General features: G+C 69.1%; 85 protein-coding genes. 53 read left to right on the top strand and 32 right to left on the bottom strand.

The features are described from left to right. Positions 1 to 134: 134 nt before the first annotated feature. The 8 genes from ABZY89_RS16855 to ABZY89_RS16890 all read right to left on the bottom strand — a co-directional run bounded on the left by ABZY89_RS16855 (position 135) and on the right by ABZY89_RS16890 (position 7,256). Positions 135 to 1,007 carry an AraC family transcriptional regulator gene (locus ABZY89_RS16855; RefSeq protein ID WP_355228989.1) on the bottom strand — a complete coding sequence of 291 codons (873 nt, stop codon included), beginning with the start codon at positions 1,005 to 1,007 and terminating at the stop codon, positions 135 to 137. A gap of 68 nt (positions 1,008 to 1,075) precedes the next feature. Next, the gene (locus tag ABZY89_RS16860; RefSeq protein WP_355228991.1) at positions 1,076 to 2,014 is read right to left on the bottom strand and encodes an adenylate/guanylate cyclase domain-containing protein; all 939 of its coding nucleotides are present in this window, start codon (positions 2,012 to 2,014) and stop codon (positions 1,076 to 1,078) included. Between the two features lie 80 nt (positions 2,015 to 2,094). After that, a complete protein-coding gene (locus ABZY89_RS16865) occupies positions 2,095 to 2,466 on the bottom strand; it encodes a cyclic nucleotide-binding domain-containing protein (RefSeq protein ID WP_355228993.1) in 372 nt (123 codons plus the stop codon). A 104-nt stretch (positions 2,467 to 2,570) separates the two neighbouring features. After that, complete coding sequence (locus ABZY89_RS16870) at positions 2,571 to 3,773, bottom strand: arginine deiminase (RefSeq protein ID WP_355228995.1); 1,203 nt, start codon at positions 3,771 to 3,773, stop codon at positions 2,571 to 2,573. A 25-nt stretch (positions 3,774 to 3,798) separates the two neighbouring features. Beyond that, positions 3,799 to 4,401: a TMEM165/GDT1 family protein gene (locus ABZY89_RS16875; protein ID WP_355018704.1), complete on the bottom strand. Its 603-nt coding sequence runs from the start codon at positions 4,399 to 4,401 to the stop codon at positions 3,799 to 3,801. 108 nt (positions 4,402 to 4,509) lie between these two features. Further along, positions 4,510 to 5,742 carry a nickel pincer cofactor biosynthesis protein LarC gene (gene larC / locus ABZY89_RS16880; RefSeq protein WP_355228997.1) on the bottom strand — a complete coding sequence of 411 codons (1,233 nt, stop codon included), beginning with the start codon at positions 5,740 to 5,742 and terminating at the stop codon, positions 4,510 to 4,512. Next, positions 5,739 to 6,413 (bottom strand): nickel pincer cofactor biosynthesis protein LarB, encoded by a 675-nt coding sequence (gene larB, locus ABZY89_RS16885; RefSeq protein ID WP_355228999.1) that lies wholly within the window; start codon positions 6,411 to 6,413, stop codon positions 5,739 to 5,741. Before larB ends, larC begins: the two co-directional genes overlap by 4 nt. A gap of 3 nt (positions 6,414 to 6,416) precedes the next feature. Then, a complete protein-coding gene (locus tag ABZY89_RS16890; RefSeq protein WP_160025936.1) occupies positions 6,417 to 7,256 on the bottom strand; it encodes a prephenate dehydratase in 840 nt (279 codons plus the stop codon). Positions 7,257 to 7,280: 24 nt separating this feature from the next. Here ABZY89_RS16890 and ABZY89_RS16895 point away from each other — a divergent pair, with 24 nt between their 5' ends. Then, the gene (locus ABZY89_RS16895) at positions 7,281 to 7,691 is read left to right on the top strand and encodes a DUF4446 family protein (RefSeq protein ID WP_355229001.1); all 411 of its coding nucleotides are present in this window, start codon (positions 7,281 to 7,283) and stop codon (positions 7,689 to 7,691) included. Between the two features lie 420 nt (positions 7,692 to 8,111). On the opposite strand, the gene ABZY89_RS16900 is transcribed toward ABZY89_RS16895, so the two are convergent. Further along, positions 8,112 to 9,683 (bottom strand): YegS/Rv2252/BmrU family lipid kinase, encoded by a 1,572-nt coding sequence (locus ABZY89_RS16900; protein WP_355229003.1) that lies wholly within the window; start codon positions 9,681 to 9,683, stop codon positions 8,112 to 8,114. Between the two features lies 1 nt (position 9,684). Here ABZY89_RS16900 and ABZY89_RS16905 point away from each other — a divergent pair, with 1 nt between their 5' ends. From ABZY89_RS16905 to ABZY89_RS16940, 8 genes are all read left to right on the top strand, one after another. Then, positions 9,685 to 12,189, top strand: a complete 2,505-nt coding sequence (locus tag ABZY89_RS16905) for a calcium-binding protein (RefSeq protein ID WP_355229004.1) — start codon at positions 9,685 to 9,687, stop codon at positions 12,187 to 12,189. Between the two features lie 162 nt (positions 12,190 to 12,351). After that, positions 12,352 to 14,937 (top strand): calcium-binding protein, encoded by a 2,586-nt coding sequence (locus ABZY89_RS16910; protein ID WP_355229006.1) that lies wholly within the window; start codon positions 12,352 to 12,354, stop codon positions 14,935 to 14,937. 100 nt (positions 14,938 to 15,037) lie between these two features. Further along, on the top strand, positions 15,038 to 15,724 hold the full coding sequence (locus tag ABZY89_RS16915) for a peptidoglycan-binding domain-containing protein (RefSeq protein ID WP_355229007.1): 687 nt from the start codon (positions 15,038 to 15,040) through the stop codon (positions 15,722 to 15,724). Between the two features lie 52 nt (positions 15,725 to 15,776). Beyond that, a complete protein-coding gene (gene serS, locus ABZY89_RS16920; protein WP_355229009.1) occupies positions 15,777 to 17,048 on the top strand; it encodes a serine--tRNA ligase in 1,272 nt (423 codons plus the stop codon). Then, complete coding sequence (locus ABZY89_RS16925) at positions 17,045 to 17,902, top strand: HAD family hydrolase (protein ID WP_355229011.1); 858 nt, start codon at positions 17,045 to 17,047, stop codon at positions 17,900 to 17,902. Before serS ends, ABZY89_RS16925 begins: the two co-directional genes overlap by 4 nt. Before the next feature lie 28 nt (positions 17,903 to 17,930). Beyond that, positions 17,931 to 18,443, top strand: a complete 513-nt coding sequence (locus ABZY89_RS16930; RefSeq protein WP_355229012.1) for a GNAT family N-acetyltransferase — start codon at positions 17,931 to 17,933, stop codon at positions 18,441 to 18,443. After that, on the top strand, positions 18,440 to 19,240 hold the full coding sequence (locus ABZY89_RS16935; RefSeq protein ID WP_355229014.1) for an HAD family hydrolase: 801 nt from the start codon (positions 18,440 to 18,442) through the stop codon (positions 19,238 to 19,240). The genes ABZY89_RS16930 and ABZY89_RS16935 overlap by 4 nt, the downstream gene beginning before the upstream one ends. Continuing rightward, positions 19,237 to 19,851, top strand: a complete 615-nt coding sequence (locus ABZY89_RS16940) for a hypothetical protein (RefSeq protein ID WP_355229016.1) — start codon at positions 19,237 to 19,239, stop codon at positions 19,849 to 19,851. The genes ABZY89_RS16935 and ABZY89_RS16940 overlap by 4 nt, the downstream gene beginning before the upstream one ends. On the opposite strand, the gene ABZY89_RS16945 is transcribed toward ABZY89_RS16940, so the two are convergent. After that, on the bottom strand, positions 19,814 to 20,701 hold the full coding sequence (locus tag ABZY89_RS16945) for a sterol desaturase family protein (RefSeq protein ID WP_355229018.1): 888 nt from the start codon (positions 20,699 to 20,701) through the stop codon (positions 19,814 to 19,816). The genes ABZY89_RS16940 and ABZY89_RS16945 overlap by 38 nt on opposite strands. Positions 20,702 to 20,773: 72 nt before the next feature. Here ABZY89_RS16945 and ABZY89_RS16950 point away from each other — a divergent pair, with 72 nt between their 5' ends. Together ABZY89_RS16950 and ABZY89_RS16955 are read left to right on the top strand one after the other, a co-directional pair. Continuing rightward, complete coding sequence (locus ABZY89_RS16950) at positions 20,774 to 21,448, top strand: TetR/AcrR family transcriptional regulator (protein WP_355229020.1); 675 nt, start codon at positions 20,774 to 20,776, stop codon at positions 21,446 to 21,448. Continuing rightward, positions 21,445 to 22,713, top strand: coding sequence for an alpha-hydroxy-acid oxidizing protein (locus ABZY89_RS16955; RefSeq protein WP_355229021.1), 1,269 nt, complete (start codon positions 21,445 to 21,447; stop codon positions 22,711 to 22,713). The genes ABZY89_RS16950 and ABZY89_RS16955 overlap by 4 nt, the downstream gene beginning before the upstream one ends. A gap of 51 nt (positions 22,714 to 22,764) precedes the next feature. On the opposite strand, the gene ABZY89_RS16960 is transcribed toward ABZY89_RS16955, so the two are convergent. Next, positions 22,765 to 24,963: a hypothetical protein gene (locus ABZY89_RS16960; protein WP_355229023.1), complete on the bottom strand. Its 2,199-nt coding sequence runs from the start codon at positions 24,961 to 24,963 to the stop codon at positions 22,765 to 22,767. A gap of 246 nt (positions 24,964 to 25,209) precedes the next feature. Between ABZY89_RS16960 and ABZY89_RS16965 the strand changes: the two genes are divergently transcribed. From ABZY89_RS16965 to ABZY89_RS16985, 5 genes are all read left to right on the top strand, one after another. Next, the gene (locus ABZY89_RS16965; protein ID WP_355229025.1) at positions 25,210 to 26,148 is read left to right on the top strand and encodes a carbohydrate kinase family protein; all 939 of its coding nucleotides are present in this window, start codon (positions 25,210 to 25,212) and stop codon (positions 26,146 to 26,148) included. Next, positions 26,145 to 27,050: a pseudouridine-5'-phosphate glycosidase gene (locus ABZY89_RS16970; protein ID WP_355229027.1), complete on the top strand. Its 906-nt coding sequence runs from the start codon at positions 26,145 to 26,147 to the stop codon at positions 27,048 to 27,050. Before ABZY89_RS16965 ends, ABZY89_RS16970 begins: the two co-directional genes overlap by 4 nt. Positions 27,051 to 27,157: 107 nt before the next feature. Beyond that, entirely contained in the window at positions 27,158 to 28,516 is a 1,359-nt protein-coding gene (locus tag ABZY89_RS16975) for a metallophosphoesterase family protein (protein WP_355229029.1), read from the top strand. 56 nt (positions 28,517 to 28,572) lie between these two features. Beyond that, positions 28,573 to 29,640, top strand: a complete 1,068-nt coding sequence (locus tag ABZY89_RS16980) for a glycosyltransferase family 2 protein (RefSeq protein ID WP_355229031.1) — start codon at positions 28,573 to 28,575, stop codon at positions 29,638 to 29,640. A 179-nt stretch (positions 29,641 to 29,819) separates the two neighbouring features. Continuing rightward, positions 29,820 to 30,701 (top strand): alpha/beta hydrolase, encoded by an 882-nt coding sequence (locus ABZY89_RS16985; protein WP_355229033.1) that lies wholly within the window; start codon positions 29,820 to 29,822, stop codon positions 30,699 to 30,701. Here the strand turns inward: ABZY89_RS16985 and ABZY89_RS16990 are convergent. After that, positions 30,630 to 31,937 carry an MFS transporter gene (locus ABZY89_RS16990; RefSeq protein WP_355229035.1) on the bottom strand — a complete coding sequence of 436 codons (1,308 nt, stop codon included), beginning with the start codon at positions 31,935 to 31,937 and terminating at the stop codon, positions 30,630 to 30,632. The genes ABZY89_RS16985 and ABZY89_RS16990 overlap by 72 nt on opposite strands. Before the next feature lie 150 nt (positions 31,938 to 32,087). On the opposite strand from ABZY89_RS16990, the gene ABZY89_RS16995 reads away from it, so the two are divergent. The 7 genes from ABZY89_RS16995 (at position 32,088) to ABZY89_RS17025 (ending at position 39,780) form a co-directional block, all read left to right on the top strand. Then, positions 32,088 to 32,462: a YciI family protein gene (locus ABZY89_RS16995; RefSeq protein WP_355229037.1), complete on the top strand. Its 375-nt coding sequence runs from the start codon at positions 32,088 to 32,090 to the stop codon at positions 32,460 to 32,462. Between the two features lie 7 nt (positions 32,463 to 32,469). Then, a complete protein-coding gene (locus tag ABZY89_RS17000) occupies positions 32,470 to 33,708 on the top strand; it encodes an RNA polymerase sigma factor (protein WP_355229039.1) in 1,239 nt (412 codons plus the stop codon). 99 nt (positions 33,709 to 33,807) lie between these two features. Then, positions 33,808 to 34,173 (top strand): YciI family protein, encoded by a 366-nt coding sequence (locus ABZY89_RS17005; RefSeq protein WP_355021804.1) that lies wholly within the window; start codon positions 33,808 to 33,810, stop codon positions 34,171 to 34,173. A 72-nt stretch (positions 34,174 to 34,245) separates the two neighbouring features. Beyond that, positions 34,246 to 36,177: a M3 family metallopeptidase gene (locus ABZY89_RS17010; protein ID WP_355229041.1), complete on the top strand. Its 1,932-nt coding sequence runs from the start codon at positions 34,246 to 34,248 to the stop codon at positions 36,175 to 36,177. 201 nt (positions 36,178 to 36,378) lie between these two features. Next, positions 36,379 to 37,644: a mechanosensitive ion channel gene (locus ABZY89_RS17015; RefSeq protein WP_355229042.1), complete on the top strand. Its 1,266-nt coding sequence runs from the start codon at positions 36,379 to 36,381 to the stop codon at positions 37,642 to 37,644. Between the two features lie 154 nt (positions 37,645 to 37,798). Next, positions 37,799 to 38,635 carry a PadR family transcriptional regulator gene (locus ABZY89_RS17020; RefSeq protein ID WP_355229044.1) on the top strand — a complete coding sequence of 279 codons (837 nt, stop codon included), beginning with the start codon at positions 37,799 to 37,801 and terminating at the stop codon, positions 38,633 to 38,635. A gap of 209 nt (positions 38,636 to 38,844) precedes the next feature. Then, positions 38,845 to 39,780: a type IV toxin-antitoxin system AbiEi family antitoxin domain-containing protein gene (locus ABZY89_RS17025; protein WP_355229046.1), complete on the top strand. Its 936-nt coding sequence runs from the start codon at positions 38,845 to 38,847 to the stop codon at positions 39,778 to 39,780. Positions 39,781 to 39,899: 119 nt separating this feature from the next. Here ABZY89_RS17025 and ABZY89_RS17030 read toward each other — a convergent pair whose 3' ends face one another. Beyond that, a complete protein-coding gene (locus ABZY89_RS17030) occupies positions 39,900 to 41,132 on the bottom strand; it encodes a low temperature requirement protein A (protein WP_355229048.1) in 1,233 nt (410 codons plus the stop codon). Between the two features lie 37 nt (positions 41,133 to 41,169). Here ABZY89_RS17030 and ABZY89_RS17035 point away from each other — a divergent pair, with 37 nt between their 5' ends. Then, positions 41,170 to 41,844 (top strand): SIMPL domain-containing protein, encoded by a 675-nt coding sequence (locus ABZY89_RS17035; RefSeq protein ID WP_355229050.1) that lies wholly within the window; start codon positions 41,170 to 41,172, stop codon positions 41,842 to 41,844. Between the two features lie 3 nt (positions 41,845 to 41,847). On the opposite strand, the gene ABZY89_RS17040 is transcribed toward ABZY89_RS17035, so the two are convergent. Further along, positions 41,848 to 43,011, bottom strand: a complete 1,164-nt coding sequence (locus tag ABZY89_RS17040; protein WP_355229052.1) for an ROK family protein — start codon at positions 43,009 to 43,011, stop codon at positions 41,848 to 41,850. A 107-nt stretch (positions 43,012 to 43,118) separates the two neighbouring features. Here ABZY89_RS17040 and edd point away from each other — a divergent pair, with 107 nt between their 5' ends. Together edd and eda are read left to right on the top strand one after the other, a co-directional pair. Then, complete coding sequence (edd, locus tag ABZY89_RS17045) at positions 43,119 to 44,981, top strand: phosphogluconate dehydratase (RefSeq protein WP_355229054.1); 1,863 nt, start codon at positions 43,119 to 43,121, stop codon at positions 44,979 to 44,981. Continuing rightward, positions 44,974 to 45,603 carry a bifunctional 4-hydroxy-2-oxoglutarate aldolase/2-dehydro-3-deoxy-phosphogluconate aldolase gene (gene eda, locus ABZY89_RS17050; protein ID WP_355229056.1) on the top strand — a complete coding sequence of 210 codons (630 nt, stop codon included), beginning with the start codon at positions 44,974 to 44,976 and terminating at the stop codon, positions 45,601 to 45,603. The genes edd and eda overlap by 8 nt, the downstream gene beginning before the upstream one ends. A 29-nt stretch (positions 45,604 to 45,632) precedes the next feature. Here the strand turns inward: eda and ABZY89_RS17055 are convergent, their stop codons facing one another. After that, positions 45,633 to 46,946, bottom strand: coding sequence for a DUF1343 domain-containing protein (locus tag ABZY89_RS17055; RefSeq protein ID WP_355229058.1), 1,314 nt, complete (start codon positions 46,944 to 46,946; stop codon positions 45,633 to 45,635). Positions 46,947 to 47,035: 89 nt separating this feature from the next. Continuing rightward, positions 47,036 to 48,760 carry an SMP-30/gluconolactonase/LRE family protein gene (locus tag ABZY89_RS17060; protein WP_355229060.1) on the bottom strand — a complete coding sequence of 575 codons (1,725 nt, stop codon included), beginning with the start codon at positions 48,758 to 48,760 and terminating at the stop codon, positions 47,036 to 47,038. A 209-nt stretch (positions 48,761 to 48,969) separates the two neighbouring features. Here ABZY89_RS17060 and ABZY89_RS17065 point away from each other — a divergent pair, with 209 nt between their 5' ends. From ABZY89_RS17065 to ABZY89_RS17075, 3 genes are all read left to right on the top strand, one after another. Beyond that, complete coding sequence (locus ABZY89_RS17065; RefSeq protein ID WP_355229061.1) at positions 48,970 to 49,224, top strand: DUF3311 domain-containing protein; 255 nt, start codon at positions 48,970 to 48,972, stop codon at positions 49,222 to 49,224. Continuing rightward, complete coding sequence (gene mctP, locus ABZY89_RS17070; RefSeq protein ID WP_355229063.1) at positions 49,221 to 50,861, top strand: monocarboxylate uptake permease MctP; 1,641 nt, start codon at positions 49,221 to 49,223, stop codon at positions 50,859 to 50,861. The genes ABZY89_RS17065 and mctP overlap by 4 nt, the downstream gene beginning before the upstream one ends. Positions 50,862 to 51,285: 424 nt before the next feature. Beyond that, positions 51,286 to 51,771 carry a hypothetical protein gene (locus tag ABZY89_RS17075; RefSeq protein WP_355229065.1) on the top strand — a complete coding sequence of 162 codons (486 nt, stop codon included), beginning with the start codon at positions 51,286 to 51,288 and terminating at the stop codon, positions 51,769 to 51,771. 84 nt (positions 51,772 to 51,855) lie between these two features. Here the strand turns inward: ABZY89_RS17075 and ABZY89_RS17080 are convergent, their stop codons facing one another. After that, positions 51,856 to 52,470, bottom strand: coding sequence for a YceI family protein (locus tag ABZY89_RS17080; protein WP_355229066.1), 615 nt, complete (start codon positions 52,468 to 52,470; stop codon positions 51,856 to 51,858). A 534-nt stretch (positions 52,471 to 53,004) separates the two neighbouring features. Here ABZY89_RS17080 and ABZY89_RS17085 point away from each other — a divergent pair. The 4 genes from ABZY89_RS17085 to ABZY89_RS17100 all read left to right on the top strand — a co-directional run bounded on the left by ABZY89_RS17085 (position 53,005) and on the right by ABZY89_RS17100 (position 57,890). Next, on the top strand, positions 53,005 to 53,268 hold the full coding sequence (locus ABZY89_RS17085) for a hypothetical protein (RefSeq protein WP_355229067.1): 264 nt from the start codon (positions 53,005 to 53,007) through the stop codon (positions 53,266 to 53,268). Positions 53,269 to 53,294: 26 nt separating this feature from the next. Then, positions 53,295 to 55,118: a glutamine--fructose-6-phosphate transaminase (isomerizing) gene (glmS, locus tag ABZY89_RS17090; RefSeq protein WP_355229069.1), complete on the top strand. Its 1,824-nt coding sequence runs from the start codon at positions 53,295 to 53,297 to the stop codon at positions 55,116 to 55,118. A gap of 23 nt (positions 55,119 to 55,141) precedes the next feature. After that, positions 55,142 to 55,954 carry an MOSC N-terminal beta barrel domain-containing protein gene (locus ABZY89_RS17095; RefSeq protein WP_355229070.1) on the top strand — a complete coding sequence of 271 codons (813 nt, stop codon included), beginning with the start codon at positions 55,142 to 55,144 and terminating at the stop codon, positions 55,952 to 55,954. 82 nt (positions 55,955 to 56,036) lie between these two features. Then, complete coding sequence (locus tag ABZY89_RS17100) at positions 56,037 to 57,890, top strand: DEAD/DEAH box helicase (protein WP_355229072.1); 1,854 nt, start codon at positions 56,037 to 56,039, stop codon at positions 57,888 to 57,890. A gap of 203 nt (positions 57,891 to 58,093) precedes the next feature. Here the strand turns inward: ABZY89_RS17100 and ABZY89_RS17105 are convergent, their stop codons facing one another. Beyond that, complete coding sequence (locus ABZY89_RS17105; protein WP_355229074.1) at positions 58,094 to 58,732, bottom strand: permease prefix domain 1-containing protein; 639 nt, start codon at positions 58,730 to 58,732, stop codon at positions 58,094 to 58,096. Positions 58,733 to 58,900: 168 nt separating this feature from the next. Beyond that, positions 58,901 to 59,221: a helix-turn-helix transcriptional regulator gene (locus tag ABZY89_RS17110; protein WP_008356007.1), complete on the bottom strand. Its 321-nt coding sequence runs from the start codon at positions 59,219 to 59,221 to the stop codon at positions 58,901 to 58,903. Between the two features lie 87 nt (positions 59,222 to 59,308). Here ABZY89_RS17110 and ABZY89_RS17115 point away from each other — a divergent pair, with 87 nt between their 5' ends. The 3 genes from ABZY89_RS17115 to ABZY89_RS17125 all read left to right on the top strand — a co-directional run bounded on the left by ABZY89_RS17115 (position 59,309) and on the right by ABZY89_RS17125 (position 64,574). Continuing rightward, entirely contained in the window at positions 59,309 to 61,399 is a 2,091-nt protein-coding gene (locus tag ABZY89_RS17115) for an MMPL family transporter (protein WP_355229077.1), read from the top strand. 126 nt (positions 61,400 to 61,525) lie between these two features. Beyond that, positions 61,526 to 62,578 (top strand): SGNH/GDSL hydrolase family protein, encoded by a 1,053-nt coding sequence (locus tag ABZY89_RS17120; protein WP_355229079.1) that lies wholly within the window; start codon positions 61,526 to 61,528, stop codon positions 62,576 to 62,578. A gap of 196 nt (positions 62,579 to 62,774) precedes the next feature. Next, positions 62,775 to 64,574 carry a penicillin-binding transpeptidase domain-containing protein gene (locus ABZY89_RS17125; protein WP_355229080.1) on the top strand — a complete coding sequence of 600 codons (1,800 nt, stop codon included), beginning with the start codon at positions 62,775 to 62,777 and terminating at the stop codon, positions 64,572 to 64,574. A 260-nt stretch (positions 64,575 to 64,834) separates the two neighbouring features. On the opposite strand, the gene ABZY89_RS17130 is transcribed toward ABZY89_RS17125, so the two are convergent. The 4 genes from ABZY89_RS17130 to ABZY89_RS17145 form a co-directional block, all read right to left on the bottom strand. Next, the gene (locus ABZY89_RS17130; RefSeq protein ID WP_355229081.1) at positions 64,835 to 66,337 is read right to left on the bottom strand and encodes an SPFH domain-containing protein; all 1,503 of its coding nucleotides are present in this window, start codon (positions 66,335 to 66,337) and stop codon (positions 64,835 to 64,837) included. A gap of 15 nt (positions 66,338 to 66,352) precedes the next feature. Continuing rightward, a complete protein-coding gene (locus ABZY89_RS17135) occupies positions 66,353 to 66,883 on the bottom strand; it encodes a hypothetical protein (RefSeq protein ID WP_355229082.1) in 531 nt (176 codons plus the stop codon). Positions 66,884 to 67,061: 178 nt separating this feature from the next. After that, the gene (locus ABZY89_RS17140; RefSeq protein WP_355229083.1) at positions 67,062 to 67,859 is read right to left on the bottom strand and encodes a hypothetical protein; all 798 of its coding nucleotides are present in this window, start codon (positions 67,857 to 67,859) and stop codon (positions 67,062 to 67,064) included. Positions 67,860 to 68,016: 157 nt separating this feature from the next. Continuing rightward, a complete protein-coding gene (locus ABZY89_RS17145; RefSeq protein WP_355229084.1) occupies positions 68,017 to 68,700 on the bottom strand; it encodes a pirin family protein in 684 nt (227 codons plus the stop codon). 15 nt (positions 68,701 to 68,715) lie between these two features. On the opposite strand from ABZY89_RS17145, the gene ABZY89_RS17150 reads away from it, so the two are divergent. Further along, a complete protein-coding gene (locus ABZY89_RS17150; RefSeq protein ID WP_355229086.1) occupies positions 68,716 to 69,966 on the top strand; it encodes a family 1 glycosylhydrolase in 1,251 nt (416 codons plus the stop codon). On the opposite strand, the gene ABZY89_RS17155 is transcribed toward ABZY89_RS17150, so the two are convergent. Together ABZY89_RS17155 and ABZY89_RS17160 are read right to left on the bottom strand one after the other, a co-directional pair. Continuing rightward, positions 69,967 to 70,386, bottom strand: coding sequence for an HIT family protein (locus ABZY89_RS17155; RefSeq protein ID WP_355229088.1), 420 nt, complete (start codon positions 70,384 to 70,386; stop codon positions 69,967 to 69,969). It abuts the gene before it with no gap. Between the two features lie 17 nt (positions 70,387 to 70,403). After that, the gene (locus ABZY89_RS17160; RefSeq protein WP_355229089.1) at positions 70,404 to 72,404 is read right to left on the bottom strand and encodes an NADPH-dependent 2,4-dienoyl-CoA reductase; all 2,001 of its coding nucleotides are present in this window, start codon (positions 72,402 to 72,404) and stop codon (positions 70,404 to 70,406) included. Between the two features lie 281 nt (positions 72,405 to 72,685). On the opposite strand from ABZY89_RS17160, the gene ABZY89_RS17165 reads away from it, so the two are divergent. Further along, on the top strand, positions 72,686 to 73,462 hold the full coding sequence (locus tag ABZY89_RS17165; protein ID WP_355229090.1) for a hypothetical protein: 777 nt from the start codon (positions 72,686 to 72,688) through the stop codon (positions 73,460 to 73,462). Positions 73,463 to 73,484: 22 nt separating this feature from the next. On the opposite strand, the gene ABZY89_RS17170 is transcribed toward ABZY89_RS17165, so the two are convergent. Together ABZY89_RS17170 and ABZY89_RS17175 are read right to left on the bottom strand one after the other, a co-directional pair. Continuing rightward, a complete protein-coding gene (locus tag ABZY89_RS17170) occupies positions 73,485 to 74,933 on the bottom strand; it encodes a glyceraldehyde-3-phosphate dehydrogenase (RefSeq protein WP_355229092.1) in 1,449 nt (482 codons plus the stop codon). A 167-nt stretch (positions 74,934 to 75,100) separates the two neighbouring features. After that, positions 75,101 to 76,507 (bottom strand): protein kinase, encoded by a 1,407-nt coding sequence (locus ABZY89_RS17175; RefSeq protein WP_355229094.1) that lies wholly within the window; start codon positions 76,505 to 76,507, stop codon positions 75,101 to 75,103. 186 nt (positions 76,508 to 76,693) lie between these two features. Here ABZY89_RS17175 and ABZY89_RS17180 point away from each other — a divergent pair, with 186 nt between their 5' ends. Next, positions 76,694 to 77,857, top strand: coding sequence for a CaiB/BaiF CoA-transferase family protein (locus tag ABZY89_RS17180; protein WP_355229096.1), 1,164 nt, complete (start codon positions 76,694 to 76,696; stop codon positions 77,855 to 77,857). 176 nt (positions 77,858 to 78,033) lie between these two features. Here the strand turns inward: ABZY89_RS17180 and ABZY89_RS17185 are convergent, their stop codons facing one another. Then, positions 78,034 to 78,858: a hypothetical protein gene (locus tag ABZY89_RS17185; RefSeq protein WP_355229097.1), complete on the bottom strand. Its 825-nt coding sequence runs from the start codon at positions 78,856 to 78,858 to the stop codon at positions 78,034 to 78,036. A gap of 273 nt (positions 78,859 to 79,131) precedes the next feature. Between ABZY89_RS17185 and ABZY89_RS17190 the strand changes: the two genes are divergently transcribed. Together ABZY89_RS17190 and ABZY89_RS17195 are read left to right on the top strand one after the other, a co-directional pair. Then, positions 79,132 to 80,646: an NAD(P)/FAD-dependent oxidoreductase gene (locus ABZY89_RS17190; RefSeq protein ID WP_355229099.1), complete on the top strand. Its 1,515-nt coding sequence runs from the start codon at positions 79,132 to 79,134 to the stop codon at positions 80,644 to 80,646. A gap of 84 nt (positions 80,647 to 80,730) precedes the next feature. Then, positions 80,731 to 81,399, top strand: coding sequence for a TetR/AcrR family transcriptional regulator (locus ABZY89_RS17195; RefSeq protein WP_160025880.1), 669 nt, complete (start codon positions 80,731 to 80,733; stop codon positions 81,397 to 81,399). Positions 81,400 to 81,405: 6 nt separating this feature from the next. Here the strand turns inward: ABZY89_RS17195 and ABZY89_RS17200 are convergent, their stop codons facing one another. Beyond that, complete coding sequence (locus ABZY89_RS17200; RefSeq protein WP_355229101.1) at positions 81,406 to 82,323, bottom strand: LysR family transcriptional regulator; 918 nt, start codon at positions 82,321 to 82,323, stop codon at positions 81,406 to 81,408. Between the two features lie 111 nt (positions 82,324 to 82,434). Here ABZY89_RS17200 and ABZY89_RS17205 point away from each other — a divergent pair, with 111 nt between their 5' ends. Continuing rightward, positions 82,435 to 85,848, top strand: a complete 3,414-nt coding sequence (locus ABZY89_RS17205; RefSeq protein WP_355229103.1) for a bifunctional proline dehydrogenase/L-glutamate gamma-semialdehyde dehydrogenase — start codon at positions 82,435 to 82,437, stop codon at positions 85,846 to 85,848. A 74-nt stretch (positions 85,849 to 85,922) separates the two neighbouring features. After that, the gene (locus ABZY89_RS17210; RefSeq protein ID WP_355229105.1) at positions 85,923 to 86,327 is read left to right on the top strand and encodes a hypothetical protein; all 405 of its coding nucleotides are present in this window, start codon (positions 85,923 to 85,925) and stop codon (positions 86,325 to 86,327) included. Between the two features lie 33 nt (positions 86,328 to 86,360). Here ABZY89_RS17210 and ABZY89_RS17215 read toward each other — a convergent pair whose 3' ends face one another. Beyond that, complete coding sequence (locus tag ABZY89_RS17215; protein ID WP_355229107.1) at positions 86,361 to 87,980, bottom strand: Coagulation factor 5/8 type domain-containing protein; 1,620 nt, start codon at positions 87,978 to 87,980, stop codon at positions 86,361 to 86,363. Positions 87,981 to 88,096: 116 nt separating this feature from the next. On the opposite strand from ABZY89_RS17215, the gene proC reads away from it, so the two are divergent. Continuing rightward, positions 88,097 to 88,885: a pyrroline-5-carboxylate reductase gene (proC, locus tag ABZY89_RS17220; RefSeq protein WP_355229109.1), complete on the top strand. Its 789-nt coding sequence runs from the start codon at positions 88,097 to 88,099 to the stop codon at positions 88,883 to 88,885. A 129-nt stretch (positions 88,886 to 89,014) separates the two neighbouring features. On the opposite strand, the gene ABZY89_RS17225 is transcribed toward proC, so the two are convergent. Further along, positions 89,015 to 90,163 (bottom strand): acyl-CoA dehydrogenase family protein, encoded by a 1,149-nt coding sequence (locus tag ABZY89_RS17225; RefSeq protein ID WP_355229111.1) that lies wholly within the window; start codon positions 90,161 to 90,163, stop codon positions 89,015 to 89,017. A 133-nt stretch (positions 90,164 to 90,296) separates the two neighbouring features. Here ABZY89_RS17225 and ABZY89_RS17230 point away from each other — a divergent pair, with 133 nt between their 5' ends. The 5 genes from ABZY89_RS17230 to ABZY89_RS17250 all read left to right on the top strand — a co-directional run bounded on the left by ABZY89_RS17230 (position 90,297) and on the right by ABZY89_RS17250 (position 96,517). Next, the gene (locus ABZY89_RS17230) at positions 90,297 to 90,890 is read left to right on the top strand and encodes a helix-turn-helix domain-containing protein (protein WP_355229113.1); all 594 of its coding nucleotides are present in this window, start codon (positions 90,297 to 90,299) and stop codon (positions 90,888 to 90,890) included. 53 nt (positions 90,891 to 90,943) lie between these two features. Continuing rightward, entirely contained in the window at positions 90,944 to 92,155 is a 1,212-nt protein-coding gene (locus tag ABZY89_RS17235) for an acetyl-CoA C-acetyltransferase (RefSeq protein WP_355229115.1), read from the top strand. Positions 92,156 to 92,172: 17 nt separating this feature from the next. Beyond that, positions 92,173 to 94,338 (top strand): 3-hydroxyacyl-CoA dehydrogenase NAD-binding domain-containing protein, encoded by a 2,166-nt coding sequence (locus ABZY89_RS17240; RefSeq protein ID WP_355229117.1) that lies wholly within the window; start codon positions 92,173 to 92,175, stop codon positions 94,336 to 94,338. 154 nt (positions 94,339 to 94,492) lie between these two features. After that, positions 94,493 to 95,923 (top strand): DUF4232 domain-containing protein, encoded by a 1,431-nt coding sequence (locus ABZY89_RS17245; RefSeq protein WP_355229125.1) that lies wholly within the window; start codon positions 94,493 to 94,495, stop codon positions 95,921 to 95,923. Positions 95,924 to 95,995: 72 nt separating this feature from the next. Then, positions 95,996 to 96,517 carry an SPFH domain-containing protein gene (locus tag ABZY89_RS17250; protein WP_355229119.1) on the top strand — a complete coding sequence of 174 codons (522 nt, stop codon included), beginning with the start codon at positions 95,996 to 95,998 and terminating at the stop codon, positions 96,515 to 96,517. 32 nt (positions 96,518 to 96,549) lie between these two features. On the opposite strand, the gene ABZY89_RS17255 is transcribed toward ABZY89_RS17250, so the two are convergent. Next, on the bottom strand, positions 96,550 to 99,300 hold the full coding sequence (locus ABZY89_RS17255) for a M4 family metallopeptidase (protein WP_355229121.1): 2,751 nt from the start codon (positions 99,298 to 99,300) through the stop codon (positions 96,550 to 96,552). A gap of 257 nt (positions 99,301 to 99,557) precedes the next feature. Between ABZY89_RS17255 and ABZY89_RS17260 the strand changes: the two genes are divergently transcribed. Genes ABZY89_RS17260 through ABZY89_RS17275 form a run of 4 tightly spaced genes read left to right on the top strand, consistent with a single transcriptional unit; the run spans position 99,558 to position 103,615 of the window. Beyond that, on the top strand, positions 99,558 to 100,094 hold the full coding sequence (locus ABZY89_RS17260) for a PadR family transcriptional regulator (RefSeq protein WP_141802250.1): 537 nt from the start codon (positions 99,558 to 99,560) through the stop codon (positions 100,092 to 100,094). Then, positions 100,091 to 100,231, top strand: a complete 141-nt coding sequence (locus ABZY89_RS17265; RefSeq protein ID WP_355229122.1) for a hypothetical protein — start codon at positions 100,091 to 100,093, stop codon at positions 100,229 to 100,231. Before ABZY89_RS17260 ends, ABZY89_RS17265 begins: the two co-directional genes overlap by 4 nt. Then, a complete protein-coding gene (locus ABZY89_RS17270; protein ID WP_355229123.1) occupies positions 100,224 to 100,946 on the top strand; it encodes an ABC transporter ATP-binding protein in 723 nt (240 codons plus the stop codon). Before ABZY89_RS17265 ends, ABZY89_RS17270 begins: the two co-directional genes overlap by 8 nt. Next, positions 100,943 to 103,615 (top strand): ABC transporter permease, encoded by a 2,673-nt coding sequence (locus ABZY89_RS17275; protein ID WP_355229124.1) that lies wholly within the window; start codon positions 100,943 to 100,945, stop codon positions 103,613 to 103,615. Before ABZY89_RS17270 ends, ABZY89_RS17275 begins: the two co-directional genes overlap by 4 nt. Positions 103,616 to 103,709 lie beyond the last annotated feature (94 nt).

Raw genomic sequence — 103,709 nt, forward strand, 5'->3', positions numbered from 1 at the left:
GTCGACGCGGACCACAATCCGGTGCACGGACGTGTCGATCCGGCGCCGGTCACCGGTAGAGCTCCTCGTCGATGCTCGCCAGCCGCGTTCGTAACTGACGAATCCGGCTCGACCAGCAGTGGTTCGACCAGCGGCTACTGCTCCACCGGCAACCAGAGCTCGCACGAGGCGTACGTCTCGGTGAGCTCGAGGTAGCGCAGGACGGACGGCCCGGGGCGGAGCCGCCACGGGTTCGACGGGAACCAGTCGGTGGCGGTCGAGGCCCAGAGCCGCTGCAGCGTATCCGGATGCGGGCCGCTGGAGGTGAAGACCGCCCAGGAGCCGGCCGGCACGGTGATGCTGTCGAGCCCGTCCGGCACGGCAGCTGACGGCGTGACCGCGACCCCGTGCAGGTAGGTGATCATCGTCCCCTCCTGCGCGTCGGGCGACGGGGAGTCGGTGACGGCGAGGATGCCGCGCGGGTCGGTGTCGTTGAGCTCCTTGAGCCGAACGTGCTCCTCGGGCGCGATCGAGGCGATGTGTGTCTGGATGTGGGGGTTCACGCCCTCGTAGATCAGCGAGACCTTGGTGGCGTGGCCGACCAGCCGGAGCTCGGGCATGTCGATGATGGTGACGTCCATCGGGGTGCTCCCTTCGACGCTCAGACGGAACCTGAGCGTGGGTTGTGTGCGTAGCGGACCACCGGATCGGCGTACGTCGGCGGGAGTCGAACCGTGCACAGCACGGAACGCGCGCCCGAACGCCTCGGTCGAGCCGTAGCCGTAGCGCACCGCGACCTCCAGGAGGTCAGGGGCGCCGGCCACCAGGTCGGCCGCTGCCAGGGTCATCCGGCGGCGGCGTACGTATTCCGACAGGGGCATCCCGGCCAGCGCCGAGAACATCCGGCGCAGGTGGTACTCGGTGGTGCCGTGGTCGCGGGCGACCCGGGCCACGTCCACCTCGCCGGTGAGCCCGTTGCCGAGCTCTGCCTCGACCAGGTCGACCAGGGTGTTGAGCGTGCCGATCATGTGGTCCTCCTTTCGCCATCAAGCCTCGCCCGGGAGTAACCCCTGGCGCCCGACTTTCCTGGCCCGGTTCAGTCGGACCGCGAACGCAGCCGGAACGCCTGGAGGCGGGAGTAGCCCTTCACGCTCGTACGCCGCATCTTCTCGACCTGGAAGCCGTCGACGTCCTCGAGCGCGGCGGCGGCGTTCTCGTCGATGACCACCGACGAGGGCCGGGCGACGGTCGTGAGGCGGGCGGCGATGTTGACCGTCGGACCGAAGACGTCGCCGAGCCGGAGCACCACGTCGCCGTAGGATATCCCGGCTCTGACGTGCGGAAACGCGCTGTCGCGATCTTCTCCGAGGGCGGCCAGGTCCAGGGCGGTCCGGGCCGCGGCGGCGACGTCCTCGAAGGTGAAGAACACCCCGTCGCCGAGATACTTGATCACCCGTCCGCCGTGCTCGACGACGATGTCGGAGCAGGTGTCCTCGAACTCCTCGACCCAGTCGACCAGCTCCTTGTCGCTGAGCCGTTTGGAGCGGGAGGTGTAGCCGACGATGTCGAGGAAGCCGACCGCCAGCGGCACCGCGGAGGCGTCCGCGACGGTGAGCATCCGCCGCGCCGCGCTGACCAGATGGCGGCGCCAGACGTAGTCCTGCAGCGACTCGACCAGCGGCAGCACCTGCCCCGTCAGGGCGACCAGGTCCTCGACCTCGTCGCCGCCCCGCTCCCGGGCGACCTCGGCCAGCAGCGACGTCTGCCACTCGGCCAGGCGCGCGTAGGACCGTCCCCAGGTCCGCACGAGCGCCGCCTGGCGGTCCTCGCTGAGCACCCCGAGGCGTACGAGCTCCTGCGTCATCCGCAACGCCTCGACATCTGCGTCGGTGAAGGCGATCTCGTCCTCGCCCGCATGCGGGAAGCCGAGGTGGTGCCAGAGGTCCTCGGTGACCTCCATGGGTACGCCGGCAGCGTCCGCCACCTCGGCGCGGGTCAGCGTGGGCGTCTGGCCGAGGACGAAGGACTCGACCACGGCGAGCGCCTCGGCCAGCTCGATGTCTGCCTCACGGCTACGGCCTTGGCCGAGGCCCTCGTCAGCCTGGTCCTCGAGCGTCAGGAGTCGAACCTCTCCTTGGCGACCTTCTCCAGCGCCCGTGCGAACGTCGGCATCTCGACGGACAGCTGCTGCAGCTTGTCGGCGCTGAGGTGGATCAGGTCGAGCGGGGTGAGGGCGACGATGGAGGCCGTACGCAGCGAGCCCCTCAAGATCGCCGCCTCGCCGATGATGTCACCGGGGCCGCACTGGGCGATCTCCTCCTTGTCCCGGCGGACCGAGACGGTGCCGTCGAGGATGATGTAGGCCTTGTCCGGCGGGGTGTCCTCCCAGATCGGCGACCAGCCCTCGGGCAGGTGCACGCGGGTGCCGGTGGCGCTGATGTGCGCGATCTCCTTGGGCGTGAACATGGAGAAGAACGACTCGGTCACGAGGGTTTCCTTCGGGGTCGGCTGTGGGGTGGCTGCCGCGATGTGACGGCAGTTACAGAGATCAACGATGTTCGTCTACAGGGGTTACCCGCGGGTGTAGTTGTCTATGCGGGCAGCGGGTCGCGGGTGATCGGGCAGCTCATGCATCGCGGGCCGCCGCGACCGGAGCCCAGCTCGGAGCCGGCGATCGCGATGACCTCGATACCGGCAGCCTCCAGGGCTCCGTTGGTCTGGGTGTTGCGCTCGTACGCCACGACCACGCCCGGCGCCAGTGCCAGGGTGTTGTTGCCGTCGTCCCACTGCTCGCGCTCGGCGGCGACCGGGTCGAGACCGGTGTCGATGTGGTGGAGCTTGTCGATCCCCATCGCCTCGGCCGCGACCTCGAGGAACGGGCGCGGGGCCGCGATGTTCAGCTGGCCGTCGTCGCCCGCGGGGGTCACGGCGTACGCCACCAGCGAGTCGACCGCGTTCGGGTAGATCACCATCTTGTCGGTGTTCACCAGCGTGGCGATGGTGTCCAGGTGCATCGTCGCGCGCTCCTGCGCGATCGGCACCGCGAGCACGGTGTGGGCGAGTTCCTCGGCGAAGACCTGGCGGGCGAGCCGCTCGGCCCCGGCGGGGGTGGTGCGCTCGCCGACCCCGACCGCGACGACACCGGGAGCGACGAGGAGTACGTCGCCACCCTCGACGTGCTCCAGGTGGGCGCCATGCAGCCGCGGGCTGGCCTGGAAGCGCGGGTGGAACTGGTAGATCAGCTCGGTGAGCGCGGTCTCGCGCTTGCGAGCCGGCATCGCCAACGAGGTGACCGTGGCCCGATCGCGGATCCACACCGACGAGTCGCGGGTGAAGAGCAGGTTGGGGAGCGGGTCGATCAGGAAGTCGTCGTGGGCGAGGAGGCTGGTGACCAGGCCGTGGCCGCCGCGTACCTCGTCGTTGCGGACGCCGGCGGTCAGGTGGTCGGTCAGCTCGGCCGGTCCGGCCTCGGCGAGGGCACCGCTCAGGTAGTCGCGCAGGGTGTCGCCGAGGGTGAGCGAGCCGAGCACGTTCTCGAGCGCCAGCTTCCGCGCCTCGGGCACCTCGAGGGTCTCGGTGAGGAGGTCGGTCAGGTAGAGCACCTCGACGTCGCGATCCCGCAGCGCGGCCGCGAAGGCGTCGTGCTCGTCCTGTGCCCGCTTGACCCACGGGATGCCGTCGAAGAGCAGCTTGTCGTTGTTGCGCGGCGTCAGCCGGGTGAGCTCCCGGCCGGGCCGGTGGAGCATTACCGTACGCAGTCGTCCGACCTCGCTGTCGGCGCCAAGTTCAACCATGCCGGGCAGCCTAGGCGAACGCCGCTCAGGCGAACACCTCGACCAACGTCAGGATGCCCAGGACGAGGCAGACGACGGCTCCGACGTAGTGCAGGACGTGCAGCTTGATGAACCGGAGCAACGTACGTCCCAGCAGCACCGCGAGCCCCGAAACCGCCAGCAACGCGGCCCAGGAGCCGATGAAGACCGAGACCGGGTCGTGGTAGCGCGCCACCAGCGAGACGCTCAGCAGCTGGGAGAGGTCTCCCCACTCGGCCGCGAAGAGGACCATGAAGCTGGCCAGGACCTGGCGGAAGCCGCGTACGTCCTTCGCCTTCTCGGCGAACTCGCTGCCGTCGTCCTCGGACGCGGTGCCGTGGTGACGGCGCCCCTCGATGAACAGGAACACCGCGCCGCCGAGGAAGAGCAGGGCGGCGACGATGTGGATCAGGTCGGTCGGGAGGAGCGTCGCCACACCGCCGATCGCCACCGCGATGAGCGTCTGGACCGCGAACGCCGCACCCACACCGAGCCACACGAAGATCGGCCGGTACTTCGTCGACAGCACCAGCGTCGCCAGGAACGTCTTGTCCGGGAGCTCGACGACGAAGATCGCGGCGAAGGCCAGCGCGACCACGGTGATGTCCATCAGGGTTTCCGTTCCAGTTTCTTTACGTCCGGCTCATATCGTCGCACCGACCACCCTGCCGAGACGTCACCGCCGCAGGCCGAGACGTCACTGGCGTCGGCCGAGGCGTCACGGCGGTGCCCAGTCGGCCGACGTGCGTGACGTCTCGGCCGACGGGGCTGACGTCTCGGCTGCTGCTGCTTTGGCCTCGGCGAGTACGTCGATCGCCGGGCGATCGAGCGCGGCGGCAGCGCGCGCGACGTCGTCCCACTCGGGCTGCAGGTTGACGACCTCGCCGGCGAGGCGGGCGGCCTTGACCGCGATCCGCTGTCCCTCGACGCTCACGGTCAGCATCTCGCGGGGCAGGGCGTGCTTGACGACCTCGTGCTCGCGTACGCCGATCGTCGAGGTCTCCCGGAAGAACACCCGCCGGACCGCGTCGGCGGCATCGGGATGCGTGAGAGCGTGGAGGGTGTAGGCCGGTCGGCCCTTCTTCATCAGGATCGGGGTGACCCAAGCGTCGTTTGCGCCGGCGGCCAGAAGCGCGTCGAGGGCGCCCGGGATCAGTCGGGGCTCGAGATCGTCGATGTTCGCCTCGATGACGAGCTCGGTCGACGCACTTGCACCCGGCCGCACCGCTGAATCACCGATCAGCAGGCGCAGGGTGTTCGACCAGCCCTCCGGGTCCCGGCTGCCGGCACCCACGCCGATCGCTCGGGTCGTCATCGCCGGCTGGTCGCCCCAGGAGGTGGCGAGAGTGGCGAGGAGGGCGGCGCCCGTCGGCGTGCACAGCTCCATCTCGGGATGCCCGGGAGGCCCCGCGAAGGAAGGTACGTCGGTGAGCAGCCGCGCCACGGCCGGCGGCGGCACGGGGAGGGTGCCGTGGGCGGCCCGGATCGAGCCCGACCCGACCGCGACGGGCGAGACCACGACCTCGTCGGCGCCCAGATGCACGAAGCCGGCGCAGACCCCGACGACGTCGGCGATCGCGTCCAGCGCCCCGACCTCGTGGAAGTGGACCTCCTCGGGAGAGATCCCGTGGACGGCGCCTTCGGCCTCGGCCAGCCGCTCGAAGACCCGCAACGCCAGGTCACGCACGGCGCCGTCGAGAGCCGCGCCGGTCAGCAGTGCGCGGACGTCGGTCCAGGTGCGGTGATGGACCGAGTCGGCGATCTCGACGTGACACCGGGTCGCGGCCAGCGCGCCACGGGTCACGGGCGACGCCGCGAGACCCACCGGCTCGGGAGCGACCGCATCCACGGCCGAGGCGATCACCGAGAGAGGCACGCCGGCGCCGACGAGCGCGCCGAGCAGCATGTCCCCCGAGGCTCCGGAGGACGCGTCGACCCAGACGACGCTCATCGAGCCCGCCGCGCGATCCGGGCCGCCGCGACGCCGGCACCGTAGCCGTTGTCGATGTTGACCACGGTCACGCCCGGGGCACACGAGTTGAGCATCGCCAGCAGCGCAGCCAGCCCACCGAAGGAGGCGCCGTAGCCGACCGACGTCGGCACCCCGATCATCGGTACTCCGACCAGCCCGCCGACCACTGAGGGCAGGGCACCTTCCATCCCCGCGACGACGATCAGGCAGTCGGCGTCGTCGAGCCGGTCGCGTACGGCCATCAGGCGGTGGATCCCGGCGACGCCGACGTCGGTGATCCGCTCGACACCGGCGCCGTGGACCCGTGCCGCGAGCGCGGCCTCGGCCGCGACCGGCCCGTCGGAGGTCCCGGCGGCGACGACGCACACCCGGCCGTGCGGGGTCGGCAGCGGCCCGAGCGTGACCGCACGGGCCTCGGCATCGTGAACCGCCGTCGGCAGCTCGGCCGCGACCCGGGCGGCCGCCTCGGCGGAGACCCTGGTGGCCAGGACCGCGCGCGAGGGATGCGCCTCGTGCAGTCGGCGAAGGATCGCGACGACCTGGTCGGGGGTCTTGCCGTCGGCGTACACGACCTCGGGGTCACCGGTGCGTCGCTCCCGGTCGAGGTCGACGCGGGCGAACCCGAGGTCGGCGGTCGGCTCGTCCGACATCGCTCAGAACCGCGCCGGGTCGGCGGGGTAGACCCCCAGCAGCTTCACGTCGGTGGTGAAGAAGGCCAGCTCCTCCAGCGCCCGCTTCAGCCCCGGCTGGTCCGGGTGACCGTCGACCTCGGCGAGGAACTGGGTGGCGGTGAACTTCCCATCCACCATGTAGGACTCCAGCTTGGTCATGTTGACGCCGTTGGTCGCGAAGCCGCCGAGCGCCTTGTAGAGGGCCGCCGGGAGGTTGCGTACGTTGAAGATGAACGAGGTCACCACCGGACCCGCGTCGGCGGGGGCCTGGATGAAGTCGGGCGAGAGCACCACGAAGCGGGTGGTGTTGTGGTCGGCGTCCTCGATGTCGGTGGCGAGCACGTCCAGCCCGTAGATCGAGGCGGCCAGCGGCGGAGAGATCGCTGCCATCGTCGGGTCGCCGGCCTCGATCACCTCGCGCGCGGCACCGGCGGTGTCACCGGAGACCACCGGCGTGAAGCCGTGCTCCCGGATGATGTTGCGGCACTGGCCCAGCGCGTGGACGTGGGAGTGGACCGTACGGATGTCGTCCAGGTGGGCGCCCGGAAGCCCGAGCAGGTGGAACCTGATCCGCAGGTAGTGCTCGGCGATGATGTGCAGGTTGGACTCGGGGAGGAAGTGGTGGATGTCGGCCACCCGCCCGGCCAGGGAGTTGTCGATCGGGATCATCGCCAGCGACGCCTCACCCGCCTCGACGGTCGCAAAGACGTCCTCGAACGAGGCGCACGGCACCGACTCCAGCTCGGGGTAGTGCCGCTGGCACACCATGTGTGAGTTGGACCCTGGTTCGCCCTGATAGGCGATGCGATGTGGCTCGGACACAGCGACAGTCTAGATTCGCCCGATGTGGTCGCTCTTGCAATTCTCAGTCTGCTGACAGCAATCGCCGCTCTGGTCCTCGCCGGAGCGGCCTGGCAGAAGACGAAGGACGTACGTCGCCCCGACCCTGCCGCCGTCGAGTCGCTGCCGACCGACGTCGCCGGTCTGCGCGCCGAGGTCGCGGCCCTGCGCGCGGAGTCGGCGATGAACCTGCGCCATCTCGCGGTCGTGCGCTTCGACGCCTTCGGAGATGCCGGCGGCCACCTGAGCTGGTGCCTTGCGCTGCTCGACGACAACGGCGACGGGGTCGTGCTCACCTCGATCCACGGCCGCACCGAGGCCAGGTCGTACGCGAAGAGCATCAGCGCCTGGAAGTCGTCCCAGCTGATGTCGCCCGAGGAGACCGAGGCCGTCCAGCAGGCCAAACCCAAGAGCTGACCCGGGCTGACCCGGCTGATCCGGGCCCGAAAACGACGCCGGCACGCTCGGGCGTGGCGGGGGAACCGTTCCGAGCGTGCCGGTTTTCAAACCCGGGCTGCGGGTGGGACGGCCCGGGAGTCGACCACTGGTCGCGGGGGATTTCCGACCAGTGTGTGGGTCTTGCCACGTCGTCGGCCGGAGTCAGGCTTGAGCCCGGTCGAAGACGACGACTCGGCTCACGCCGAGTCGTGTCAGACACCTTATGAACATTTACTTGTCAACAAGACATCTGTGTCGGCGAGTCGGCTCGGTTTTGCCACGAGAATCGACGCCAAACGTGCTGAAAACACGCAGAAAGAGGGACTTTGGGCCCGGATTCCCGGGACGTTCGGCCCCGCCGCGTGTCGTTTGGATTCGGGACCGAATCGGGACTGGTTGTCAGCGTGGCACGCGGACGAGCAGGCGCCCGGGAAGGCACTGCATGCGGAGCTCGCGACCCTCGGAGATCGTGTCGCCGTCGAGCTGCCGTGGCTGGTCGTGGTTGGTCCGGATCACGACGCTGGCGCCGGTCATTCGGTTGACCAGATTGTCGGTGCGCGGCCGCTTGCTCAGCACCCGGACCGCGAGCGGGAGCCAGGACCAGAATCGCTGCGGATAGAGCAGCACCACGTCGATGAGGCCGTCGTCGAGCGCGGCCGCCGGCAGCAGCGGCATGTTGGCCTGGAGGTAGCCGACGTTGCCGACCACGACCGTGCGCGCCCGGTGCCTGGTGAATTCGCCGTCGTCGACGGAGATCTCCAGCCGCATCGCCGGGAACATCAGGCTCTTGAACGCGGAGAGGACGTACGCCATCCAGCCGATCCGCTTCTTGATGTCCTCGTTGACGCCGCTCATGATCGCGGCGTCGAAGCCCATCCCGGCCATGACCAGGAAGTTGGTGTCCTCGATGTTGTCGCCCGAGACCTCGACCAGGTCGATCGCCTGGTCCTGCCCGGTGAGCGCGACGTCGATCGCGGCGCGGATGTAGAGCGGGATCGACAGGTTGCGGGCGAGCAGGTTGCCGGTGCCGCCGGGGACGATCCCGACCGCGATGCCGGTGCCGGCCAGGGCGGAGCAGACCTCGCGTACGGTGCCGTCGCCGCCACAGACGAGGACCAGGTCGGCGCCCTCCGCCTGAGCCGCCAGCGCCATCCCCTTGCCCGGGTCGTCGACCGTGGTCAGGTGCCAGGTCGGCGGCTTCCAGCCGGACTCCTTGGCCATCGTGGTGACCATCGTCTTGAAGTGCTCGACCGACTCGACCTTGATCGGGTTGAGGACGACCGCGATCTTCCGGTTGCCGCGGACCGAGTCGACCAGCGGCCGCCGCCCCAGCGCGTGCGAGGCGGGCAGCGGCGTGTAGAGCGCCATGCCGAGGAAGACGGCGCCGGCGGCGAAGAGGATCCCGCCGATCACGTCGGAGGGATAGTGGCGTCCGAGGAAGACCCGGTCGGCGGCGACCAGCACGACCAGCACGATGAGGCCGGTGTAGGCCAGGCGGCGGATGCCGCGGCGGCGTACGAACATCGTCACGACCACCGCGATCACGCCCGCCAGCACCGCGATCCCGGTGGCATGACCGGACGGGTACGAAGGCGACTCGTGGAACCACGACGCCAGCTGCCACGCGGGCCGGTCCCGGTCGACGAGCAGCACCACCGCGCGGCGTACGACCAGGGTGATCACCACGACGCCGAACACGTAGACCGCGGCGCGCGGGTACGTCCGGAACAGCCCCGCGGCGACCAGCAGCGCGACGCCGACAGCGAGATACCACTCGGTGCCCACCTCGACGACGTGCCAGAAGTCGAGCATCCAACCGTTCTCCGCGGTCACCTCCGTCGCGTCCCAGCCGAGCTCGTCGATCGTCGAGACCAGCGGCCACCCGTTGATCCCCGCGATCCCGATCAGGGCGCACAGAGCGAACAGCGAAGCCGCCCAGAGCAGCAGGGCACGGCGCGAAAGGTCAAGCACGGTGAGTCAGTATGCGCGATACGTCTTCCACACAGTGAATGAACGGGCTGGACAAAACCGCGGGGAGGGCATGACTGAGACCGCTATCGTTCGCTCTCCGCGCATGATTCGGGTCGGCGCCGGCACCCCTCGGTCCCTCGTCGTTGTGAGGTCTCTCATGCGCTCTCGCGCCTCCTCGTACGCCCTCCTCGGGCTCCTGTCCGTCCCCGCCGCCGCCCTCGGTGTCGGTGGTCTCCTCGCCGGCTCCGCCGCCGCGGCAGAAGGTGAGTGTGGCGGCAAGACCGTCACCGTCGACCTCGGCGTCGGGGGTCAGGCGCCGACCGAGGGTGACGACGTCATCGCCGTCCCGGCAGGCGTCGCTGTCGATGCCATGGGTGGCAACGACTGGATCTGCGTCCAGGGGGAGGGCGCCGCGGACATCGTCGGTGGCCCGGGTGATGACACGATCTACCCCAGGTACAGGAACCGCGTGAACGCCGGCGAGGGAAACGACACGATCGACGGCGACTTCCTGACGCTCGACGCGGGTGCCGGACACGACGTCATCTTCGGCGGGATGCAGTTTCTGTTTGTCACCGCCAAGGGAGGTGATGGCGACGACACGTTCCACGCGGGTTCCACCGCCGGCGCCTTCGACGGACAGGGTGGCGCCGACACCTTCTACGGTGGTCCGGACAAAGACAGAAGCTACGGCGGTGCCGGAGACGACCGGATCTACGGTGCGGACGGTGACGACAACCTCAGGGGCGACGGCGGCGCCGACACCGTGCTCGGAGGAAGCGGCGCAGACCAGATATCCGTGACGGACGTCGACGCGGTGGGAGATGTCATCGACGCCGGTCCCGACGACGCATCGGTGGACAAGCTCGACCTCGACCAGGGTCTCGTGCCCTCGGGCACAGGCATCGAACTCCACATGGCGTCCGGAACGAGCAGCTGGGGCGTCACCATGGCGGGCTTCGAGTCGGTGGTCGGCACCGATCACGCCGACGTGATCACCGGCACCGACGCTGACGACACCATCGATGCGGCCGGCGGGGGCGACCAGGTAGACGGATCCGAGGGCGCCGACGTCGTTCTCGGTGGTGCCGGTGGTGATGTCCTCGAAGGCGGGCAGGGCAAGGATCGTGTGGAGGCAGGAGACGGCGCTGACCTTGTCTACGGCGAGCGCGGGAACAACTACGACTCAGGCGTGGGAGACGACGACCTCTTGTTCGGCGGTCCTGGAGACGACGAGATGAGCGGGTACGTCGGCAACGACCTTGTCGACGGCGGCGAAGGTCACGACGAACTGGACGGAGACGACGGTGCGGACACCGTCATCGGCGCTGGTGGCGACGACCTCATCTACGGGTGGGGTGGTGATGATCGCCTGGACGGCGGCACCGGTACGGACGAGGTCGACGGTGGCAAGGGCGCGAACGTGATCCTGGGCGGCGCCGGCGAAGATTTCCTGAACGGGAACAGCGGCTCAAAGGTCACGATCGACGGTGGTCTCGGCGACGACCAGATCGTAGGTTCGCAGGGCAATGATCTGGTGCGTGACAGCGGTGGTAGCAACAAGATCTCGGCGCTCGGCGGCAACGACCGAATCGAGGGTGGCTCGGGAACCGACATCGTCTATGGCGGGCACGGCGCTGACACTCTCTACGGGAATGCCGGCAACGACTTCCTGACGGGTGGCGCTCATGACGGCACGACCGAAGATGCGGCCGTTGATCGCCTCGTCGGGGGCGCCGGCGATGACGAACTCCGCGGGGATGCCGGAAACGACGTGATTGCGGGTGACTCGGGTTATGACCACCTCGAGGGTGGAAGCGGCAACGACTCCCTCGATGGCGGCTCGAGCAATGACACGATCCGCGGCGACAGCGGGAACGACCTGATCGTCGGCGGGACCGGAAACGACCAGATCACTGGTGGATCCGGTGCGGACACGTCCTCGTACTCGAGTGCCTCGGGTGCGGTCAACGTCTCGCTCGCCGCGGGGGCTGCCCGAGCGACGGGGGCGGCTGGGACAGATGCCATGGATCAGATCGAGAGCGTCACGGGATCTCGGTATGGAGATCGCCTCCGCGGAAACGCCGGCGGCAACGTCCTTCTGGGCGGAGGCGGGTCCGACACCATCCTCCCGAAGGGCGGCAACGACCGCGTCGACGGCGGCGCAGGGACGGACACTCTCTCGTACGCAGATCAGTGGAGTCGTGTGAAGGTCTCGCTCGCGACGACGGCTCATCAGGTGACCGGGGCTGGCAGTGATGCCATCCGCAACATCGAGAACCTGGTGGGAACGGAGTACGCCGACGTCCTGAGCGGCAATGCCCTGGTCAATGTGATCACCGGCGGTCAAGGGGCCGACAAGATCTACGGCGGCAGGGGTAGCGACAAGCTCTACGGCAACTTCGGCACGGATGCCCTTCACGGCGGCCTCGGGACGGACTACGGCAATGGCGGCTTGGGCAGAGACTCGTGGACGTCGATCGAGCGCAAGGTCAGCCTTCCGTGATTCGTGAGTCCGTTGTGCGCGAAACGTCTTCCACACAGTCGATGAACGGGCTGGACAAAAGCCGAGGCAGTGGCCGAAGGAAAGCGCTATCGTGCGCTTTCCGCGCATGATTCGGGTCGGCGCCGGCACCCCTCGGTCCCTCGTCGTTGTGAGGTCTTTCTCATGCGCTCTCGCGCCTCCGCGTACGCCCTCCTCGGGCTCCTGTCCGTCCCCGCCGTCGCACTCGGCGTCGGCGGCCTCCTCGCCGGCTCCGCCGCCGCGGCAGAAGGTGAGTGTGGCGGCAAGCCCGTCACCGTCGACCTCTCGGTTGAAGGTCAGGTCCCAACCGAAGGCGATGACGTCATCGCCGTTCCGCCGGCAGTGTCCGTCGACGCGCTGGGCGGTCACGACACCATCTGTGTCCAGGGCCAGGGCACGGCGACCATCGTCGGCGGGCTCGGCGACGACACCATCCACTCCTACTACGGCAATAGGGTCGATGCGGGTGAGGGGAACGACACGATCAGCGGCGGCTTCGTCGGCCTCGACGCGGGTCCCGGAAATGACGTCATCCATGGCGGTAAGCAGCCGCTCCACGTCGCCGGCGGGGCCAAGGGCGGAGAGGGCGACGACACCTTCCACGCGGGAACCACCGGTGGCGTCTTTGACGGGCAGGGCGGCACCGACACCTTCTTCGGCGGCCCTGGTCGCGACATCGGCTACGGCGGGGCTGGAGACGATCGGCTCTACGGCGCGGACGGTGACGACAGCCTCCGCGGAGATGCAGGTGCCGATCTCATCGACGGCGGCGTCGGTGCGGACTGGCTCAGGGGCAATGCGGACGCCGACACTGTGCTCGGCGGCGAGGGCGCTGACCGGATCACGGTGAACGACGCGAGCGCGTCAGGGGATGTCTTCGATGCCGGTTCCGCCGATACCGCGACGGACGAACTCGACCTCGCTCCCGATCTCGACGCCAACCCGTCAGTGACGGCCATCGAGCTCGACATGGCGTCCGGCGCCAACAGCTGGGGCATCACCCTGGCCGGGTTCGAGTCGGTGGTCGGAACCCGCCACGCCGACGTGATCACTGGTACGAGCGGTGACGACACGATCGACGGTTACGAGGGCGACGACACGATCGACGCGGGGGCAGGTGACGACACGGTCCTGGGCTACCGCGGCAACGACCGCCTGGTCGGTGGCTTCGGCAACGACATCCTCCGTGCGGAGAGCGGCGACGACAACATCGAGGCTGGTAGCGGTGACGATGTCGTCGAGGCCGGTGCCGGCGACGACCGGGTAAGTGGCGGCGACGGCCAGGACACGCTCAACGACGGGTCGGGCGACGACGTCGTTCGAGGCGACGAAGGCGACGACACGCTCACGCCTACGCCCTACGGAGGCGACAACTTCGACCAGCTCTACGGTGACGGCGGAAACGACACCATCACAGGTGGGGCGTTTGGTGACGACACCATCCGCGGCGGCGACGGCAACGACATCCTGAGCGGCGGCACCGGAGCATCGGTCATCCTCGGTGGCCGCGAGGACGACATCATCACGATCGGCCGCGCTGAGCGGTCAGCCGAGAACGCCTTCGGCGAGGACGGCAACGACACGATCCACGTCGGCCAGTTCGGGGGCGTGGCTGAGGGTGGCAACGGCAACGACGTCATCCACGGCGGCTCTGGCTCACTCAACGCCTCAGGGGATGCCGGCGACGACAAGATCTACGGTGCTGCGGCCTCCAACTACATCAGGGGTGGCGCGGGGAACGATCTCATCGAGGGCGGGGCCGGCAAGGACGTGCTGATCGGCAGTTCCGGCGTTGACTCGATCCATGGTCAGGGAGAAGCAGACGAGATCTACGGCGACGAGGACCATTACAGCCCCACCGTCGGATCCACGGACAGCATCGATGGCGGGGACGGAAACGACACGATCAAGGCCGGCCCCGGCAACGACACCGTGAGTGCGGGAGAGGGCGCGGACTCCGTCGTCGGTGAAGCCGGTAACGACCGAGTCCTCGGCGGAGGAGGCAACGACCGTCTGAAGGGAGACGCCGGCAACGACGCGATCGAGGGCGGCAGCGGCAACGACACCCTGGAGGGTGGAAACGACACCGACTCGCTGCGCGGCGACAGCGGCGACGACGTACTGGCGGGCAACTCCGGCAACGACTCCCTGAACGGCGGCACGGGCATCGACACCGCGTCGTACGTCACGGCCTACAACCCGGTGACGGTGACGATGTCCAAGGCGACCGGGGGTGGCGGCACCGACACGCTCGCGGGAATGCAGAACCTGAAGGGCAGCCCCTACTCGGATCGCCTCGTCGGCGACGGCGGCGCCAACGTACTTCTTGGCGGAGCCGGCAGTGACACGATCTTCCCCGGCCTCGGCAACGACCGCGCGGAGGGCGGCTCGGGCGCCGACACCGTCTCGTACTCGAACGTACGCAACGGGGTGAAGGTCGCGCTCAACACGACCTCGGTGCAGTCGACCGGGGCGGGAGCGGATCGTCTGCTGACCTTCGAGCGTGTGACCGGCACGAACTACGCCGACGTCCTGCGGGGCAACAGCGGAGCCAACAAGCTGGTCGGCCTCGGCGGTTCGGACCGGATCGAGGGCGGCTCGGGCAACGACTCGCTCTACGGCCATTCGGGCAACGACCGCCTCTACGGCGGCTACGGCCGTGACTACGGTGACGGTGGTACGGGCAGCGACAGCAGCTCGTCCGTCGAGCGGCGCGTACGCATTCCGTAGTCCCAGAGGTACGGGAGAGGTACGGGTTCGGGCGGTATCACCGGTTGGCGACACTGCCCCTTTCGAGTTCCGAGCACATGAATCGAGAGGGATCCATACAGTGAAGACATCGGTGCGGTTGCGCATGGGCGGACTGCTCGCAGCGGCGGCTGTGGCAACAGGCGGTCTGGTGGCCGTGGACGCGGGCACGGCGCCGGCGGAGGCCGCGGTCAGCTGCACGATCAGCAGCCCGAAGACCGTACGTCCCGGCAACACCGGCAGCTGCGTGAAGCTGCTCCAGCAGGTGCTTGGCGGGCTCAAGCCGGACGGTTCGTTCGGGTCCGCCACGACCGCCCGGGTGAAGAACTACCAGCGGGCGAAGGGGTTGGCGGACGACGGCATCGTCGGGTCGCGTACGTGGTCGAAGATCAAGGCGGGCATGTCCGGAGCGGGCACGCTCATCACCTCGGGAAGCACCGCGAACTGGTACGCATGCCTCATCGTCCGTGGCGGCTCGTCGATCCGCTACACGGTCACCAACAAGCGCAGCACCTCGTGGAAGCAGGCCTACATCTACGCCAGCAGGGCGAGCGGGCTGATCCGAGGCACGATCGCCAGCAAGGGTTCCCGCTCGACCGCGTCGAACCCCTCGGGCTTCCCGAAGACGTACAACACGACGGCCGCGTACGTCACCTACACGAAGGCCAACTACCACACCAACGACTCCTACGGCTACAACTTCACCGACGTGACGGTCTACCGCTCGTTCCTGCGCCCGTGCGGCAAGACCAGCCCGGTCTACTGGTGACCGGCCGATTACTGAAGTGAGATCTGGTGGTCCGGTCGACTAGCCTTGCCGCATGATCGACCCGCGCATCCTCCGCGAAGACCCCGACCGCGTACGTGCCTCGCAGGAGCGCCGCGGCGCGTCCTCCGACGTGGTGGACCGGGCGCTGTCCGCGGACAGCGCCCGGCGCGCGGCGATCGCGGACTTCGAGGCCAAGCGGGCCGAGCAGAAGCAGATGGGCAAGAAGGTCGCCCAGGCCAAGGGCGAGGAGAAGCAGCAGCTGCTCGCCGAGGTCAAGGACCTCGCGGCCGCCGTCAAGCAGGCTGAGGCGGCGCAGGGCGTTGCCGAGGAGGAGTGGAAGAAGGCTCTCAAGGCCATCCCCAACCTCGCCGACGACGCCCCGGCCGGCGGTGAGGACGACTTCGTCCTGATCGAGAAGGTCGGCAAGCCGCGTGACTTCGAGGCCGAGGGCTTCGAGCCGCGTGACCACGTCGAGCTCGGCAAGCTGCTCGGCGCGATCGACCTCGAGCGAGGCGCCAAGGTCTCGGGCAGCCGCTTCTACTTCCTGACCGGGGTCGGCGCGGAGCTCGAGTTCGCGCTGATCAACCTGGCGATGGAGCAGGCCCGCGAGGCCGGCTTCACCCAGGTCATCGCGCCCGCGCTGGTGCGCCCGGAGGCGATGGAAGGCACCGGCTTCCTCGACCAGGTCGACGACGGTGTCTACAAGATCGAGGACGACGACCTCTACCTCGTCGGCACCTCGGAGGTGCCGATGGCGGCCTACCACTCCGACGAGATCCTCGACCCCGACACCCTCCCGCGGCGCTACGCCGCCTTCTCGTCGTGCTTCCGCAAGGAGGCCGGCTCGGCGGGCAAGGACACCAAGGGCATCATCCGGGTCCACCAGTTCGAGAAGGTGGAGATGTTCGTCTACACCACCGTCGAGGAGTCGTACGCCGAGCACCAGCGTCTCCTCGAGTGGGAGAAGGCCTTCCTGGACAAGCTCGAGCTCGCCTACCAGGTCATCGACGTGGCCGCGGGCGACCTCGGTCCGAGCGCGCTGCGGAAGTTCGACTGCGAGGCGTGGATCCCCACCCAGGGGAAGTACCGCGAGCTCACCTCGGCGTCCAACTGCACCACCTTCCAGGCACGCCGCCTCGACATCCGGGCGCGGACGGAGAACGGCACGACCCCCGTCGCCACCCTCAACGGCACGCTGACCGCGATCACCCGCGCCATCGTCGCCGTGCTGGAGACCCACCAGCAGGCCGACGGCTCGGTGCGGGTGCCGAAGGCGCTACAGAAATGGCTCGGCCGCGAGGTCCTGGAGCCGATCCAGAAGTGAGCACGACCGAGAGCACCACCGCCCGGCCCGGTGAGGCCGCCTGGCAGCCGAAGCTCGTCGCGCTCGACATCGACGGCACCCTGCTGCGCTGGATCGAGGGCACCGGCACGACCTCCGAAGCCCTCTCGGACAAGGTGCGCGACGCGGTCCGCCGGGCCTACGACTCCGGCGCCCACGTGGTGCTCTCCTCCGGTCGCTCGGCCCACTCGATGACCGGGATCGCCGACCTGCTCGGGCTCCCCGACGAGGGTGCGGAGCGGTTGTGGATCGTCGCCTCCAACGGGGCGGTGGTGCTCCGCTACCCGCCGGTCGACGTGGTGCACGAGGAGACCTTCGACGCCCGCGCGGCGGTGGAGAACATCCTGGAACGACGGCCGAACGTGCTGGTCGCGGTCGAGAACCGTGGCCTGGGCTACCGGTTCAACCGGCCGTTCCCCGAGGGCGAGCTCGACGGTGCTCATCTGATCGCTCCGATCGACGAGATGGTCGCCGAGCCGGTCTCCCGGGTGATCATCCGCGACCCCGACGCGACGCCGGAGGACTTCCTCGCCCTCGGCCGCGAGCTCGGTCTGCACGGCATCGACTACGTGGTCGGCTACACCGCCTGGCTCGACCTCACCCCGGTCGGCGTCTCCAAGGCATCGGGCCTCTCCTACGTCTGCGACCAGCTCGACCTCGAGCCGGCCGACGTACTCGCCATCGGTGACGGCCGCAACGACGTCGAGATGCTCGAGTGGGCCGGTCGCGGGGTTGCCATGGGCAACGCCCCCGACGTCGTCCAGGAGGTAGCCGATGCGGTGACGGCCCACGTCGCCGACGACGGCGCGGCGCTGGAACTCTCCCGCTGGTTCTGAGAGTGCTGTTCTGAGAGTGTTGGCGCTCGTGACTCTTCCCACCACCATCATCACGGAGCGGCTGACGCTGCCGTTGTGGACCCGCGCCGACGTCGAGGCCATCCGCGATCCCGACGGCGGGATCGGGCGTCCGCAGAGCTGGCACCCGCAGTTCCCGCGCGAGGACGACCGCGATGCGGCGACGATGTGGGTCGAGGGCGACCGGTGGAGCTCCCGCTACATCATGCGCAATGGGACCGTACTCGGCTCGATCGGCTTCTTCGGGCCGCCGGACGCCGCCCCTGACGGCACCCCGGAGACCGAGGTCGGCTATGGCCTGATCGAAGAGGCACGCGGGTGGGGTTTCGCGACCGAGGCGCTCAAGGGCCTGCTGGCGTGCGCCGACGAAGAGGGCGTACGCATCCGGGCCTCTGTCGAGCCCACCAACGCAGGCAGCCTCCGAGTGCTCGCCAAGTGCGGGTTCACCGAGCTGCGTGGCGCCGACGAGGACGGGCATCTGGTGATGGCCAGGCCGGTGCCCGGTGGCAGAATAGAAGAATGAGGACGCCGAAGCTCGTCGCCACCGACCTCGACGGCACCCTGGTCAGAGCGGACGGTTCGGTCTCGGACTTCACTCGTGGCGTGCTCGTGAAGCTCGAGGAGATCGGCGTGCCGGTCATCTTCGTGACCGGTCGGCCGCTGCGCTGGACCCGGGAGCTCTTCGAGCACATCGGCAGCGTCGGGCTGGCGATCGTCTCCAACGGAGCTCTGGTCTGGGACGTCGCCGCCGATCAGCCCCGGTTGACCCGGCTGATCGAGCCGGCCCTGACGGCCGAGGTGGCGGCGGCGCTGAAGGAGAGCGTGCCCGGTCTGGTCTTCGCGACTGAGTCGCTCGAGGGGTGGTCGTGCGAGCCCGCGTTCGTGACCCACACCTCCGATGCCCTCCGTCCCGCCAGGCGCGTCGCGTCGATCGAGGAGCTCGCCGACGAGCCGCTGATCAAGCTGCTCGCCCGCCGTGACGACCACGACGACGCCGACGAGCTGCTCGCCGCTGCGGCGGCCGTCGTCGGCGATCGCGTCAATGTCACCCACTCGTCGTTCCCGCTGCTCGAGATCAGCGCTCCCGGGGTCACCAAGGCGTCCACGCTGGAGCTTGTCTGCACCGAGCTCGGCATCTCCGCCTCGGACGTGATCGCCTTCGGCGACATGCCAAACGACCTGCCGATGCTGACCTGGGCCGGGACCTCGTACGCCATGGCGGACGCCCATCCGAGCGTGGTCGCGTGTGCGTCGCACCTGGCGCCCGGGCACGAAGATGACGGCGTCGCGCGGGTCCTGGCTGGAGTCTTCGGCCTGTGACTGGTTTGATCTTCGCCATGCGCCGCGTCCCCCAGTTCCTCGCTGCCCTCGCCTTTGCGGTGACAGCGGTGGTCATGACGAGCCCCGCACCCGCCTCGGCAGCCCCGGTCACGGCTCCAGCGAAGTGCCCGGCCTTCGAGCTCAGCGACGCGGTCAAGGAGCCGTTGGTCTTCCACGCGCGGGTGACCGGACCCGGCAAGGCCACCAAGAAGGGCGGCCCGGTGGTCTACCCGGTCACCGTCGTCAAGGCGCTCAAGGGCGTCACCGGCGGCAGCAGCCTCGACGTCGCGCTCAACCCCGGTGTGTGCCAGAAGAAGTCGCTGACCGCCAACGAGGACTACTACTTCTTCGTGCAGAAGAAGGGCGACACGATCCTCGCCGCCGGCAGCGCGCCGCGCGTGGAGGAGTACACCGACAAGCTCCAGGCCGAGATCGCCAAGGAGTTCCCCGACGTGATCGCGCCCGAGCCTCAGCAGGTGAGCTTCAGCGAGCCCGCGTCCCCCGAGGGCCAGAAGCTCGTCGAGGTCGCGGCCCCGGGCGTCGTGCTCGTCGTCTTCGGCCTCCTCGGCCTGATCATCGTGATGATTCTCGGGCGACGGAAGTCCGCGTGACTTCGGTCGGCGCCCACCCAGGCGGCCGGAAGACATAGCTCAGCTTGAGTCGCCAGCCGGCGGCGCTGCGTACGTCGGTCCAGAGCTCCCGGAAGGCGCCGTACTCCAGCCGGAGCAGGTTGTAGGTGTCGACCTTGTAGGTCAGGCCGTACGTCGGGCGCTGCCGTTCGGGCTGGAAGGTGCCGAAGAGGCGGTCCCAGACGATCAGGATGCCGGCGTAGTTCTTGTCCAGGTACTCCGGGTCGGAGCCGTGGTGGACGCGGTGGTGCGAAGGCGTGTTGAGCACGAGCTCCAGCGGCCGCCACAGCTTCCCGATCGTCTCGGTGTGCACGAAGAACTGGTAGATCAGGTTGATCGAGAAGGCGATGTAGATCGCCGCCGGTGAGATGCCGAGGAACGGCAGCGGCAGGAAGAAGAAGAACTCGAACCACGGGTTCCACTTCTGCCGCAGCGCGGTCGCGAACGTCATGTACTCGCTCGAGTGGTGTGCCTGGTGGGCCGCCCAGCCGACTCTGGTCCGGTGCACGAAGCGGTGGTTCCAGTAGTAGGCGAGGTCGACGACCACGACCGAGACCGCCAGACCCCACCACGTCTCCGGGATCTGCCACAGCGACGCGTAGGCGAAGATCGCCGCGTAGACCGCGAAGGTCAGCACCTTGAACACGGTCATCGACACGATCGAGCCGAGGCCCATCAGGATCGAGGTGCGCGCGTCCTTGAAGACGTAGCCGGCCAGGTTGTCGTCGTGGTCGAGCCATTTCAGCGCGGCCAGCTCGATGAGGATCGAGATCACGAAGAACGGGATCGCGTACGTCAAGGGGTTCTTCAACGGGTCGAGCATGTCGTTCATGGGGGACCTCCCGGGGATATGACCTTCGAGTAAGTTACCTCAAGGTCATATCCCGCCGCTAGACTCTTGGACATGTCACGGGCCAACGCTGGAACCAAGGGCGTCCCGCGCGCCGACCGCGAGCTGCAGATCCTGCGAGCCGCCTGCGAGGTCTTCGGCACCATGGGGTTCGCCAAGGCGTCGGTCGCCGGGATCGCCGCCGATGCCGGTATCTCGAAACCGCTCGTCTATCAGTACTTCGGCTCCAAGGAGGGCCTCTTCCTGGCCAGCTTCAACTACGGCGCCGAGACGCTCGCCGCTGAGATGGAGCGGGTCGCCGCCGACGACTCGGTCGGCGTCGAGCGGGGCCTGCACACGCTCGACGGTCTCTTCCGTACGCTCGAGCCGCAGCCGTGGTTGTGGCGGCTCCTCTTCGACCCGTCAGCGCCCGACGACGGCGAGGTGGCCGCCGCCCGCGCCGTCTACACCGACCGGATCACCCGTCTCGCCGTCGAGGGCGTCGGCGAGCTGATGAGGCTCGTGGGCGACGACGATCCCCTCGACGCCTCTGCGCTGACCGCCGTCTGGATGAGTGCGGTCGACGCGCTGATCACCTGGTGGCTCGACCATCCCGGCGTCACCCCAGCCCAGATGACCGAGCGGTGTCATCGGCTGATCATCGCGATCTCCGGCGCCGCGCTGCCCGCAGAACTCCCTGCCGAAGGTGGGGTCCGGCGGCAGGCGGAACGCAGTAGCCTACGCGCGTGAGCATCGGCAGAGACCTCCAGTCGGCCATCTTTCGCAAGGGCCTGTTCGGCCGCCGCCCCGTGGTGCCGACCGAGCCCTCGGCGCTCGCCGAGGCTGCCCAGCGGGCGATGAGCAAGGAGGCCTGGGCGTACGTCGACGGCGGAGCAGGACAGCAGCGCACCGTCGCCGCCAACACCGCCGCCTTCGACCACTTCCGGCTGGTGCCGCGCATGCTCACCAACGTCGAGAGCCGCGACCTGCGCACCACGCTGTTCGGTGTGGACATGCCGGCGCCGCTGATGCTCGGCCCGGTCGGCGTGCTCGAGCTCGCCCATCCCCGCGCCGAGCACGAGGTCGCCGCGGCGGCCCGCGCGACGGGCATCCCGATGGTGATCTCCACCCAGGCCTCCGTCCCGATGGAGGAGGTCGCAAAGGACTTGGGCGACACCCCACGGCTCTACCAGCTCTACTGGTCGAAGGACGAGACGATCGTCGAGTCCTTCGTACGCCGCGCCGAGGCCATCGGCTCCGACGCGCTGGTCGTCACGCTCGACACGCACATGCTCGGGTGGCGTACGCGTGATCTGGATCTGGGCTATCTGCCCTTCGCGCGAGGGCTGGGGATCGCGCAGTACACCTCCGACCCCGCCTTCCGCGCCCTCGTCGAGAAGCGCCTCTCCGGCGGCAGCGGGACGAGCGTGCGACCCGGACTCCGGGAGATCCCCTCGGCGCTCACCGCGGTCGCCTCGATGGCCCAGCACCATCCCGGCAAGCTCGTCGACAACCTTCGCTCCGGCCACGCCCGCGCCGCCGTCGAGACCTTCCTCGACGTCTTCTCCCGCTCCGACCTGATCTGGGACGACCTCGACCGGCTGCGGGAGATGACCGACCTGCCGATCGTGCTGAAGGGCCTCCAGGCGCCCGAGGACGCCCGCCGCGCGCTCGAGCACGGTGTCGACGGGATCATCGTCTCCAACCACGGCGGCCGCCAGGTCGACGGCGCCATCGCCTCCATCGACGCCCTGCCGAGCATCGTCGACGAGGTCGACGGCCGCATCCCGGTCCTCTTCGACTCGGGCATCCGCTCCGGCGCCGACATCCTCAAGGCGCTCGCCCTGGGTGCCGACGCCGTCCTCCTCGGCCGCCCCTACGTCTACGGCCTCGCCCTCGCCGGTGCCGCCGGCGTCCAGGCAGTCCTGGAGCACATGATCGCCGAGCTCGACCTCTCCCTCGGCCTCGTCGGCTGCCGCTCGGTCGAGGAGATCGGCCGCGAGCTCCTCGGCTGAGCCGGTGAGCGCTGGGAGCGCGCCGAGTCGCGCTCCCAGCTCACAGCCGGATCAGATCGTCTTCGCGTACGACGTGATCGTCTTGGACGTGTAGCCCGTCCGAGAGCCGACCACGGTGACGGTGACCTTCTTGCCGGTCCAGACCTTCCGGAGGACCAGCGATGCCGATGTTCCTCGCTTGACGACCGTCCTGTTGATCTTCCAGACGTACGTGACCGACGAGGGCGACGGTGACCAGGTCCCGCGCACAGCGCTCACGGTGTGGCCGTACTCGACGGTGCCCTTGATGTAGGGACGCGGCGCGATGAACGTTCCCGCCGCCACCGTCGTGGTCTTCGCGCTGGTCACGGTCTTCGTCGTGTAGCCCGACCTGGCCCCCACGACGCTCACCGTGATCTGCTTCCCCCTGGCCGACGCCGGGATGACCAGCTGGTTCGAGGAGCTCGACTTGATCGTGGTGGAGCCCGCCTTCCAGACGTACGTCACCGTGCTCGGCGTCGGTGACCACGTGCCGCGCGATGCGGTCAGGGTCTTGCCGACCTTGGCGGTGCCGCTGATCGTCGGCGTCGGTGCGACGAACTCCCCGACCACCTTGACGCTCTTCGTCGTGGACCACTTCGGTGCGCCCGGGAACGCCTGATAGGTGTAGGTGAGCGTGTGCGAACCGACGGAGAGCTTCTTCGCCGGGAGCGTCACCGACTCCGTGCGAGCGTCGAACGTCGCACTGCCGAGGACGGTCGAACCCTCGCTGACGGTGACCGCGCCGTAGGGCGTGATCGCGTCGGTGCTGAGCGCGATGCTGGAGGCGTAGTTGCTTCCGTAGCTGTATGACGACGCTCCGCTCACGGTGATCGCGGGCGGGGTTGCCACGGCGTTGTCGCTGCTCGCGACATCGAAGATGTACGTCGACGTCTGGCTCCAGTTGCCGGCCTTGTCGACCGCACACGCGACGACGCGCCCCTCGGTGAAGACGGCACGGGAGTCGGGCGTGAAGGGGAAGCCGGTCGTGCCGGTGGCGGGGGCCGACGACCCGGTGCCGCAGTACGCGCTCGTGCCACCCGAGAACCGGTACGTCTCTACGTCCGCGCCGCCCCCACTGATCCAGAAGTAGCCGGGGATCCCGGCTCCGCCTCTGGGCTCGCCCGTGACGTAGACCGCTTGGCCACCGACGACCGGCGTGATGGTCGGGGGCTCCGGATCGGTGCGATCGACCCCGAAGGTGCAGTGAACCGGCTCGCCCGCCTTGCCGTAGCCGTCCCGTGAAGTGACCCAGAGGTCGTAGAGGGCGCCGTCCGTGAGCAGGTCGGGCGGGATCGTGACGGCGATCCGGGCATCGGCGTACTTCTCGGTGGCCGTGAGTTCGAAGATCGGCGTTGCGTCAGGTGACTGGCCGGCCGGGAAGACCTCGAAGGTCGCGGTCACCTTCGCGCCTCCGCCGTGGAACGGGGTGTCCGGATCGGCGACGTACGCGCTCGCATAGACGTCGCTGTTCAGCCACTGCGGCGTCGACGTGCACGGCTCGGTGCCCGGGTATGACGTGCCGACTTGCAGGCTCGTCGCGTCGGCGGGAGCCCGGTTGAAGACGATCTGCAAGCCTGCGCTCTTGACCCGGTTCCAGCCGCAGGACATGCAGGTCTCGTCGGCTGCCTTGATGCCGACGGCCAATGAGCCGTCTCCGGAGGCAGCCTGCTTGGCGAGGTCGGTGGCGTCGAACGAGAAGTACCCGTTCCATGCGCGCGCACCTTCGCATCCGCTCGGCGCGTAGGTCTCCACGGTCGCCGGCTCCTGGGACCAGTCGGCGCCGGCATAGAGCTCCAGTGCACCTTGGCGGCAGTCGACCTCGTCGACCCAGGCGAGGTCGGCGCTCATCTGAAACCTCGCCGAGACGATGTCGTCTGCGGAGAGCTCGGCCAGGACGTTCTGATCATCGAAGGTCCAGATCATGCGCTGACTGGACGGTGACTCGTCGCAGGCCTCGATGATCACCTCGCCGTAGCTCTCCGCGGGGTCGACCTCGGCCGGGTCGCAGAACCCGAGCCAGGTCCGGTCGTCGATCGGGTCGAACGCCGACGGTCCGGAGAGCGAGTTCTGGACGGTGCCGCTGGTGGCGTACACGAGTTCCGGGACGATCGGCATCGGATCGTCGGAGGCCATTTCGGCAACGGCCGCAGTCGGGGCGAACGCGACGGTCGCGATCAACGTGCCGGCCAAAGCTGAGATCAGCGCGATCGTGCGCCGACGTGGAGACATGTGGTGCTGCCTTCGAGACGGGTCAGCGCTGCGGAGGCGCTGCCGAGGTGGGAGATTGCCGGGCGACCTGAGCACATACCCCATGAGGCGTATTCGCGCCGGACCGGCGGAATCTAGCATCAGCGGCGCAGCGCTGTCCGGCAGTCTGCGACAAGAGCCGGGTGAGAGCAGGGACACGCCTCGGCCGTGCCAAGTTCATACTTTATGAGGGGGCGCGATCTGTGCACCCCACTTACGATTCAAGTGATGAACCCGCAATCTCCGCCAGACATCGTCGTAATCGGCGGCTCCAACATGGATCTCCACGCTCGTGCACACGAGCAGGTGGTGATGGGTTCGAGCATGTCCGGATCCGCCGGCCTCTCGCCCGGCGGAGTGGGCCGCAACGTCGCGGAGAACCTCGCCCGGCTGGGTGACTCGGTGGCGCTGGTCTCGGTCGTCGGCGACGACCCGATCGGCGACGAGGTGATCAGCTACACCGAGGACGTCGGCGTCGACTGCACCTACGTCCGACGCCGGGCAGACGTACGCACCGGCACCTACAACGCCGTGCTCGACTCCTCCGGCGAGCTGGTGGTCGCGGTGGCCGACATGGCCGCGACCGACGAGTTCTCCCCGCTGGTCGTGGAGGCGGCCCGCGACCTGATCAAGAACGCTCGCGGCGTGCTCGTCGAAGGCAACATCCCGGTCCGCACCGCCGACGTGGCGATCGACCTGGCCCGCGAGTTCGACGTGCCCGTCGTGTTCGACCCGGTCTCGGTGCCGAAGGCGAGGCGGGCGCGTGACCTGATCCGGGCCGATCGCGAGCTCTACCTGGTCACGCCCAACCAGGCCGAGCTGGCCGCGCTGACCGATCTGCCCGCCGGCACCGACGCGGAGATCGAGAAGGCCATCCACTCGCTGCACGACCGCGGTGTCGGCGTCGTCTGGGTGCGCCTCGGCGCCCGCGGCTCCGTGATCAGCTACAACGACATCTACCAAGAGCTTCCCGCCGTGCCGACCGACGTCGTCGACGTCACCGGCGCCGGCGACGCGATGCTCGCCGCGTTCACCCACGAGCTCCTCCGAGACGTCGACCTGGTCGCGGCGGCCCGGTTCGGGCACGCCGCGGCAGCGCTGACCTGCGGCACCCACGACACCGTCCGGATGGACCTCAGCGAGAGCCTCGTCCGGGAGCTGGCGTGAAGGTCCGGCTCACCGAAGAGGTCGGGGTCGCGCTCGCCGAGGGCCGCCCGGTCGTCGCGCTGGAGTCGACGATCATCAGCCACGGCATGCCCTATCCCGACAACGTCAAGATGGCCACCGAGGTCGAGCAGATCGTGCGCGACAACGGCGCCGTCCCGGCCACGATCGCGCTGCTCGACGGCATCCCTCGTGCCGGACTGTCGCCCGACGACCTCGAGCTCCTCGCCTCCGACCCCGACGTGACCAAGGTCAGCGTCCGCGACCTCCCCTACGTCGTCGCCCGCGGCCTCCACGGCGCGACCACCGTCGCGGCCACCATGCGCCTGGCGGCGATGGTCGGGATCAGGACGTTCGTGACCGGCGGGCTGGGTGGCGTACACCGGGGCGCAGCGACGTCCTTCGACATCTCCGCCGACCTGACCGAGCTCGCCCGCACCCAGGTCGCGGTGGTGAGCGCCGGCGTGAAGTCGATCCTCGACATCGGCCTGACCCTGGAGACCCTGGAGACCTACGGGGTGCCGGTCCTGGTCAACGGGAGCGACGAGTTCCCGGCCTTCTACTCCCGCAGCTCCGGGTTCGCGGCGCCGTTGCGCATCGACGGCCCCGGCGAGGCCGCCGCGGTCATGAAGGCGACCTGGGAGCTCGGCCTCCCCAGCGGCCTGGTCGTCGCCAACCCGGTCCCGGCCGCCGACGAGATCCCCGCCGACGTGATCGGGAAACACATCGACCAGGCTCTCGCAGATGCCGAGGCCCGCGACATCCACGGCAAGGACATCACCCCGTTCCTGCTCGCCAGGATCGTCGAGCTGACCGGCGGCGACTCGCTGGCGACCAACATCGCGCTGGTGCGCGACAACGCAGCCTTCGGTGCGCAAATGGCCGCATCGTACGTCGCCGCATGACGAACGATCACCCCTCGTTCACCCCGGCGACACCGCACGTGGCCTAACGTCTCGTCTACCTATGCGTTGATCCTCCCGTGACCGATAGCCCCCACATTGGCCCGACGATGACGGCCCCTTCCAGGCGCACCATCCTCAAGGCCGGCCTGATCGGTGGTGCCGGTGTCGTCGCCGGCCCGATGCTGTGGACGCAGGCGGCCAGGTCTGCCGCACCGGCCACCGGCGTACATCTTTCGTACGGCGCCAACCCGGTCAAGCAGATGAACGTCTCCTGGTCGACCGCCGGGTCGGTGCAGGCACCGCGGCTCGATCTGGGCGTGACACCCGACTACGGCCTGACCCTGCGACCGGAGTCGCTCTCCTCGATCCGGGTCGACAGTGTCTACCACCACGTCGACCTCAGCGACCTGCGACCGGGCACGCGCTACTACTACCGGCTCAGCCACGACGGGGGCACCGCGACCAGGGGCTCGTTCACCACCGCCCCGAAGGCCACCGGGTCCTTCCGCTTCGCCGCCTTCGGCGACATGGGCGTGGCCGAGGACGCGGCGCGCAACGTGAACCTGATCCGTCAGCAGCGCGCCGAGTTCGCGTTCGTCGTCGGTGACATCGCGTACGCCGACACCGGCGGTCAGGGCAAGAGCGGGGAGCTGCAGCAGGACTTCGGCGTCTGGGACGAGTTCCTGACCCAGATCCAGCCCAGCGCCGACGCGATCCCGTGGATGACCGTCGTCGGCAATCACGAGATGGAGAACGGCAACGGCGAGCTCGGCTACGACGGCCACCGCGCCCGCTTCCGTCACCCAGGCAACGGCGCCGGCGGCGGACAGGAGACCTACTCCTTCGTCCGCGGCAACGTCGCCTTCATCGCCCTCGACGGCAACGACGCGACGTACGAGTACACCCGGAACGCGGGCTACCTCGGCGAGACGCTGGACAGCTGGCTCGAGGAGCGGCTGTCCGCCTTCCGGGCCCGTCAAGACATCGACTTCATCCTCGTCGGCTTCCACCAGTGCGCCTACTGCACCAACATCGCGCACGCCTCGGACGGCGGCATCCGCGACCGTTGGGAGGCGCTCTTCGACCGCTACCAGGTCGACGTCGTGATCAATGGCCACAACCACTGCTACGAGCGCACCCACCTGATGCGCGACGGCAAGCCGGTCCAGGAGGCGCCGCGCGGCGCCACGGTCAGCACCAACGAGGGGACGATCTACATCACCGCCGGCGGCGGTGGCGGCTCGACCTATCCCGATGTGCTGCCGGTGCTGTCCTACTACACGGACAAGAACGGCCTGAAGATCCCCGAGCCGACGACCTACCGCGCGGTCGGCGACGCGACCCACTCGGTCGCGTTCTTCGATGCGCACCCGCGTGACGCCCACGGGCAGGCGAGGCTGGACCTCGAAGTCATCGCCACCGACGGCTCCGAGGTCGACACGCTCACCATCGCTAGGACGCGCTGATGCGCACCCAATTAGAGTTGATGCGCGTGGGGGGAATCAGAAGGAGGAAGCCGAGGTTGCTCAGCGTCGTCGTGCCTGTCTACAACGTGGCCGACTACGTCGCCGACAGCCTCGACAGCATCCTTCATCAGCCGTTGCGTGAGTTCTGTGCCATCGAGGTGATCGTCGTCGACGACGGCTCCACCGACGGGTCGGCCGAGATCGTCAAGGGCATCGCCGCGAAGGACCCTCGGGTCACGCTGATCTCCCAGCCCAACTCCGGTGTCTCCATCGCCCGCCACACCGGGATCGAGGCCACCACCGGTGACCTGCTCACCTTCGTCGACCCCGACGACATCCTGCCCCGGGATGCCTGGAGCTCGATGGTGAAGACGCTGCGGCGTACGGGCTCCGACTTCGTCGCCGGCTCGGCCGAGCGCGTCACCCTCGTGAACGGCGAGGAGCGGAGGTACGTCACCCCGCTGATGCGTCGCAACCACACCCGGACACGCCTCAGGTGCCGGATCGAGGACGCCCCGCTGATGCTCGCGGACGTGTTCGTGTGGAACAAGATCTTCCGGCGGTCCTTCTGGACCGACAACGAGATCACCTTCCCCGAGCGCACCCGCTATCAGGACCAGGTGGCCCTGACCCAGGCCTTCCTGGCCGCCAGGAGCTTCGACATCCTCTCCGACGTCGTCTACGACTGGCGGGTCCGCTCCGACTTCTCCTCCGCGACCCAGAAGCGCGCCCAGATCGCCAACCTTCTCGAGCGGATCACGACCAAGCGCCAGACCGTCGAGCTCGTGGCCGGCTCGGGCTCGGCGAAGCTGATGAGTACGCTGCGCACCGAGATCCTCCCGATCGACATGTGGGAGCACTTCCGCGCGGCCGTCAACCCCACCACCGAGGACCCCGACCGCTACTGGTCGCTGCTGCGCGGCGCCGTCCTCGAGTTCTGGTACGACGCCGGCGTCCCCTTCGAGGAGACCACCGTCCCGCGTGGCCAGCGCCTGATGGCCTGGCTGGTCTCGCAGGACCGCCGCGACGACCTCGCCGCCCTGATCGAGACGATCGACGAGCGCGGCCCGGCCAAGGGGATCGAGGCGTTCGCCGCGGCGGAGGACCTGCCGGTCGGGCTCTGAGCGTCCCCGTCGGCCTCCACCAGAAGCCCTGGGGCGTATAACACGGCCCTAGTGGCTCAGGGACCTAAGACCTGCGATATACCCAGATGCGTAGGGAATTGGGCGATTCCCGTTGCACGCCTGTTCCCCGGGGGGCAAGGTGTGGGCACCCCACGTCATTGCTTCGAGGAGCCCACTGAATGCCCAGCGTCGAGCTGTCGGCCGGTCCGATCGATTTCGAGGATACCGGCGGTGACGGCCCTGTCCTCGTACTCCTCCATGGAGTGCCGATGGACGGCCGTCTGTGGCGCCGTGCGCTGCCCTACCTCGGTGGCTTCCGGGTGATCCGGCCGACGCTGCCGCTGGGCGGTCACCGGCAGCCCATGCGGCCCGACGCGGACCTCAGCCAGCAGGGTGTGGCGAACATCCTCGGCGACTTCCTCGACGCGCTCGACCTCCACGACGTCACCCTGGTCCTCAACGACTGGGGCGGTGGCCAGTTCCTCATCAACGCCGACCGCACCGACCGCATCGCGCGGCTGGCGCTGGTGGCGTGCGAGGCCTTCGACAACTACCCGCCCAAGGCGGCCAAGCCGCTCGCGGTGCTCTCGAAGATGCCGCCGCTGTTCACCGCCGCGCTGCAGCTGTTCCGCATGGAGAGCTTCCGGCAGATGAGCTCCGGCTACGGCGGGATGTCGGTCGACAAGAGCTACCACCTCTACGACGACCTGGTTCACGGCTGGTTCGCGGCGGCGCTGACCGACCGGGCGATCCGCCGTGACTTCATCAAGTTCGCCGCCGGTGCTCCTGGTCGCGACGAGCTGCTCGAGCTCGCCGAGGGTCAGCAGAAGTTCACCAAGCCGGTGCTCGTCGTCTGGGCCGACCAGGACACGATGATGCCCGCCGAGCACGGTCCGCGCCTGGCCGCGCACTATCCCGACGCGCGGCTGGAGATCGTCAAGGACTCCTCCACGCTGGTGCCGATCGACCAGCCCGAGCTGCTCGCCGGGCTACTTCGAGAGTTCGTGCTCGGTGGTCCCGGTCCGGTTGACCCGGTACGCGAGGAAGCTCGGGACGAGTAGCGCACACAGCGCGATCCCGAGGAGGTTGAGCAGGCCGCCTCCGGTGGTCGCGATCGCGGTGCCGACCACGGCCGCCGCGCCTCCGTGCAGGACGTCGGCCACCCTCGGGCCACCCGCGACGACGACCGTGAAGACCCCCTGCAGCCGACCGCGTACGTTGTCGTCGGCCGCCGACTGCAGGATCGACATCCGGATGGCCGCGGAGGCCACGTCGGCGGCGCCGGCGACCATCATGAAGAACACGCCAAGGCCCAGCATCAACGTCGTGAAGTGGTCCGCGAACGCGACCGTGAGCCCGAACAGGGTGATGCCGAGGGCCCACACGCCGATGCAGTAGATGACCACCCGCCCCTGGGCCTCGATCCGCGAGACCCAGCCGGAGAAGATCCCGCCGATCACCGCGCCGGCCGGGATGGCCGCGAAGAGCAGTGCGAACGCGATCCCGCCCTCAGAGGGGCCGCCGAAGGACTCGTGCGCGATCTGCGGGAACAGCGCCCGCGGCATCGCGAAGACCATCGCGATCAGGTCGACCACGAAGCTCATCAGCAGCACCGGCTGATGGCGCAGGTAGGCGAAGCCGTCCCACACCGAGCGCAGTCCGGGAACCTTCGAGCCGGCGCCCTCGACGGGGATCTTCGGCAGCAGCACGACCGCGTAGAGGGTCGCGAAGAGCGTGACGGTGTCGATGGCGTACAGCCAGGTGAACCCGGTGAACGGCAGCATCACGCCGGCGACCAGCGGTCCCGCGATGGCGCCCGCCTGGAAGACCGTCATCTGCAGCGAGTTGGCGGCCGGGAGGAGATGCGCGGGCAGGATCTTGGGCAGCAGCGAGTTCCGGGTCGGCGAGTTGACCGCGAAGAAGGCCTGCTGGACCGAGAAGAGGCACAGCAGCAGCCAGACGTTGGTGTTGCCGAGCGCGGACTGGAGCCAGAAGAGCGCACTGGTGCCGATCAGCCCCGTCGTCGAGACCATCAGGATCGTACGCCGGTCGAAGTGGTCCGCGAGCGCGCCACCGTAGAGGCCGAAGACGATCAGCGGGACGAGTCCGAAGACACCCGTCAGCCCGACGTACGCCGAGGAGCCGGTGTCCGCATAGATCTGGGCCGGCACCGCGACGACGGTCATCTGCGCGCCGATCATCGTGATGATCCCGGCGATCCACAGTCGCCGGAAGTGCGGCTCCTGGAGAGGGCGGGTGTCCGCGACGGCACCCCTGAGCTTGGAGCTGATGCTCATCGTTGCGCGGTCTTCGACATGGTTCGCAATGCTAAGCGAATGAATTTACCTGGAGAAATTCCGCTGTGAGGTGTCGGATCGGGGTGTAGACGTTCGTAGCAAGGGTGAGAGGCGGCCACCGAGGCCGTCCGACACAAAGGAGTGAGCACCATGGCCAAGTACCTGATGTCTGTCTGGGGTCCCGACTCGGACTACGAGAAGGACAACTACGGCTACGCCTCGGAGGAAGAGATGATGAAGTCGTTCGAGGCGACCGGGAAGTTCAACGACAAGCTCCAGCAGGAGGGCTACTTCGTCTTCGCCGACGGCCTCGATGCCGCCAAGACGGCGACCGTCGTCGACGGTCAGGGCGAGAAGCCGGTCATCACCGACGGCCCCTACGCAGAGGCCAAGGAGTACATGGCGGGCTTCTGGATCATCGACGTCCCCGACCTCGATGTCGCCCTCAAGCTTGCCGCCGAGGCGTCCGCGGCCTGCCTCGGCAAGGTCGAGGTACGCCCGATGCAGACCGGCCCCGAGGCGTGAACCGCTGTTGACGGATATCGACGAGGCGATCACCCGAGCCCACCAAGGGGAATGGGCCCGGGTGGTCGCCAGCCTCGCCAAGCGCTTCGGCGACCTCGACATCGCCGAGGAGGCCGCGGCCGAGGCGTTCACGGTCGCAGTCGAGCGCTGGCCGCTCGATGGCGTACCTCCCAACCCGGGCGCCTGGCTCACCACCACCGCCAACCGCCGCGCGATCGACCGGATCCGCCGCGAGTCCAAACGTGACGACAAGCAGAAGGAGGCCGTTGCGATGCACGATGACACCCCGCACGAGCCTCTCGGCGCCATCGAGGACGACCGGCTCCGACTGCTGTTCACCTGCTGCCACCCCGCGCTCGCGCCCGAGGCGCGGATCGCGCTGACGCTGCGTATGGTCGGCGGCCTGACCGTGCCCGAGATCGCGAACGCCTTCCTGGTCCAGGAGACCACGATGGGCCAGCGGATCACCCGCGCGAAGACCAAGATCAAGGCCGCCCACATCCCCTACCGGGTCCCCGAGGCGGCCGACCTCCCCGAGCGCGTCACGGGCGTCCTGGCCGTCCTCTTCCTGGTCTTCAACGAGGGCTACCTCTCCTCCGGCGACCACGAGAATCCCGTACGCGGCGACCTGACCCTCGAGGCCATCCGGCTGACCCGGCTGGTCCGCGCCCTGCTCCCCGACGACGGCGAGGTCGTCGGCCTGCTGGCCCTGATGCTGCTGATCGAGGCGCGGCGTACGGCACGGATCTCGGCGACCGGCGAGCTGGTCCGGCTCGACGAGCAGGACCGCGGCTCGTGGGATCTCGCGCTGATCGCCGAGGGCCACGCGCTGGTGCGCGAGCGGCTCGAGGTCGTCGCCAACGGCGGCTCGCGGCCAGGGCGCTACCAGATCCTGGCCGCCATCAACGCCGTCCACACCTCGGTGCGCGACGCCCGCGACACCGACTGGTCCCAGATCGTCGCGCTCTACGACCAGATGATCCGGGTCGACAGCTCGCCCATCGTCCGGCTCAACAGGGCGATCGCCGTCGCCGAGCTGGACGGCCCCGAGGTCGCGCTGGCCGAGATCGACCGGCTCGGCCTGGACGACTACCACGCCTTCCACGCCACCCGAGCCGATCTGCTGCGCCGACTCGGCCGCAGCGGCGAGTCCCGCGCGGCGTACGACAAGGCCATCGAGCTCGCCGAGAACGCCGCCGAGGTCGCGCTGCTGACCAGGCGCCGGGACCAGCTCGGACGTATCTGACGGAATTTTGTCCGGGGCTGTCGGATCGGGGCGGAGGCGTTCGTAGAAGAGATGAACGGCGGCCGCCGGGCCGCAGACGACACAGGAGAGAAGAGCGAAATGCCGGAATACATCATCGCGTTCAATGACGAGTGGGTGGACGAGCACACCATGGAGCAGCTGGTTCACAAGCGAGACACCTCGATGGCTGTGACGAAGGAGATGAAGGACGCGGGGGTCTTCGTCTACGGCAACGGCGGGATCGACGCCTCGACTGCTCTTTGCAGCGTCGAGCTCGGCGACGACGGGGAGCCCGTGTTCACCGACGGTCCTTACGTCGAGACCAAGGAGCACCTCGGGGGATTCTTCGTCGTCGACGTTCCCGACGACGAGACCGCGCGCTACTGGGCGGGCCGGATGGCGGTCGCGCTCGACTGGCCGCAGGAGATCCACCGCTTCCCGGGACCGCCGCGCCTCGAGGCGTGAGTCGCAGACCTGATCCAACGCTTCGCTGAATCTCGGCGGCGGAGCGTTTCAGGTCGTGGCAGGCTTGCCCGCATGACCACGCCGCCACCGCTTGCCCTGCCCGAGACTGACGCCGCGGAGACCTGGGTCAAGGAGCGTACGTCCACGACGCTGACCCATGTGCGGGAGCTGGCCGAGAAGCTGCGGACCGCGCCGCCGAGCGAGGCGATCGAGGTGCTGAAGGCCTGGGACGAGCTGTCCCTGGACCTCGGTTCGCTCGGCGGCCTGACCGGTCTGCTCGCCAATGTCCACCCCGTCGAGACGGTCCGTACGGCATGCGAGGACACCGAGGTCGAGGTCGACCGGCTGCGCACCGAGCTAACCCAGGACCAGGTGCTCTACCGCGTCTTCGCGGACCTCCCGTCAGACCAGACGGATGCGCTCGACCCGCTGGCCAAGCGGTTCCTGGAGAAGACACTGCAGGACTTCACCCGCGCGGGCGTCGACCGCGACGACGCCACCCGGGCCCGGCTGACCGAGATCAACGAACGGCTCACCGAGCTCAACCTCGAGTTCTCCCGGGTGGCCCGGGACGACGTACGCATCACCCTGGCCACGCCCGAACAGCTGGACGGGATGCCAGCCGACTGGCTGGAGGCGCACCCGGTCAACGACAAGGGGCTCGTCGAGATCACCACCGACTACCCCGACGCTCTTCCCGCCCGGATGTTCGTGAAGGATCCGGCGATCCGTCGCGCCGTCACCGTCGCCGGTCTCGAGCGCGGCTGGCCGCACAACGAAGCGGTCCTGAAGGAGATGTTCGCGCTGCGTCACGAGCTGGCCAACCTGGTCGGCTACGAGGACTGGCCCGCCTTCGACGCCGCGGTGAAGATGATCGGCGAGGGGCCGGCGATCCCGGAGTTCATCGACAAGATCGCCGGTGCCGCCGAGGGGCGGATGAAGCGCGACCTCGAGGTGCTCCTCGACCGCTACGCCCGCGACGTCCCTGGGGCGAGCGCGGTCTCCGCCGCCGACGCGCTCTACTACGAGGAGCTGGTGCGGCAGGAGAAGTACGACGTCGACAGCCAGGTGGTGCGTACGTTCTTCGACTTCGCGAAGGTGCACCAGGGCCTGCTGGACGTCACCGGGCGACTCTTCGGTCTGCGCTACGAGCCGGTCTCCGACGTCGTCACCTGGCACGAGGACGTGAGCGTCTTCGACGTCTATCAGCAGGACGGCGACGAGCCCCTCGGCCGGATCTTCCTCGATCTGCACCCCCGCGAGGGCAAGTACAAGCACGCCGCGCAGTTCGACCTCGCCCCCGGCGTGAAGGGCCGGCAGCTCCCCGAGGGCGTGCTGGTCTGCAACTTCTCCCGCGGTCTGATGGAGCACGACCACGTGGTGACCCTCTTCCACGAGTTCGGCCACCTGATCCACCACGTGCTCGGCGGGCAGGGCGAGTGGGCGCGGTTCTCCGGGGTCGCGACGGAGTGGGACTTCGTCGAGGCGCCGAGCCAGATGCTCGAGGAGTGGGCCTGGGACGCCGACGTACTCCAGACCTTCGCCACCAACGCGGCCGGCGAGCCGATCCCCGCCGACCTGGTCGCGCGGATGCGTGCCGCAGACGACTTCGGCAAGGGCTACCACGCCCGGCAGCAGATGTTCTACGCCGCGATCTCCTACTGGTTCCACAAGGAGCAGCCCGACGACCTGACCAAGCGGCTCGAGGAGCTCCAGGCCGCGTACTCTCCCTACCCCTATCTCGAGGGCACCCACTTCTTCGCCAACTTCGGCCACCTGGGCGGCTACTCCTCGGCCTACTACACCTACATGTGGTCGCTGGTCATCGCGAAGGACCTGTTCAGCGCCTTCGACCGGGACAACCTGTTCGACCCCGAGGTGGCGGGCCGCTACCGCGATCTGGTGCTCGCCCGCGGTGGCGAGAAGGACGCCGCCGACCTGGTCGCCGACTTCCTCGGCCGGCCCTACTCCTTCGATGCGTACGCGGCCTGGTTGGTCTCTTAGGGCACGTTTCACGGCAGTGGTTACAGCAGGCGCCGGATTGTAAATCATTTCCCGATTTGCGTCCGCTGGAGCGCCAAACTTGCTTCACGGCCCCAACTGGACGAACGTCTCTAAGAGCAGGGGTGCCTGTTGCGCGCATCACTCGGGCTGCTCGTCGATCTCAGGCACCTCCTCCGAAAACCCTATTGAGGGGAGAGACAAATGGATGCCGTGAAGGACATCGACTGGGTGGGTCTCGGTGGCAAAGTGGCCGCCGCGATCGTCATCCTCCTGGTCACCTGGATCATCGCGAAGATCGTCGCTTGGGCGTTCGCGAAGCTGACCTCGAAGATCCCGCTGCTCCAGAAGGCTGGAAGCGACGGGGACAGCATCGGCAAGAGCCTCGGTTCCGTGGCCGCGCTATTGGTGTGGCTCTTCGGTCTGATCGCGCTGCTCGACCTGTTCGAGCTCAGCCCTGTGCTGGACCCGATCAAGAGTCTGCTCGACGGCGTGCTGGGCTTCCTGCCCAACGTGATCGGAGCGGTCTTCGTCTTCATCATCGGTGCGCTCGTCGCCAAGGTCGTCCGCCAGCTCGTCGAGACCGCACTCGGTGCGGTCCCGTTCGACAAGTGGATCGGCAGTGGCAGCAAGCTCTCCGGCCAGGTTGACAAGACGGTGGGCGTGGACGCCACCGCAGACCCGTACGACGCGTCGGCTCCGCCCTCGAATACGGCCGCGCAGATCATCAAGGTCATCGGTCTCGTGCTCTACGCGATCATCATGATCGTGGTGGCCATCGCCGCTCTGCAGATTCTCGGGATCAGCTCGATCTCGCGGCCTGCCGAGCTCATGCTCGCCATGATCCTGGCCGCGATCCCGAAGATCATCGCCGCCGCGATCCTGCTCGGCATCGGCGTGGTCATCGCCCGCTTCGCCGCCGACATCCTCGGTCAGCTCATCGACGGGCTCGGCTTCGACCGGGCCCTCCACTCGATGGACGTGCTGCCGCAGGGTCAGAGCGCGACCCCGATCGTCACCAAGGTGATCCAGATCGGCATCGTGCTCTTCTTCGCCGTGATGGCGGCGCAGATGCTGGAGTTCCCGCAGATCACCAGGTTCATCGCCGAGGTGCTCGAGCTCGGTGGCCGGGTCGTCTTCGGTGGCGCGATCATCGCCGCCGGTGTCCTGATCGCCTCGGTGCTCGCGAAGATCGTCCCGGGATCGGTGTCGCAGATCCTGAAGTACGCCACGATCGTGCTCTTCGTCGCGATCGGGCTGAGCTTCATGGGGCTTGCCGACTCGATCATCAACCTCGGCTTCGGTGCCGTGGTCGTCGGTGGTGCCGCTGCTGCGGCGCTCGCCTTCGGTCTCGGCGGTCGCGACGCTGCCGCCCGGCAGCTGGAGCGGCTCCAGGCCGAGAGTGGCGCGCGTTCGGCTGCTACGCCGACCGTTCAGAACCCGACGCCGCCGCAGACGCCCGGCGTCTGATCGCACTCACGACCCTCAGGGTCTGACTCAGGGAGCCCCCGGATCTTCGGGGGCTCCCTTGCTTTTGACTTGAATCGCTCTGATCTCCGGCGTACGATCACGATATATCGCGAAGGAACGCGATCTAGTCTTCCGAAAGTTAGAGAGAAACCTGATGACTTACAACAACAGCAACCCTTGGGGTGAGTGGATCGACCAGATGGGTCGAGAGTTCGGCAAGGGCGGCCCGCGCCGCTCCCATGGCTGGCAGGGCGGTCCCGGTTGGGGCGGACCTGGTGGTCCCGGTTGGCAGGGCGGCCACCACGGTCGCGGTCGTGGACCCGCTGGTCCGCCGCCGTGGATCGCGGCACTGCTCGGCTTCGAGAACCAGCCCCCGCAGCGGCCCGGTCCCCGGGTCCGTCGTGGTGACGTACGCTCCGCCATCATCTACGTGATGGCCGAAGCGGCCGAGCAGGGCCAGGTGATCAACGGCTACCAGGTGATCCAGCAGATCTCCGAGCGCAGCTCGGGTGAGTGGCGGCCGAGTCCCGGCTCGGTCTACCCGACCATCCAGCAGCTCGAGGACGAGGGTCTCGTGGAGTCCGACGACGAGCACGGCCGCCGGGCGATCCGACTGACCGAGGCCGGCAAGACCTACGCCACCGAGCACGCCGACGAGCTGGCAGCCGTCTGGACCCCGTTCGACAAGGCCGTGGACAACGCCCGCGGTCAGGGTCGCGGTGGCCGTGGTGGTCCCAGTGGTCTGGGTGACCTGGCCGGCTTCGGAGTCCTCGGCGGCGAGCTCGCCCAGGTCCTCCCGGCCGTGTGGCAGCTCGCCACCTCCGGCACCGACGCCCAGCGCCAGGCCGCCGCCGATGTCCTCGCCGACACCCGGCGCAAGCTCTACGGCATCCTGGCGGCCGGCGACGACGAGCACACCGTCACCGCCGAGCAGGTCGACGAGGTCGAGGAGGCGGAGGACGGCGAGCCCGGCCCCGACCCGAAGCCCTGATGTCCCCCTCCTGGGGAGACTTCCCCAACCTAAAGCAGGTTCCCCACGCTCCGGAGCGTGGGGAACCTGCTCATTTGTGGGGGACTCTCCCCGTCCGTGGGGAAGATCGACGGGCCGCTTGTCATCCACAGGCCGTGCTCGGGGCCGGGTTCTCCACAGGTCTTTGATTCGCGCTTCTACGGAGCCGCCTGCCCGCGGATGCTGTCGCCATGAGGTCACTGCGCCAGATCACCAGGAAGGCCGGGTTCTTCACGCGCGCCGAAGCCTTGGCCGCCGGCTGCACCATCAACGACATCCGTACGGCGGTGCGCCTCGGCGAATGGCACCGCCTACGCAAGGGCGCCTACGTCTTCGCCGACGAGTGGGCGCCGCTCGAGCCCACCACCCGACACTGGCTCCGTACGCGAGCGGCTGTCCATTCGCTCGGGGCCGATGTTGCGGTCAGCCATGCGAGCGGGGTGGTCGCGCACGCCATCGACGACTGGCGGCTGGACCTGACCCGGATCCACGTGACCCGACTCGACGGCCGTTCGGGACGGATCATCGGCGATGTCGTGCAGCACGAACGGGGCAAGGGCGACCTCGAGCTCCGTACCGTCGCCGGCATCCGGGTGCTCGAGCCGCAGCGGTGCGTGCTCGAGGCGGCCGTTCACCTCGACCCGGAGGCAGCCTTCTGTCTCTTGGAGTCCGGGCTGCGCTTGAGACAGTTCGATCGCACCGACCTGGAGACCGCCTACGCCGCACTGCACGCTCGGCATCGGATGGGCCGGCTCCAATCCCTGGTCGCCCTGGCCGGATCGCAGTCGGGATCGGTCGCCGAGTCACGCGCATCGTGGCTCTTCGACCAGGCCGGCCTTCCGCGGCCGGAGCAGCAGTGGGAGGTGCGCCGTCCGGACGGCAGCCTCGTCGGCGCGGTCGACTGGGTCTGGCACGAGTGGCGGCTGATCGTCGAGTTCGACGGCAAGGTGAAATACTCCGGCAAGTTCGGCCAGACCGGCACCGACGCCCTCTTCGCCGAGAAGAAGCGTGAGGACGAGATCCGTGAGCTCACCGGCTATCGCATCCTCCGCCTGACCTGGGAAGACCTCGACAACCCCGAGGGGACGGTCGCGCGCATCCGCGCGATGGTCCGTACCGCAGGCTGAGGCCCACTCGCGCGAAGACTTCCCCACTCCTGCGGAGGTTCCCCACACTCCGGAGCGTGGGGAAGTTCCGTACGAGTGGGGAAGTGTGCGGAGGAGTGGGGAGGCCGGTCGCCGGTCACTCAGAGGGCGTCGAGGTGGCTGGCCAGGTGGCGGTGCCCGACGGCCTCGTAGCCGACGATGGTGACGACTGGCGCGAGGGCGACGACGACGAGGCACCAGGCCACCGGCACGCCCGCGATCGCCATCGCGACGCTCGCGACGAGCACGGCCACGGTGAGGGCGACCAGGAGGATGTGGAACGGGTCGATGACGTGCATGAACATGTTGTAGAGGAGATAGAGGACCAAGGCGTACACCCCGACGGGGAGCGCGACGGAGATGACCGTGCCGACCTCGCCGAGCTTGGATTCGTGCTCGAGCAGGTAGGCGGCCACGTGCAGGCCGGCTCCGGTGGCCGCGATCGCGGCGAAGAGCAGGATGTGGCCGTAGCCCCACAGGAACGAGCGGTCGCGGCGCCGCTCGAGCATGGTGGCCCAGGGGATCGTGAAGTAGGTCCACCACTGGCCGAAGGTCAGGCCGATACCGGCGCCGAGCAGCAGGATCGCGTCGAGGCTCCAGCCCAGCTCCGGCTCGTGGACGATCGCGGACATCACCGCGACGGTGCCGATCACGCCCTCGCCGAGGGTGATGATCGTCAGCAGGCCGTAGCGCTCGGCGATGTGGTCGGCGTGCCAGGGAGTGCCGCCGAAGTGGCGCTCGGCGATGAACGGTCCGACCAGCTCGATCACCAGGGGCACCATCATCGCGGCGAACGCCGTCGCCACGTCGAGCGGCAGGATGGCGATGACGCACCACAGAACCTGCGAGCTGAGGATGGACACGAGGTAGACCCGGTGCGCCCCGCGCCGGCCCGGGTCCTGGCGCCAGGCGCGCAGCCACTGGCCACAGAGCGCGACCCGCATCACGACGTACCCGGCGATCATGATCTCGTTGTGGAGCCGGTCGCCCTCGTGGACGCTCTCGAACATCTCCGGCAGCCCGAGGGCCATGATGATCACGCCGACCATCTGCAACATCGTGAGCAGCCGGAACGCCCAGTCGTCGGTGTCGTAGGCCGAGGCCATCCAGGAGTAGTTGATCCACGCCCAGCAGATCGCGAACGAGGCGAAGCAGAACGCCACGATCCCCGCCACGACGTGGCCTTCCGCGAGTTGATGGGCCAGCTCGTTGCCGCTCATGCCGAAGGCCACGACGAAGGTGAGGTCGAAGAGCAGCTCCAAGGGAGTCGCGGCCCGATGCTCCTCGTGCGGGTCGCGTCCGGTCATCTGGCGCAGGCGGCTGGTTGCGTTCACGTGGTGAGGATAGGACGTCGGGCGTACGTTTCCTGATATGAGCGAAATCCTGATCAAGGTGCGCGGGTCCCACACTGTCGAGGTGCCGCCGGAACGAGGGGTGGTGTCTGCCGAGATCCGGTTCGACGGTCCCGCGCCGGAGCCGGTGATGGAGCAGCTGCGGCGTGGGCTGCACGGCGTGCGTACGGAGCTCGAGCGGCTCGAGCAGGAGGGCGCGATCAAGAGGCTCGTCATCCAGCGGGCGCGCACCTCGGCCGAGCGGCCCTGGCACAAGGACGGCAAGCAGCTGCCGCTGGTGCACCGCGCCACGGTCGGTCTCTGGGCGGAGTTCGTCGACTTCAAGGCGCTGGCGACATGGGTCGGCCGCGCCGCGGGCAACGAGGGTCTCCGGGTCGACCACGTCTCGTGGCAGCTGACCAAGGAGACCCGGCTGAAGGTCGAGCGTGACGTACGCCAGGAGGCGGTGCGCCAGGCCAAGGTGCGCGCGCAGGACTACGCCGATGCGCTCGACCTCGGTCCGGTCGCGGTCCGGAGCATCAACGACGTCGGTGTCAGCCGCGAGGTGACGTACGCGGCGGGGGCGTTGGAAATGCAGATGGGCCCCGCCGCAGCCCGGAAGTCGGACTCGGGCGCGCCCGATCTGGCCTTCGATCCCGACGACATCTCGGTCTATGCCGAGGTCGAAGCCGCCTTCACCGTCGGAGCGAAGTAGGGGTCATTTGGCGACGGCGTCGAGGTGGGCGTCGAGGCGCTCGGGGGAGAGCAGGTGGTTGATGACCACCGCGGCACAGCCCACCATGCCGGTGGAGTCGGCGTGGGTGGAAGGCACGAAGGTCAGGTCGCGGGTGGCCAGGGCGGTCGAGCGGGAGTAGACGGTCTCGCGTACGCCTGCGGTGTAGAGGTCGAAGGCACCGGCCATGTCGCCGCCGATGACGACGACCTCGGGGTTGAGCAGGTTGATCGCGATCGCCAGCACCTCGCCGAGCTGGCGACCGGCCTCGCGCAGCAGGCCGCGGGCGATGGCGTCGCCGGCGAGCGCGGCGGCGACCAGGTCGCGGATGTGTCCGGCGGAGACGCCGGAGTCGACCAGGCCCTGGGTCAGCGCCCAGCCGGCCGCGACCGTCTCCAGGCATCCGGTGGCACCGCAGCGGCAGGGCCGCTCGCCGGCGGACTCGACCCGGGTGTGGCCGATCTCGCCGACGGCACCGGCGTGGCCGCGCAGCACCCGGCCATCGGCGATGACCGCCAGGCCGAGACCGGTCGACGCCTTCACGACGAGCGCGTCCCGCGGGTGCAGCCCGCTGCCGAAGAGCTCGGCCGTGGCCAGCGCGTCGGTGTCGTTGACGAGCACGAGAGGTCCGTCGGTGAGCCGGTCGAAGTAGGGGTCGAGCGCGACGCCGTCCCAGCCCCGCATCACCGGTGAGTCGACCGAGACCAGGCGGACGGGGTCGACGACGCCGGGCAGGCTCATCCCGACACCGAGCACGGGCGGCTCGATGCCCTCCAAGAGCCGCTCGAGGCGGTCGGTCACGTCGGGCATGAGGTCGTCGGCGGCGATCCCGACCTCGTGGTCACGGGTGTCGCCGGCCAGCTCGCGGCCGTCGAGGTCGAAGACGGCGAGCTGGCTGCGTGAGCGCCCGATCGCCACCGCCAGCACCACCCCGGCGTCGGCGTTGAAGGTCAACGAGCCCGGCGGCCGGCCACCGGTGGAGGCGAGCTCCTCGCCGGTGAGGATCAGTCCGGCGTCGACGAGAGCCGAGACCCGGGAAACCACAGCCGTACGCGACAGACCCGTCGTCTTCTGCAGATCGCTGCGGGTCAGGGCGCGTCCGGAGCGCACCAGAGCGAGGACGTCGGCGGCGGTTGTCATCTCGGGCATGGGGTGAAGCGTACGCCCCTTATGTCTTTCATGTACCAAAGATTTACTTGTATCGATCCAAAGATCATGCCAAGGTGTGCGAAAGCACACTGTCTTTTGGAGGACCCGTGACTGCCGTATCCCCCACCGTCGCTGACGTCACCGCGCGTCTCATCGAGCGTTCCGCAGCCACGCGGGCCGACTACCTGGCCCGCATCGCCTCCGCCCGCGCGACCGGGCCCGCCCGCGGCCGGCTCGCGTGCAGCAATCTGGCTCACGGCTTCGCGGCTTCCACCGCGCAGACGAAGGCCGAGCTCAAGGTGATCACCCCCGCCGCGAAGCCCAATGTCGCGATCGTGACCTCCTACAACGACATGCTCTCCGCGCACGCGCCCTACGAGACGTACCCGCCGCTCCTCAAGGCCGCGGTGATGCGGGCCGGCGGGCTGGCGCAGGTCGCCGGCGGCGTACCCGCGATGTGTGACGGCATCACCCAGGGCCGCGACGGGATGCAGGTCTCCCTCTTCTCCCGCGACGTGATCGCGATGTCGGCCGGGATCGCCCTCTCGCACGACATGTTCGACGCCGCGCTGATGCTCGGCGTGTGCGACAAGATCGTGCCCGGCCTCCTGATCGGTGCCCTCTCGTTCGGTCACCTGCCGACCGTCTTCGTGCCGGCCGGCCCGATGTCCTCGGGGCTCCCCAACAAGGAGAAGGCCCGCGTCCGGCAGCGGTACGCAGCGGGCGAGGCCACCCGCGAGGAGCTGCTCGAGGCCGAGGCCGCCAGCTACCACTCCCGCGGCACCTGCACCTTCTACGGCACCGCCAACTCCAACCAGCTGCTGATGGAGGTGCTCGGCCTGCACCTGCCGGGCTCCTCGTTCGCCTCGCCGGACACCTTGCTGCGGGCCGCGCTCAACCGCGCCGCCGCCGCGCGTGCCACCGAGCTGGCGCTCACCGGCGGTCCGGGTGTGGGCGAGATGATCGACGAGAAGTCGATCATCAACGCGTGCGTCGCGCTGCTCGCCTCCGGCGGGAGCACCAACCACACCCTGCACCTGGTCGCGATCGCCCGCGCCGCCGGGATCCAGCTGACCTGGGCCGACATCTCCGACCTGTCGCCGGTGGTCCCGTCGATCAGCCGGATGTACCCCAACGGCTCCGCCGACGTGAACCACTTCCACGCGGCCGGTGGCGTCAGCTTCCTGGTCCGCACGCTGCTCGAGGCCGGGCTGCTCCACGAGGACGTGACCACGATCCTGGGCCCGGGCCTGTCGGCCTACACCCAGGAGTCCCGGCTCACCCGCGACGGCGAGATCGAGCTGGTCGAGGGCGCCCCGGTCTCCGGCGACCTCGACGTGCTGCGCCCGGCCGACGACCCGTTCTCACCCGACGGTGGTCTGCGGGTGCTCACCGGCGAGCTCGGCACCGCCGTCATCAAGACCTCGGCGGTCGCGCCCGAGCACCAGGTGGTCTCCGCCCCCGCGATCGTCTTCGACGACCAGGCCGACTTCCTCACCGCCTTCTCCGAGAAGCGCCTCGACGGTCGTGACTTCGTCGCTGTGCTGCGCTACCAGGGCCCCGCGGCCAACGGGATGCCCGAGCTGCACAAGCTCACCCCGGCTCTCGGGGTCATGCAGGATCGCGGCCAGCACGTCGCCATCGTCACCGACGGCCGGATGTCCGGTGCGTCGGGGAAGGTGCCCGCGGCCATCCACCTCACCCCCGAGGCCGCGCTCGGCGGGCCGCTCGCCCGCGTGCAGGACGGCGACCTGATCACCGTCGACGCCGTCGCCGGCACCCTGAGCATCGGGGTCGACGCCGACGAGTTCGCGCACCGTCCCACCACCGGTCGGGCGCCGCTCGACGCCGAGTGGCGCGGCACCGGCCGCGAGCTCTTCTCCGCCTTCCGTGCCACCGTCGGCTCCGCCGACACCGGCGCCTCCGTCTTCCAGTTCGCCTCGCCCCAGGAGACTCCCGTTCATGTCTGATCTCACCTCCGCCGACCTGCTCGACCTCTCCCCGGTGATCCCGGTCGTCGTCGTCGACTCCGTCGACCAGGCGGTGCCCGTGGCCCGTGCCCTTGCCGAGGGTGGCGTGCCCGTGGTCGAGCTGACCCTGCGTACGCCGGTGGCGCTGGACGCCATCCGGGCCATCGCCGAGGAGGTGCCGGAGGTCCTGATCGGCGCCGGCACCGTGACCGCTCCCGTGCTCGCCAAGGAGGCCGCCGCGGCCGGGGCCCAGTTCCTGGTCTCGCCGGGTGCCACCCCGACGCTGCTCGGCGCGATGCGCGACACCGGCCTGCCGTTCCTGCCGGGCACCGCCACCGTCTCCGAGGCCCTCGCGGTGCTCGAGACCGGGCACACCGCGATGAAGTTCTTCCCGGCCGAGGCGTCCGGTGGTGCCAAGTACCTGGGCTCGCTGCCGTCCGTGCTCCCCGACGCACGCTTCTGCCCCACCGGCGGCATCTCGCTAGCCACGGCTCCCAGCTATCTCGCTCTGGCCAACGTCGGCTGCGTCGGCGGCTCCTGGCTCACCCCCGCCGACGCGCTCGCCTCCGGCGACTGGGACCGCGTGACCGCGCTCGCGGCCGCCACCGCCGCCCTTCGCTGACCTTCGCTGACCTCGCCGGGTGGGCGAGGTCAGCGGTAGAGCAGGTACTGGCGGCGGGTCGAGTCGAAGGCGGCGAGCTCGTCTCGCCAGGCCGCCTCGACCTCGTCGCCGGTGGCGCCCGCGTCGATCTGCGTACGCAGCCTCGTCGATCCGGTGAGCTTGTCGATCCAGAACGGCCGGGCGGTGTCCCAGGAGTCCTGGCGCCAGGCGAACTCGGGGTAGAGGGCCTTGGCGGTGACCAGCATCTCGACGCCGGTGCGGACGGGATCGAAGCGGTTGCGGTCCTGGATCGTGACCTGCACCCCGCCGCAGACCTGGCCGGCGAACTTGTTGACCGAGGGGTTGAAGTACGCCTCCCGGAACGTCACGCCCGGCAGGTTCGCCTCCTCCAGCGCCGCGGCCCAGCGGTGGTCGACGAACGGCGCCCCGATCAGCTCGAACGGCTTGGTGGTGCCCCGCCCCTCGGAGAGGTTGGTGCCCTCGAACATGCAGGTGCCGGGGTAGGCGAGCGCGGTGTCGGGGGTCGGCATGTTGGGGCTCGGCAGGACGAAGTCGAGCCCGGTGACGGCGTACAACGTCCTTCTACGCCATCCGGAGACCTGGACGACGTCGAGCTGCGCCAGCCGCCCGCCGGCGTGCTCCTCGAGGAACTCCCCGTCGAAGAACCGGGCCAGCTCGCCGACCGACATCCCGTGCTGCTGGACGATCTCGCGGGCGCCGACGCCCGAGGTGTACGCCGCGGTCATCATCGGTCCGCGGGCGGTCCCGCCCACGGGGTTGGGGCGATCGAGGACCACGAAGCGCTTCTCGGTCGCGACGGCCGCCTGCATCGCCGTCCACATCGTCCAGATGTAGGTGTAGAACCGAGAGCCGACGTCCTGGATGTCGAAGACGACGGTCTCGACGTCGGCGGTCGTGAACAGTTCGGTCATCTTCGCCACGTTGGCGCCGTAGGCGTCGTAGACGGTCAGCCCGGTGCGCTCGTCGACGAAGGTGCCCTCCGATCCGCCCGCCTGAGCCGTGCCGCGGAAACCGTGCTCCGGTCCGAAGACACCGGCGATCTGGACCGCCCCCGACTCGTGCATCTCATCGACGATGTTGCGCAGGTTGCGGAGCACACCGGTGGGGTTGGTGATGATGCCGACCCGATCGCCCGACAGCACCGACCAGCCGTCGCCGGCGGCTCGCTCGGCGCCGGTCCTGACCGCCTCGCCACCGCCCAGCGGTGAGACCTGCTCGGTCGAGGCTCCCGCGGAACCGGTGAGAAGCGGCGCCGCCACGGCGCCCGCTGCGGCAGCGCCGAGCAGACGGCGCCGATCGATCCTGGGGACTTCAGTGCTCATGGGGCGCTCCTGTGCCGAGGGGTGCGGATCACCTTGCAGGCTAGCCCTGTCGGCGCCGCTCGGCAGTCGAATTGCTGGCGGCGACCGCTCTAGCCTCCGTTTGACTGCCGGATGCCCTTGGCCAGCGCGTTGAAGCTGTAGATGAAGCCGCCGGCGTCGCCGGAGACGGTGACGTACGCCTTCTTCGTTCCGGGCCGGATCGCGATGTTGGTCGCCGAGGTGAGCCCGGCCCGGTCGGCGGCCGGGACCCGGACGGTCGCGAGCGGCCGGCCGTGCCGGGAGAAGACGCGGATGACCGGCTCGCCGTGGGTGGCCTGGTAGATGTTGCCGGCCGCGTCGACGGCGTTGGAGTCGGTCTCGGTCTCAGCCGGTCCGTCGTCGATCTCGGCGACGATCGAGGTCGCGAGGACCGAGGTGCGCGACCGGTCGAGAGCCAGATAGCTGATCCGGTTCTCCCACAGGGTGCTCACGTAGAGCCCGCGGTAGCGGCGGTCGAAGGAGATGCCGTTCGGGGCGGCGAGCTCGTCGGCCAGCACGGTCGCGCTCGAGCCGTCGGCCGCGATGCGTACGACCCGGCCCACCGGCTCCTTGGCCGGGTCGAGGTAGCCGGTCAGATCAGTGACATAGAGATTGCCCTCGGGGTCGAAGGTCAGGTCGTCGGGGTTCATCGGACTGCCCTCGACCGCACCGGCGAAGACCGTGCGCGGGTCGGTGCCGTCGGCTGCGACGCTGCGGATCGTGCCCTGATAGTCGGTCAGGTAGAGCCGGCCGTCGACGGGGCTCCATTGCGCCGAGGTATAGCTCCCTGCCGAGTCGGTGAAGAAGCCGGAGACCTCCCGCGAGGCAGTGTCGAGGCGCAGCACCTTCGGCGCCGGCGAGGAGGCCACCACGTCGACGAAGTAGAGGTCACCGTCGGCCCCGAACGTCGGACCCTCGAGCAGGGTCATGTTGAGCCCGGGGTGCGGACTGGTCGCCTTGGACACGTCGACGGTCGCCGGCGTCCGCTGGAAGACGTACGTCCGGGCAGCATGCTCCGCGACCATCGGCACCACCTGGATCCCGGTGGCCCCGGTCCCGACGACCGCGACCCGCTTGTCCGCGAGCCCCACCAGCCCGCCGGAGGCGTCGCCGCCGGTGTAGCCGTAGTCCCACCGGCTGGTGTGGAACGCCCGCCCGCGGAAGCTCTCGATCCCCTCGATCCCCGGCAGCTTGGCCAGCGACAGCGAACCCGAGGAGACCACGACACAGGTCGCCGTGAACGCGTCGTCACGGTCGGTCCCGACGTGCCACCTGGCGCCGTCCTCGTCCCAGCGCAGCTCGGTCGCCGAGGTGTGGAAGGCGGCGTCGCGGTAGAGGTCGAACCGCTCCGCGAGCGCGACCATGTGCTGGCGGATCTCCTCGCCGGGCGCGTAGCGCCAGCGCGGGACATACCCGACCTCCTCCAGCATCGGCATGTAGAGGTAGGACTCGATGTCGCAGTGGACGCCGGGGTAGCGGTTCCAGTACCAGGTGCCGCCGACGTCGCCGCCGTCGTCGATCAGCCGGATCCGCTCGAGCCCGGCCTGGCGCAGCCGGATCGCGGTCTGCAGCCCGCCGAGCCCCGCGCCGATGACGAGGGCGTCGACGTGGTCGGTGAGGGGTTGCCGGTCGACACGTTCGGTGAACGGGTCGTGCGGGGCGGCAGCGGGGTCGGACGCGAGCCGGCGGTACTGGCCGAGGCCGTCCGGGCGCACTCTGCGCTCGCGCTCTTGGACGTACTTCGCCCGGGCCGCGGCCAGCTCCGTTGCCGTGATCGGTGGGTGTGATCCGGGCATGCCATCACCCGAGTGGGGGGGAAGTCACGGGCGGAAACTAGCAGCGTACGAACCGTCCGCGGAGGCGAATCGGACTCGCCCGCGACCGTTCGTCCCGGCAGATCGACCGTTCGTCGTCGTGTCGGTCGAATTGGGCTGGACACCGACCTTGAATGTGACCAAGGTCACAGGTCGTCCAACCCCACTTCGACAGATCTCGGAGGTGACCCATGCCGTCCTCGTCCAAGGGCTCGTGGATCCTTGTCGGGGTCCTCCTGTTCGCGGCAGCGGCGCCGTCACTCGCGGTGCCGCTGTACGCGAAGGAGGACCCGACGTTCGCCGGATTCCCGTTCTACTTCTGGTTCCAGCTCGTCCTCATCCCCTGTTCGGTCCTGTTCACGACCCTCGCCTATTTCGTCGCCAAGGCCGCGTTCCGGCGTGACCGTGCCGCCGCCGGGCGTCCGTGGAAGGAGGGTGGCCAGTGAGCGCGGTAGCAGTCTCCGTCTTCGCCTTCCTCTTCCTGCTGGTCACGATCCTCGGCTTCTCCGCCGCGCGCTGGCGCCGGGCGAAGTCGATGGACAACCTCGACGAGTGGGGTCTGGGTGGCCGCGGCTTCGGTACGTTCGTGGCCTGGTTCCTCATCGGAGGCGACCTCTACACGGCGTACACCTTCATCGCGGTGCCCGCGACACTGTTCGCCGGCTCGGCGGTCGGGTTCTTCGCGGTGCCGTACACGATCCTCGTCTACCCGCTGATCTTCGCGTTCCTGCCGAAGCTGTGGTCGGTCTCGCACAAGCACGGCTACGTCACCCCGGCCGACTTCGTCGTCGGCCGCTACGGGTCCAGGTCGCTGGGGCTGGCTGTCGCGGTCACCGGCCTGCTGGCGACGATGCCCTACATCGCGCTGCAGCTGGTGGGCATGGAGGTCGTGCTCGAGGTGATGGGTCTGCAGAGCGACTCCTCGAACTGGTTCATCCGTGACCTGCCGCTCTTCATCGCGTTCGCGGTGCTCGCCGCCTACACGTACTCCTCCGGGCTGCGGGCGCCGGCGCTGATCGCGTTCGTGAAGGACTCGCTGATCTACATCGTGATCATCGTGGCGATCATCTACATCCCGTCGCAGCTCGGTGGCTGGGGCAACATCTTCGAGACGGTGCAGAACAGCTTCGACACGTTCAACACCGAGAACGCCGACGCGATCGCCGCCGGCGACGCCGCCCCGAAGGCACTGTTCCCGACGCAGGCGGCCGGGCAGTGGGCGTACGCCTCCCTGGCTCTTGGCTCGGCGCTGGCGCTGTTCATGTACCCGCACTCGATCACCGGCGTCCTCTCCACCCGCAGCCGAAACGTGATCCGCCGCAACGCCTCGCTGCTGCCGGCGTACTCGTTCCTGCTGGGGCTCCTGGCGCTGCTCGGGTTCGTGGCCCTAGCGGCCGGGGTGATGGTCGGCGACCCGCCGAACCCGCAGCTCGCGATCCCGCAGCTCTTCGAGGACCAGTTCCCGGCGTGGTTCGCCGGCGTCGCGTTCGCGGCCGTCGTCATCGGTGCGCTGGTGCCGGCGGCGATCATGTCGATCGCCGCCGCGAACCTGTGGACGCGCAACATCTACAAGGCGTACCTGAAGCCCGACGCGACCCCGCAGGACGAGGCCAAGCAGGCCAAGATCGTCTCCCTGGTCGTGAAGTTCGGGGCGCTGATCTTCGTGCTGGCGCTCTCGAAGTCGTACGCCATCAACCTGCAGCTGCTCGGTGGTGTCTGGATCCTGCAGACGCTGCCGGCGATCGTCGTTGGCCTCTACACCCGGTGGTTCCACCGCTGGGCGGTCCTGGCCGGCTGGGCGGTCGGGATGGCGTACGGGACGATCGTCGCGTACGGCGTCTCCTCGCCCACGCAGGAGCACTTCGGTGGACCGTTGGCGCCCTTCCCGGGCACGGAGACGCCGATCTACATCGCGCTCACCGCGTTCCTGCTGAACCTCATCGTGGTCGTCGTCCTGACCCCGATCCTGAGGGCGCTCAACGTGCCCGACGGTGAGGACGCCACCTCGGCGGCGGACTATTCGGTCGACGCCGGCGACGAGGGTGTCGTCGAGGAGCTGAGCTCGACGACGGAGGTGCGCTGAGGGCTACTGACCCAGACACAAAGTCCCGCAAACACGCCTTTATGACGTGTTTGCGGGACTTTTTCCTTATTTCGCCACGAACTGCAACGCCAGTACATTGGCGTACGTAACAAGTACTGAAGGCTCTGATTCGGACCAAACTCGGGAGTGTCCATGTTGAGCAACGGATCCATGCTGGCGATTGGACGCCGGGGGGCGTCGCCCTGCATGGATCTACCACCGGACGTGAAGCTGGCCAGTCGTCTCAGACTGCCGATCCGTCCGGTCCGATGGGTGGGGCTATGAGCGTGACCAGGACCTCGCTCGCCCCGCTCGGCGGGACCCCGTCGGTGTCAGCCGCGATCCCCGTGCGCTCGGGCGCCGGGTGCAGGCACTGACGGGGTCCCGCATTCCCCGCAACACCCGAACACATCAGGAGAACGCGATGAACTCGAAGATCCTCGGGGGACTTCGGCGATCGGTGGCAGTGACCCTTGTGGCAGGCGGCTTGATCGTCGCCGGTGCCGCGGTCGCCAGTGCCGACTCGCAGTACGTCGAGCAGGCCGACAGCCGGGCCTCGGTGGCCCAGCAACCGATCAAGGCTCCGGATCGCGGACCCGCGGGCCCGGTGACGATCTCGGGAGCGGCGGCCGGCGGCGACGCGGCGGTGACGGTGACGACCGATGGGACGACGGTCGTGGCCAGTGGCCGCGCGCACGTCGAGTCTCCGGTCGACAACGCCGACGGTGGTGGCGTCGTCCACCATGACGATGACACCGGCTCGCCGCTGGGTGGCGGTCGCGGTGTCGATCTCGGCACGGACCAGGTCGGCTTCGCCGGGGGAGCGACCGGTGACTCCTCGTCCGTGGACATCGTCGGCACCGGTCGGGTCGGGGTGGAGAAGCACTACTACGTCCAGGACGCGCGTTGAGCTATCCGCGGATGAAATGCGTCGGGGCCACCGGGAGATCTCCCGGTGGCCCCGACGCATCCGTGGGTCAGATCGACCTCAGGATCAGGCAGCCTCGTCCGCATTCTTGATCGCGGAGATGTCGAACTCGAGCTTGATCTTCTCGGAGACGAGGACGCCGCCGGTCTCGAGGGCGGCGTTGAAGGAAAGGCCCCAGTCGGTGCGGTTGATCGCGACGGCACCCTCGAAGCCGACGCGGGTGTTGCCGAACGGGTCCTTGGCGGAGCCGGTCTGCTCGAACGGAACGGTGACCGACTTGGTGGTGCCCTTGATGGTCAGGTCGCCGGTGATGTTCCAGGCCTCACCGTCGAACTCGACCTCGGTCGACTCGAAGGTGATGTTGGGGTGCGCCTCGTTCTCGAAGAAGTCACCCGAGAGCAGGTGGCCGTCGCGGTCGGCGTTGCCGGTGTCGACGGAGGCGGCCTTGATCGTCAGCGAGACCTTGGACTTGGCCGGCTCGGCGGTGTCGATCGTCGCCGTGCCCTCGAACTCCTTGAACGAGCCGCGGACGGTGGTCACCATCGCGTGGCGAGCCGAGAAGCCCAGGCGGGTGTGGGCGACGTCGAGGGTGTAGTCACCCGAGATGTCCTCGATGGCGGCGGTCGGGGTGTCGAACTCGGTCTCGGCGGGTGCCGTGTCCTTCTTGCTGAAAATGCCCATAGCGAATGTGCTCCTGGAAGAATTGGTTGAAACTGCAAGCATCATAACGGGGGAATCTCTCCCAATGTTCCCGCTCGCGTGGCCTTTCCTGACGACGGGGGAAAATTGGTTGCAGTGACAACGCTATCCCTAAACGCACGAGGCCCGCTCCCCTGTCGGGGGCGGGCCTCGGGAGCGTTGAGCGGTTGTCAGGCAGCGTGACGAGTGGTCGCGGGCGCACTGACTTCGACCCAGCGGGCCTCCATGTGCTTACGGCCGCGGCGGTCGACGACGGGGAGCCAGCGGAGCTCGAGCTTGCCAGTCACTTTATTACCGTTCATCAGACACCTCCTGTTCACCTTGTGTTCACCTAAGGTACCGCACCCCCACTCCTGTGTCCAAGTAATCGGCCAGATGGCGTGCGGCGCTCCACTTCGAGACCCCTCAAGGGGTGATGTGGGTGCGTGACGCCCCACTTGCGGCGAAAGGGCAAGTTCTGCCCGAAATCGGGCAGAAAGTTGAACCTTGTCCCGTGGGTGGCTCACAGTTGGTGGAGTGAAGGCCGAGCAAGCGCTGATCGACCACCTGGTCGCCACCACCGGGCTCCGGCCTGCGGAGGCGGCGCGCGTGATCGAGGACGTGGTGGCGTACTTCGACGAACCGGTCGAGGCCTACGTACGCCGTCGGCATGCACAGCTGAAGACCTACGGCGCGAAGAACGACGCGATCTTCGCGCAGCTCGCCGAGGAGCTTCGGGCGCGGGTCGTTGCCGCGCCGCAGCTGACCGAACGGCAGCTGCGACGGCTCATCTACGGATAGAACGACGGATAGATTGGACGGGACACATGTGCGGAATCGTCGGCTACATCGGGCCTCAGCAGGCTGCCGGCCTGCTCACCGAGGGGCTGGCCCGGCTGGAGCACCGCGGCTATGACTCGGCGGGCGTCGCGGTGCTGGGCAGCAGGCTCCAGGTGGTGAAGAAGGCCGGCCGCGTACGCGATCTGGTCGATGCGTTGCCGAAGCGGTTCTCCGGCAAGGTCGGCATCGGCCACACCCGGTGGGCGACTCACGGTCCGGCCAACGACACCAACGCCCACCCGCACGTCTCCGCCGATGGTCGCGTGGCCGTCGTCCACAACGGGATCGTCGACAACGCCGCCTCGTTGCGGGAGCGGCTCACCGAGGCGGGCGTCGAGCTGGTCAGCGACACCGACACCGAGGTCTTCGCCCACCTCATCGGAGCGTCGACCGCAGACACGCTCGAGGCCAAGGTCGTCGACGCGCTCTCCCAGGTCGAGGGCACCTGGGGCCTGGCCGTCGTGCACGCCGACTTCCCCGACCGCATGGTCGTCGCCCGCAACGGCTCGCCGCTGATCGTCGGCGTCGGCGACGGGGAGATGTACGTCGCCTCGGACCTGGCCGCGGTCGTACGCCACACCACCACCGTCGCCCACCTCGACGACGGCGAGCTCGCGACTATCACCGCGACCGGGTTCACGACCTTCCGCCAGGACCTGACGACGACCACCACGACGGCTCGCGAGGTCGATGTGGATCCGTCGGCGTACGAGTACGGCGAGCTCGCCGACGAGCCGCGGATGTTCACCGAGATCCTGGAGCAGCCGTCCTCGGTCGAGCGGGCGCTGCGTGGCCGGCTCGACGAGCGGTTCGGGACGGCCCACCTCGGCGGGCTCAACCTCGACCCGCGCGAGCTGCGCGCGATCCGCCGGGTGAAGATCCTCGGCTGTGGCTCGGCCTACTACGTCGGCCAGATGGGCGCGGGACTGATCGAAGAGCTCGCGCGGGTCCCCGCCGACGCCGAGGCGGCGTCGGAGTTCCGCTACCGCAACCCGATCATCGAGCCCGACACCCTCTACGTCGCGGTGTCCCAGTCCGGCGAGACGATCGACACCCTGCTCGCCGTCCAGGAGATCAAGCGCAAGGGCGGCCGGGTGCTCGGCGTCGTCAACGTCGTCGGCTCGGCGATCGCGCGTGCGGTCGACGGCGGCATCTACCTGCACGCCGGCCCGGAGATCGCGGTCGCCTCGACCAAGGCGCTCACCAACATGTTCGTCGCGTTCTCGCTCCTGGCGCTCCAGCTGGGCCGCGTACGCGACCTCTCGATCGCCGACGGGAAGCGGCTCATCGCCGGCCTGCAGGCGCTGCCGACCCAGATCGAGGAGATTCTCAAGAGCGAGTCCCACCTCGAGGAGGTCGCCGCCCGGCTGGCCGAGGCCGAGTCGATGTTCTTCGTCGGTCGCGTACGTGGCTACCCGGTCGCGCGCGAAGGAGCGCAGAAGCTCAAGGAGATCTCCTACCGGCACGCCGAGGCCTACCAGACCTCCGAGCTCAAGCACGGCCCGCTCGCGCTGATCTCGGAGTCCGTTCCGACCGTGGCGATCGTCCCCCAGGACGAGCTGACCGACCGCAATGTCGCGGCTCTGCACGAGATCAGCGCCCGCCGCGGGCCGCTGGTCGTCGTCACCCACCCCGATGTCGACCTCGGCGAGCTCGACGCGCTGCGGGTAGACGTACCGAAGAACGAGGTCGAGCTCGACCCGATCCTGCTGACGATCCCGCTCCAGCTGATCGCCTTCCACGCCGCCAAGACCCTCGGCCACGACGTCGACAAGCCCCGGAACCTCGCTAAATCGGTCACGGTCGAGTAGCGGTGTCCGCTTCAATGGGCCCCATGCGCCTCGCAGGGATCAACATCCATCCGGTGAAGTCGACGGCGATCAGGCCGGTCGAGGAGGCGTACGTCGGCAGGGCCGGGATCGTGGGCGACCGCGAGTGGCTGGTCGTCGACGGCAGCGGCAAGCTGGTGACGGCTCGTGAGGTGAGGGAGCTGTTCAAGGTCGTGGCGGAAACGCCGTCGACCGGCGGGCCGGCGGGCGTCGACCTGCTGCTGAAAGCTCCCGAGATGGACCCGTTGGAGGTGGCGGTGCCCGAGCGGGAGGCGCCGGCCGTCGGCGTACGTTTCTTCGCGAAGTCGCTCACCGCCCAGGCCGTCGGGGAGCCTGCCGACGCGTGGCTGAGGAAGGCGCTCGGCCGCGACGAACTCAGGCTGATGTGGTGTGCCGACCCGACGAAGCGGGCGATGAACCCGGACAAGTATCGGCCCGGTGAGTTCGCCGCGTTCCACGACTCCTCACCGGTGTCGCTGATCACCGACGCCTCGACCAACCAGATCGACGCGTGGGCCGAGATCGACGTCCCTGCGCAGCGCTTCCGTGCCAACCTGCTGATCGAGGGTGCCCCGGAGGCGTTCGCCGAGGACGGCTGGCGGGAGGTCGCGATCGGTGGCGCTCGGTTCCGGGTCGCAGCCCCGATCGACCGGTGCGTGATGACGACCATCGACGCCGACACCCTGGAGTCGGGCAAGGACCCGCTCCGTGCTCTCGCCAAGCATCGCCGCTGGGACGGCAAGGTGTGGGCAGCGGTGCATCTTGCCGTCGCCCATCCCGGTGAGATCGCGGTCGGCGACGACGTCATCGTCTCCTGAGCGCCTCGAGCGAGGGGCAAGTGACGGGGCCCACCGCGCCGAGAAATGCATAGAACGTGCTATATGGGCCTACCGTTGGAGGGTGAGCACCGACCCTGAATCTGCCGTATCCACCACTACCGCGCCCGAGGAGCCGAGCGCGCCCAGCGGTGGGTCCAGCGCGGAGGCTGAGCAGGGTCCGACGTTCGACTCACTCGGCCTCTCCGCCAGCGTCCTCGGCGCGGTGAAGGCGCTCGGCTACGAGACGCCCAGCGCCATCCAGGCCGCGACCATCCCGTCGCTGCTCGAGGGGCGTGACGTCGTCGGTCTCGCGCAGACCGGCACCGGAAAGACCGCTGCGTTCGCGCTGCCGGTGCTCTCCAACCTCGACATCCACCAAAACGCGCCCCAGGCGCTGGTGCTCGCGCCGACGCGTGAGCTGGCCCTGCAGGTGTGCGAGGCATTCGAGCGTTATGCGTCCAACCTCAACGGCGTGCGCATCCTGCCGGTCTACGGCGGCCAGGGCTACGGCCCGCAGCTGACCGCACTCCGTCGCGGCGTGCATGTCGTCGTCGGCACGCCCGGCCGGATCATGGACCACCTGGAGAAGGGCACGCTCGACCTCTCCCAGCTGCGCTTCCTGGTGCTCGACGAGGCCGACGAGATGCTCAACATGGGCTTCGCGGAGGACGTCGAGACGATCCTCGCCGACACCCCCGAGGACAAGCAGGTCGCGCTCTTCTCGGCGACCATGCCTGCGCAGATCCGGCGCCTGTCGAAGAAGTACCTTCGCGATGCGAAGGAGATCTCGGTCAAGGCGAAGACCCAGACCGCCACGAACATCACCCAGCGCTACCTGATGGTGTCCTACCCCCAGAAGGTCGACGCGCTCACCCGCATCCTCGAGGTCGAGAACTTCGAGGGCATGATCGTCTTCACGCGCACCAAGTCCGAGACCGAGTCGCTGGCCGAAAAGCTCCGTGCGCGAGGTTTCCTGGCCACCGCGATCAACGGTGACATCGCTCAGAACCAGCGCGAGAAGACCGTCAACCAGCTCAAGGACGGCTCGCTGGACATCCTGGTCGCGACCGACGTCGCGGCTCGTGGTCTCGACGTCGAGCGGATCTCGCACGTGGTCAACTACGACCTGCCGACCGATGTCGAGGCGTACGTCCACCGCATCGGCCGCACCGGGCGTGCCGGCCGCACCGGCGACGCGATCTCGTTCGTCACCCCGCGTGAGCGGTGGCTGCTGCGCGCGATCGAGAAGCACACCAAGGCGCAGCCGACGCAGATGCAGCTGCCCTCGGTCGACGAGGTCAACGCGACCCGCCTCTCCCGCTTCGACGACGGCATCACGGCCGCGCTGCAGGAGGGCGAGCGCATCGAGTTCTTCCGCGACGTGGTGCGTCACTACGTCGAGGAGCACGACATCCCCGAGGTCGACGTCGCGGCCGCTCTGGCCGCGGTGCTCCACGGCGAGGAGCCCCTGCTCCTCGACCCCGAGCCGGAGAAGCCTGCCTACGAGGACCGGCGTGGACGCCGCGATGACCGCGGCAGCGACCGTGGCCCTCGCCGCGAGACGGGTACGTCGCGTCAGACGGGTCAGCCGCTGGCCACCTACAAGATCCAGGTCGGCAAGCGCCACCGCGTCGAGCCGCGCCAGATCGTCGGCGCCATCGCCAACGAGGGCGGCCTGCGCCGCGCCGACTTCGGCAACATCTCCATCCGCAACGACTTCTCGCTCGTCGAGCTCCCCGCGGACCTGGCTCCCGAGACCTGGAAGGCGCTCGAGTCGACCCGCATCTCCGGCAAGCTCATCGAGCTCTCCGAGGACTCCGGTGGCGGCCCCGTGCGTCGCTCGGGTGGTCGCTTCGACAAGGGCGGCCGACCGGGCAGCAGCTCCGACTTCGGCGACCGTCCTCGCAAGCCGCGGCAGAAGCGCAAGTTCGACTGACGTTGGGATACCCGGTTAACCGGGTATTCCTGCACTTCTCAGGCATTGCAACGCCTGAGAAGTGCAGGCGTTGCCTGAACACCGTGACGGAAGTGGCGGGAGGGACGTCCCGACGAGCGTTCGCCCACGCGTCAGCCCGCTGGCGAACCGGGACGACCGTAGGCTCACCGACCGCTGCCTGAGCGGCTGGGGCACTCGTGTTTTCAGCAGGCGGCGAGGGTGCGCTGGGCGGAGAGGGCGACCAGGGCGAACGGCGCGGCCATGAACGCGAGCGCGCTGAGAGCCAGGAACACGGTGAGGCCGCCGGTCAGGGCGAGCATGGTGAAGCCGATGATCGGCACGATCATGGCCGTGGCCAGGGACCAGGTGGCGGTGATCCGGGCTGTACGGCGCCCGATCCGGAGCCAACGCTGACCGATCGCGGTCACCGCCAGCGCGACCAGGGCTCCGATGGCGCCTGCTGTGCCGACGTACCCGATGACGATGTCGAGGACGTGGAAGAGGCCGCTGTCGGGAGCGGCTGAGTGGGCGCTCGCGCCGAGGTCGATCCCGCCGTCCCACAGGAAGGCCTGGGGGAGCATGACGAGGACGAGCAGGACGGCCGTACGTCGGGCTGCGCCGATCGCGACGGTGTCGCGGAAGCCGGGGGCGATGTCGTCGACCGAGCCGAAGTCGCGCAGGGCGAGCGCCTCGGCCTCGGTGGGTGTGTAGCCCGCGGCGGCGTAGGCGTCGGTCGCGTCCTCGAGGTGGTCGCCGGCCTCGCGCAGGAGGTCGCGCCGGGTCCAGCTCGGGCCGGGGATCGCGGCGCGCAGGTCCGCAAGATAGACGTCGACGGCGCTCATACGCTCATCTTCTGCTCTCCGCGGTGTCGGCCACATCAGGGAACTCCCTGAATGACTCTCCAGAAGTGCCGTCTCGGCCGACACAACTGCCGTCTCGGCCGACGCAACTGCCGTCTCGGCCGACGCAAGTGCCGTCTCGGCCGACGTAAGTGCCGTTTCGGCGACGGGTCAGGCTTCGCCGAGCACGCCGGAGACGACCTTGGCGAAGGTCCGCCACTCCTGGCGGTGGGCGGCGAGGGCGTTGCGGCCGGCGGAGGAGAGCTCGTAGGTGCGGCGCTTGCGGCCGCCGACCTCGGACCAGGAGCTGTCGAGGTAACCGGCCTTCTCCAGGCGGCGCAGCGCGGGGTAGATGGTGCCGGTGGGGAGGTCGAGCTCGCCGCCGCTGCGGGCGCTCAGGGCCTCGATGATCGCGTAGCCGTGGAGGGGCTGTTTCTCGACGACGGCCAGGATCAGCGAGTCGAGGTGGCCACGGAGGGCATCGGCTTTCATGTAGACAGCCTACACAGTCCGTCGTACATTGTCTCCATACATGTTGCCAGGCTATCTATAGCCAGGCGAGTCACGACAGGAGACACGATGACCACCCAGACGATCACGAGACCCAGTCCGCTGCGGCGGCTGGCGTCCTTCTCCCAACGCCATCACTGGACCGCGCTGCTGCTGTGGGTGGTCGTCCTGGTGGGTGTGACGGCCGCGGCGCAGAGCATCGGCGACGACTACCGCAACTCCTTCGACATCCCCGGCACCCAGTCGCAGGAGATGGCCGACCTGCAGGCGAAGCACGGCGGATCGACCGGTGACGAGGTGCGCGCGGTCATCCACGATGAGCGCGGCTGGAACACCGACGAGCAAGCCGTGGACCAGCTGCTGGCCGACCTCGCCGAGGTCCCTCATGTCGAGACCGTGGAGGCGGCGGATCCGCAGCGCGGGTCGGTGAGCGAGGACGGTACGACCGCGCTGGTCACCGTGGTGATGGACGCCGAGGCCGGCGAGCTCCCCGTGAGCGCCTATGAGCCGTTCCTCGAGCTGTCGGACGAGGCGTCGACCGACGACCTCCAGGTCGAGATGGCCGGCGACTCGATGCGCGAGGTGAACGAGGGCGAGGGCGGCAGCTCCGAGGGGATGGGCATGCTCGCCGCGCTGGTGATCATGCTGTTCATGTTCGGCTCGTTCCTGGCTGCGAGCCTGCCGCTGATCACCGCGATCTTCGCGGTCGGCACGACCTTCGGCGTGGTCACGCTGCTCTCGCACCTGACCACGATCCCGGACTACACCGCGCCGATGCTGATGATCGTCGGGCTCGGCGTGGGCATCGACTACGCCCTGCTGGTCTTCTCGCGCTACCGCAGCGAGCTGCTCGCTGGCGCCACCCGCGAGGACGCCACGGCGACCGCGCTCGACACTGCCGGCCGCTCGGTCCTCTTCGCCGGCGTCAGCGTGATCCTCGCTCTCTGTGGCCTCTACGTGCTGCAGCTGACCTCGATCCAGGGGGTCGTGCTCGGCGTCGCCCTCACCGTCCTGATGACCATGATCGCCGCGGTCACCCTGCTGCCGTCGCTGCTGACGCTGTTCGGCAAGCGCCTGGAGAAGTCCGTACGCAAGCACGCGGCCCGATCGCGCCGCGAGCCCGGCCAGCGCTGGCGGGCCTGGGCCTCCGGTGTCCAGCGGCACCCGTGGGCCGCGCTGGTCGTCTCCGTGGTCGTGCTCGGCGCGCTGGCCGCCCCGGTCCTCAGCCTCCAGCTCGGCTTCGCCGACGCCGGCAACGACGACCCATCCTCGACCACGCGGAAGGCGTACGACCTGGTCAGCGACAAGTTCGGTCCCGGTGCCAACGGCCCGCTCATCATCATGACCGAAGGCTCCCAGGAGCAGGCGGTCGCTGCGTACGAGAAGGTCACGGGGTACGAGGGCGTGGCGTCCGTGACGCCGCCGCAGCCGTCGGCCGACGGTGCGGTGTACACCTCCATCGCCTTCCCGGAGACCGGCCCGCAGGACGCCGAGACCACCGAGCTGGTCAAGGACCTCCGGGAGGACCTCGGCGATGATGTCCTCGTCGGCGGATCGACCGCGGCGCTGATCGACTACTCCGACGCGGTCGGGGAGAAGCTGCCGCTCTTCATCGGGCTCGTCGTCGGGCTCTCCTCGCTGCTGCTGATGTGCGTCTTCCGGTCCGTGGCGGTGGCGATCAAGGCGGCCATCCTCAACCTCCTCTCGATCGGTGCCTCGATGGGCGCGATGACGTACGTCTTCCAGGAGGGGCTGCTCGGGGTCGAGCCTGGTCCCATCGAGGCGTTCCTGCCGGTGATGACCTTCGCGATCGTCTTCGGGCTCTCGATGGACTACGAGGTCTTCCTGATCTCGCGGATGCGCGAGGAGTGGCTGCGCAGCGGCGATGCCCAGGAGGCGGTCCGAGAAGGGCTGGCGCACACCGGCGGCGTCATCACCGCGGCCGCCGCCATCATGGTCGTGGTCTTCGGTGCCTTCTGGTTCAGCCCGGACCGGATGCTGCAGGAGATGGGCTTCGTGATGGCGGTGGCGGTGCTGCTCGACGCGGTCCTCGTGCGGTGCCTCATCGTGCCGGCGGTGATGCGGCTGCTCGGCGCCGGTGCCTGGTGGCTGCCGCGGTGGCTCGACCGGCTCCTGCCGAGGCTGCAGAACGTCGGATGAACTTCGGGTAAGCGGGTTCCGGACAGTTACTTGGACATGAAACAAATTTCCTGCGGGCGTGAGTAAGGGCGCGTACAACCGAATAGAAGGGCCGCCACCGGTGGCCCATGGCTTTCGGGAGTTGCCATGAACGGTTTGACCTTCCGCCTGTCCAAAGTCCGCCTCGCGGTCTCCCTCACATCCATCGCCCTTCTCGGCGCCGGCCTCGCCGTCGCCCCAGGCTCCCCGGCTACCGCGAACCCCATTGCTTCGGGCTTCGCTTCAGCAGCCGGGGAGCCTTACGTCGCCCTGGGTGACTCCTACTCCTCCGGAGTAGGCACCCGCAGCTACATCGCAGACGGCAGCCAATGCATGCGGTCGACCCTGGCGTACCCGAGCCTGGTCGCCGCGGCGAAGAGCTACAGCCTCAACTTCCGCGCCTGCTCGGGTGCGGTCGTCGCCGACGTCACCAACAGCCAGCTCAGTGCGCTGTCCAGCTCGACCCGTTACGTGACCATCTCCGTCGGTGGCAACGACGCCGGCTTCGCCGACGTGATCACCGAGTGCGCTCTCCCCGCCTGGGCGAGCGACTGCGCGGGAGCCGTCGCGGGTGCCCAGAACTACATCCGCAACACGCTCCCGGCCAGCCTCGGGACGCTCTACTCGAGGATCCGGTCGGCTGCCCCCAGCGCGAAGGTGGTGGTCGTGGGCTATCCGAAGCTGTTCATGGGCGAGGACTGCAACGCGCTCACCTGGTTCAGCCCGCAGGACGAGGCGATCCTCAACGACACCGCGGTGCTCCTCAACAACACCACCGCCTCGCGGGCGAGCGCCGCCGGATTCGGCTACGTCAACCCGATCAGCCGCTTCACCGGACACGCGGTCTGTGACAACCCAGAGTGGGTCAACGGGCTCTCCAACCCGATCGAGGAGTCCTACCACGCCAACGCCGCCGGTCATCGTGACGGCTACACCCCTCTGGTGAGCTCGCCGCTCACCGGCGCCGCGGTCACCGCGACCCCAGGCGTGATCGCCTCGGCCGAGGCGACCGGTCCCGCGCAGGCCGCCAAGCAGAGGAAGTACGCCGCTCTCGACCGCCACATCGAGCCGAAGGTGTTCCAGCCGCCGACCCGTGAGCGTCTGGAGAAGCTCGCCGACCAGCGCGGCGTCGACCTGGACGCCTGGCTGGCAACGCACTGATCCAGGTGGTGGTGAAGCCGGGCGTGTCCACCAGGCGCGCTCGGCTTCACAACCTCCGCGTTGGAAGGGTGTAACCCAATCTTGGGGGCGAGGCTGATAGAACCGTTCCATGCGAGTCTCCCGGGGCATAGCGGCCCTTGCTGTTGCCTTACCGCTGCTTGCCGCATGTGGTGGGGCCAAGGACCCGACTCCGAGCATGTCGAGCCTGACCACGGCGCTGGAGACCGGCACCTTCACGAAGGTCGACTTCGTGGCGAAGACCGATCCGGCTTCCGTTGCCACCGACTACAGCAATCTGACCGGCAACCTCTTCGGGAAGCTGGGCGCGCCCGACGTGTCCGCGACCAAGCCGGTCTTCTCCGGCCACGGCACCGACAGCGCGAAGTCGACGCTCACCTGGGCGTGGGGACTGCCGGGCGGTCGGTGGACCTACGAGTCGGAGGTCGAGCTCCGCAAGACCGACGACACGTGGGAGTTCGTCTGGGAGCCGACGGTCGTCGCCCCGACGCTCGCCGAAGGACGCAGCCTCCACGTCGAGACCGTCCAACAGCAGCGCGGCGAGATCCTGAGTACGTCCGGAGCGACCCTGGTCGCGGATCGGCCGGTCGTCACGGTCGGCATCGACAAGACCCTGATCGACCCGGTGGCGGCTCCCGCGGCCGCCCGCGACGTCGCCGCGATCGTCGGGGTCAACCCGAAGCGCTACGCCAAGCGCGTCAAGGCGGCCGGTGACAAGGCGTTCGTCGAGGCGCTCTCGATCCGCAAGCCGATGATGACGAAGGCCAAGGCCGCGAAGATCGCCAAGATCAAGGGCGCCGCGATGCTCAACCGGACCCTCCCGCTCGGCCCGACCAAGGAGTTCGCCTCGCCGGTCGTCGGCATCGTCGGTGAGGTCACGTCGGAGATGATGAAGAAGAAGCCCGGAACCTACCTCCCGGGTGATCTCGCCGGTCTCTCCGGGTTGCAGGCGCGCTACGACGAGCAGTTGCGCGGGAAGCCCGGGCTGCAGGTCGCGGTGCTCGGCGACGAGGGCGAGGTCCTCAAGCGGCTCTACAGCACCGACCCGATCGACGGGAAGTCGTTGACCGTCACCCTCGACGAGCGGCTGCAGAAGAACGCCGAGAAGATCCTGAAGCGCGTCAAGCCCGAGAGCGCCCTGGTCGCGATCCGGCCCAGCGACGGTGCCTTGCTGGTTGCCGCCAACGGCGAGGACAACAAGATGAACCTGGCCACCTACGGCCAGGCGGCTCCGGGCTCGACCTTCAAGGCCGCGACCACGCTGGCCCTGCTGCGCAAGGGGCTCAACGCCAAGAGCCAGGTCACGTGTCCGGCCAAGGCCACCATCGACGGCAAGACCTTCAAGAACGACTCCTGGTACCCGAAGTCGGCCCTCGGCGAGATCACCCTCGCCCACGCCGTCGCCGAGTCCTGCAACACCGCCATGGTCGGCGCGGCCGGCGAGGTCGGCCACGCCGAGATCGCCTCGGCCGCCGCCTCGCTGGGCTTCGGCATCGACCGCGACGCCGGCTTCACCTCCTACTTCGGCCAGATCCCCGAGCCCGCGGGCGAGACCGAGCACGCCGCCGACCTGATCGGGCAGGGCAAGGTGCTCGCCTCGCCGCTCGTGATGGCCGCCGTCATCGGCTCCATCCAGGCCGGTCACACCGTGGTCCCGACCCTCGTCGAGGGCCAGGTCGCCAAGCCGTCGGGCGTCGAGCCGCTCGCGGCCGACGAGGCCGAGCAGCTGCGTACGATCTTCCGGGGTGTGGTCACCGACGGCACCGGCAGCGGCCTGGCCGATGTGCCGGGCAAGCCGGTGATCGCCAAGACCGGCACGGCCGAGTTCGACCGCAACGGCAAGCGCCTCACGCACACCTGGATGATCGCGGCGCAGGGCGACCTGGCCGTGGCCGTCTACGTCGACGAGGGCGAGAACGGCGCCGCCACCTCGGGCCCGCTCGTCGAGGCGTTCCTGCGGATGGTCAACGAGCGCTGAGGACCGGCCAAATGAGATGTGGCCCGGCCGTTAGGCCGGGCCACATTCAATTTCCCTCGGTGCTTCTCTACCGACGGGGGGAACAGTAGAGAAGCTCGAGGGGCGAGCCTGGCGGCCTTTCGGCCGCGAGGCCCGGTCGAGGTTTGGAGTGCTCCCTCCCTACGTCGACGTGGATACATAACCAGACTTGTTCCTGGCTGTCACGTCTATGTCGCTTTTCTACCGGATCTGTGACCGGGTGTTAGCAACGTGTGGATCGGTCACTGCCCGGCCGGGATCTCCACGGTGCCGTTCGCCGAGGTCGAGTCGGCGGCCTTGCGGAGCATCGCGCCGAGGTCGACGCCGGTCGTGGTCTTGAGCATGTTGAGGGTCTGGATGACGTTGTCGTTGACCTGCTTCGGGATGGCGCCGGCCCCCTCGGTGGAGAGCACGGTGAGGTTGTCGATGGCGCTGATCGGCGCGGCGACCTCCCTGGCGACCTGCGGCAGGACCTCGATGAGCATCTGCAGCACAGCGGCGTCGTTGTAGGACGCGAACGCCGCGGCGCGCTTGTCCATCGCCTCGGCCTCGGCGTGACCGACGGCCAGGGTGGCGGCAGCGCTCGCCTCACCCTCGGCCCGGGTGGCCTCGGCGCCGGCCAGACGCAGCGACTTCTGCGCGTCACCGCGCCGGGCGCCCTCGATGGCCTCCGCCTCAGCCAGAGCGGCACGGCGGGCCTTCTCGGCCTCGCCGGAGAGTCGGGCCTGCTCGGCGTCGGCCTCGGCAGCGGCGATGGTCGACGCCTTGCGGGCCTCCGCGGCGGCGATCTCGGCGCTGCGGCGACCCTCGGCCTCCTGCTCGACGCGGTAGCGCTCCGCGTCGGCGGGCTTGCGCACCTGCGTCTCGAGCTGTCGCTCGGTCAGCGCCGCCTGGCGTACGGCGACCTTCTCCTGCTCGGTGAGGATGGCCTGGTCGCGGTCGGCCTGGGCCAGCGGGCCGGAGGCGGCGGCGTTGGCGGTGGCCGCGTCGGTCTCGGCCTTGATCTCGGCCTGCTTGAGCGCGAGCGCGCGCTGGGCGACCGCGATCTCCTCCTCGGCCTTGATCCGGGCCTGCTCGGCCGCACGACGGGCCTCGGCCTCCGCGATCGAGGCGGCCTGGGTGATGCGGGCGGCCTCGGGGCGGCCCAGGTTGGCGAGGTAGGAGCCGTCGTCGGTGACGTCCTGGATCTGGAAGGTGTCCAGGATCAGGCCCTGGCCGGTGAGCGACGACTCGGACTCGTCGGCGACCCGCTGGGCGAACGCGGCCCGGTCACGAATGATCTGCTCGACGGTCAGGCCACCGACGATCGAGCGCAGCGCACCGGCGAGCACCTCCTGCGTGAACGGCTCGATCTCCTCCTGCTGGGAGAGGAACCGCTGTGCGGACAGCCGGATCTGATCGGCGTTGCCGCCCACCTTCACGATCGCGACACCCTCGAGGTTGAGCTTGATGCCCTGTCCGGAGACCGCGCCGCGGATCTGGACCGAGATCCGGCGCGAGGAGAGGTCCATGGTCGCCAGCTTCTGGACGAACGGCACCACGAAGACGCCGCCACCGAGCACGACCTTCTGGCCTGACAGGTCGGTGGTGAGCTGGCCGGTCTCGGGGTTGAGCACCGCCTTGCCCTTGCGGCCGGTGACGATGAACGCCTGGTTGGGACCGGCGACCTTGTAGCGGCTGGTGACCAGCAGCAGAAGCAGGATGAGAAGTACGACAAGGCCGGCGATCGGCACCAGCAGTTCCATGAGGACCCCTTCAGGTCAGGAGGTGATCTCGCGCCAGGTCGGCGCGACGGTGACTGCCGTCGGTGAGAGGACTCCGGTGACGTGCACGGCGGTGCCGGGCGTGATCGTCTCGTCGGTGTCGGGTGCCTTGGCGTTGTAGGTCACCGTGTGGCCCCCGAGGGCGACCCGTACCACGCCGAACCCGTCTGCCGGGATCGTGGTGATCACGGCAGCGTCCAGGCCGACGGCGGCCTCCCCCGAGGGCGCCGCGTCGGTCTGGTCATCCTTCAGCAGGCGAGTCAGCCACAGTGCGAACCAGGCGAAGAGCGCTCCGACGACGGTGCCGGTCAGGATGGACGGCAGCAGGCCGAGGCCCAGCGGCCCGTGGGCGATGGCACCGCCGAACCCGAACGCCGACACGAATCCGGCCAGCGCGGCGGTGGAATAGGAGTCGCTCGCCAGCCAGTCCAGCAGGCCGCCGAGGAAGCCGTCGAGGAGGTCGCCGATCACCAGCGACACCAGCAGGAGGCCCAGCCCGACGGCTCCGATGATCAGGAACGTCGTCACACAATCCTCCACACTTAGCAGCAGTCTATGGCGGACTGTATCCGTCGCTTCCCGGCCTGTCCGCGCTTTATCCGCCTTGGTCGAAAGGCCGGCGAAGAAGCTCGGTCGATGCTGGGTGAAACAGCCTGCCCGGCTCGCCTCCTCAGAGGACAGGCCGGGCAGGCGAGGGTGGATCAGGTCACTGAACCGGCAGGACCGTCACGAACGACTTGGCGTCGACAGCGCCGCTGTCAGCGCTGCCCTGGTCGTCGGCGTAGCCGAAGGCGTACACCTTGACCTCGGCGGCCTGGTCCAGCTCGACCACGCGGGTGGACGAGCAGTGCGACTCACGGTTGGCCAGCGTGCTGATCGCGCCGGTGAAGCAGGTGCCGAGGTCCTGGCCCCAGCCGCCGTTCGAGCCGTCCTGGACCCGCACAGCGAGCTGCATCCGGGTGTCGCCGGAAGTGGCTTGGTTGTTGATGAAGAAGCCCTCTGCGGTCAGCACGTACTTGCCGGCGGCGAGGTTCACGGTGGCGAGCTCGGTGGCGCGCACGTCCGGGGCCTTGCCGAACGAACCGCCGACGTTGGTGACGGCCTTGGGGGCGCTGGCCGAGTAGATCGGCTCCACGACACCATCCGCGCCGTCGGTGCCGGGTGCGCCAGGCGCGCCGGGTGCGCCAGGTGCACCGGGGTCGCCCTTGGCGCCCTTGAGGCTCTTCTCGGTGGTGTCGTTGATGTCGGCGCCGGTGATCGAACCGTTGCGGATCTCCGAGGTGCCGACACCGTTCTCGGCGATGTCGCCGGACACGAGGGACTGGTCACGCACCTCCGAGGTGCCGACGCCGGCCGCGGCGATGTCGCGGGACTGGATGGTCTGGTCGGCGATCTGGGCCGAGGTGATCTGCGCGGCCGCGTACGCGCCCCCGCCGCCGAAGATCGCCGCGGTGGTCGCTGCGATGACGATGGTGGGGACCTGTCCCATAAGCTTCTTGAGCATGACTCTCCTTTGAACCCGTTTGCATGTCTAGGGGGCCAGATACCTCGAGAAGCCGGCCCGCGGCCCAACCTGCACGCAAGGTAAAGAACTGCACCCCGCGTTCTCGTGCCGATCCCCCAAACTGGGTATGAGAAGCGTCAACGCGCGCATCCGCGCGCTAGTCGAAGCACCAGAGCAGAAGCTCAGTCGGTACGCCCGCGCTGATCGTGAACTCCGGCGGCAGGTCGTCGCCGGCGGTCACCTCGAAGGCGTCGCCGGCGGTGAGCGGCTCGGCCATCCCGCTGCGGAGGAGCGCGCCGGAGGCGACGTGGAGATGGCGGAGCCTGGCCTCCGGGAGGGTGATCTCGGCAGGGCCGGCAGTGCCGACGTGGCCGACCCGCAGCGTCCCCTGGTCCAGGCGGACCGCCTCGGTCCACTCGCCCTCGACGGCGGCGACGTCGTGGACGGCGTACGCCGGGGCGCCGGTGCTGCCAGCGATCCAGACCTGGATGAACCGGGTGCCGGCGGCCGAGGCGAACTCGGAGTGGTCGACACCGTCGCCGGTGGTGAAGACGCCGACCTGGCCGGGCGCGACGGTGCCGGTGGCGCCGGTCGAGTCGGTATGGGTCACCTCGCCGGACAGCGGCCAGGTCACGATCGTGACGCCGGCGTGGTGATGGGTCTCGAACCCCTCACCGTTGCCCAGCAGGTGCTCGTCGTAGGTCACGATCGGGCCGAAGCCGACGCGCTGGGGGTCGTAGTGGGAACCGAATGAGTAGGTGTGCCAGGTAATTTTTCCTGGCCGGAGGCCGGGCGGACGTTCCGTGAATCGGGCGTTTCCTCGGCGGATCTGGGCAGTCACAGTCATGATTGTGCCGTGGCGTTTCCCAAGTTCCCGACCGGCTTCGTGTTCGGCACTGCAGACGCCACCCGGCCGGGGGGCGAGCAGGATGTTGCGCTGCTTCAACGTCTCGGTGCGCCGGGATACCGCTTCGCGGTCTCCTGGCGTGAGCTTCAGCCGGGTGGGCGCGGTGCCTTCGATCCCGATGCCCGCGCTCGTTACGACCGCCTGGTCGACGAGCTGCTCGAGGCCGGTCTGCGCCCGTCGGCCACGCTCTACGCCGGCGAGCTGCCGGAGACGCTGGCCGCCGACGGGGGCTGGCTCAACCGCGCCACGGTCGACGCGTTCGGCGATTACGCCGAGACGGTCGCGGACCTGATCGGCGACCGGGTCCCGGAGTGGGTCCCGGTCCAGGACCCCAACGTGGCCGGCTACCTCGGCTACGGGCTCGGCACGATCGCGCCCGGCCGCCGCGCGGGCTGGGGAGTCGTCGCGGCGATGCACCACCTGCTCCTCGCCCACGGCCGCGGCGTGCAGGTGCTGCGCGCCGCCGGTGTCGAGTCGGTCGGGTGCGCCAACCACCACGAGCCGATCTGGCCGCTCTCGGAGGATCCCGCCGACGTCGGCGCGGCCAAGCTCATCGACCTGGCCTGGAACGCGGTGCCTCTCGAGGCGATGCTGATGGGCCGCTACCCCCGTGACATCGCCGGTCTCGCCGACGAGGTCACCATGCCGGGCGACATGGCCGTGATCCGTTCACCCCTCGACTTCTACGGGGTCAACTTCTTCGCGCCGCAGCGCATCGGCGCCTCCGCCGAGGGTGACGACATCCCGTTCCGGATGGTGCCGCTCGTCGGCTACCCCGCCACCGACACCGGCTGGGGCGTGGTGCCCACCGCCCTGCGGGAGTGGCTGATCATCACCCGGTCCCGCTATCGCGCCGCGATGCCGCCGATCGTGGTGACCGAGTGCGGTGCTGCGTACGACGCTCCGATGGTCGATGGCGAGGTCGACGACCAAGCCCGGATCGACTACCTCGAGGCACACCTGGAGGCGGTCTCGGCTGCGATCGAGCGCGGTGTGGACGTACGCGGCTTCTACGCCTACACCCTGCTCGACCGTGACGGTTGGGAAGCACCGTTCACCGGCAAGGACTGGGAGGACGGCGTGGGCGGGAAGTACGGCCTGGTGCACGTCGACGCTGCCGGGGTGCGTACGCCCAAACGCTCCTTCGGCTGGTACGCCGACATGGTCGCCGCCCACGCCGAAGGCGCCCCGACGGGCTGATCAGAAGGCGAGCTTCTCGCCGATCGCCTTGATCGCGTCCATGTCGCCCGGGTGCGGCACCCAGGGGAGCGTGAGCGAGTCCTTGGTCTTGTCGGTGTAGCGCGGGATCACGTGGAAGTGCAGGTGGAACACCGTCTGCCACGCGGCCGGCCCGCAGTTGTTGAGTACGTTGACCCCGTCCGCCTGGAGCACGTCGACCGCCCGCTTCGCGACCGCCTGGGCGGTCTTGGCGGTCGCGGCGAAGACTGCCGGGTCGGCCTCCAGGACGTCCTTGGTGTGCGTCTTCGGCACCACCACCGTGTGGCCTTCGGCCGCCGGGGCGATGTCGCTGAAGGCGTACGTCTCCTCGTCCTCGTAGACCTTCGTCGAGGGGATGTTGCCCGCGACGATGTTGCAGAACAGGCAGTCGGGATCGCTCATATTCCGAGGCTATCGGGTCACAGGCCCGCGGCGACCTCGGTGCCCTGGCTGATCGCGCGCTTGGCGTCGAGCTCGGCGGCCACGTCGGCCCCGCCGATCAGGTGCCAGTGCTCGCGCTCGGTCCACAGGTCGCGCACCGACTCCTGCCCAGCGCAGAGGATCACGTGGTCGACCTCGAGCGTGCGGGGCTCGCCGTCGACGGCGTAGTGGAGGGTGAGGGAGTCGTCGCCGGCCTCGATCTTGTCGTACGTCGCACCCCGGACCTGCTTGACGCCGTCCTGCTTCAGGTGGGCGCGGTGGGCCCAGCCGGAGGTCTTGCCGAGACCGATGCCGATCGGGGTGGACTTGCGCTGCAGCAGGGTCACCTCGCGAGCCGGTGCTTCCAGGACCGGTCTGGTCAGACCGCCGCGGAAGATCGCCGGGTCACCGACGCCCCACCGGGCCTTCCACTCCTCGAGGGTCTCCGGCTGGTGGGTCAGCCAGGCGGACACGTCGACACCGATGCCGCCGGCGCCGATAACGGCCACGCGGCGGCCCGGGACGACCCGGCCGGCGAGTACGTCGGCGTACGTCACGACCCGGTCGTCCTCGGAGCCGGCGATCTGCGGGAGCCGCGGCGTGACGCCGGTGGAGACGATGACGTGGTCGAACGGCTCCAGGTCCGCGCTGGTGGCCTCGGTGTCGAGACGTACCTCGACGCCCAGCACCTCCAGGCGCCGGGTGAAGTAGCGCAGCGTGTCCTTGAAGTCCTCCTTGCCGGGCACCGCCATCGCGAGGCGGAACTGGCCTCCGACCTGCGAGGACTTCTCGAACAGGGTCACCGCGAAGCCGCGCTCGGCGGCCGAGGTGGCGGCGGCGAGGCCGGCCGGTCCGGCGCCGACGACGGCCACGGTCTGCTTGAGCTTGGTCGGCCTGAGCACCAGCGTCGTCTCGCGCGCCGCGCGGGGGTTGACCAGGCAGGAGGCGGCCTTGTTCGAGAAGGCGTGGTCCAGGCAGGCCTGGTTGCAGGCGATGCAGGTGTTGATCTCGTCGGTGCGGCCCTCGGCGGTCTTCTTGGCGAACTCGGGGTCGGCCAGCAGCGGCCGGGCCATCGAGACCAGGTCGGCCTTGCCCTCGGCGATCGCGCCGTCGGCGAGCTCGGGGGTGTTGATCCGGTTGGAGGCGCAGACCGGGATCGACACCTCGGCCTTGAGGCGGGCGGTCATGTCGAGCCACGCACCACGCGGGACCTGGGTGATGATGGTGGGCACCCGCGCCTCGTGCCAGCCGATCCCGGTGTTGAAGACCGAGACCCCGGCGTCCTGGAGCGCGTACGCGAGCTCGATCGTCTCCTCCCAGGTCTGGCCGTCCTCGACCAGGTCGAGGATCGAGAGCCGGAAGATGATCGGGAAGTCGTCACCGACCAGCTCGCGCGAGCGCCGCACGATCTCGACCGGGAACCGCATCCGGTTGGTCGCGGTGCCACCCCAGCGGTCCTCGCGCTGGTTGGTCCGCTCGGCGAGGAACTGGTTGATCAGGTAGCCCTCCGACCCCATGATCTCGACCGCGTCGTAGCCCGCCTTCTTCGCCAGCGAGATGCTCTTGGCGAAGTCGTTCACGGTCGCGTCCACAGCCTTGTCGGAGAGGGCCGCGGGCTTGAAAGGGTTGATCGGCGCCTGGACGGCCGAGGCGCTGACCGAGAACGGCGTGTAGGCGTAGCGACCCGCGTGCAGCACCTGCATCGCGATCGCGCCGCCCTCCTCGTGAACCGCGCCGGTGACCCGGCGGTGCTGGGCGGCGTGCAACCGGGAGCTCATCTCGCTCGCGAACGGCTTCAGCCAGCCGCGCTTGTTCGGGGCGTAGCCGCCGGTGATGATCAGCCCGGTGCCGCCGCGTGCCCGCTCGGCGAAGTAGGCCGCCAGCTTCGGGATGTCCCACGCGTGGTCCTCGAGGCCGGTGTGCATCGACCCCATCACCACGCGGTTGCGCAGCGGGAGCGACCCGATGGTGATCGGTGAGAGCAGGGATTCGTACGCCATGGACGCATGCTACTCATGAGTAATAAGAAGGTGCCAGTGCCCGTTCCACCAAGGGTCCGCTGAGGAACACCTCGGCGACCGTTTCCTGAGCCCAACTTCGATGCGCGTTCCTTTTACAAGACGATGACACCTTGTGAACGGTTCACAAAGCGTCATCGTCTTGTAAAAGGAGCGGATCCGGGGTTCCGGTGGAAGGCCACCCAGGCGGTTTCCACAGGCTTTTCCACAGGATCTTGATTTCGGCTCGCGCGGGGCGACATCGGTTCATATCGTCCCTGCGCATGGCGGGCACTACACGAATCACGACGCGCGAGGCGATACGTCGGATCTGCGAGCTGCACATGATCGGGAAGGTCGAGGCGAACAGAGTCCTGACCACCGGTCTCGCCGGCCGAGGGCACAGGGCGGGCAGTGCGATCGTCTATGACGTCGGCAGGCTGGCCGAGCTGTTGGCCCGGCCGCGCTGCACGGACCAGACGTTGGATGCGGTCCGGCCGCTCATCGTCAGGCTCGGTCGCGATCGCAAGCTGAACCTCTCACAGACCTGGGAGGAGCAGGCCGAGATCGTGCGACGCAACTGGTACGTGCCGCCCCTCCTCGCCTCGATGCTGGACCGCTGGGGCTGCCTGGACGGCGGCCGGTTCCCGCTGGTCGCGACGGTCGCCAGCTGGGTGGTGTTCGGAGCGGAGGTGACCGGCCACACCTTCGACGAAGGAGCACCACCGGCTGCGAACCGCAGCACGCCGCCACGTACGTTCCGGGTGGAGCCGCCGGGCGACTGGTTCGAGCCGATGAAGGAGACCTGGCTGCCCCTCGAGCGGGGGCCGGCCGTGACGGTCTGGGGTGCGCCGACGAACGGCCCGTTGCGTGAGGTCGACTGGCTCAGGGTCGATGCCGACAAACAGAAGGAGCGGCTCGAGTACGAGATGTGGCTCCGATCCGCCCCGGTCCTGCGCGACGTGGCGCAGGTCGGCCTGACCGACACCGATGCCATCCTCCGGGCTTGGGACCAAGATGCCCCGCCTCATCCGGAGATCGGACGAGACGGGGCAGCGTAGGAGCTGTTCCGCTTCAGGCGGCTCAGACAGTGGCCGGGGCCGGGAAGGTCGGGTACTCGACACCGGAGATCGACTGCACGGTGCGGACGACCTGGCAGGAGTAGCCGAACTCGTTGTCGTACCAGACGTAGAGGATGGCGGAGTCGCCGTCCACGATGGTCGCGTTGCCGTCGACGATCGAGGCGGCGCGGGAGCCGATGAAGTCGGAGGAGACCGCGTCGCGGGCGGTGGTGAAGTCCACCTGGCGACGCAGCTCGCCGGTGAGCGAGGCCTCGCGGAGGTAGTCGACGACCTCTTCCTTCGAGGTCTCGCTCTTGAGCGAGAGCGACAGGATCGCGATCGAGACATCCGGGGTGGGGATGCGGATCGAGTTGCCGGTGATCTTCGCCTTCAGGTCCGGGAGCGCCTTGGCGACGGCGGAGGCGGCACCGGTCTCGGTGAGCACCAGGTTGAGCGGTGCGGAGCGGCCACGGCGGTCGGCCTTGTGGTAGTTGTCCAGCAGGTTCTGGTCGTTGGTGAACGAGTGCACCGTCTCGACGTGACCGCGGACGATGCCGAAGCGGTCCTCCATCAGCTTCAGCGGCGGCACGATCGCGTTGGTCGTGCAGGAGGCGCAGGAGATCACGGACTCGTCGCCGGTGAGGGTCTGGTGGTTGACACCGTGGACGATGTTGGGGACGTCGCCCTTGCCCGGCGCGGTGAGCAGGACCTTCTTGACGCCCGGGCGCAGGTGCTGCGAGAGGCCCTCGCGGTCGCGCCACTTGCCGGTGTTGTCGATGAGGATGGCGTCCTTGATGCCGTACGCCGTGTAATCGACCGTCGTCGGGTCGTTGGAGTAGATGAACTGGATCGGGTTGCCGTTGGCGATGATCACGCCGTTCTTCTCGTCCACCGTGATGGTGCCGGCGAACTGGCCGTGGATCGAGTCGCGACGCAGCAGCGAGGCGCGCTTGATGAGGTCGTCCTCGCCGCCCTTGCGGACGACGACGGCCTTCAGCCGCAGACCGTGGCGCGAGCCGGCCTTCTCGACGAGGAGCCGGGCGACGAGCCGGCCGATCCGGCCGAAGCCGTAGAGCACGACGTCCTGGCCGCCGTTGCGCTCGAGCTTGTTCTCGCCCGTGGCGCCGGACAGCTTCTCGGCGACGAAGTCGTCGACGGAGAGACCACGCTCGTCCTCGGCGTACTGGACCGCGAGCAGGCCCAGGTCGATCTTCGAGGGACCGAGGTCGAGCTTCGCGACTGCCTGGAGCAGCGGGAACGTCTCGGTGACCGAGAGCTCCTCGCCCTCGATCTGGCGCGCGAAGCGGTGCGCCTTGAGGATCGAGATGTCGGCCTTGCTCACCAGCGACCGGCTGTGGACCAGGATGGTGACATCCTTCTCGCGGTAGAGCTTGCCGATGATCGGGATCATCGTCTCCGCGAGCTCCTCGCGGTGCTGCCAGTCGTTGAAGGTCTCGTCGGTGTCGCTCACAGCTCAACTTTCGGTTGCTCGGGAAGAAGGGACGGCACACCCCGCCAGGCTCGATTATCGGCGTGACGGGACCCCCGGCCACCTTGATCGATCCAACCTCGGACACGATGTGACCGGGGTCTCTCCGGCCCCTACGAGCCGCCCTCCAGAACGAGCTGACCGAGCCGTCAGGGAGTCGCGGTCGCGGTCGGATCCTCGGCGGGATCCCCGGTCGGCTCGGCCGTCGCGGTCTCGGTCGGCTCGGCCGTGGGGGTCTCGGTGGCCGGGTCGGTGGCCGGGTCGCTGGGGGCCGGCGCGCTCGCGTCCGGTGACTCAGAAGGCGCCGTGTCGCCAGTGGCCGTACCGCTGCTGGGAGCGATCTCGCCGTCGCCCTCCGCGCCCTCGTCGTCGGGTTCCTCGTTCAGCCCGGGATCCGTCCCGGTGTCGACCGAGCCGCCGACCGGCGTCGTCGGCGCGGTGCTGCTCTCGCCGGTGGTCGGCTCGGCAGACGGCGTCACCTCGCCGACCTTCGGCGTCTCGTCCTGGCCGGGCAGGAGGCTGGGGTTGGCGGCGACGGCCACGCCGGCCGAGACCAGGACCACGGCCGCCGCGGCCAGGACCGCGACCTTCCAGCGCCGGCGGGACGGCTGGGCAGGCTCAGCGAACGTGGGTGCCATCGTCGGCAGGTCGGCGGTGTCGGAAGAAGCCGTGGCGGGGTGTGGGGCGCGCGCGATCCCGCCCGTGGCGAGCGCCGGCGACAGCGTGCCGACACTGGTCGCCTCCTCCGAGGTGACCGGGGCCGGCAGCAGGGTCCAGTCGCCGTTGGTAGCCAGGATGTCCGCGGCGGAGGGGCGTCCGGTCGGGTCCTCGGCCAGGCAGGCGGCGACCAGCGGGCGCAGGTAGACCGGGCAGAGGCTCAGGTTGGGCGACTCGCCCTTGAGGAGATGTCCCATCGAGCCGATCTCGCCACTGAACGGCCAGCGGCCGGTGGCGGCGACGAAGGCGACCAGACCCAGTGCCCAGATGTCGACGGCGCTGGAGAAGGTGCCGGTCTGGACCTGCTCGGGCGCCTGGTAGCCGTAGGTGCCGACCGCCTTGCCGGTCTGGGTCAGCGCGGTGCCGTCGACGGAGCGGGCGATGCCCATGTCGATCACGCACGGGTCGGTGGCGCCGTAGAGGATGTTGCCCGGCTTGATGTCGCGGTGGACCAGCCCGGCAGCGTGCACCGCGGCGAGGGCCTCGGCGACACCGGCGACCAGTTGGCGTACGTCGATCTCGGGCAGGCGCTGGCCGGAGCCGATCAGCTTGTTGAGCGGCGGGTCGGCGACGTACTCGCTCGCCATCCAGGGCTGCTCGGCATCGGGGTCGGCGTCGAGCACCTTCGCGGTGAACCGGCTCTCGACCCTCTTGGCTGCCTGGATCTCCCGCTCGAACCGCGCGCGGAACCCCGGGTCGGAGGTGAGCTCGGGAAGGATCGCCTTCACCGCCGCCTTCATCCCGTGCGCGTCCTCGCCCAGATAGACGACGCCCATGCCGCCGTGGCCGAGGCGGCCGGTGAGCACGTACGGACCCATCTCGCGGGGATCGTTCGCCATCAGCGGGCTCACAGAGCTGGCCTGGGGGGCGGACTGGGGGGACGTGGGGATTTCCCGAGACAACTTCTCTGCTCCTGTGCACCGGCGAGTGTGTCTCGGAGCGTATCGGACTCGGCTCCGCGATCAGGTCACGCCGGGCGGAGCGTTCCGGACTCTGGGAGGCTGGACTTTGGAAGGATGGCCGTCATGACTGAATCAGTGACGTTGGGCCAGGGCACCGGTCCCCTCCGCGGGGTGAAGGTCGTCGAGCTGGCGGGGATCGGGCCGGGGCCGCACGCCTGCACGCTTCTCGCGGACATGGGCGCGGACGTGATCCGGGTCGACCGGCCGGGCGGCAACGTGCTCGGCGGCGGTGCTGGCGACCTGCTCACCCGCGGCCGCCCGAGCATCGCGCTGGACCTCAAGAACCCGGACGCCGTCGAGACCGTCCTGCGCCTGGTGGAGACCGCCGACGTGCTCATCGAGGGGCTGCGCCCGGGCGTCACCGACCGCCTCGGCCTGGGACCTGACACCTGTCTGGAGCGCAACCCGCGCCTCGTCTACGGCCGGATGACCGGCTGGGGACAGGATGGTCCGCTGGCCCAGTCCGCCGGCCACGACCTCACCTACATCGCCACCACCGGCGTGCTCAACGGGCTCGGCCAGGACCGGGACCGTCCGCACTTCCCGCTCAACCTGCTCGGCGACTTCGGGGGCGGATCGACCTACTTGGTGATGGGCATCCTGGCCGCGCTCGTCGAGGCCAAGACAACCGGCCAGGGGCAGGTCGTCGACGCCGCGATCGTGGACGGAACCGCCCACCTCGCCACGATGATCTCGGGGATGCTCGCCTCCGGCACCTGGCACGAGCAGCGGCAGAGCAACCTGCTCGACGGCGCGATGCCGTTCTACGCGCTCTACGACACCTCCGACGGCCGGCAGGTCGCGGTCGGTGCGCTGGAGGGCAAGTTCTTCGCCGAGATGGTCACCCGGCTCGGGCTCGACGGGGTCTGCCCGGGTCAGTACGAGATGGAGCGCTACGACGAGATGCGCGACCTCTTCGCCAAGACCTTCGGGTCCAAGACGATGGCCGAGTGGGCCGAGCTCTTCGAGGGCACCGACGCCTGCGTCGCCCCCGTCCTCACCCCCTCCGAGGCCGCTACGCATCCGCACCTGCAGGCCCGCCAGACGTACGTCACCCACCACGGCGTCACCCAGCCCGCCCCCGCTCCGCGGTTCAGCCGCACCACCTCCACCTTGGGTGCGGGACCGGCCGCCAGCGCTGGTCAGCACACCCGCGAGGCCCTCGCCGCCTGGGGCATCGAGGACGCCGACGCGCTGATCGAGAAGGGTGCCGCGTTCCAGGGCTGACGCGAAGGGAACCGTGTTGGTCTCGACACGCCTCCGCCTAGCGGCTACGGCGGCTCGACCAGCGGTTGTCTCGTCGGTCGAGCCGGTGTCGAGACCAACGCGGTCGCCAACGAGAAACGGCGCGGCGTACGACCCGAAGGTCATACGCCGCGCCGTTCTAGGTGACGCGGGTTGGCTCAGTCCTTGTGGACCAGAGCGGCAGCGCGGCGACGCAGGACCACGACGAGCGCGGTGCCGGCAGCGGCAGCGCCGGCGAGCATGGCCAGCAGCGGCCACATCGCGGGTACGGCGGAGTCGCTCTCACCGGCGAGGCCGGCGTCGATGTTGGTCGGGACGTCGGAGTCGGTGACCGGCGCCTCGGAGGACTCCTCGTCAGCGGGCTCGGTCTCGTCGGAGACCGGGGTGGCCTCGGTCGGCGTCTCGGAAGGCTCCTCGGACGGGGTCTCGGACGGGGTCTCCGAAGGCGACTCGGAGGGAGACTCGGAGGGGGACGGCGAGGGGGACTCGGTCGCCTCGTCGCAGTTCTCGAACCAGAAGACCTTGGACTTGGTGTCGTTGCCCTTGCTGCCCGGGGTGTGGACGGTGACCTTCACGTGGTAGCCCTGCTGGGCGTGCGCGACACCGGTCGAGTGGAGGGTGTAGGTCTCGCGGCCGTCGAAGCCGTCGTCGGTGCCCGCGCCGGAGGCGGCGTCGTCGCCGACGAAGACCTCGAGCTCACCGTCGACGTCGAGCTCGCCGTCGAGGGTCGGCGCCTGCAGCTCGAAGGAGACCTTCGAGACGATGTCGACGCCCTCGTCGAAGCCGTACCACTCGATGTCGAACTTGCATCCCTGGTGGGGGTCGTTCTCCGGCGTGGTGTCGGGCGCGTCGTCGGGAGCGAGGTACTCCTCGATCTTGACGGTGCCGTTGTTGCCGGCCGGGTCGGTCGCGAACGCCGGGGCGGCTGAGAGCCCGGCAAGGGTGACGCCGGCGACGATCGCGCCGGCGCGTACGAAACTCAACACTCGAAAACCTTTCGAAGACCATCTGACCGCACCATGCGGTCCGCATGCAGCCTCAGCCACCGAAAGCGATGGGTGAGTGACCCCGAAATCGCTGTGGATGCTTCGCCGCCCCCACAGCTGCAGATCGCAGCGTAGTGACTGCAAGCACGGTTGTGGCGCCCGGGTGGCGATTGTTTGCGTGCCGTTGATCAGCGGTGGAGATCCAAAATGCTTGCAAAAGTTTGCGGGACAGGGTGTCGCAAACACGTACTCCCGGGTAACCTGGCCCGCATGCATGTCGACGTACTGATCATCGGTGCCGGCGTCTCCGGCATCGGAGCGGCCGCACAGCTCCGTGAGCGCCTTCCTGGAAAGACGCTCGCGATCCTCGAGCAGCGTGATGCCAGTGGCGGCACGTGGGACCTCTTCCGCTATCCGGGCATCCGGTCCGACTCCGACATGTTCACCTTCGCCTTCAAGTGGCGGCCGTGGGAGAGCGCGCAGGCCCTCGCCGACGGTCACCAGATCCGTGACTACCTGCGCCAGACGGCGAAGGACTACGGCGTCGACAAGCTGATCCACTACGGCCACAAGGTCACCGGTGCCGCGTGGAGCACCGAGGACAAGCAGTGGACGGTCTCCGTCGAGACCTCCGACGGGCCGACCGAGATCACCGCCGGCTTCCTGTGGAACTGCTCGGGCTACTACGACTACGCCAACGGCTACCAGCCGGAGTTCGCCGGTCTCGACGACTACGAGGGCACCTTCGTCCACCCGCAGCACTGGCCCGAGGACCTCGACTACGCGGGCAAGAAGGTCGTCATCATCGGCTCGGGCGCGACCGCCGTCACCCTCCTGCCCAACCTGGCAGGCGAGGGCAGCGACCGGGCCGAGAAGGTGACGATGTTGCAGCGCACGCCGACGTACATCCTCTCCCGCCCGGGTCAGGACGCGATCGCCTCGCTGCTGAAGACGGCGCCGTTCAAGCTGCTCGGCAAGCTGCCCTTCAAGCGCGTGCGCGAGAAGATCGGCCACGGGGCCGTTCGCTGGGAGAACATCGCCCTCACCGTCGGGACCTACCAGATCGCCCGACGAGCCCCCGGCGTCGTCAAGAAGGTCATCCGCGACCAGTGGATCAACGGCCTCACCGCCCGCGGCGGCCGTCCCGGCATGACCAAGGACGAGGCGATCGCGTACGTCGACAAGCACTTCAACCCGCCCTACAACCCGTGGGACCAGCGCATCTGCTTCGTCCCTGACGGCGACATGATGAAGTCGATCCGCGAGGGGTACGCCGCGGTGGTGACCGACCGGATCAAGACGTTCGTGCCGAAGGGCATCGAGCTCGAGTCGGGCGAGACGCTCGAGGCCGACATCGTCATCTCCGCCACCGGCCTCAACCTCAGGCTCTTCGGCGGCCTCGACTACACCGTCGACGGTGAGCCGGTCAGCCTGCCCGAGCAGATGGCCTACAAGGGCCTGATGATCACCGGGATCCCGAACTTCGCCTACACCATCGGCTACACCAACGCCTCCTGGACGCTCAAGGCCGACCTGGTCACCGACTACGTGATCCGGCTGCTCGACTTCATGGGGGAGAACGGCTATGACGTCGCCGCGGTCACCCGCGACCCGAGCGTCGAGGAGCGGCCGTTCATGGACCTGGCCTCCGGTTACATCCAGCGCTCGCTGGACCTCATGCCGAAGGCCGGCGACCGGGCGCCGTGGACCGCGAAGCAGAACTATCTCGTGGACATGAAGGCGCTCGGGTCTCCGGTCGCCGACGGCGTGATCCGGTTCGCCTGAGGTGTCCTCGGCGCCGGGTCTGTGATTACTGTGACAAGCGTTCCGGTCCCGGCGTGAAGTACGTGGGACTACGATGGTCCCACCATGGATGGCAGGGCAGTTCGCTGGAAGCGTCACAACGACGACCGACGAAAGCGCATCGTCGATGCCGCGATCGGTCTGATCGAGACCGACGGCGTCAACGTCAGCCTGCAGGCGATCGGCCAGGCCGCGGGACTCTCCCGCTCGGTGGTCTACCGCCATTTCGCCGACCGGCGTGAGCTCGACCTCGCCATCCAGGCCGACATCCTCGACGGTCTCTGGGCCAAGCTCTTCCCGGCGATGGAGCTGACCGGATCGATCCGGCAGATCATCTCCCGCACCGTGGGGGCGTACGTCAACTGGGCGCTCGAGCACCCGCTCCTGCACCAGGTGGCCGATGTCGACACCGCGCCGAACGGCACCGGTCCGCTGCAGCAGGGCCTCGACCGGATCGCGGAGCGGATCAAGGAGCTGATCCTGGCCGCGTTCGAGCTGACCGGCGTGGAGGTCTCCGAGATCGACAAGAAGGCCGTCGACCCGCTGATCTACGGCCTGATCGGAATGGTCTTCGGTGCCGTACGCCGCTGGGTCCACCTCGGCGAGGGCATCCCCGACGCCGAGCATCTGACCTCGGTCGTCACCGAGGCCGTCCTGGCCATGATCGACACCCGCACGACGGCGTACGGGCTCTCGATCGACCACGACCAGCCGCTCGAGGAGCTCCTCGGCTGATCGAGCTCAGCCGGGCAGGGTCAGGTCCGCCGGTACGACGCGACCCAGCGCGGCACGGCACGCGATGATCCCCGGGGAGTCGGCGATCGCGGTCCGGGTCGCGGTGAAGACCGTACGCCGTGGCGAACCCGGCAGATCGATGAGCCGCACGGCCGTCCGATGGCGTACGCGCATCAGGTCGGAGAGGAGGGCGACGGCGTTGCCGGACTCGACGAGCGCGACGTGGGCCTCGACGTCGTCGGTCTCGTAGCGGACCTCGGGCTCGAAGCCTGCCCGGCGGCACTGCTCCTCGATCCAGTGGCGCGACGCCGTGCCCGGCGGCTCCATCGCCCACGGGACGCGGCCGGCTTCGGCCAGCGAGGTGATGCCGTCCCAGATCTCTCCGGAGCCTTCGGGCGGGACCGCGAGCCGGAGCCGGTCGGTGGTCAGCGGCTGCCGGTCGAGACCGTCGAAGTGTGGTGCGCCGTGGTCGGGATAGTGCTCGGCGACCACCAGGTCGAGCTCGCGCAGGGCGAGGTCGTTGAGCGCCTGTTCCGGCGCGCGTTGGGAGAGCATGACCCGCAATCGCGGATGGCGCCGGGTCAGGTCGGCGAGAGCCTGCGGCATATAGGCGAGAGCCACGGACTGGAAGACGGCGACCCGGACGGTGCCGGCGGTCTCGTCGCCGAGCGAGGTGACCGCCGCCTCGGCCGCCTCGAGCCGCGCCAGGATCTCGGTCGTGTGCTCGACGAGGACCTCGGCCGCCGCAGTGAGCTGGACCCGCCGGCCGGCCTTGCGCAGCAGCGGCACGCCGACCTCCCGCTCGAGCTGGCCGAGCTGCTGGGAGACCGATGACGGGCTCTGATGGAGGGCCTCGGCGACCTCGGCCAGGGTCCCGCGCGCGGCGAGCTCGGCGAGCAGTCGGAGGCGGCGGACGTCGAGCATCAAGATCCTTCGGTCGAAGCGGAGCCCGAGACAGATAGTTCAGTTTCTCTTACGAATGATCTCCAGGAAACATCGCTTTATCTTACGTGACTCTGGTCGCATACTCGCACTATGACCACCAATGACGCGCTCATCTCCGAGGTCGACCACCTCGTTCGCGGCTGGCTGGCGAAGGCTTCGACCAAGCCCGCCGCCCCGGCCGCCCAGCGCCTCGCCGATGTCCTCAAGGATCCCGCCGGACTCGACTTCACCGTCGGCTTCGTCGACCGGGTGATCCGGCCAGAGGACGTACGCGTGGCCGCGGCGAGCCTCCGTGAGCTGGCCGGCAACGTACCGTCGTTCCTGCCCTGGCACCTGAAGCTGGGCGTGAAGCTCGGCGCGCTGATGTCGCTGGTCGCGCCGTGGTTCGTCATTCCGGTGGCGCGCCGTGCGCTGCGGCAGATGGTGGGTCACCTACTGATCGACGCCTCCGACGCTCGGCTCGGCCAGCAGATCGAGCGGATTCGCGAGCGCGGCGTGAACCTCAACATCAACCTCCTCGGCGAGGCCGTCCTCGGGCAGAAGGAGGCCGACCGGCGTCTGGCCGGGATCCGCAAGCTGCTCGCGCGCGACGACGTCGACTACGTCTCGGTGAAGGTCTCCTCGCCGGTCGCGCCGCACGCGGTCTGGGCGTACGACGAAGCGGTGGCGCACGTGGTCGAGCGGCTCCTCCCGCTCTACACCTACGCGGCGACGTCCTCGGCCGCCGGGACGAAGAAGTTCATCAACCTGGACATGGAGGAGTACCGCGACCTCGACATGACCATCGACGTCTTCACGCGGCTCCTCGACCGGCCCGAGCTGGCCGACCTGGAGGCGGGCATCGTCCTGCAGGCCTACCTGCCCGACGCCATGTCGGCGATGATGCGGCTCCAGGATTGGTCGGCTGCTCGGCGTGCGCGAGGGGGCGCGGCGATCAAGGTGCGACTGGTCAAGGGCGCCAACCTGCCGATGGAGCACGTCGAGGCGTCGCTGCACGGCTGGCCGGTCGCGACCTGGTCGACCAAGCAGGACTCCGACACCAACTACAAGCGGGTGCTGTCCTGGGCGCTGACGCCCGAGCGGATGGCCAACGTGCGCGTCGGCGTCGCCGGTCACAACCTGTTCGATGTGGCGTACGCCTGGATCCTGGCTGGTCAGCGCGGGGTTCGCGACTCGGTCGAGTTCGAGATGCTGCTGGGTATGGCCGAGGGCCAGGCCGAGGCGGTCCGCCAGACCGTGGGCGGCCTGCTGCTCTACGTGCCGGTCGTGCACCCGAAGGACTTCGACGTCGCGATCGCCTACCTCGTGCGTCGCCTCGAGGAGGGTGCGAGCACCGAGAACTTCATGTCGGCCGTCTTCGACCTCAACTCCTCCGAGGCACTCTACAAGCGCGAGAAGGAGCGGTTCGTACGCTCCCTCGCGGCTGTCGACGAGTCCGTGCCGGCGCCCAACCGGATCCAGGACCGCCGCTCGCCGATCGCGGACGACGTCCAGACCATGTTCGAGAACACCCCCGACACCGACCCGCACCTGCCCGGCAACCGGGAGTGGGGCAAGGCGATCATCGCCCGGGTGGGCTCCTCGACGCTGGGCGACCAGCTCGTCGCCGACCACACGCTGACCTCGGTGGAGGCAGTGGAGTCGGTGCTCGAGGGTGCCGTCGGCGCCCAGGCCGACTGGGGTCGCAAGACCGGCGCCGAGCGGGCCGCCGTGCTGCGGGCCGCCGCGGTCGAGGTCGAGCGGCGCCGGGCCGAGTGGCTCGAGGTCGGTGCCTCCGAATGTGGCAAGACGCTCGACCAGGGTGATCCCGAGGTCTCCGAGGCGATCGACTTCCTCAACTACTACGCGGGCCTGGCGGAGGAGCTCGACACGGTCGACGGCGCCCGCGCGGTGCCGGTGCGGCTGACGCTCGTCACCCCGCCGTGGAACTTCCCGCTGGCCATCCCGACCGGTGGTGTCGCGGCGGCGCTCGCGGCCGGGTCGGCCGTGGTGATCAAGCCGGCTCCGCAGGCGCAGCGCTGCGGCTCGGTGCTGGTCGAGACGCTGTGGGCCGCGGGGGTGCCGAAGGAGGTGCTCCGACTGGTCCACGTGCCGGAGAACGAGGTCGGTCGCGCGCTGATCGCCTCGCCGCTGGTCGACCGGCTGGTGCTGACCGGCGCGTTCGACACGGCCGAGCTGTTCCGCTCGTTCCGCCCGGACCTGCCGCTGCTGGCCGAGACCTCCGGCAAGAACTCGCTGGTGGTCACGCCGGACGCCGACCTCGACCTGGCCGTCAAGGACCTCGTCTACTCCGCCTTCGGCCACGCCGGGCAGAAGTGCTCGGCCGCGTCGCTGGGCATCCTGGTCGGCTCGGTCGCGACCTCGCGCCGCTTCCGCGACCAGCTGATCGACGCGGTGACCTCGCTTCGCGTGGGCTATCCGACGGACCCGACGGTTCAGGTCGGCCCGGTCATCGAGCCCGCCTCCGGCAAGCTGCTCAAGGCACTGACGACGCTCGCCCCGGGCGAGACGTGGCTCGTGAAGCCGCGCCAGCTCGATGACACCGGCCGGCTCTGGTCGCCAGGTGTGAAGACCGGAGTCAAGCGTGGCTCCGAGTTCCACCTGACCGAGTACTTCGGTCCCGTCCTCGGCCTGATCTCGGCCTCCTCGCTCGACGAGGCTCTCGAGATCCAGAACGAGGTGGACTACGGCCTCACCGCCGGCATCCACAGCCTCGACCGCGCCGAGATCTCGCACTGGCTCGACTCCGTCGAGGCGGGCAACGCCTACGTCAACCGCGGCATCACCGGCGCGATCGTGCGCCGTCAGCCGTTCGGCGGCTGGAAGAAGTCGGCAGTGGGCGCCGGGACGAAGGCCGGCGGGCCCAACTACCTGGTCGGCCTCAGCGACTGGGTGTCGGCTCCCGCCACCGAGCTCGCGACGCCGGCTCCTGCCGTACGGTCGCTCGTCGACTGGGCCGCCCGGCTGCAGCTGGACGAGATCGAGCTGCTCAAGCGCGGGGCCGGATCGGACGCTCTCGCCTGGGAGCGCGAGTTCGGTGCCGCCCGGGACGTCTCGCGACTGACCGCCGAGGTCAACGTGCTGCGCTACTCGCCGGTGCCGGTGACGATTCGGTACGAAGGTGGGCCACTCGTTCACCTCCTGCGGGTCCTCGCCGCCGGTGTCGCTGCGGGCGCTCCGGTGACGGTATCCGTCGCCACGGCGCTCGATGAGGAGACCGCCTCGCTGGTGCGCGCGACCGGTGCGACGTACGTCGTCGAGGACGAGGCTGCGTGGGCGGCGTTCCTCTCCGGTCCGCACGCGCCCAGCCGCGTACGTCTCCTGGGTGGGTCTCGCGAAACCTTCGCCGAGGCGAGCCAGGGGCGCGTCGATGTTGCGCTCTACGCCCAGCCCGTCGTCGAGGCCGGCCGGGTCGAGCTGCTCACCTTCCTGCACGAGCAGGCCGTCTCGATCACCGCCCACCGCTTCGGCTCCCCGACCCCGCTGGTGGAGAACCTCTTCTGAAGTGAAGCCTCGACGGGGTCGACCAGCAGTGGTCGACCCCGTCGAGCTCCTGCGCGTTCTCCTACAGTGGTGCGATGACCTCGACCGCGCGGACTACAGCGCGCATCCTGCTGGGCGTGATCATGGTGGGCGCCGGAGTGGCGCACCTGACCACCCAGCGACAAGAGTTCCGAGCGCAGGTGCCCGACTGGTTCCCGGTCGATGAGGACCTGACGGTGGTCGGCTCGGGCGTCGTCGAGATCGGGCTCGGGCTGGCGTTCGTCCTGCTGCCGAGCAAGCGCCGACTCGTCGGAGCGCTGCTTGCCGCGTTCTTCGTGGCGATCTTCCCCGGCAACATCGCGCAATATGTAGAAGGCGTCGACGCGTTCGGTCTCGACACAGACAGCAAGCGGCTGGTCCGGCTGTTCTTCCAGCCCGTGCTCGTCGTCTGGGCCCTGTTCGGCGGCGGCTGGCTGAGACGTACGAGAAACGACGACTGAACCGCCACCCTCGCGGAGTCAGAACGAGCCGACTCAGTCGGCGGCGGCCTGAGCCCCCGCCCACGTACGCAGGTAGGACTCCGAGCCGCGGACGATGTCGTCGATGACGTCCTGTCCGCCGGTGAGGCGGAGGTCCTCGAGGTAGTCGGGGATCATTCCGTAGTGGGCGACGCCGTCGGTGTTGTAGTCCCAGACCCGCTGGCCGGTGACCTGCCGATCGACGACGGAGCCGCCGTCGAAGGTCTGGAACGGGTAGGTGACGCGCGTCTTCGCCGGGCCAGGCGTACCGCCGAAGCCGTTCATGTCGAAGCCGAACCCGATGCCGGCGCCGTAGCGGTCGCGGACGGGTGCGGTGCGGGCGTACTCGGCCAGGAACTGGTCGGTGCTGTGACCGTAGATCGTCGAGAAGCCGCCGAGCGCGTAGAGCCGGTCGAGGTAGCGCTCGTCCATCCAGGAGTGGCTGGCGAGGGCGCCGGGGTAGTCGGTCTCCTCGAGGATGTCGAGGGTGCGACCGGCGGCCTTGGCGCTCATGTGGTCGACCTCGACCATCATGCCGCGCTTGATCAGCCCGCGCAGGGCGTATTCGCCGAGGGCGGAGAGGCCGTGGGGGTTGCAGACGGTGCCCTCCGGATAGATCGGCGGCTGCGGCAGCCAAGCGAGCTCGGCGGGACGGTCGACCAGGCGTGGGTTGTTGTCGTGCGGCTGGCCGGGGTCGCAGGCCTTCGGCGTCCAGAACGTCCCGGTGGTGAGGAACTGCCCGGCGTTGATCAGCAGCCCGGTGGTGCCCTTGTCGTAGCGGACCCCGCACAGTGCGTTGTCGAACTTGTGGCACAGGAACATCGACGAGACCCCGAGCGACTTCAGCTCGTCGAGCCCCGCGTCGATGTTGGCGCGGGTGCACGAGGGCAGCCGCAGCTTCTGGGAGCAGCCGAACGGCTCAGAGGTCTCCATGCCGAGCACGACGGCGAGCTTGCCGTCCTCGATCACCTCGCGCGCCTGCTCGGCGTCGGTGACGATCCGGTACCACCCGCGACCCTCGCCGCCGTACTGCGCGTCGATGAAGGCCTGGGTGTCGTACGCATCCCGGGCCTGCCTCCGCACCGCGGTCATCTCGTCGCAGGACTGGTGGGTGCCGGGGTTGATCGCGCACAGCGCCTTGTTGCTGGTCAGCTGCACCACCAGGATCCGCTGTCCGCCGCGCCAGGCGCGCTCGACCCAGCGGTAGTACATCTGCTGGTGGGTCAGCGAGTCGTAGGCCGGCCAGTCGGCGAACGACGGCCAGCCGGTGGTGTCGTGGAACCCCAGCGGGCTGCCCGAGCGGGTCAGGTTCTCCAGCAGCGCGGTCTCCCCGGCGATCCCGTGGGACGGGCAGTCCTTGAGCGCGTCCGCGATCCCCGCGGCCGACCACGCCTTCCCGCAGACGGCCGCGCCACCGATCCCGTCCTGCATGAACATGTGGCTGTGGGCGTCGATCAGCCCCTGCACCGTGCCGTCCGGAGCGGTCCCGGTGAACGGCTCGCCGGTCACGTTGACCTCGGACTCAGGCGACGGCAGCCGCCGCTCCACGTCATCGCCCGACGCTGGCGGACCCACCATCGCCACGGTCACCGCAAGGGCGATCACAGCAAGCAGGGACGTACCTCTGATGCGCATGCGGCCTCCCGATGACCAGCGGCATATTTACTGCTATGGGTATCGCAACCTAGCAGTTGCTTGGGCCGTTTGGGGCCGTATCTCCGCAGGTCGTCCGCTCTGACAGACTGACGAGCATGACGATCGCGATCATCGGTGCAGGCAACATGGGTGGGGCTGTCCTCGCCGGACTTCTCGAGGCCGGTCACGCTCCCGAGAGCGTCATCGTCGTGGAGGCGCGCGAGGAACAGGCCGCCGCGCTCCGCGAGAAGCACGGGATCCGTACGCTGCCGGCCACCGAGGCCGTGGCCGAGGCCGACGTGGTGGTGCTGGGCGTGAAGCCCTACGGCGTGGTGCCGGTGCTGGAGTCGATCGCGTCGTCACTGAGGCAGGGGGCCACGGTGGTGTCGCTGGCCGCCGGCGTCCCGACCTCCGCGATGGAGCCCGCCGTGCCGGACGGCGTCTCGGTCGTGCGGGTCATGCCCAACACGCCTGCCCTGGTCGGCGAGGGTATGTCCGCGGTCGCCGGTGGCGCGAAGGCGACGGCAGAAGCCATCGAGGCCGCGGCTGACCTGATGGGTGCCGTCGGCAAGGTCGTCACGGTCCCCGAGTCGCAGATCGACGCCGTCACCGCGATCAGCGGCTCCGGCCCGGCGTACGTCTTCATGGTCGCCGAGGCCTGGATCGAGGCGGGTGTTCACCTGGGTCTGACCAGGGACGACGCGACCACGCTCGTCATCCAGACGCTGTCCGGGTCCGCGGAGCTCCTCAAGAGCGGGACCCACCCCGCGATCCTCCGCGAGCAGGTCACCTCCCCGGGCGGCACGACCGCCGCTGCGCTCGGCGCGCTGGAGCAGAACGGCCTGCGGGCGGCCTTCCTCGAGGCCACCCGCGCCGCCTACGTACGCAGCCGAGAACTCTCCTAAAACGCTGGTCGAGCCGCCGGAGCCGCTAGGCGGAGGCGTGTCGAGACCAACACAGTCTTATCGGCGCTCGATGGGACCGTGTTGGTCTCGACACCGCTCGCTGGCGCTCGCGGGCTCGACCGGCGGGGGTTACAGCCCGAGGTGGCGGCTGATGATCAGCTTCTGGACCTCGGTGGTGCCGCCGTAGATGGTCTGGATGCGGCTGTCGACGAATGCCTTGGCGATCGGGTACTCCATCATGTAGCCGTAGCCGCCGTGGATCTGGACGCCCTGGTCGACGAACTTCTTCTGCAGCTCGGTGGTCCACCACTTCGCCATGCTGGCCAGGACGGTGTCGGCGGTGCCGGCGTTGAGCTGGGTGACGGCGTCGTTGAGGAAGAGGCGGGCGAGGTAGGCCTCGGTGGCCATCTCGGCGAGCGTGAACGCGGTGTTCTGGAAGCGGCCGATGGGGCGGCCGAAGGCCTCGCGGGTGCGGGCGTAGTCGAGCGAGAGCTCGAGGACCTGCTCGACCGCGGCGACCGCGATCGAGGCGACCGAGATGCGCTCCTGCGGCAGCAGGGTCATCAGCGAGACGAAGCCGGAGCCCTCCTCGCCGAGCAGGTTCTCCTTCGGCACGACCACGTCGGTGAAGGAGAGCTCGGCGGTGTCCTGCGCCTTCATACCGACCTTGTCGAGGTTGCGGCCGCGCTCGAAGCCCTCCATGCCGCGCTCGACCACGAGCAGCGAGATGCCGTGGGCACCGGCGTCGGGGTTGGTCTTGGCGACCACGATGACGAGGTCGGCGTTGATGCCGTTGGAGATGAACGTCTTCGAGCCGTTGAGGAGGTAGTGGTCACCCTTGTCGACCGCGGTGGTGCGTACGCCCTGGAGGTCCGAGCCGGCGCCCGGCTCGGTCATCGCGACGGCGGTGATGATGTCGCCGGAGACGCAGCCCGGCAGCCACCGGGCCTTCTGCTCCGGGGTGCCGAGGTGGGAGATGTAGGGGACGATGATGTCGGTGTGGACGAAGAAGCCGGGCCCGCTGGCGCCGATCTTCGCCATCTCCTCGTGAAGGACCGAGTTGAACCGGAAGTCCTTGATGCCGGGGCCGCCGTACTCCTCCTCGACGTCGAAGCAGAGCAGTCCGGTGTCGCCGGCCTTCTTCCACAGCTCGCGGGGGACGATGCCGTCCTTCTCCCACTGGTCGTGGAAGGGCACGACCTCCTTCTCGAAGAAGGCCTTCGCGGTGGCACGGAAGTCCTCGTGCTCAGCTTCGTAGATGGTGGGCTTCTCGGGCATGACACTCCTTCGTAGACAGTCGCACTCATCGTGCCTCACGTCTGTGACGCAGACCGCATTCTCGGGTGGCAACGGAGCAACTGTGACAGTAACACTGGCGAAGTCGCAACCGTTTGGTCTACGGTCCCTGACTATGACGGAGACGACCGAGGAACTGATGACGATCGATGAGCTGTCGACCGCCACGGGGTTGTCGGTGCGTACGACGCGCTACTACGCGAGCCTCGGGTTGATCCCGTCGCCGATCCGCCGCGGCCGGGTGGCCTACTACGGTCCAGAGCATCGCGCTCGCCTGGATCTGGTCACCGCGCTCCAGGAGCACGGGTTCACGCTGCAGGCCATCGAGCGCTACCTCGGACGGCTCCCCGCCGACATCACGCGGGAGGATCTCGCGATGCAGCGCGCCATGATCACCTCCTGGGCCACCGAGCCGACCGAGGACATCCAGGCCCGGATCGGGCGTGAGCTGATCGCGCTGGGCCTGCCCCGTGACGCGCTGGCGGCGGCGTACGCAGCGACCTCACGCCTCATGGCGGACCTCGCGGCCGAGCTCAACACGATCCTGCGCGACCAGGTGGTCGACCCGTTCCGGCGCACCCACCACAGCCCCGAGGAGGCCAAGCACCTCGAGGAGGTGCTCCCGCGGCTGCGCCAGCTGACCACCGAGGCCATCGTGGTGAGCTTCCAGGACGCGGTGAATCGGACGATCTCCCGCAATCTCTCGTGAAGGTTTGGGCCACACCCTGTTGACTGTGACAGTTTTAGTGTCACAATCGGCGCATGGCTGAAGCATTCATCTATGACCACCTGCGCACGCCGCGCGGGAAGGGTAAGAAGACCGGAGCGCTCCACGAGGTCAAGCCGATCGACCTGGTGGTCGGCCTGATCGACGAGGCGCGCAAGCGGAACCCCAACCTCGACCCCGAGCGGATCGACGACGTCGTCCTCGGTGTCGTCACCCCTGTCGGCGAGCAGGGCGGTGACATCGCCAAGACCGCCGCCATCAAGGCCGGTCTCCCCGAGACGACCGCCGGGGTGCAGCTCAACCGCTTCTGCGCCTCCGGCCTGGAGGCCGTGAACCAGGCCGCCTCCCGCGTACGCGGCGGGTTCGAGGACCTCATCCTCGCCGGTGGTGTCGAGTCGATGAGCAAGGCGCCCATGGGCAGCGACGGCGGCGCCTGGGCGCAGGACCCCGACACCGCGCTCAAGACCGGCTTCGTCCCGCAGGGCATCGGCGCCGACCTGATCGCCACCCTCGAGGGCTTCAGCCGCGCTGACGTCGACCGCTACGCCGCTCAGTCCCACGCCCGGGCGGCCGCCGCCTGGGAGAACGGCTACTTCAAGGACGCCGTGATCCCGGTCGTCGACCAGGCCGGTCTGACCGTGCTCGACCACGACGAGCTGATCCGCCCCGGCACCACCGCCGAGACCCTGGCCGGCCTCAAGCCGTCCTTCCTCCAGCAGGGCCAGGAGGCCGGCTTCGACGACGTCGCGCTGGCCAAGTACCACTGGGTCGAGAAGATCGACCACGTCCACCACGCCGGAAACTCCTCTGGCATCGTCGACGGCTCCGCGCTGATGCTGATCGGCTCCGAGGAGGCGGGCAAGGCCAACGGGCTCACCCCGCGTGCCCGGATCATCTCGGCCGCCGTCTCCGGCGCCGACCCGACGATCATGCTCACCGGCCCCGCCCCGGCCTCGCGCAAGGCGCTGGCCAAGGCCGGTCTCACCGTCGACGACATCGACCTGTTCGAGATCAACGAGGCGTTCGCCGCCGTCGCGATGCGGTTCATGAAGGACATGGGCATCGACGAGTCGGTCACCAACGTCAACGGCGGCGCGATCGCCATGGGTCACCCGCTGGGCGCGACCGGTGCCATCATCCTCGGCACCCTGGTCGACGAGCTCGAGCGTCAGGGCAAGCAGCGCGGTCTCGCCACGCTGTGCGTCGGTGGCGGCATGGGTATCGCCACGATCGTCGAGCTGGTCTGAGAGAGGTTTGCGAAGAGATGACTGAGTCTGCCGTTAAGTACGACCGCGATGCCGACGGCATCGTCACCCTGACCCTGGACGACCCGAACCAGTCGGCCAACACCATGAACGAGCTGTACAAGACCTCGATGGCGGAGGCCGTCGAGAAGCTGTACGCCGAGGCCGACGGTGTCACCGGCGTCGTGATCGCCTCCGCGAAGAAGACCTTCTTCGCCGGCGGCGACCTCAAGAACATGATCCAGGTGCGACCCGAGAACGGTGCCCAGGTCTTCGAGGAGGTCGAGTCGATCAAGGCGACCCTCCGCAAGCTGGAGACCTTCCCCAAGCCGGTCGTCGCGGCGATCAACGGCGCCGCCCTCGGTGGCGGTCTGGAGATCGCGCTGGCCGCCCAGCACCGCATCGCGCTGGACGCCCGCTACGACATCGGCCTGCCCGAGGTCTCCCTCGGTCTGCTCCCGGGCGGCGGTGGCGTCACCCGCGTCGTACGCCTCCTGGGCATCATGACCGGGCTGATGGACGTGCTCGGTCAGGGCACCAAGTTCAAGCCGGCCGCCGCGAAGGAGAAGGGACTGGTCGACGAGCTCGTCTCCTCCCCCGATGAGCTCGTTCCCGCCGCGAAGGCGTGGATCAAGGCCAACCCCGACGAGATCGCCCAGCCGTGGGACAAGCCGGGCTACAAGATGCCCGGTGGCAAGCCGACCTCGCCGGCGCTCGCGGGCTTCCTGCCCGCGTTCCCGCCGATCCTGCGCAAGCAGCTCAAGCAGTCCGACATGCGCGCGCCGAAGGCGATCCTGTCGGCCGCGGTCGAGGGTGCGATGGTCGACTTCGACACCGCGACCCGGATCGAGTCGCGCTACTTCACCACGCTGGTCACCGGCCAGCAGTCGAAGAACATGATCCAGGCGTTCTTCTTCGACCTCGGCGCCATCGGTGCCGGCACGCTGCGTCCTGACGGTGTCGAGAAGTTCAAGGCGACCAAGGTCGGCGTGCTCGGTGCCGGGATGATGGGTGCGGGCATCGCGTACTCCTTCGCCCGGGCCGGTGCCGAGGTCGTCCTCAAGGACGTCGCCATCGAGTCGGCCGAGAAGGGGAAGGCGTACACCGCCAAGCTCAACGAGAAGGCGGTCTCGCGCGGCAAGTTGACCCAGGAGAAGGCCGACGAGATCCTCAACCGGATCACCGCGACCGTCGCACCGGAGGACTTCGCCGGCGTGGACGTCGTCGTCGAGGCGGTCTTCGAGGACGTCGCGCTGAAGCAGAAGGTCTTCAGCGAGATCGCCCCGTTCGTCAACGAGGACGCGGTGCTCTGCTCCAACACCTCGACGCTGCCGATCACCGAGCTCGCCAAGGGCATCGACCGCCCGGCCGACTTCATCGGCCTGCACTTCTTCTCGCCCGTCGACAAGATGCCGCTGGTCGAGATCATCAGGGGCGCCGAGACGAACGACGTCGCGCTGGCCAAGGCGTACGACGTCGTCCAGCAGATCAAGAAGACCCCGATCGTCGTCAACGACAGCCGCGGCTTCTACACCTCGCGCGTCATCGGCACCCAGATCCAGGAGGGTCTGGAGTTGCTCGCCGAGGGCTTCGCGCCCTACTCGCTCGAGCGTGCCGCGACTCAGGCCGGGTTCCCGGTCGGGCCGCTGCAGATCGCCGACGAGCTCAACCACGAGCTCATGGTCAAGATCGCTCGTACGACCCGCGAGGCTGCCGGCGTCGAGGAGCTGACCACCACGGAGAAGGTGCTCAACCCGCTCATCGAGGCGGGTCGCTCCGGCAAGCTCAAGGGTGCCGGTTTCTACGACTACACCGACGGCAAGCGCGGCTCGATCTGGGCCGACCTCGGCAGCGTGTTCCCGGTCGCCGAGAAGCAGATCCCGATCAAGGACGCCGAGGAGCGGATGCTCTTCATCGAGGCCCTGGAGACGGCGAAGTGCTTCGAGGAGGGGGTCATCACCTCCGCCGCGCACGCCAACATCGGCTCCATCTTCGGCATCGGCTTCCCGCCGCAGACCGGTGGTGCGGCCCAGTTCATCACCGGCTACGAGGCCGCTGACGGCTCGATCGGCATCGAGGCGTTCCTGGCTCGTGCCGACGAGCTGGCGGAGACGTACGGCGAGCGGTTCCGCCCGACGCAGTACCTCCGCGACCTCGCGGCGAAGGGTGAAGGCTTCCCGGTGTGACCAGCCCGGCCTGACCCACGCTCATCCACGGCAATGTGGTGAACCGGCACGGATCCTGTGAAGGAACCGTGCCGGTTCGCTATTTGCGGGGGTGGTCAGGCTTCGCCCGTGCGAGTCTTTGCCTTCGCAGAGGTCGAGGAGGACGTACGTGACGATGCCGGGGAGCACACGAAGGCGCGAGTTTCGGGTGGGGATCGTGGTCGTCGGGCTCGTCCTGCTGGGACTGGTCGTCGGCGCGGTTGCGATGCTCTGGCACTGGCGCAGTGAGTCGGCAGCCGGGACCGCGTCGCTGGAGACGACATCGACGTTCCTCGAGCTCTCCGACCGCCCGAAGTCCGTTCCCGGTGTACGCACGGTGCTGGCTGTCGACGAGTCCCGGCGCATTCCTGGCGAGGACTTCGGTGAGGCGGACAGCTGGGAGCACTCGGTCCGTGTCGAGGTGACCCTGGAGGACGACCTGTCCGGCGCCGAGGCGGCCGAGGCCGGCCGTGAGGTGCTCAGGTTGCTGGAGCCGGAGATCGCTCGGCTAGTGCCTGATGCACCCGCTGATCGGATCAGCACAGCGTTCGCGTTGGGCTCGACCGAGAGCTCGGTGGGTGCGAGTGGGCTGGACCCGGTCGACGCCGTGGCCGACGCGCTCGCCGATGCCGTCGCGCTGCGCGAGGCTGGTGCCACATCGGTGTCGTTGAGCGTCTCCGGCGAGCGGGCTGGCAGCCCTGCCAAGGCCGACGTGCAGGCGCCGAAGGACGCGCTGGTCGAGGTCGCCACGGTCGCACGCAGCTCGCAGCGCCCGGTGGACCTGCGGGGCGGCGAGGCCTGGTACCGGTCGAACGAGCTCCCCGATCCGGCCGCAGTCAGGCTGGTGGTGGACGCCTCCGAGCACGCGTCGGTGACCTCCGCTCAGCTGTCGGCTCCCTTCGAACCGCTGATCGTCCTGGTCGAGGCCGCCGAGGGCGACGGCGTGATCGACGAGGTCAGCCGGTGGCTCACCACCTACGACGGCTATCCCGGGCGTTCGGGGAAGCCGCTGGCGTACACGATCCAAGGCACGCGCGGTGGCGAGGTCGAGGGATGGGTCGGCGGCAAGAACCCACCGCCGGCGACGATGCCGCCGTTCGGCGATGCCGAGCCCTGGCCCGCCGACCCGACGGCCCCGTCGTGCCGGATGCAGGATCTCGAGGTCACCTTCGGCGGACACGATGCCGCCGCGGGTTCGCGGCAGGCGTGGATCCGGGCGCGGAACGCCGGCGGGCAGGCGTGTGCGATCGAAGGCGTGCCCGCGGTCGAGTTCCTGAACGCCGAAGGCGCTGCGCAGACCGGTGTGACCGTCAAGCCGTACGAGCCGTCGATGGTGCCCGCACGCGTCGTCGTCCCCGCCGGGAAGTCGGTGACGGCCGTGATCGACTGGCAGGCGATGTCCACCGCGAACGATCCCGACGTCACCACCGATCTCCGGGTGACCGCGCTACCGTGCGGCAAACCGGTCACCATCCCGGTCAGCTGGCCGGGCGCGCCGAGCAATCTCGACATCCTCGATGGGGCCGAGGTGCGGATCAGTCCTTGGGCCCAGGGCACATCCGGCTGACGTACCCAGGAGAGGACGAATGGGTGGCAGAGCCCATTCGGAATGGGGCGGGGGCCGAGAAGACTCGGAGCCATGGGGGAGATGGCGACGGTTCTGGTGATCGCGGCGATCGCGGTCGGCCTCGTGGTGGCCTCGTTGCTGCGGCGGGCGCGCCGTGGTGAGTGTCTGGTGGTGACCAGGCACCGGCGGGTCGTCCGGATCGCCTCCGACGCGATGACGCTGGCGATCCCGGGCTTCCACGAGGTGCTCGAGTGGCCGACCGGACAGATCGAGATCGCGATCGTCGTCCGGACCCGGACGGCCGACGGCCGGGACGTACGCGTCCTCGCCACCTTCTTGGTCGAGGTCGACCCACCTCGGGTCGGTGCGGCGTACATCGACCCGCGCGCCGTCCTGCACACGGCGCTGGAGCGCCGGGTCGCCGACGCGGTCCGCGCGCGGCCCGCGGCGCGGCTGACCGATGAGCGTGACGGGCTCGTGGCCGCCATCGAGGGCATCCGGATCGATGGTCTCGCCGCCGGTGTGGTGACCGATGTGGTCATCGACGAGGTCGATCTGCTGTTGCATCCCGGCCGGCCCGGCGATGACGGCTGAGCGCCGCCATCGCCGGGCAGGGTCGGGTCGGCTCAGCGAATGGTGCTGGTGGCCGCTGAGGTCGCCGTCTTGGTGTAGTAACCGGCCTTGCGACCGGTCACCCGGACGCGGATGCGGTCACCGCGGTCGACGGACCGCAGGCGGTACGTCTTCCCCGTGGCGCCCGAGATGGGTACACCGTTGCGCAGCCACTGGTAGGAGTACGTGATCCCCGACGGCTTCCAGGTGCCGCGGTAGGCGGTGAGCAGGTAGCCGACCCTGCGGGTGCCGCCGATGGTCGGGGTGACCGCGGTGAGATAGCCGGCCGCGATCCTCGCGGTCGCGCCGCTCGACCTGACTCCCGGGTTGGCGGCGGGCCAGGACGAGGCGTACGCCGTCACCCGGACCCGGATCTCCTTGGTGTGGTCGGAGCCGGTGAGCTTGTACGTCGAGGCAGTGGCGCCCGAGATGGCGACGCCGTTGCGCAGCCACTGGTACTTCACCGTCGTGGCGGTCGGGCTCCAGGAGCCCTTCGTCGCGGTCAGGGTGTAGCCGACCCGTGCGGTGCCGCTGATCGTCGGCGGTGCGGTGCTGGCGATCGTCTGCGGGTTGCAGGTGTAGAGCTCGAGCTCGTCGACGTACCAGCCGAGGAACGAGTACTCGCTGCCGCCACGTACGACCCACTGGAACTGGACGGTCTTGCCGGCGAAGGAGGACAGGTCGACGCGAGAGCTGATCCACCCGTTGGAGTCGCCGCCGAAGCCGGTCAACGGCTTGTCGGGGTTGTTGAGGAACAGCTTCTGCTTCGGCCCGTTCACCCAGGCCGAGGACGGGATGGCGGTCGCGACCCCGTTGACCAGCAGGCGAGCCTCCCCGCCGTCGTAGTACTCCGGCGCCGGATAACCCGGGATGTTGCCGGTGTACCAGTCGAAGAGATACCAGTGGCTGAACCGCAGATAGGTCCGCTTCCCGGCCGGCACCTTGATGCCGGCCGTCGTCAGGCCGCTGGACGTCGGGTCGCCGTCCTTCGCCGGATCGGGGTTCTTGCCGAAGTCGGAGCCGTTGCCGTCGCGGTCGTTGGCGGGGATGCCCAGCGCCACGTCGGGCGCCTGGGTCCACAGGACACCGCGGCTGAGCGACGGGTTCGCCATCCCGGCCTTGCCGGTGCTCCCGGCCGGGCAGGTGTTCGGTGCCTCCGCGGGCCGGGTCGCGCCCGCCTTGGTGGGCGACTTGGCCAGCTCGGTCGCGTCGGTGGCGAGGTTGACCTGCGCGCAGTCGTCCAGGGTGAAGCCGGCGGTGCCGGCGGCCACCAGCGCGGAACAGCCGTTGGCCAGCGTACGGCGCAGGTCTACGTACTGACTTCCGGAGACGAGGTGCTGGATCGCGTAGAGATACAGCGTCGCGGTCTTCTGCAGGGTCGCGTCGTCGCCGTCGATGCCGGTGACGGTGCGACCGTTGAAGGTGCCGCCCTGGGAGATCAGGTACGCCGTCTTGTTGCCGACGCCGCTGTTGGTGTGCACCCCGCCGCCGTCGGCGTAGTAGGTGAGGTCGTCGGCATCCCACAGCGAGCTGGTCATCCGGTCGGGCTGGTCATGCGTCGTCGGGTTGGCGAGATCGCGGATCGCGCCGAAGGAGGAGTCCTCGCCGACACGCCAGTCGTTCGGGGAGTCGCCGGGAGTCGCGTAGCGGTGGTCGACGATCTCGCCCATGATGTCGGCCATCGACTCGTTGATGGCGCCCGACTCGTACCAGTAGAACAGGTTTGAGCTGTTCTCGATCACACCGTGGGTCAGCTCGTGACCGACGATGTCATCGACCACCAGGCCCTGGCCGAGGTAGATCTGCTCACCATTCCAGAACGCGTTGTCCATCGGGCACGGTGGCGTGTAGCCCGGCTCTGTCGGCTCGCAGTAGCGGGTCGTGGCGGTGACCGCCTTGCCGGTGGCGCCGCCGGACCAGCCGATCTCGTCGGTCAGGTCCAGCCCGAGGGAGGCGTAGAAGTCGGAGGTCGCGCCGAGCATGTCGTACGCCCTGTCGACGTCGGCGATCCCAGAGGGCGCATCGCCCTCGCGCCGCTTGACCGTGGTGCTCGTGTCCGCGCAGCCGGTCGCCATGGCGCGGACGTTGGCGTTGTCGCAGATGCGACGGTTGGCGTGGGCGATCTCGTTGACGTGCATGAGTACGCCGCCTGTGCCGGCGTGAACGAGCACGGTCTCACGGATGGTGGAGCCGTTGGTCACCGAGAACCGGAAGACGCTGGTCTCGCCGATCTCCGGTCCACGGACGAGGTCGTGGTCGTAGAGCCAGGTGCCCTCGTCGCTCACGGTGAGGCCGGTGGCCCCGCGGTTGGACTTGGCGACCACGGCCTTGGCCGCTGCCTTGGCCTTCGCGCGCATGGACTCGTCCGGCTGCGTGACCTCGGTGACGGTGGCGTCGGAGAGGTTGGTGGCCGCGGAGGTGAGGCCGCGGTCCTCGTCCAGCCCGATGACCACCTCGCCGCCGAGGACCGGGAGGTCTGCGACGTACTGCTCGAACCTGGTCACCGACCCACCGCCGACGGCCTTGCTGGTCGTCGTCTCGCGCAGGTCGGTCTCGTCGGTGCCCAACGCCTTGCCGGCGCGGTCGAGCTGGGTCCTGGCCGCCTTGGCGGGCTTGACGGTGGCGCCCAGCGGCTCGGCGCCCTCGGACATCGAACCGATGAAGTCGGCCGTGCCTTCGGTGGTGCGATGGATGGTCAGCGGAACGCCGGCGCGGTCCTTGTAGGTCGCGATCGGGTCGGGTTCGGCAGCGGCGGGCGGGGTCATCGGAATCACGCTGAGCCCGCCGAGGGCAAGTGCAGTCGCAGTCAGGGCGACGACGCGTCTACGAGGTGACACTTCGACTCCTTCGGGAGTGGGAGCGGCCCGGAGGAGGTTCACGGGCCGACAAGACCGCCGGCCCGAACCAGCGGGCAGAAGTCTCCCAGGCAGTCGTGGGTGTCGTCTCCCTCAATTCGGCGTCTTGCCGAGGTGTGCATACTCGGTATATACATACTCAGTAAGTAATCAAGGGAGGTGATCGAGTGTCCGTGAAACACGCACTGCTGGCGCTGCTGGAGAAGCCGCGCTACGGCTACGAGCTGCGCGCCGAGTTCGAGCAGCGCACCGGGGCTAGCTGGCCGCTGAACGTCGGGCAGGTCTATACGACCCTGTCGCGACTCGAGCGTGACGGCCTCGTCGAGGCTGGAGGGACCGACGCGGAGGGACGGTCCCTCTACCAGCTCACCGAGGCCGGCAAGGTCGAGGTGAAGGGGTGGTTCGACACCCCGGTGGAGCGTACGCAGCCACAGCGCGACGAGCTCGCGATCAAGCTCGCGGTGGCGGTCGCGGTGCCGAGCGTGGATGTCGGCAAGGTCGTCCAGCAGCAGCGCAACGCGACGATGCAGGCGCTGCAGGGGTACCGCCGCCAGTCGCGATCCGGAGCCGGTGACGACCTCGCCGGCGGGCTGGTCCTCGATCGACTGATCTTCGCGGCCGAGGCCGAGATCCGCTGGCTCGACCACTGCGAGTCCCGGCTCCGCCGGGCGGCCTCCACGAGCACCGCTCCGGAGCCCCGATGAATGCCGCCCTCGCCCACGACCTGCGCCGCCTGAGCCACGACAGCGATCGCTGGCTCGCCGACGCCCGCGAGCGGCTCAGCCGCCGCGTCCACGCCAAGCCCGTCAACACCTCGACCAAGGAGTCCACCGATGAGTGAACCCGTCCTCCGGCTCACCGACGTGAGCCGCGTCCACGGCACCGGCGCCGCCGAGGTGCACGCCCTGCGCGGCGTCAGCCTCGCTGCGTACGCCGGTGAGCTGGTGGCCATCATGGGGCCGAGCGGCTCCGGGAAGTCGTCGCTGCTGACCATCGCCGGCGGTCTCGACTCGCCGAGCTCGGGCTCCGTCGAGGTCGACGGCCAGGATCTCGGTGAGGCCGGGGTCAGCGGGCGCGCCAAGCTGCGGCGTACGTCGATCGGCTATGTCTTCCAGGACTTCAACCTGATCCCGGCGCTGACCGCCGCCGAGAACGTCGCGCTGCCGCTCGAGCTCGACGGTGCTGGTCGACGCTCGGCGCGGGCTGCGGCGAGGACGGCGCTCGAGGAGGTCGGGCTCGACGGCTTCGCCGACCGGTTTCCCGACGAGATGTCCGGTGGGCAGCGGCAGCGGATCGCGATCGCCCGTGCGATCGTCGGCGATCGTCGTCTGATCCTGGCCGACGAGCCGACCGGGGCCCTCGACACCGAGACCGGCGAGGACATCCTCAAGCTGATCCGGGCGCGCTGCGACGCGGGCGCGGCCGGGGTGCTCGTCACCCACGAGCCGCGGTACGCCAGCTGGGCCGACCGGGTGATCTACGTGCGCGACGGGCTCGTCGTCGACGAGGCCGGCGAGACGCCGAACCTGGCACTCGTGGACGAGGTCGAGGCATGAGCGGGAGGCTCGCCGGCTGGCGACTCGCCCTCCGCATCGGGCAACGGGAGGCCCGGCGGGCGAAGTGGCGCAGCCTGCTGGTCATCTTGATGATCGCGCTGCCGGTGGCGGGCGTGACCGCGGTCGCGGTGACGTACCAGACCTATGACGTCGACACCGTGGAAGGCCTCGACCGCCGGCTCGGCACCGAGGCCGCGGCGAGCATCGACGTGCAGGGCTCCGCTGTCGTGCGGCAGGGCATCGACCCCGACAACGCCTCCGAATGGCTCGACGAGTCCGACGCCGACCCGCTCGACGCGGCCGGGGTGAAGGCCGTCATCGGGGACCGCCCGCTGCTGGTGGCCGAGGACCGGACCTTCGACGTACGCACCGACAAGGGGGTCACCTGGGCCAGCGGCCTGGAGACCGATCTGAACGACCCGCTCGCCGCCGGGCTGACCCGGCTGACCGAGGGGCGTCTCCCGCAGGGGCCGGACGAGGTCGTGGTCAACTCCAACCTCGCGTTCCGGGGGCCGGGCGTCGGTGAGGAGCTGCTGATCCCGAACGGCGAGATCGATGAGACACGCAAGGTCGTCGGGATCGTCGAGTCGGCGAACGTACGCAACGACCCCTTCATCGCCGGAGTGGACCTTCCGGTGGACTACACCAGCGACCGTTCGACCTGGCTGGTCGGCGGCGGGCCGGTGACCTGGTCCGACATCGAGGACCTGAACGCTGCGGGTGCCTTCGTGCTCTCGCGCTCGGTCGTCATGGACCCGCCGGCGGCGGCCCGCGCAGCGGACAAGGAGATCCGTCCGCCCATGGGCGCCCCGGATCCGTCCGAGCTCGTGGTCCTGGTCCTCATCGTGGTCATGGTGATCCTCGAGGTCGTCCTGCTGGCTGGGCCGGCGTTCGCGGTCGCGGCCCGGCGCCAAGCGCGCGACCTGGCTCTGATCGCGGCCTCGGGAGGGACGGCTCGACAGTCCCGGCGCGTCCTGCTCGGGATGGCGATCGTCATCGGTGCGGTGGCGGCCGTCGTCGGTGCGGCCCTCGGGGTCGGGCTGGCGCGGCTGCTCCAGCCGCTCGCCCAGGATCAGGTCTCGGCCTGGTTCGGCCCGTTCGAGGTGCCGTGGCTGCAGGTCCTCGCGGTCGCCGTCTTCGGCTTCGCGGCCGCGATCTGCGCGGCGATCGTGCCGGCCTGGATCGCCTCGCGACAGAACGTCGTCGGCGTACTGTCCGGGCGGCGGTCCGAGGCCCTGCCTTCGCGGCGCTCGCCGATCATCGGCCTCGTGCTGGTGGTGGCGGGAGTCGGATCGGCGGCGTTCGGCACCCGGAACGCGCTCAGCGGGATCCCGATCGCTCTCGGCGTACTGCTCTGTGTCGCCGGGGTGCTGTTCATCCTCCCCGCCCTCGTGTCCGCGGCCGCGCGGTTCAGCGCCCGGATGCCGCTGGTGATCCGGTTCGCGACCCGCGACGCCGATCGGCACCGCACCCGGACGGTGCCGGCTGCCGGTGCGATCGCGGTGACGGTGGTCGGGGTCGTCACGCTCGGGATCGCGTTCAGCAGCGACCAGGAGCAGAACCAGGAGAGCTACCTGCCCTCCTTCACTATCGGCGACGCCGTGGTGCAGCCGCGACACAGCGCCACCGAGAGCGACGTCGACCCGGACGAGACGCGAGCGCGGTGGCAGAACATCGCCGCGCAGGTCGAGAAGGCCATCCCGGGAGCGACGGCAGCACTCACGACCGGCGCGACATCGGAGGCCGACGGACGGTACGTCGCCGTCGAGACCGGTGACGGTGAGGCGATCCCGCTCGACACCACCATCGGTGAGTTCGGCGACCTCGTCGTCGCTGGCGCAGACGGGACGCTTCCGCCGGCGGTGGCGCGATCGCTCTCCGAGCGGGATGCCACCACGGCGGCAGAGACCCTGAGGTCCTCGGGTGCGGTGGTGTTCACCACCGACGGCGAGCTCCGGTCCTCGAAGTCCGCGCACCTCGTGATCAAGGAGTGGTCCGAGGAGGAGCAGACGGATCGCGACGCCGTCACCGTCGACGTGCCGGCCACCTACCTCGACGTCGGTGACCGTGCCGCGCCTGCGTACGCGGTCGTGTCGCCGGCGATGGTGAAGGAGCTCGGTGTCGAACCGCAGGTCCTGGGCCTCTACATCGAGGACGCCCGGATCAGCGCCGCCGCCGAGACGGACCTCGACGAGGCCCTGGCCGCCGGGCAGTTCCCCACGACGATCCTGATCGAGCGGGGCTATCAGGAGACGGACACCGCTGTGATCGTCTGGCTGCTCCTGGTCACCTTGGGGGCCGTGCTGATGATCGGTGGCGCGCTGACCGCGACCCATCTGGCGCTCAACGACGCCCGTCCCGACCTGGCCACCCTGTCGGCGGTCGGAGCCAGGACGCGTACGCGACGCGGGGTCGCTGCCTCGTACGCCCTGGTCGTGACGCTCCTCGGGGCGGTCCCGGGAGCTCTCATCGGGTTCGTTCCTGGGATCGCGATCAGCTTTCCGATCACCACCGAGGGCTGGCCCGAGCGCGACAGCGTCGCCGCGCACTACCTCGAGATCCCGTGGGACCTCGTCGGCATCGTGGTCGTCGGGCTTCCCCTGCTGATCGCGCTCATCGTCGCGGTCACCACCCGCGGGCGCCTGCCCATGGTGGCCCGCGTCGAATAGCCCGCCGAATCCTCAGTTGTGGGCGACGAAACTCGCCCTGGAGTCCTTCGACCCGCCGACGGCACGAGCGCTCTACCGCGCGTTGGGCGAGGGC

The organism is Nocardioides sp. NPDC006303 (assembly GCF_040613175.1).
In the GTDB taxonomy this organism is placed as follows: Bacteria; Actinomycetota; Actinomycetes; order Propionibacteriales; family Nocardioidaceae; genus Nocardioides.

Bases quoted from the DNA above. Each gene is read 5' to 3' on its own strand.
- ABZY89_RS17140 (WP_355229083.1), bottom strand. From the start codon at position 67,859: ATGCTCAAGAAGCTTATGGGACAGGTCCCCACCATCGTCATCGCAGCG.
- ABZY89_RS17160 (WP_355229089.1), bottom strand. From the start codon at position 72,404: ATGGCGTACGAATCCCTGCTCTCACCGATCACCATCGGGTCGCTCCCG.
- ABZY89_RS17025 (WP_355229046.1), top strand. From the start codon at position 38,845: ATGAGGTCACTGCGCCAGATCACCAGGAAGGCCGGGTTCTTCACGCGC.
- ABZY89_RS16935 (WP_355229014.1), top strand. From the start codon at position 18,440: ATGAGGACGCCGAAGCTCGTCGCCACCGACCTCGACGGCACCCTGGTC.
- ABZY89_RS17065 (WP_355229061.1), top strand. From the start codon at position 48,970: ATGCCGTCCTCGTCCAAGGGCTCGTGGATCCTTGTCGGGGTCCTCCTG.
- ABZY89_RS16950 (WP_355229020.1), top strand. From the start codon at position 20,774: ATGTCACGGGCCAACGCTGGAACCAAGGGCGTCCCGCGCGCCGACCGC.
- ABZY89_RS17075 (WP_355229065.1), top strand. From the start codon at position 51,286: ATGAACTCGAAGATCCTCGGGGGACTTCGGCGATCGGTGGCAGTGACC.
- ABZY89_RS16990 (WP_355229035.1), bottom strand. From the start codon at position 31,937: ATGAGCATCAGCTCCAAGCTCAGGGGTGCCGTCGCGGACACCCGCCCT.
- ABZY89_RS16855 (WP_355228989.1), bottom strand. From the start codon at position 1,007: ATGATCGGCACGCTCAACACCCTGGTCGACCTGGTCGAGGCAGAGCTC.
- ABZY89_RS17225 (WP_355229111.1), bottom strand. From the start codon at position 90,163: ATGCCCGAGAAGCCCACCATCTACGAAGCTGAGCACGAGGACTTCCGT.
- ABZY89_RS17080 (WP_355229066.1), bottom strand. From the start codon at position 52,470: ATGGGCATTTTCAGCAAGAAGGACACGGCACCCGCCGAGACCGAGTTC.
- ABZY89_RS17175 (WP_355229094.1), bottom strand. From the start codon at position 76,507: ATGGCGAACGATCCCCGCGAGATGGGTCCGTACGTGCTCACCGGCCGC.
- ABZY89_RS16910 (WP_355229006.1), top strand. From the start codon at position 12,352: ATGCGCTCTCGCGCCTCCGCGTACGCCCTCCTCGGGCTCCTGTCCGTC.
- ABZY89_RS17125 (WP_355229080.1), top strand. From the start codon at position 62,775: ATGTCGAGCCTGACCACGGCGCTGGAGACCGGCACCTTCACGAAGGTC.
- ABZY89_RS17270 (WP_355229123.1), top strand. From the start codon at position 100,224: ATGAGTGAACCCGTCCTCCGGCTCACCGACGTGAGCCGCGTCCACGGC.
- ABZY89_RS17235 (WP_355229115.1), top strand. From the start codon at position 90,944: ATGGCTGAAGCATTCATCTATGACCACCTGCGCACGCCGCGCGGGAAG.
- ABZY89_RS16975 (WP_355229029.1), top strand. From the start codon at position 27,158: ATGACGGCCCCTTCCAGGCGCACCATCCTCAAGGCCGGCCTGATCGGT.
- ABZY89_RS17230 (WP_355229113.1), top strand. From the start codon at position 90,297: ATGACGGAGACGACCGAGGAACTGATGACGATCGATGAGCTGTCGACC.
- ABZY89_RS17040 (WP_355229052.1), bottom strand. From the start codon at position 43,011: ATGCCCGAGATGACAACCGCCGCCGACGTCCTCGCTCTGGTGCGCTCC.
- glmS (WP_355229069.1), top strand. From the start codon at position 53,295: ATGTGCGGAATCGTCGGCTACATCGGGCCTCAGCAGGCTGCCGGCCTG.
- ABZY89_RS16945 (WP_355229018.1), bottom strand. From the start codon at position 20,701: ATGAACGACATGCTCGACCCGTTGAAGAACCCCTTGACGTACGCGATC.
- eda (WP_355229056.1), top strand. From the start codon at position 44,974: ATGTCTGATCTCACCTCCGCCGACCTGCTCGACCTCTCCCCGGTGATC.
- ABZY89_RS17210 (WP_355229105.1), top strand. From the start codon at position 85,923: ATGACCTCGACCGCGCGGACTACAGCGCGCATCCTGCTGGGCGTGATC.
- ABZY89_RS17165 (WP_355229090.1), top strand. From the start codon at position 72,686: ATGGCGGGCACTACACGAATCACGACGCGCGAGGCGATACGTCGGATC.
- ABZY89_RS17010 (WP_355229041.1), top strand. From the start codon at position 34,246: ATGACCACGCCGCCACCGCTTGCCCTGCCCGAGACTGACGCCGCGGAG.
- ABZY89_RS16995 (WP_355229037.1), top strand. From the start codon at position 32,088: ATGGCCAAGTACCTGATGTCTGTCTGGGGTCCCGACTCGGACTACGAG.
- ABZY89_RS17245 (WP_355229125.1), top strand. From the start codon at position 94,493: ATGCCGGGGAGCACACGAAGGCGCGAGTTTCGGGTGGGGATCGTGGTC.
- ABZY89_RS17095 (WP_355229070.1), top strand. From the start codon at position 55,142: ATGCGCCTCGCAGGGATCAACATCCATCCGGTGAAGTCGACGGCGATC.
- ABZY89_RS17255 (WP_355229121.1), bottom strand. From the start codon at position 99,300: ATGACCCCGCCCGCCGCTGCCGAACCCGACCCGATCGCGACCTACAAG.
- ABZY89_RS17265 (WP_355229122.1), top strand. From the start codon at position 100,091: ATGAATGCCGCCCTCGCCCACGACCTGCGCCGCCTGAGCCACGACAGC.
- larB (WP_355228999.1), bottom strand. From the start codon at position 6,413: ATGTCGGACGAGCCGACCGCCGACCTCGGGTTCGCCCGCGTCGACCTC.
- ABZY89_RS17020 (WP_355229044.1), top strand. From the start codon at position 37,799: ATGACTTACAACAACAGCAACCCTTGGGGTGAGTGGATCGACCAGATG.
- ABZY89_RS17105 (WP_355229074.1), bottom strand. From the start codon at position 58,732: ATGAGCGCCGTCGACGTCTATCTTGCGGACCTGCGCGCCGCGATCCCC.
- ABZY89_RS16875 (WP_355018704.1), bottom strand. From the start codon at position 4,401: ATGGACATCACCGTGGTCGCGCTGGCCTTCGCCGCGATCTTCGTCGTC.
- ABZY89_RS17250 (WP_355229119.1), top strand. From the start codon at position 95,996: ATGGGGGAGATGGCGACGGTTCTGGTGATCGCGGCGATCGCGGTCGGC.
- proC (WP_355229109.1), top strand. From the start codon at position 88,097: ATGACGATCGCGATCATCGGTGCAGGCAACATGGGTGGGGCTGTCCTC.
- ABZY89_RS17190 (WP_355229099.1), top strand. From the start codon at position 79,132: ATGCATGTCGACGTACTGATCATCGGTGCCGGCGTCTCCGGCATCGGA.
- ABZY89_RS17005 (WP_355021804.1), top strand. From the start codon at position 33,808: ATGCCGGAATACATCATCGCGTTCAATGACGAGTGGGTGGACGAGCAC.
- ABZY89_RS17275 (WP_355229124.1), top strand. From the start codon at position 100,943: ATGAGCGGGAGGCTCGCCGGCTGGCGACTCGCCCTCCGCATCGGGCAA.
- ABZY89_RS17060 (WP_355229060.1), bottom strand. From the start codon at position 48,760: ATGCCCGGATCACACCCACCGATCACGGCAACGGAGCTGGCCGCGGCC.
- ABZY89_RS17035 (WP_355229050.1), top strand. From the start codon at position 41,170: ATGAGCGAAATCCTGATCAAGGTGCGCGGGTCCCACACTGTCGAGGTG.
- ABZY89_RS16985 (WP_355229033.1), top strand. From the start codon at position 29,820: ATGCCCAGCGTCGAGCTGTCGGCCGGTCCGATCGATTTCGAGGATACC.
- ABZY89_RS17200 (WP_355229101.1), bottom strand. From the start codon at position 82,323: ATGCTCGACGTCCGCCGCCTCCGACTGCTCGCCGAGCTCGCCGCGCGC.
- ABZY89_RS16870 (WP_355228995.1), bottom strand. From the start codon at position 3,773: ATGGTTGAACTTGGCGCCGACAGCGAGGTCGGACGACTGCGTACGGTA.
- ABZY89_RS17130 (WP_355229081.1), bottom strand. From the start codon at position 66,337: ATGGAACTGCTGGTGCCGATCGCCGGCCTTGTCGTACTTCTCATCCTG.
- larC (WP_355228997.1), bottom strand. From the start codon at position 5,742: ATGAGCGTCGTCTGGGTCGACGCGTCCTCCGGAGCCTCGGGGGACATG.
- ABZY89_RS17215 (WP_355229107.1), bottom strand. From the start codon at position 87,980: ATGCGCATCAGAGGTACGTCCCTGCTTGCTGTGATCGCCCTTGCGGTG.
- ABZY89_RS17195 (WP_160025880.1), top strand. From the start codon at position 80,731: ATGGATGGCAGGGCAGTTCGCTGGAAGCGTCACAACGACGACCGACGA.
- ABZY89_RS17205 (WP_355229103.1), top strand. From the start codon at position 82,435: ATGACCACCAATGACGCGCTCATCTCCGAGGTCGACCACCTCGTTCGC.
- ABZY89_RS17115 (WP_355229077.1), top strand. From the start codon at position 59,309: ATGACCACCCAGACGATCACGAGACCCAGTCCGCTGCGGCGGCTGGCG.
- ABZY89_RS17120 (WP_355229079.1), top strand. From the start codon at position 61,526: ATGAACGGTTTGACCTTCCGCCTGTCCAAAGTCCGCCTCGCGGTCTCC.
- ABZY89_RS17015 (WP_355229042.1), top strand. From the start codon at position 36,379: ATGGATGCCGTGAAGGACATCGACTGGGTGGGTCTCGGTGGCAAAGTG.
- ABZY89_RS16960 (WP_355229023.1), bottom strand. From the start codon at position 24,963: ATGTCTCCACGTCGGCGCACGATCGCGCTGATCTCAGCTTTGGCCGGC.
- ABZY89_RS17055 (WP_355229058.1), bottom strand. From the start codon at position 46,946: ATGAGCACTGAAGTCCCCAGGATCGATCGGCGCCGTCTGCTCGGCGCT.
- ABZY89_RS17240 (WP_355229117.1), top strand. From the start codon at position 92,173: ATGACTGAGTCTGCCGTTAAGTACGACCGCGATGCCGACGGCATCGTC.
- ABZY89_RS17155 (WP_355229088.1), bottom strand. From the start codon at position 70,386: ATGAGCGATCCCGACTGCCTGTTCTGCAACATCGTCGCGGGCAACATC.
- ABZY89_RS17180 (WP_355229096.1), top strand. From the start codon at position 76,694: ATGACTGAATCAGTGACGTTGGGCCAGGGCACCGGTCCCCTCCGCGGG.
- ABZY89_RS16965 (WP_355229025.1), top strand. From the start codon at position 25,210: ATGAACCCGCAATCTCCGCCAGACATCGTCGTAATCGGCGGCTCCAAC.
- serS (WP_355229009.1), top strand. From the start codon at position 15,777: ATGATCGACCCGCGCATCCTCCGCGAAGACCCCGACCGCGTACGTGCC.
- ABZY89_RS17110 (WP_008356007.1), bottom strand. From the start codon at position 59,221: ATGAAAGCCGATGCCCTCCGTGGCCACCTCGACTCGCTGATCCTGGCC.